This is a genomic window from Stutzerimonas xanthomarina DSM 18231 (assembly GCF_900129835.1).
In the GTDB taxonomy this organism is placed as follows: Bacteria; Pseudomonadota; Gammaproteobacteria; order Pseudomonadales; family Pseudomonadaceae; genus Stutzerimonas; species Stutzerimonas xanthomarina.
Window position 1 is genome coordinate 56795 of sequence record NZ_FQXA01000008.1, and the last position, 112050, is coordinate 168844.

Sequence of the window (112050 nt, forward strand, 5' to 3'; positions counted from 1 at the left end):
AAGACTGTGCAGTCCCGCTGGATGGGCTCGCTGAATATACCGACAAGCTGACTCAGGTGTTCCATAAGTACGGTACTGAGGGCACTTGGTACGCTCACGCCAGCGTAGGAACTCTACACGTACGCCCGATACTGGATATGCGCCGTGACGGCGGGGAAAAAATGCGTGCCATTGCCGAAGAAGCATCGGCTTTGGTCAGGGAATACAAGGGCGCCTTTTCTGGCGAACATGGCGACGGTATTTGCAGGGGCGAGTGGGTGGCTTGGCAATTTGGCCCGCAGCTCAACGCCGCGTTCAAGGAAATAAAGCAGATATTCGATCCGGAGAATCTGCTCAATCCGGGTAAGATCGTCGATACACCTCGTATGGATGATCAGAACTATTTCCGCTTCCGCAAGGATTACCAAGCGATCCCGGTTAAACCAGCACTCGATTGGTCCGGTTGGGATGTATTACGCGATCCGCTGACTGGCGAGCAAAGTGAGCCGGGGAGCGGCGGCGATCCCACATCAGGCCTGATCAAAGCGGTAGAAATGTGCAACAACAACGGTCACTGCCGTAAATTTGATGCGGGTACGATGTGCCCGAGCTTCCGCGCCACACGTAATGAACAGCACCTGACCCGCGGCCGCGCCAACACCTTGCGCTTGGCTTTGTCGGGTCAATTAGGGCCGGAAGGATTGGCCAGTGAAGACGTAAAGGAAGCGCTTGATCTTTGTGTTTCCTGTAAGGGCTGCAAGCGGGAATGTCCAACCGGCGTCGACATGGCCAAGATGAAGATCGAAGCCCGCGTGGCCTGGTCGAAGACGCACTCACTGCCGCTTCGTGAACGTCTTGTAGGCGAAATGCCGCAATATGCGCCGTACGCCAGTTACTTCTCAGGTCTGGTAAGTGCAGTCGAGCGCGTACCGGCAGTGGCTGACTGGGTCAAGAAGTGCCTGGGGTTGGCTACGCAACGGGCGCTGCCGAGCTTTCAACGCAGCTTTCTCGACAACGCCATCGAGGCGCAAGGCAACGCGACACAGTCGAAAGAAGTCCTGTTGTTTGTCGATACGTTCAATAACTACTTTGAGCCAGCTAACGCCGAAGCTGCCCTTCGGGTGCTGGTCGCAGGCGGATATAAGGTCTATTTCAACAAAACGGCCCGCGAACGACCGCTTTGCTGCGGACGAACGTATCTGGCGTCCGGTCAGGTAGACAAAGCCAAGGCCGAAGCGAAGCGCACGCTTGATTATCTGATGCCATTCGTTGAGCGAGGGGTCAGCATTGTTGGTCTGGAGCCTTCCTGCTTACTAACCATGCGTGACGAGTTTCTACATTACGGCTACGGTGAACAAGCCAAGGCATTAGCCAACGCTTCTCTGCTATTCGAAGAATTCTTGGCTCGCGAGCATGACGCCGGTCGTCTGGACCTGAAGTTGAAGGCGCTGGGTGCGTCCCGGGCATTGCTGCACGGCCATTGCCATCAAAAAGCGTTCGACGCTATGCGACCTGTGGAACAAGTGCTGCGCTGGATTCCTGAGCTGAAGGTCGAAACCATCGAAACGTCATGCTGCGGGATGGCAGGGAGCTTCGGCTACGAAAGTGAGCATTATGAAGTGTCCATGCAAATGGCCGAGATGAAGCTATTACCGGCCGTTCGTCAGGCGCAAGCGGAGGATTTGTTGATTGCAGACGGGACCAGTTGTCGCCACCAGATTCATGACGGTGCGAGTCGGACAGCCTTGCATGTCGCCAGGGTGCTAGAGCTGGCACTGGCCTGAGCCTGACACGGCGATCAAGCGGTCGTCGGGATTGAGTTGTACTGCAACTGAACTGAGGCGCTGGATTGGTAAAAGAAAGACCTTTGCCTACCTAGCGCCTTGTCTGGCTCCATCTCAGCGAGCAACATGGCTCGCAGCGCGATTTCAACAGGCCTTAAGCCACACCCGAAAGATTTTTAGCTTCAAGCTTTTGATTCAAATGTTCCCGTAGAATACTACCGAGCCGTTTGCTGTCGCGATCCTGCAAGGCTTTAATCATTTCTTCATGGTCGTTCACTGCTTTCTGCCAAAACTCCGGACTCATCTCTGCAGTAAAACGAAACCGTTTAATCCGTTGGCTCAGATTGTTATACATCTCTACTAGTACAGCATTACCTGATGCGGCCAGAATGCGCTCATGGATTTGTCGGTTGGCCTGAAAATAAGCCTGCAAATTTTGGCGATTAAAATAATCGAGCATCTGCCTATGGAGTTCGCTGATGGTCGATAATTCATCCTCTGTTATACGGCGACAGGCCGCTTCGCCCGCGAGGCCTTCCAATGCGCCCATCACGTCGTAGGTGTGCTGAACATCACTTAAACTGAGGCGGCTTACCCGCGCTCCCCGATTGGGAAGTATTTCTATCAATCCTTCGGAAGTTAAGACCTTCAGCGCCTCACGAAGTGGCGTCCGTGAAATTCCGAATTTGTCGCAGAGCTGCTTTTCAGAGATTTTTTCTCCTGCGGTAAGTACTCCATGCTCAATTAATTCCCGGATTCTATCAGCCGCCTCCTGGTAAAGGATTCGGTGTTGAATTTTTTCCATAGTGGTCTCGCGAGTAGAGTGCGTTTCGTTTGGCATTATATTAGACGTTAGCTTACGTTGGTCCCGTTACTATGTTTTTTAGTAGCAGTCGTGCCTGCGGCAGCGCTAACTTTCAAAAATTGCCAACCAATACACGAGGTACTAAACGGTGCGCTTACTTATTTCAATAGCAGAAAATCTCAGGAATTGCATTAAGAATTCGATCTGAGGCAAGATGATTGGCAGCCAAGCTAGTTAGCGTCCGGCAATCTATTCACAAGCATTAATCATCACACCGTTCTGGCACGTTCATCCTGCATTATGTTTATCGAAAACTTGGAGGTAGCAAATGGCGGGCAAGGTTTTTCGTTCCAGCGTGAAAATTACCCGGGCCCAGGCTCGACAGGTTCTGGATGCAGCATTCGCCAAGGCGCGAGCGCAAGACATGGACCCGCTGACAGCGTTTGTCATGGATGGGGGTGGAAACCTGATTGCTGCCGAACGGGAAGATGGCTGCGCGCCGTTGAGACTTCCGGTTGCGCGCGGTAAGGCGTTCGCCGCGCTCGGGAACGGCGCATCCAGCCGGGCGATAGGCGAGCGAAACGAGCTCCGTCCGGCCTTTCTCGCCTCGGTTGCGGCTGCGTCTGATGGTTCCTTCATACCGGTGCCGGGCGGGGTGCTGATTCTCGACGCAAATGACGAAGTGATCGGTGCTGTCGGTGTGAGCGGCGCATCCTCAGAGGAGGATGAGCAGGTTGCTATCGCCGGTATCGAAGCTGCAGGCTTCAAGGTCGGACTCGTACCTAAATAGGGCCAGACGGAGACGCTATGCGAAGGCGCCGACCATTGGCTGCGTTTGACTCCTTACTAAGCGCCGTTCGGGTTACCCAGATAGGGAAAAGCGATGGGTGAAAACGTTCGCCTTGAAACCCGAACGGCATGCAACCTCTATGGTAGCCGCAGCCCGCCGCCAGCCTTATGCAACCTACGCAGATGGTCACCGATCTGCGCCAGATTGGCTTCGATGCTTTCCAGCTCCAGCCGCCGTTCGTTGCCCAGCAACAGGCGCACCTCGGCGTTCAGCGCATCGGTAAGCTGATTCAAGCGCGCCTGGCGTTGGCTGCTTTCCGACTCCAGGCGCTGCCATTCGCTGGCCTGCGGCAACCCGTAGCCGTTACCGTCGAGCAATTGCGCCGGCTGGCTCAGATAACCGCTGTTGGCGAGAATGCCTTGCAGGGTTTCGTCCGCCTTGGCCAGGCTCCTGTCGCCGTGCTCGCGGCCGCTCAGATAACGATTTTTCAACTCTTCCTGCGCCAATAGCAGATGCCGGCGCAGCGCCGCCTGCTCGACCAGCAGCAGGGCAGCGCTGGCGCGCAGATCGGCCTTTTCGATCCAAGGACGACGTTGCTCGGCGCTGAGCGCTAGCCAGGCTTCCACGTCTGTTTGCGGCAGGCCCAAGCGCTCACGAAGCACGGCGAACATGGCCTGGTAACGATCGCGGTAAGAATCAAAGCGATACCCCAGGCGCAATGCCTCACGCGGGTCGTCGAGTACGCTGGCGTCGGCCAGATCACGCTTGATCAGGATTTCCAGCAGGCCGCTGGGCAGGATGCTGTCCAATGCCGTCAGCTCGGGGCGGGCCGTGCCGCTACGCAGCAGCTTGAGAGTTTCCACTGCACAGTTGTTCGACAGGAAGTAATAGTCGCCGTCGTAGCTCCAGTGCATTTCGGCGCTGCGGATCACCAGATTTTCGATCTGCTCGCGCTGCAGTTTCAGCGGGATCGAGGCGAGGCTGCGCAGTTCGACCTTTGTGTATTCATCAATCACCTGGCCCAGCGGCAGGACGAACAGGCGAGAAGGATAGACGCCGGTGAGACCGTCCCAACTCGACAGCTGCACATCGCCGACGAAGGCGCGGAAAGACAGCACCAGGTGATGATCCAGATCCAGTCGGCAATCCGGCCCGCGTGGGCGCCCGGGTGCACAGATCACCAGGCGCAGCATGCTATGACCCCAGCGGCTGACCCAGGCGTCGTTAGCCTCGGCAAACAGATAGTCAACCTTGTAGACGCGCTCGGGGTCGAGCTCGATCAGCGGAGTGCGCGCGAAGTCGTGCCCGGCGTTGAGGATCGGCAGGGCGCCTTTGCACGTCTCGACTCCGGCGGGCTGCCAGCCGAAATGCTGGCTGAAATAGCGATGCAGCAACGGGCGCCGGCAGGCGTAGCGGGGGTCGAGGAGAAAGTACTCCAAGTTCACCGCAACGAATTCCAGTGGACTGGTCAGCTCATAGGCATCGGGGCTGCGCGCCTGCTGGGCGTTGTCGTGCTCGCGTGCGCCGCGTTCACCGACGCGTTGTGGCCAGCCTGCCAAATCGAGCAGACGCGGGTCGTCGCTGAGGGTGAAGCGGCGCTCGGTCTGTCCGCGGCAGCTGTCCGGCAACCCGACCAGGCCGAGACTGCTCGCGCGCTGTCCACAGAACGCTTGCTGTCGATAGTTTTCCGGCGACCAGAGGCGAGCGCGGTCATAGAGATGTGCCAGTTCGTGAATGAGCGTCGCCAGCATTTCCTGACGCACCGTGCCGTGCGGCCGCTCGGTGCGTTGAGCGGCAGCGCGGCCATCGGTAAGTGCCGGCAGCAGGCGCCGGTTGAGCAGCAGTAGATTGCCCCCAGCGCTGCCATAGACATCGTGGGTCAGCCCGTCATACCAGCGGACGCGGACGTCTCGGTCGAGACGCTCGAGCATTCGCGGCGGCAGCGTGGCCAGTGCTTCGTCCAACAGTTGCTGACTGGCTGCCCGTTCGGGCGGTTGCAGCTCGGCGCCATCCAGCGTCAGCCGCAGCTCGGCTTGGCAAAAGTTGGCGAACGCCATGACAAGGGTGAGCGCAACGCTCAGCCACCTGGCCCGAGATGACCTCACTGAGCGAGGATGACTTCGGCCAGAGCGAGGTCACTGGCCTGTTGGGCTTCGGGGAAGGCATCGCGCAAGCGGCCAAGGGCTGCTTCCAGTCGCGCGCCGCGTATTTCGCCGCTGCTGGCGACAAATCCGGCAGCCTCGTCGCGGGCTTCGCCGACAACCTTCATGTCGCTGATTCGGCTGGTCACATCGGAGGTAAAATTGATGCTGCGGTCCAGTGCGTTGACAACGATATTGCTGGTGGCTACCAGCGTTTGCGCCTGAGCGCCGCTGGCGAGAAGCGCCAGGGCGAAAGATGCGGCGATCACTTTGAAGTTCATGATTTGTCTTTGTCTCAAGGGAGCGGAATCGGTGGTTGGACGAGAATTGCCTCGGCCAGTTCAAGGTCACCTGCCAGCAGCTGCGGTTGCCGCTCGCGCAACCAGCGCAGTGCAGCGTCCAGGTGAGCGCCGCGGATCTCTCCTTGAGTCGCAACGAACCCGGCCGCGTCGTCGCGTGCGTCGAGGATCAGCTTGTTGTCGAAAGGGGCGCTGGTGACCTGGCTGGCAACGTAACTGGAGGCGACCATACCGGCGAGAGTGGTATCGAATGCCTGGGCGCCGCCGCAGACGCAGCAGCCGGCGAGTACAAGGTAAAGCGAACGCATGCAAATCCTGGAGCCAGAGGAATAGCCGCCAAGGCTAGCGAAACGCCAGCCCTAGAGCCAGCGCTGCGCTTGATGCAGCGTGCGTATCAGAGCGCCAGAATCGCGCCGGCCAGCTGCAGGTCACTGGCCTCGAGGTCGGGGGCCTGGGTGCGGATGTGCGTCAGCGCCGCTTCCAGTTGAGCGCCACGCGCCTCGCCATTGCTGGCAACGAAGCGCGCTGCATCATCCTTGGCATCGAGCACCAGCTTGTCGTCGCCGAGGTTCGAGCTGATATCGGACGTCCCTTCCACAGTGTTGACCAGCGAGGCGCCAATGGCGTCGATGGTGCCGGTGATGCTTCCGGCCGACGCGGTGCCCGCGACCAGGCAGGCGGCGGTGGCAACTGACAACAGGTACTTGTTCATGGTGTTCTCCAGGCTAGACGCGATTTCCCGCCGATATCCGCTATGACATTTGGGCAGGCTTGCCGTTCAGCTTACGGCTCGACGAGGTCGCCTGGAAGCACCGTCAGCGCCAGAAGGGCTTGCTCAGCTCTTCCACGCGCTCGCTCTGGCTGATGCCAACGTCGGCCAATTGACGCTCATCGAGCGCAGCCAGTTGTTGACGGGTCCGTAGGCGTCGCTGCCACAAGCGTAGCTGCCGCATCAGGTACAACGGCAGCAGGCCGTTTGCAGCTGTATGCCTCCCAGTCAGTACGCGCTCCATGGGCCGCTCCTTCCCGCAATCAACGGGGATGGGTTATGGGCAGATAGAGTCGCGTGCCGGGCTGTTACGTAACAGTCACAGGGAGGTTGAATTGTGTCGGTTCAGTTGCGCGAGCAGCACGGCTGTACCGGTGCTCCAGGCGCTGAAGTGTTCGGCTGCTGATGGTGCTAAAAACAAAACCCCTCGCGGCGGGGCCGGGAGGGGTTTCGGTGTAGCAGTGTCGCTTATTCCACGGCTTTGACCATGTCCTCGACGACCTTCTTGGCGTCGCCGAAGACCATCATGGTCTTGTCCATGTAGAACAGCTCGTTATCCAGGCCGGCATAGCCGCTGGCCATGGAGCGCTTGTTGACGATGACCGTCTTGGCTTTGTACGCCTCGAGAATCGGCATGCCAGCGATGGGCGACTTGGGATCGTTCTTCGCCGCCGGATTGACCACGTCGTTGGCGCCAAGCACCAGCACCACGTCGGCCTGGCCGAACTCGGAGTTGATGTCTTCCATCTCGAAGACCTGCTCGTAAGGCACTTCGGCCTCGGCCAGCAGCACGTTCATGTGGCCGGGCATACGACCGGCGACCGGGTGGATCGCATACTTCACGGTCACGCCCATATGCGTCAGCTTTTCAGCCAGCTCGTTTAGCGCGTGCTGTGCGCGGGCCACCGCCAGGCCGTAGCCAGGGACGATGATCACGGTGTCGGCGTTCGACAGCAGGAAGGCGGCATCATCGCTGGAACCGGATTTGACCGGGCGCTGTTCCTTGCTGCCCGCAGCCGGGCCGGCATCCGCGTCACCACCGAAGCCGCCGAGGATGACGTTGAAGAAGGAGCGGTTCATCGCCTTGCACATGATGTAGGAGAGGATCGCGCCCGAGGAGCCCACCAGCGAACCGGCAATGATCAGCATCGAGTTGTTCAGCGAGAAACCGATACCCGCCGCCGCCCAGCCCGAGTAGCTGTTGAGCATCGACACCACCACCGGCATGTCGGCGCCACCGATGGGTATGATGATCAGCACGCCGATGACGAAAGCCAACGCAACCAGGATCATGAACGCGGTGAAGTTGCCGCTGAAGGTGTAGATCAGGCCCAGCACCAGGATCGCGACGCCGACGGCGAGGTTGATCTTGTGCTGGTTGGCGAACACCACTGGCGCGCCCTGGAACAGGCGGAACTTGTACTTGCCCGACAGCTTGCCGAAGGCGATCACCGAACCGGAGAAGGTGATGGCGCCGATGGCTGCACCGAGGAACAGCTCCAGACGATTACCGGCCGGAATCGGATAGCCGATGGCCTGGACGATACCCAGCGACTGCGGCTCCAGCACGGCAGCGATGGCGATGAACACTGCCGCCAGGCCGATCATGCTGTGCATGAAGGCGACCAGTTCGGGCATCTTAGTCATCTCGACGCGCTTGGCCATCAGCGTGCCGACGGTGCCGCCGATCAGCAGGCCGAGGACGATGAAGCCCAGGCCACTCCAGGGGCTGGCGCTCTCGGCCAGCTGTGAGCCGAGTTTGAACACCAGGAACACCGTAGTGACCACGGCGATGCCCATGCCGATCATGCCGAACAAGTTGCCGCGGCGTGAGGTGGTGGGGTGCGACAGGCCTTTGAGGGCCTGGATGAAGCTCACCGAAGCGATGAGATAGAGCAGGGTGATCAGGTTCATGCTCATGGCTTGGACTCCGCCTTGGCGCCAGCGCGCTCCTTCTTCTTGAACATTTCCAGCATGCGCCGGGTTACCAGGAAGCCGCCGAAGACGTTCACGGCAGCCAGGGTCACCGCCAGGGTGCCCATCAGCTTGCCCATCGGGGTGACGGTCAGCGCCGCGGCCAGCATGGCGCCGACAATGACGATCGCCGAAATAGCGTTGGTAACCGCCATCAGCGGCGTGTGCAGCGCGGGGGTGACGTTCCAGACCACGTGGTAGCCGACGTAGATCGCCAGCACAAAGATGATCAGGTTGTAGATGCCATCAGATATCAGGTCCATTCTTTCGGGCTCCCTTAACCGTTGGTGCGCACGACTTGGCCGTCGCGGCACATCAGGCACGCGGCGACGATGTCGTCTTCGAGATTGAGCTGGAACTTGGCTTCGCCATCGATCACCAGCTTGAGGAAGTCCAGCAGGTTGCGTGCGTATAGCGCCGAGGCATCCGCCGGCACGTGCGTCGCCAGGTTGGTGTAGCCAACCAGGGTCACGCCGTGCTTGACCACCACCTGATCGGCTTCGGTCAATGGACAGTTACCGCCCTGCGAGGCGGCGAGGTCAATCACCACCGAACCGGGCTTCATCTGCTGCACGGTTTCTTCCTGCAGCAGCGTCGGCGCCTTGCGGCCCGGAATCAGTGCGGTGGTGATGATGATGTCGGCCTGCTTGGCGCGTTCGTGCACGGCCTGCGCCTGACGCGCCATCCAGCTGGCCGGCATGGGCCGGGCATAGCCGCCGACGCCTTCGGCGCATTCGCGCTCTTCATCGGTCTCGCAGGGCACGTCGACGAACTTGGCGCCGAGCGATTCGATCTGCTCCTTCACCGCCGGGCGTACGTCCGAGGCTTCAATGACCGCGCCCAGGCGCTTGGCCGTGGCGATGGCCTGCAGACCCGCTACACCGGCACCGAGGATCAGCACCCGTGCGGCTTTCACCGTACCGGCGGCGGTCATCAGCATCGGCATGAAGCGCGGGTACTGGTTGGCGGCGACCATCACCGCCTTGTAGCCGGCGATGTTGGCCTGTGAGGACAGCACGTCGAGGCTCTGCGCGCGCGAGGTACGCGGCGCGGCTTCCAGGGCGAAGGCGGTGATGCCGCGTTCGGCCATGCGTGCAATGTTGTCGTTGTCGAAGGGATTGAGCATGCCGACCAAGACCGTGCCTGGCTGCATCTGCGCCAGTTCGGTTTCGCTCGGTGCGTTCACCTTCAGCAGGATCTCTGCTGCGAACGCCGCAGCGGCATCGGCGATGGTTGCGCCTGCCGCCTCGAAGGCACTGTCCGGAACACTGGCCTGTACGCCAGCTCCGCTCTGCACCGTCACCCGATGCCCTTGCCCGATCAGCTTCTTGATGGTTTCCGGTGTCGCGGCAACGCGCGTTTCACCGGGCCTGGTTTCGAGAGGAACACCAATGTGCATTGTTCTTGTTCTCCTGCTTGATCGTAACCAGCGGGCTGCCCGGCCACCCGGGCGGTTGCACCACTGGCGTTACTTTTCGCCCGGCCGCGGTAATGACGGTCGAGCGTGGATCGGCTACGGCCCTCGCACCGCGGCTTGAAGCCTGGCGCGGCGCGGCATTCTGCAAGGCCTGAAAAAATCAAACAACTGTTTTAATCAGAGCGCGAAGCTACCGTTTCGTTCGCGACGTGACCGTTAGGTTGCTTTGTATCGTTGTAAGGTGCGCCAGTATTGGGTTCGACCTTCGTCTAATGTTCCGTGGCGAATTACGCGAGGCGCAATCATGAATGACCGGCCATAGACGCGGTATTCATCTGCAGCCTTGGCTATATTCGACCTTGGTGCCGGTTTGCCGGCGGCCGCGTAGCGATACGGGAAAAACTGCCGAAGGTTTGCAATGTCATGCATTCCTTGTAGTCCAATGCGGTTGGTCGCGCTGGCTTCAGGGCGACCTTCTTCGATTGAATGCCCGCAGGAAAATTCAGCATGGCCGAACTGGACGTGAACGAGATAACCACTCTGCTGGACGAGCCGGCTCAGCGTCGGTTGCCTTTCGCCTTCGCCCGGCGCCACGGCGTGATACTGCTGGAACGCCCGGAGGGTTTTCGTTTGTGCGCTCGCGAAGGCGCGCCGCTGACTGCGCTGCAGGAGGCGCAGCGCGTCGCAGGCGGCCCCTTGGCGATGCAGTGGCTGGCACAGGATGAGTTCGAGCAGGCCCTGAGCGCGGCGTACCAGCACGATTCTTCGGCGGCAATGTTGATGGTCGAGGGCCTTGGCGACGATATGGATCTGCACAGCCTGGCCGACCAGATCCAGGAAACCGAGGACCTGCTGGAGCAGGAAGACGACGCGCCGATCATCCGCCTGATCAATGCCATCCTCGGTGAAGCCATTAAGGAAAACGCCTCGGACATCCACGTCGAAACCTTCGAAAAACGCTTGGTGATCCGCTTTCGCATCGACGGCATCCTGCGCGAAGTGGTGCAGCCCAAGCGCGAACTGGCGGCGCTGCTGGTGTCGCGGATCAAGGTCATGGCGCGGCTGGATATCGCCGAGAAGCGCGTCCCCCAGGACGGCCGGATTTCCCTGCGGGTCGGCGGTCGCGAAGTAGACATCCGGGTATCGACGCTGCCTTCGGCCAACGGCGAGCGTGTGGTCCTGCGGCTGCTCGACAAGCAGGCCGGTCGCCTCACTCTGCGCCATCTGGGCATGAGTGATCGCGATCGCAAGGTCATGGAGCAGGCGGTGCAGAAACCGCACGGGATCATTCTGGTCACCGGCCCGACCGGCTCCGGCAAGACCACCACGCTGTACGCCAGCCTGGTCACGCTCAACGACCGCACGCGCAATATCCTCACCGTCGAAGACCCGATCGAGTACAACCTCGAAGGCATCGGCCAGACCCAGGTCAACACCAAGGTCGACATGACTTTCGCCCGTGGCCTTCGCGCCATCCTGCGTCAGGATCCGGATGTGGTGATGGTCGGCGAAATCCGCGACCAGGAAACCGCCGACATGGCCGTGCAGGCCTCGTTGACTGGCCACCTGGTGCTCTCGACGCTGCACACCAACAGCGCCATCGGTGCAGTAACTCGCCTGGTAGACATGGGCGTCGAGCCATTCTTGATCTCATCTTCGCTGCTCGGTGTGCTGGCCCAGCGCCTCGTCCGCGTACTGTGTAATGACTGCAAGCGCGCTTACGTCGCTGACGAGGCCGAATGCGCGCTGTTCGGCCTCGATCCGAGCGAAGCCCCGACGCTGTACCACGCCGAAGGCTGCGACGTCTGTCGCCAGCTGGGCTACCGCGGGCGGACCGGTATCTACGAGCTGGTGATGTTCGACGACACCCTGCGCAGCATGATCCACACCCGCGCCACCGAGCAGGACATGGTTCGCCACGCCCGCCGCCTGGGCCCGAGCATTCGCGACGATGGTCTGCGCAAGGTGCGTGAGGGCGTAACGACCATCGAGGAAGTGCTGCGCGTGACGCGGGAGGAGTAGCGGTGAAAGGTTTGCTTGGTTTCGCCGGAGAGTTCGCAGTCAAGACTGCTCCCACGGATGCGCGGTGTGACCATGGGCTGAGCGTTGGCCAGCCAGTCAGTAAAGCGGTCTTGCCTCAACATAGGCATGGCGCCGAGGAAAACCTTCTGTGGGTGCGGTCTCGACCGCGAGCTTCTATGCGGAACGCGGAAGGAGGCGGGGTGAAGGGTTTGTTTGGTTTCACCGAAGAGCTCGCGGTCAGGACCGCTGTCACAGGTCCCGCCAGCCGCCTGGCTCGGCGGGAAACCGTAGGGCGGTTGCAACCTGCCCTGTGTTTTGGGGCGAGGGTCATCGGGCGCGATCTGTCTCGCCTCAGTTCTGGAGCACCCGCACCAGCCCGCCGTGGGAGCGGTCTTGACCGCGGACGGGCTACCTGCGCCGGCTTGGTCCAGAGCTGATGGCTGCCTTCGAATACATCGCCCTCGATCCGCGTGGTCGCGAGCAGAAGGGCCTGATCGAGGCGGACAGCGCGCGCCAGGCGCGGCAGCTGTTGCGTGAGAAGCAGTGGGCGCCGCTGGACGTCAAGCAGGCCAAGGCCAAGGAAGACACTGGCGGGGGCGGTTTCGCCTTTGGTCGTGGATTGTCGGCGCGCGACCTGGCGCTGGTGACCCGGCAGCTGGCAACCCTGGTGCAGGCCGCGTTGCCCATCGAGGAAGCGCTGCGTGCGGCGGCGGCGCAGTCGTCATCTCAGAAGATCAAGTCGATGCTGCTGGCCGTTCGGGCACGGGTGATGGAAGGCCATAGCCTGGCGGGATCGCTGCGTGAATATCCGTCGGCCTTTCCCGAGTTGTATCGCGCCACCGTTGCGGCGGGCGAGCATGCCGGACACCTCGGACTGGTGCTCGACCAACTGGCCGATTACACCGATCAGCGCCAACAGTCGCGGCAGAAAATACAACTGGCGCTGCTGTATCCGGTCATCCTGCTGGTGGCCTCGCTGGCCATCGTCGTGTTGCTGCTGGGCTATGTGGTGCCGGACGTGGTCAAGGTGTTCGTCAATACCGGACAGCAGCTTCCGGCGTTGACGACCGGGCTGATCGCGGTGAGTGAGGTGGTGCAGCGCTGGGGTTGGCTGATGCTCATCGGCATCGTCGCGGCAGTCTTGGCGATGCGACAGGCGCTGCGCGACGAAAAGATCAAGCGTCGCTGGCATGCGCTAATCCTGCGTATCCCGCTGGTAGGGCGGCTGGCGCGGGCGACCAACACCGCGCGTTTCGCCTCGACCCTGGCGATTCTGACCCGTAGCGGTGTGCCGCTGGTGGATGCGCTGGGCATCGCGGCGGCGGTGATCGCCAACCTGCGCATTCGTGACAAGGTCATTGAGGCGGCCCAACGTGTGCGTGAAGGCGGCAGCCTGACCCGCGCGCTGGATGCCACCGGCGAATTTCCGCCGATGATGCTGCACATGATCGCCAGCGGTGAAAAGTCTGGTGAGCTGGACCAGATGCTGGCGCGCACCGCCCGTAACCAGGAAAACGACCTGGCTGCGCAAATCTCCCTGATGGTGGGACTTTTCGAACCCTTCATGCTGGTGTTCATGGGGGCTGTGGTATTGGTGATCGTGCTGGCGATCCTGCTGCCGATCCTTTCTCTCAATCAACTGGTGGGCTAGTGAGAATGATGTTGAACAGACGCAAACAGGGTGGCTTCACCCTTATTGAAATCATGGTGGTGGTGGTGATCCTGGGGATTCTCGCCGCGCTGGTGGTGCCGCAGGTGATGAACCGCCCGGATCAGGCCAAGGTGACCGTGGCCAAGGGCGACATCAAGGCGGTCAGCGCCGCCCTCGACATGTACAAGCTGGACAACTATGCCTACCCCAGTACTCAGCAGGGTCTCGATGCGCTGGTGGAAAAGCCCGGTGGCAATCCGCAGCCAAAGAACTGGAATCGCGACGGCTACCTCAAGCGCGTGCCGAAGGATCCCTGGGGCAACGAGTACCAGTACCTGTCGCCGGGCACCCAGGGCCAGTTTGACCTGTATTCCTATGGTGCTGACGGCAAGCAGGGTGGCACCGAACTGAACGCGGATATCGGTAACTGGGACCTCTGATCGATGCCCCAGGCGCGCCGGGACGGTGGTTTCACGCTGATCGAGCTGCTGGTGGTGATCGTCATCCTGGGCAGCCTGGTGGGGCTGGCGGTGCTGTCGACCGGTAACACCAGCTCGTCGCGCGAGATTCGCGACGAAGCGCAACGTGTGGCGACCCTGATCAGTCTGATGGCCGACGAAGCCGTGCTCGATAGCCGTGAATACGGCTTGCTGTTCGATCAGGACGGTTACCGGGTCATGCACTACGACGAGGCCGATGCGCGCTGGCTCGATGTGGGCAATCGCGAAGCGCACCAGGCACCCGCGTGGATGCGCCTGGAGCTGGAGCTCGACGGCACCCCGCTGGAGCTGGTGGCCCCGGTCAAACGCGAGGATGACCCGGCAGGCCTGTCCGATGATGAAGACCGAGAGCGGCGGCGTGCTCCTCGCGTGCAGCCGCAGCTGCTGATTCTCTCCAGTGGCGAGCTGTCCCCGTTCACCCTGACCCTGTCCGATCAGCGACCTGGAGGGAGCCGCTGGACGGTGTCCAGCGATGGCTTTCGCATGCCGCGGGCCGAACCGGTGGAGCAGCGTCGATGAGTCATCGTCCGGCGCGCTCGCGCGGCTTCACCCTGCTTGAAGTGCTGGTGGCGCTGGCAATCTTCGCCATCGTCGCCGCGGTGGTGCTGACCGCGGCCGGGCGCAGCGTGAGCAATGCCGGGCGGCTGGAAGCGCTGACCCTGGCCGGCTGGATCGCCGACAACCGCCTCACCGAGCTGCAGCTGCAACAACCGGCACCGAGTATTGGCCGCGAAGATACCCGCTTAGAGTTTGGGGGTCGTCAATGGCAGACCCTCAGCGAAGTGGAAACCAGCGGTACGCCCGGTTTGCTGCGTATTCGCGTCTGGGTCGCGGCCGCCGAGCAGCGGCGGGGTGTCGGGGGTGGGCCAATCGAAGAGCGCGCGGTGACCAGCCTCATCGGCTTCGTTGGCGTTGACCCATGACGATCCGCACAGCTCGTGCCACCGCAGGCTTCACGCTACTGGAATTACTGATCGCTATCGCGCTGTTCGCGCTGTTGGGCTTGGCCACCTACCGCATGCTCGAAGCGGTGATGCGCAGTGACGAGGTGGTGCGCGCACAGGAAGTGCAGCTGCGCGAAATCGGTCGCGCGATGTGGAGTTTGGAACGCGACCTCATCCAGGCCATGCCGCGACCAGTGCGCGACGGCTACGGTGACGAACAGAATGCTTTCATCGGCCAGATGGCCGGCTCCGCGGATGGCGTTTCGCTGGAGCTGACCCGCAGCGGCTGGCGTAACCCCACGGGTATGCGTAGGGCCAACCTGCAGCGGGTACGCTGGCGGCTGGCTGGCGACACGCTGGAGCGGGTCTATTGGGTGGTGCTCGATCGCGACGTGGACAGCGAACCACGGGTGCAGCCTGTGCTCGACAACGTGCAGGCGCTGCGGCTGCGCTATCTGGATGCGGAGAACAGCTGGCACGAGGAATGGCCTCCGTTCGATTTCGGTCGCGGTAATCCGGAGGAACAGGCGCGGCGGCTGCCGCTCGCCGTGGAGGTCTCCGTCGATCACCAGCGTTACGGCACCATCACCCGCCTGCTGCGGTTGCCGGATGGCCCGACGCCGGCGCCGCAATTCATCCAGCCAGACTCCCAGGGCGTGCCGGAACCCGGCGGCGTGGGAGAGATGCAATGAGAGGCCAGCGCGGCGTCGCACTGATCACCGTGCTGCTGGTGGTCGCCATCGTCACGGTGATTTGCGCCGGGATGATCGCGCGTCAGCAGTTGTCGATCCGGGGCACCGGCAACCAGCTGCAGGCACGCCAGGCCTGGCATTTCGCGCTGGGCGGGGAGGCGCTGGCGCAGACCTTGCTGCGCCGCGATCTGCAGCTGTCCGGCCAGGGCACAGGGCAACCGGCGGTCGATCATTTGCTGGAAGCCTGGGCGCTGCCGCAACCGGCGTACGATCTCGATGAAGGACAGGGGCAGGTTCAGGTACGTATCGAGGATCTGGCCGGGCGTTTCAATCTCAACAGTCTGGTGCAGGAGCAGCAGCCCAACGCGGCAGCGCTTGCCCAGTTTCGCCGGTTGCTGCTGCGCCTGCAGATCACCGAGCCTTATGCCGAGCGGCTGGTGGACTGGATCGACAGCGACCAGCAACCCAGCGGCGAGTTTGGTGCGGAGGACAATGCCTATCTGCTGCTCGACCCGCCCTATCGCACGGCGGGCAGACGGCTGGAGGATCTCTCCGAGCTGCGCCTGCTGCTCGGCATGCGCGACGAGGATTTTCAGCGACTGGCGCCCTACGTCAGCGTGCTACCGGCCGATACACCGCTGAACATCAACACGGCCAGTGCCGTGGTGCTGTCGAGCCTCGCCGACAGCCTCAGCCCCAGCGCCGCCGAGTCGCTGGTGAAGGCGCGGCAGGCCACCCCGTTTCGCGACACAGCCACTTTCATGGCGCAACCGGCGCTCAGCGGTGTCCAACTTCAAGGCACCAATATTGCGGTGGCCAGTCAATTCTTCCAGGCCATCAGCGAGGTACGCCTGGCGGACCGCCGTCTGGCGCTGGTGAGTCGCTTGCGGCGTGAGGAAAATGGCGATGTCCGCGTGCTGCAGCGCAACCTGGGACAGCCGCCACGACTGCCCCGACCAACCAATGACGGAGAGCGATAGCCGATGGACTGCCTGTTTCTGCCCGCTGACTGCGGCGCCCGGATCGACCGCGACACCCGCGTCTACTGGCTGCCGGGCGAAGGCGACGATGGCTGGATACCGCTGGCGAATGTCATCGAAGGAGCGTCGGCGGCGGTGACGCTGGTGCTGCCGGCCGAGGTATGCAGCGCGTTCGCAGTCAACCTGCCGACGCGCAAAGCGCGCTGGGTCAATCAAGCGCTGGCCTACGCAGTGGAGGAGCTGCTGGCCGAGAATGTCGATGACCTGCACCTGACCCATGGCGATGCGCTGGAAGATGGGCGGCGGCGGGTCATCGCTATCCGCCGGCAGCTGCTGGCCAACTGGCTGGAGGATCTCAAGGCGCTCGGCCTGACCATCGTCGCGATTCATGTCGATGCCGACCTGTTGCCACGCGACGGCACCCAGCTGCTGTTCATCGACGGCCGCGCATTGCTCGGCGGCAGCCCGGAAGCCCGACTGGCCTTCGAGAGTAGGCAATGGTCGCACCTGGCCAGCCAGTGCCCCGTGCCCCATCACGGGCACGGAAACCTGGATGCGGCGCCAGCGCCGCTGGACGACTACCAGCAGCTTGACCAACCTTACCGGTTCCTCGCCTCGGGACGCGCCGCTGCGCTCAATCTGGCACAGGGCGATTTTGCCATCCATGCTGCGGGTAGCGGGCTCGGCCAGTGGAAGCCGGTTATGGTCGTGCTGGCGCTGGTGTTGGCCGTGCAGTTGGTGTTCAACCTGGTCCAGGCCTGGACGTTGGAAAGTCAGGCCGAGCGCTATGCCGACGCGAGTCGCGCGCTCTATACCGAGCTGTTTCCCGAGGACCGTCGCATCGTCAATCTGCGCGCGCAATTCGACGCACATATCGGCCAGAGCGCCGGTGCGTCGGCAGAATTCATGCGCTTGCTGAATGAAGTGGCGCTGGCCTTGGCCGAAGGCATTCCGGTGTCGATCGGGCAGCTTGATTTCAACCAGGCCCGTGGTGACCTGGCCTTGCAGGTGCGCGCCAGCGATTTTGCAGCGTTGGAACAGCTGCGTCAGCGTCTGGGCGAGACCGGGGAAAGCGTTCAGCTGGGCTCCGCCAGCAGGGACGGCAATGCAGTCAGCGCGCGCGTAGTGATCGGAGGTCAAGGATGAACTTGCGACAACAGATGCGCGTGCGCCTGGCCGAATCGCCCCTGTGGCTGCGCTGGCAACGGCTGCAACCCCGCGAGCGCCTGTCGCTTACCTTGCTTGGCGCTTTTTTGCTGGTGGTGTTGTTCTACGTTCTGCTCTGGGCACCTGCCCAGCAGCGCGTGCGGGACGCGCAAGCGTACTTCCAGCAGGAGCGTGAAATGCATGCCTATCTCGAGCAAAACACCGAGCTGGCGCGACAGATGTCGCGCAGCAATCCGGTTTCACTGGCGCCGGAGCAGCTACAGGGATTAGTAACGCAAAGTGCGCAGCAGAGCGGCCTGACCATCGAGAGCTTCGATTTCGGCAATGACGGCAGCCTGCAGGTCACGCTCCCCGGCGCATCTTATGGCGCGCTGTTGCGCTGGTTCGATGAGCTGCAAGCCGCAGGAGCGAGCCTCGCCGAGGTCAGCATCAGTCAGGTTGGGGAGGGGCTGGTCGATGCGCGGGTGAGCTTCCGCGCGAACGGCTAACCGGCGCACAACGGCGGCGATAAACAGGTCAGGTTGCCAGCAGCGCCGCGGTAAGCGCTGCTGCCAAGGCTCACTGCGAGGGATGAATCTGCATCGCCAGGGCACGGAGCGCGGCTTCGGCGTCGAGCACCTTGTTGACCACGTCGTGTGCCTTGTCACGGCTCAGTCCGAGGCGATCGAAGAGATCCTGCGGAATCTCGCTGTAGGGACCGGAACCGATGCCACGGTTACGCAGCAGCCGGACCGCCAGGCAGACCAGGTTGGCATGCCCGGCATGCTCGCCCTGATAGTGCGGGTCATGCTGGAAGCGCAGTGCCGTCGAGAGCTCGTCAGGCATCCCCCAATAGCGCATCAGCCATGCGCCGATCTGCTCTCGGGTGATGCCCAGCAGGTGCTGTTCGATCGCGCTGTGATTCAGATGCGGGTTGACCTCCAGGTGTCGACAAATCAGCGAAAAATGCGGCGGAAAGACGTGCGCCAGCACCAGATAGCCGAAATTGTGCAGCAGCCCCGCCAGATAGCTGATACCCGCTTCAGGTCGCTGAGCGCGCGGGATGGCGCGGTTCAATCCTTCGATCACCGCTGCGGTATAGATCGACTGCTGCCAGTAGGGCGTGGCCTGCTGCGGCTGATCCTTGGGCAGGCTCAGGCTTTTGCCGAGTGCCAGCCCCAGCGCCAGGTTGATCACCAGGTCGAAACCGAGCACCCGTACGATCGCATCTTCCACCGAGCGGATCTTGCCGGGCGCGGCGTAATAGGGCGAGGCGGCCCAGCTGACCACCTGTGCCGCCAGCGCCGGGTCGGTCTCGACCACGCCGGTGATATCGTCCACGGTGGCGTCAGGGTCGACCCGCAGTTTGATGATTTTCTGTGCCGTCTGCGCCAGCGGCGGAATTTCGATGGTTTCCTCCAGCCGCTTCTGAATGCGCCGGGCGGTGAAGCTTTGCACCGCCTTGGTAATGTCCGCGCTGTCCTCTTCCGGACGGTCGAGGTTGGGCTGGATGGTGCTCAGCGGAACGGCAAACTGGCCGGCGCTGGCTTTGCTGAGCAACTGCTTGAAGTCATGGCTGGCTATTTCCAGCAGCAGGCCGGGCTGCCCGCTTTCGATGAACAGCAGCGGCTGCCGCAGCAGGCGCTCTTCATACAGACAGGGTGAGCTGGTCAGTGGCGGCAGGCCTGGCAGAACTTTCAGGTCGTGCTTGGACAGCATTCGAGTGAGCCGCTCGGGCTTAACCGCCACCAACTGGCGCCCGGTCAGTTCAACCAGACGTGGCAGATCGAGCAAATGGTCGCTGGGATAGAGCACCAGCAGCGCGCCGATAGCGTCGTCGACCAGAATGGCCTGCACGCGCCGGGCCGGATCGAGGTCCGGCCGATCCTCGCAGGTGCGGTAAGGCAGTGCCAGCTTGTCCAGCAGCTGCACGATCATGGGTGGGAGCGTAATGTTGTTTTTGGTCTCAGCAGCCGAGTTCATGGAAAGTCCATCTTTATTCCCGATCGGCGCAGTATAGCCTTAGCGTTAGTGCGGTTTGGGTTTGCCGACGAGCGTCAAACCTGCCCGTATTGCTGGCCATGGCGCAGCCAGCGCTCTAGCAGGGGGCTTACGTGCTGTGGCCAGTGTTCCAAAAGCGCCTGTGCCGCATCGCGTACGGCCGGCAGCAGATCGGCGTCGCGCATCAGATCAGCGACCTTGAACTGCAGCAGGCCGGTCTGCCGGGTGCCCAGCATTTCCCCCGGCCCGCGCAGCTCCAGATCCTTTTCCGCAATGATGAAGCCGTCACTGGTCTCGCGCATGATCGCCAGTCGTTCACGACCGATCTGCGAGAGCGGCGGGTGATAGAGCAGCACGCAATGGCTGGCCGCGCTGCCACGCCCGACCCGGCCACGCAGCTGGTGTAGCTGAGCAAGGCCCAGGCGCTCGGGGTTTTCGATGATCATCAAACTGGCATTGGGAACATCGACGCCGACTTCGATGACGGTGGTAGCGACCAGCAATTGCAGGCGACCTTCCTTGAACTCGGCCATCACCGCGGCTTTTTCGGCGGGCTTCATGCGGCCATGGATCAGCCCGACATTGAGTCCGCCGAGCGCGGCGGAGAGGTCTTCGAAGGTGGTTTCGGCCGCCTGGCAGGTCAGCTCCTCGGATTCCTCGATCAGCGTGCAGACCCAGTAGGCCTGGCGCCCTTCGTTGCAGGCCGAACGCACACGCTCGATAACTTCCAGGCGGCGGCTGTCGGCCACCAGCACGGTGTTGACCGGGGTACGGCCCGGCGGCAGTTCATCGAGAATCGAGGTGTCCAGGTCGGCATAGGCGCTCATGGCGAGCGTTCGCGGGATGGGTGTGGCGGTCATGATCAGCTGATGCGGGCAGAGTCGCCCGTCGACACCCTTGCGGCGCAGCGCTAGCCGCTGTTGCACGCCGAACCGGTGCTGTTCGTCGATGATCACCAGGGCGAGCCTGCTGAACCGCACTTCATCCTGGAACAGCGCGTGGGTGCCGACCACCATCGAGCAACCGGCGGCGATGCGTTCCAGTGCCGCGGCCCGTGCCTTGCCCTTGAGCTTGCCGGCCAGCCAGGCGACCTCGATGCCCAGAGGTTCGAGCCATTTGCAGAAGGTGATGAAGTGCTGCTCGGCCAGAATCTCGGTCGGCGCCATCAGCGCCACCTGATAGCCGGCTTCCAGAGCCTGCAGCGCGGCAAGCGCAGCAACCACAGTCTTGCCGGCGCCAACGTCGCCCTGCACCAGGCGCAGCATCGGTTCGTTCTGAGCAAGGTCATAGGCGATCTCCGCACCGACTCGCTGCTGGGCGCCAGTGGGCTGGAAACCGAGATTCTGCAGATAACGTTTCGGCAGCTCACGGGCCGCAGGCAGCGGCGGAGCGTGCTGAGCGCGGCTGCTCTCGCGCAGGCGCTGCATGGAAAGCTGATGCGTCAGCAGTTCCTCGAAGGCCAGACGGTGCTGCGCCCAGTGGCGGCCTTCGGCGAGTTCTTCCAGATCGGCATCTGGCGGCGGCCGGTGCAGGTAGCGAATCGCTTCGTCCAGCTTGGCCAACCGGTAGTCGCGGGTCAGCTCATCAGGCAGCCAGTCGGGCAGGCTGTGCGGGCCAAGCCGCGCCAGCGCTTGCTGGGTCAGCTGGCGCAGGCGTTGCTGCGTCAGGCCTTCGGTAGTCGGGTAGATCGGCGTCAGGGTCTGCTCGACGGGCGCCGGCTCGTTGTCGGTCAGCGCCCGATATTCGGGATGGTAGATCTCCAGCCCCGACGCGCCTGGTCGCGCTTCCCCGTAGCAGCGTACCTGGGTGCCGCGCTTGAGGGCTTCCTTTTGCGCCTGGCTGAAATGATAGAAGCGCAGGCTGAGGCTACCGCTGCCGTCATGCAGGCGCACCAGCAGACTGCGGCGTCGGCCCATCACCACGTCGGCGCCCGTAACGGTACCTTCGATTACCGCATCCTGGCCCGGCCGCAGGGCGCCGATCGGTACGATGCGGGTGCGGTCCTGATAGCGCAGGGGCAAGTGAAACAGCAGGTCTTGCAGGGATTCCAGCCCGACCTTGGCGAGCTTTTCGGCCAGCGCCGCACCGACGCCCTTTATCGCGGTCACCGGGACCGCAGCCAGCTCGCTCATGGCATCAGGCTTTGTCGGCGGGCGGTTTCGCAACCGAGCACAGGCGGATGGAGTCGGCCAGCACTTCGATGGCTCGTGGGCGTGGGAAGCTGGCGCGCCAGGCAATGGCCACGGTGCGGAACGGCACGGGCGGTGTCAGCGGACGGATGTCGAGCACACCGGCCGAGTAGTGATGGCTGTCCACCGCGGAGAGCGGCAGGATGGATACGCCCAGCCCCGACGCGACCATGTGGCGGATGGTTTCCAGCGACGAAGATTCCACGGTGGTGTGGCTCGGCGCCTCACCCTTGCGGGTGGTCGGGCAGGCTTCGAGGACCTGATCGCGGAAGCAATGACCTTCACCCAGCAGCAGCAGGCTCTTGTCGTTGAGCATCTCGCTGTCGATGGTGTCCTTCTTCGTCCACGGATGGCCGGCCGGCATCAGCACGTAGAAGGGCTCGTCATACAGCGGCAACGTGAGCACGTCGGCTTCCTGGAACGGCAGCGCGATGATGATGGCGTCCAGCTCGCCAGTGCGCAGCTTGTCGCGCAGGATGTGGGTGAAGTTCTCTTCGATGTACAGCGGCATGTCCGGCGCCACGCGATGCAGCTGCGGGATCAGGTGGGGGAACATGTAGGGGCCGACGGTATAGATGGCGCCGACCTTGAGCGGTGCGGCCAGTTGATTCTTGCCCGCCTGGGCCAGCTCACGAATGCTCTGCGCCTGCTCCAGCACTTTCTGCGCCTGGGTAACGATGCCTTCGCCCACCGGGGTCAGTCGCACCGCGCTCTTGGTCCGCTCGAAGATCAGCACGCCAAGCTCGTCCTCAAGCTTCTTCACGCCCACCGAGAGGGTTGGCTGGCTGACGTGGCAGCGTTCGGCGGCGCGGCCGAAGTGTGATTCCTGGGCGAGCGTGACGATATAGCGCAGTTCGGTCAGAGTCATAGGGTTATTCCATCAGAGTGCGGGCTAGCATAGCCTTTGCTCGTGTTCGAACCAACTGGCCAGCAGCCGTTCCCTTATTAAGTGATCAACGTGAATCCTGCTGACAGCAGTACACTCATGAAAGGCGGGCCGAATCGATGGCCCGCATCGGTTAAGGAGCAACCGTCATGGCATCTCGACCCTCTGTAATGATCGCCGGCTGCGGCGATGTCGGTATTCGCCTCGGCCTGCAGCTGAGCCGCGCGGGGTGGACGGTATACGGCCTGCGCCGTCAGGCGGCGAGCCTGCCGGTACCGATCCTGCCAGTACGTGGAGACCTCGCCTCGAGCGCGGTCCCGCGTGGCTGGCCCAATGGCAACCTGGACTACCTGGTCTATGCCGCTTCGGCCAGCCAGCATGACGAAGCGGGTTACCGCAGCGCCTATGTCGATGGCCTGCGCAACGCGCTTGGCTGGCTGGAGCAGCGGGGCCAGCGGCCGAAGCGCGTGTTCTTTCTTTCCAGCACCGGGGTCTACGCGCAGAGCGGTGGCGAGTGGATTGATGAAACCTCGGCCACTGAGCCCACCGGCTACACCGGCCAGGTAATGCTCGAAGCCGAACAGCTGGCGCTCGATTGTGGATTTCCCGTGACGCGGGTGCGCATGGCCGGGTTGTATGACCCGGCGCGACCGTGGATGCAGAACCAGGTGCGCTCAGGGTTGCGGGTCGAGCGCGATCCGCCGCAATACAGCAACCGCATTCATCGTGACGATGCGGCTGCGCTGCTGGCCTGTCTGCTGCAGACCGATCTGGCCGGAGGTGATCTGGAAGACTGTTACCTCGGCGTGGATGACGACCCGGCTCCCCTGCACGAAGTGGTCGACTGGCTGCGCGAGCGGCTGGGCGTTACCCAATGGGCCGAGCAGACAATGACCCGCCGCGCCGGTAGCAAGCGCTGCAGCAATGCCCGAGCGCGGGCGCTTGGTTGGGTGCCGCAATATCCCAGCTATCGCAACGGCTATGCCTCCGTTCGGCCGGGCAAGGGCTGAGCGAGTGCCCGCATCTCGGTCGGCGGCGGCTTGGGGGCGCTGTTCGACATGACATTCGAACCGCGTCTGCCCAAAGCATAGGGCTGCTTCGCTGCGGTGCTTTTCGTGGGAGCGGTCTCGACCGCGAACGAAGTGAGGCACGGGTACGGGTTCGTTGTCATTCACGCGGTATCGGGCGTGACGCTTGCTACTTAGTCAGGCGACTCGCTCGCGCGGTTTGACCACTCATTTTCGCGGTCGAGACCGCTCCCACAGCCCCGGGGTCGTTCGGCGTCGAACCAGCGGCGCAAAGCGTCCAGCCCTCGTCTCGACGGCGCCTCAGGCATGACAGTCCGTCGGTGATTTCGCCTCATTGCGCTGGATGCAGGCAACTCTGTGGCATCCACGCTTACTAAAAATCTGATAGCGCGCACGCCGTAGCTCTGCCGCATGGCAGCAATCGGACCAGGAGCAGCTGCCGCCCAGCGGCGAAATATCAGGAAGAACCACCACGGCGGCGTACCCAATACCGACCAGGAGATTTTTCCATGAGAGCGCTTCGCTGGCACGGCAAGCACGATATCCGCTGCGATAACCACGTTCCGGACCCATCAATCGAGGACCCGCGCGACGCCATCATCAAAGTCAGTTCCTGCGCCATCTGCGGCTCGGACCTTCACCTCTATGACGGCTTCATGCCGGGCATGAAGCACGGCGACATTGTCGGTCATGAGTTCATGGGCGAGGTCATGGAAGTCGGCTCGGCAAACAAGAAGCTCAAGGTCGGCGACCGTGTAGTGGTGCCCTTCACCATCGTCTGCGGCGAATGCGACCAGTGTCGGCGCGGCAACTTCTCGGTCTGCGAGCGCACCAACCGCAACAAGGACATTGCGGACAAAGTTTTCGGCCACACCACCGCCGGTCTGTACGGCTATACCCATCTCACCGGTGGCTATGCCGGCGGCCAAGCGGAATACGTGCGCGTGCCCTACGCCGATGTCGGTCCCGTGGTGATCCCCAATGGTCTGACTGACGAGCAGGTGTTGTTCCTTGGCGACATTCTGCCTACCGGCTGGCAGGCCGCGGCGCAATGCGACATCCAGCCCACGGACACCGTCGCCATTTGGGGTGCGGGGCCGGTCGGCCAGTTCGCCATTCGCAGCGCGGTGATGATGGGCGCCGAGCAAGTCATCTGCATCGACAACGTGCCCGAGCGCCTGTCCATGGCCCGCGCGGGTGGTGCCATCACCATCAACTTCGACGAAGAGAGCGTACTCGAACGCCTCAAGGAGCTGACCCGCGGCAAGGGGCCAGAGAAGTGCATCGACTCGGTGGGCATGGAGGCCCATGCCGCACGTTCCATCGACTCGATGTACGACCGCGCCAAGCAGACGCTGATGATGGAGAGTGACCGACCCCACGTGCTACGCGAAATGATCTATGTCTGCCGCCCGGCCGGGATCATCTCGATTCCCGGTGTCTACGGCGGGCTGATCGACAAGATTCCGTTCGGCGCGGCGATGAACAAGGGCCTGACCTTCCGCATGGGCCAGACCCACGTCAATCGCTGGACCGATGATCTGCTGCGGCGCATTCAGGAAGGCGAGATCGATCCGAGCTTCGTCATCACCCACAGCGTCAGCCTTGAGCAGGGTCCGGAGATGTACAAGACGTTCCGCGACAAGCATGACGGCTGCATCAAGGTGGTTCTCAAACCCTGAAGCAGGCCGCTTGAAATACTGAGCTTGGTCATGCTGCGGAAAAAAACAGGCAGAAACATGCGCGCCAATTCCGCTTTTTGCCTGTTCGCGAGGATGCCTGGTTTTCCCAGGCCTTCTCGCTACGTTTTCCAAAGCTGCTAGTGCCGCTGGCTGGTTAGCGAAGCGGCTGAAAGAGGAGTTTCTTCATGAGCGTTCCACATCGCGTTACCCGTACGAATCATTCAGCCCGCACGCTGGCCCGCGGTCTTGGCTGGTTCAGCATTGGCCTGGGCCTGGCCGAAGTGCTGATGCCCGGTAAGTTGGCTCGGTTTCTTGGCGTGCCCGGAAACGAGGGGCTGATCCGCGCCTGCGGCGCGCGGGAAATCGCCACCGGTGTCGGGCTGCTGCTGAGCGACAACCCCAAGCCGTGGATCTATGGCCGTATCGGCGGCGATGCGCTGGATCTGGCCGGGCTCGGCCTGAGCATCGAAAACGGCACTGAGCAGGTCAACGCAGCCATCGCGGCGGGTGCTGTGGCCGGCATCACCGCGCTGGATATCTCCTGTGCGAAAGGCCTATCGAGCGAAAACCAGCTGGTGACCGAGTGGGATTACAGCGACCGCAGCGGCTTCCCGCAGGGCGCCGATGCTATGCGAGGGCGCGTCGAGGTGGAGTTTGCGGCGGGGCGGGCAGAGCCGAATGGGTACAGTCCGTCGACGATGCTGCATTGATCTGGAGGGCTGATGGGTCGCGCCATTACCAAGGGTCAGGGCGGACGTCCGACATCGGTGACTGAACGTCCTGATAGCACGGCTTCGCTGGACGCTCGCGGTCAAGACCGCTCCCACATAGCGGTGCCAAGCGCATGGCATCAGTGCCAAAACCCACACTCGTAGGAGAGGTCTGGACGGCTAAGAAGGGCAAACCAGCTCCTGTAGGAGCGGTCTTGACGGCGGAAGGCGCAAACCAGCCCCAGTGGGAGCGGTCTTGACCGCGAATGACTCGGCTGCTGTGAGAGTGCGCAGTGGCGCGACCCAGTAATGGTTACTGTCCATCAGCGCTGTCGATTGAGGCTGAGGGCTGAGGGCTGAGCATTGGATCATCAACAAAAGGAGATTAGGACGCGCGTTCGCCATCGATGACAGAATTCCTGATAGCGCGGCTTCGCTGAAAGCTCGCGGTCAAGACCGCTCCCACATAGTTGTGCCGTGCGCATGCATCGGTGCAAGCGCCAACCTCTCCGTAGGGGCGATCTTGACGGCGAAGGAGCAAACCAGCCCCGGTGGGAGCGGTCTTGACCGCGAATGACTCGGCTGCTGCGAGAGTGCGCAGTGGCACAACCGAGTAATGGTTACTGTCCATCAATGCTGTCGATTGAGGCTGAGGGCTGAGGGCTGAGCATTGGATCATCAACAAAAGGATATTAGGACGCGCGTTCGCCATCGATGACAGAATTCCTGATAGCGCGGCTTCGCTGAAAGCTCGCGGTCAAGACCGCTCCCACATAGTTGTGCCGTGCGCATGCATCGGTGCAAGCACCAACCTCTCCGATCTTGACGGCGGAAGGAGCAAACCAGCCCCCGTGGGAGCGGTCTTGACCGCGAATGGCTCGGTTGCTTCGGTTTCGGTCGCCAATGAAGGCAAGCACAGCCAGTTGCATGGGCGAAGCCCATCGCCCAGCAGCGTGAACCGCGCCATCACGCAACTCGCTACTTAGCTTGAGCAAACCTCCAAGGGCACCCATCGTCAGTCTCCAATCCGCGAAGACGCAGTTTTCTTGCTAAGGTTTGCAGCCGGTCCGTTCCGACCACCGCTTACCCCGCACCGCCAGCTACTGGCGGCCAACCTACCGATGAGTGTTCATGTCCGCTGTCGTTAATGTCGTCCTGCCGGTTTTTGCGCTGATCTTCCTCGGCTTTATTTGTCGCCGCACCGGCCGTATGGGGCCGACGGGCGCCTCTGAGCTCAACCGGTTCGTTGTCTGGCTGGGGCTGCCTGCGCTGTTGTTCAGCGTGGTCGCCACCTCGACCTGGGAGCAACTCTGGCAGCCGGGCTTTATCACCGCGTTCGCGGTGGGCTGCCTGGGCGTGTTCGGTTTCACCTTGATCTATCGCCTGATGCAGAAGCAGCCGCTGGCCGACGCCAGTCTCGACGCGCTCGGCGCGTCATACGCCAACACCGGCTATGTCGGCATTCCCCTGACCATGCTGGTGCTGGGTGACGAGGCGCTGCAACCAGCCATGGTGGCGTCGATCATTGTTGTCTGCGTGCTGTTCGCCATCGCCTTGGCGTGCGTGGAGACGGGTTTGCATGCCGGCCAGGGCTTTAGCCGCACGCTGGGCAAGGTCAGCGGCGCGTTGCTGCGCAATCCGCTGGTGGTTGCACCGCTGCTGGGTGGGCTATGGGCCGCGAGTGGGTTGGCCCTACCGGTGCCGGTGGCGACGTTGCTCAGCTTGCTCGGCGCGGCGGCTGCACCGTGCGCATTGGTATCGTTGGGGTTGTTTCTCGCCCAACCGCAGCCTGGCGGCAAGGTCACGGGCGTCTGGCCGCTGGTGGCTTTGAAGCTGGTGGCCCAGCCGCTGATTACCTGGTACTTGGCGTTTCAGGTCTTCGAGCTGCCGACCCTCTGGGCTTATTCGGCGCTGCTGCTGAGCGCACTGCCCACCGGCACCGGCCCCTACATGCTCGCCGAATTCTATGGCCGCGAGGCCTCGCGGGTGTCGCGTGTCGTGCTGTACTCAACGCTGGGCTCGCTGATCACGCTGTCGATTTGCCTCGTGCTGCTGCCAATCTAAGCCGAGCGCTTAGCGGTGATGGATTGCACCCAACCTACGGATCACCGGTGTAGATTCGAGCAGCTGGTCGGGGCTTGGAGCGGGCACTCATCCTACGACGCAGCAGTTGATTCCAGACGCTGAGGCGATGGGTTTCCCCATCCATTCGGTCCGTGCAGGATGGATACAACCGGCTGAGGCGTGATGGTTGCCACCAGCGGAGGCTGCGTTGTCGCCATGCATGGCGATGCGAAGGCCGAGGTCCAACCGCGGCATCAACTGCGTAAAAGGCTATTTCCTGTCGACAATCACCCATCAGCCCATATGCATGCACTGCATCGGTCAGCCCGCCGGCCGCGTCACCTCCAGCACCACCGCGGCGATCCGGTCGCAGTTGGTATAGACGCCTTCCAGCAGTTCTTCGCCAAACACGTCCGGGTCGACTTCTCGATAGGTCCATTGCAGGCCGCGGCCCTCTAGACGCTGGCTGACTTCGCGGAGGAAAGGGTCCTGATTGCCGACCATCGCTACCCCGGTGTAGAGCAGCAGCGTGCCGCATGGGGCCAGGCGTTCCAGTGCGTTGTCGAAGATCGCCAGCGACAACCCGGCACCCAGCGGACCGCCACCGTGGCGATAGGCGCGCTCACCCGGATCGACCAGGTAGGGTGGGTTGGCCAGAATCAAATCGAATTCGCCCTCGACACCGTTGAGCAGATCGCTGTGTCGGGCGGCGAGGTTGTCAGCGCCGGCCAACGCTGCGTTGATGCGGGTCAGGCGCAGTGCCGAGGGATTGATATCCACGGCCAGTACTTCAGCCTGTGGCCGTGCCAGTGCTGTGAGGATGGAGCCAGCACCGGAGCCACAGCCAATGTCGACGACCCGGCCGATATGGCCTGGATGATTGTTCAGGTGCGCCTGGATGGCATGGGCGAAGCGGTAGGTGTCCGGGCCGAAGAACACCGCATCCGGTGCATCGGTGGGGAAGGCCGAGTGGACGAACAGCTGCCCGTCGAGTGTCGACAGCCGCACCCGGCTACGCCAGCGGGTATCGCAAGGTGCAAGTACGCCGGCTTGATCCATCAGGCTGAAAATTGCTGGCGGCAGCAGCTCATGCTGGAACGGTCGGCTCCAGCCGAACACACCCTCCAGATCCTTCGCCAGCTGGTTTTCCACTCGCGCATTGACCCGTTCATGGGTCAGGGGCGTCGGGGTAATGAAGTGATAACCGCGCTCGCGCAGCGCCTGGGCCAGGTGCAGCAGCGCGCGGTCCTGGGCAGTTTCCGTGGTCATGTCAGATTCCCTGGCGAATTCGCCTCAATTGAACAATCCGGTGAAGATGCGGGTGGCCAGCAGCCCGGCCGCGCTGTGATGGCGCGTTGGTGCCAACAGCGGCAGCAGGTGGCGCATACGTGCATCACGTGTGGGCAGCTGTGTCAGTTGCTGTTCGAGCAGCAGGGTTTCCTGATCGAAGTCGCTGACGTGTTGGCCCTGCTGCACCAGTGCCGGCTTTGCTGGCCGCTCGGCAGGGGTCCGTCGACGGCTGCTGAACGGCACCTGACGTTGTACAAGCGACGGGTGCGGCTTGCCACGGGTGGGCGTCTGCTCGGCCAGCCAGTCGCCAGCGATCCAGTCGTGAATCAGTTGCTGTTCGTGAGCGCTGAAGACGCCGAACATTGGGGCCTGTTCGCCGGTAATCAGCTGCCAGAATCGGCTGTGCTGTGGGTCCTCGTGGCGCTTGATCCAGCTGCGGCGCTGCAGCGTCTCGATAAATTGCGGGATCTGTTCGGGCTCGGCCAGCCACTGGTTTACGGTACGCCCATCGAAGCGGCAGTAGTCCGAATGCACGAACTGGCCAACGCCGGCCTTCTTCTCCAGCACGCGCATCACTTCCTGTTCGGGATCGAACCCGTCAATCACCGAAAGCGTACTGGCACCCAGATCATTCAAGCGGTAGCCGTTCATGACCCGGCGATAGAACTCGTCGCTGTCACCCACTTGCGGCCAAGCGGCAAGCAAGCCCTGAATGGCCTTCTTCGCATGGCCATTGTCGGCATTGTCGACCGTCACGTGCAGGGTGAAGTAGTAGGGATCGATGCCCAGCTCGGTGAGCTCGTAGGAGCTGATCAAGAGGTGCAGCGGGAGTTGTTCGTAGCCGAGGTTGAAACCGATCACCTCAGGCAGGAACTGCTCGGCATGCTCGGCCAGCGCCAGCTGGATGGCGCCCTGGACGAAGTTGTCGTCATCCAGCGTCTGCCAGTCGTCACAGCCCTGGCTGGCGAGCAGCTTGCGATACAGCACCACATGATTCTTTTCCGGCGAGCCTTCGCCCAGCTCCTCGAGATAGGTTTGGATCAGCGCGGTGAAGCGCGCATCGTCCCAGCGCTGCAACAGACCATAGAGCCAGGCGCCGTCGACCAGTTTGGTCGGCGCTACGCCGCGAAGAAAATGCAATGCGTGGGCCTTGCTGGTGAAGTAGCGGCGTGGCCCGCCGGCGCGGCGTTCGTCGAGGTAGGCCTGATATTGTCCACCGATTTTGGCGGTATGCGCGTCCAGCCAACCCCCGAGTCCGGCCGGATCTGGCGGCAGGTCGCAAGGCAGTGCTGAGGCGTTGTCCAGCTGTGCAATGAGGTAGTCAGCGGCGCGATTGCGCACCGCTGCGTCATTGGGCGCGTCGAGCAGATCGAAGTAGAGCGCTCTGGAAGGCGCTGTCACCTCGCTGGTCACAGGTGTGGTATCGACGGGCAGGCTTCGAGTCAGTTGCATAAATTCACACGGCGGCAGTGGGGAAAATCCCCAGATGATTTTTTGGCCGTCTCCCGGCGGGATTAGTTCAGCGCGCCTGCCGAATGGCCGGTCATCTCGGCGGATTTGCATGCAACTTCTGCGATTGCGCGTCTTCCTAGCTTATGGGGATGCCGAGCGGTGTCCGAATGAGTAACCAGACGGAGGTCCCATGAATCAATCCGAACGCGGCAAGGAAAATCTGGAGACGATCAACGATCGCAACGATGAGCGCGTTGATCAGGCCGGCAGGTCCACCAATGGCGAAGCGGCCGGCGGTGATCGTGACGACGTCCCTGGCGGCGCCTACAACGTCCCCCGGGGCATGGCCGATGAGGTCAGCGACGAAGACGCCTTGAAGCGCAACAAGCAGCATCGCCCAGAGCGCTAGCCAAGGTTGCGGAGCGGAGCCTTGGCCCCGCTCCGCTAGCTGTAAAAATAATTAGCTGATCCCTTAATTTCCGTTGTGTTTCGGTCGCCTGCAGCCTTTAAGCACGCCGCCACCGTTATGCCTGGGAGGACGATCCCAGCCGTTTCGCAGCGGAACAAAGGACTGCCAGAGCCTCGCCATGCGCCAACACAGCCGACTCACCTTCCGCCATCTCAGCCGTATCCAGGTCACCAATCGTCTCAGCGGCGACCCTATGGGTTACGTGGCTGACCTGTCGAAAGGCGGGTTGCGCCTGGTCGCCAAGCAGCCATTGGGCGTGAACGGCTGCTATGAGATGTGCCTGCACGTGCCGACTGTAGGCGACCGAACCCGTGAGGTGCAGATCGTGGTGCTCTGCCAGTGGGTGCGCAAGGATTCCCGTCGTGACAGTTTCGAAATGGGCTTCTCCCTGGATCGACCGAGTGAGGATTACACCCGGCTGATCGGCGAGCTGATGCCCAAGCGGCGCGATTAGCGATTCACCAACGTTGCCGGCAGCGCGATTACCAGCAGCGAGCCGAGCACCAGACACACCGGGAAAAACCACAGCGCCGCACCGCTTTCTCCGGTGGAGGGCAGCGCGCCGCCGACCAGCGTTTTGCTCACCAAATCCCGAATGTTGGCCAATGAGCAGGCCAGGACGAAGCCGGTTGCCGCTGCGGTGCCGGTGAGAAAGGTCGCCGGCAGGCTGAAAAACACCGGAGCCGCGTCGGTGATCGCCGCCTGGGCGCCGAAGAACAGCAGCACCGTAGCCATCACCTTGTCCTGGTGCTCAAGTGGCCAACGAGGGGGGCATTTCCAGACCATGAGGGCTGAGTCAATGCGAACTCGGCGTCTCTGTCCCTGTCGCACCTGTTCGACCGGCGCTCTTCGGTGCGCCTGAACAGTCCCGCAATTCGCAACCCGACGGAGACCGGCATGACTTCACAGTGGATCGATATCCCCGCGCAAGACGGCAAGACGTTCAAAGGTTATCTCGCGCTGCCGCCGGCCGGGCATGGCCCAGGCATCGTGCTGATTCAGGAGATCTTTGGCGTGAACGAGCACATCCAGTCGGTCGCCGATCAGTACGCGTCCGATGGCTACGTGGTGTTGGCGCCGGACCTGTTCTGGCGCAGCGAACCGGGCGTCCAGCTCGGTTATGGCGAGGATGACTGGGAGCAGGCCTTCTCACTGATGCAGGCGCTGGATTTCGACCTTGCGATCGATGATCTACGGCGCAGCGTCGAGCTGCTGCGTGAACGCGATGACTGCAACGGCCGCGTGGCGTCGGTGGGCTATTGCATGGGCGGCGTACTGTCGTTCCTGAGCGCGGCTAATGCGGGCGTCGATGCCGCGGTCTGCTATTACCCCGGCAGCATCGAGAAGCGTCTGGATCAGGCTGAGAAGATCAAGTGCCCGACCCTGTTTCACTTCGCTGAAGAAGACGATCACATTGATTCCGACGCGGTAGCCGCCGTGCAGGAAAAGATGGCCCAGGTCGGTCAGGCCCAGATCGAGACCTACCCAGGCGTCGACCACGGTTTCAACTGCTGGGCGCGCCCCATGTACAACCAGAATGCTGCGGCACTGGCTCATGGGCGTTCATTGGTGTTCCTGGCTGAGAATCTCTAAGCAGTCCGGTCGCTCGTGCTTGTCGTTTAGAAGCTGCAGGAGAACCGGCTTTGTGACCGGCGGCTATGGAGGGTCCTGTTCGCGAGCAAGCTCGCTCCTACAAAAAAAGCGCGCTCGGGGGCGAGTTCTGCACCTGTAGGAGCCAGCTTGCTGGCGAACCGGGAAACCCTCTGGGTCGAGCGACTGCAACGGGCGCGACTGCGGCATCGTCTTGATGATTTTTCGCGACCAAGGTCGCTCCTACAGGAGCAGCCTGCGCGGGCGAACTCCGCGCCTGTAGGAGCCAGCTTGCTGGCGAACCGGGAAACCCTCTGGGTCGAGCGACTGCAACGGGCGCGACTGCGGCATCGTCTTGATGATTTTTCGCGACCCAGGTCGCTCCTACAGGAGCAGCCTGCTCGGGGCGAACTCCGCGCCTGTAGGAGCCAGCTTGCTGGCGAACCCCGGTCGCCGAGTCGCGGGGCTTGCTTGCAGCCGGCCAGGGCCGGGACCGGTTAACCCAGCGTGCCGAGAATGTTCACGCCGACCCGATCCGGAATCTCGTTCTGCGACAGCACGTGCAGGCCGGGGCTGAACACCCGTGCGTAGCGTGACAGCAACGGGCGCAGCTGCGGCATCACGGTAAGGATCGGCGGATGGCCGTCCTTACGCAGCTTTTCCTTCACCACCGGCATGCTGTTCTGCAGCTGGTTGAGCAGGCTTGGCTCCACCGGAATGTTGTCCAGGCTCACCTGGCCGGCTTGCTGAGCGATGGCGAGCGCGTTGAGAAGGGTATTCTCCAGCGCGTTTTCCAGTACGAAAACCGCCAGCTCGCGACGATCTCCGGCAATCATCGAAACGATGCTGCGACGCAGCGCATAGCGCACGTCGGCCGCCAGCAGCACCGGGTCCTTGGTGGTTTCGCTGCATTCGAGCAGGGTGCTGGCGATGGTCTCGATGTCGCGCAGCGGCACTTCCTCCAGCAGCAGTTGACGGTACACGCGCATCTGCTGCGTATAGCTCAGCGCGTTCTTCAGGCTTTCAGCGAGCTTCGGTGCCTGCAGGGTCCGGCGCTGCATCAGGTGCTCGACGTCGTCGTGCTTGAACAGGTCCGGCAGATGCTCGCGCACCACCTTGTTCAGGTGTGTGGCGACCACGCTGGCGCAGTCGATGACCTGATAACCGAGGTTTAGCGCGCGTGACTTATCCGACGGCTGAATCCACACCACCTGCATGCGATAGGCCGGGTCGGTACCGAGGATGCCGTCGATCTCGCCGTACAGCTCCGGCGACGGAATCGCCATCAGGCGGTCGGCATGCAGCTCGGCGCCGTCAATTTTCTCGCCATTGATGTAGATGTCGTATTGCGAAGCCTTGAGCCGCAGGCTGTCGCGGATCTGCACTTCCGGAAGCAGAAAGCCCAGATGCTCGGACAGGGTCTGGCGAACGCCACGCACCCGCGCCGGCAAGGGCGCGCCGGAGGCTTCGTTGACCAGCCCGACCAGCTTGTAACCAAGGGAAATCGACAAGCGCTCTACCAGCGGAATGTCTTCCCAGGCCAGCGATTGGGCCTTTTCCTTGTCCATCGCCTGACCGATGGCCTGGATTTCCTTCAGATCGGCCCCAGCGGCAGGCGGCTCGTGCAGCGACACCCGCCAGCCAATGAAGCCGATCAGCGCGGCAAAGCCGATGAACGCCAGGTGCGGCATACCCGGCACCAGACCGAGCACGAAGAGGATGCCCGCCACGGTGTACAGCGAAGCCGGGTTGGCCAGCAGCTGGCGCTGAACCTGGCTGGTGATGTCGCTGGATTCGTTAATGCGGGTGACGATGATCGCCGCCGCCGTGGACAATAGCAGCGCCGGAATCTGCGCGACCAGGCCATCACCGATGGTCAGCAGGGCGTACTGCTTGAAGGCTTCACCGGCCGCCAGGTCGTGAACGAACACGCCGATGGCAAAGCCGCCGAACAGGTTGATCAGCAGGATCAGGATGCCGGCGATGGCGTCACCGCGAACGAACTTCGAGGCACCGTCCATGGCGCCGTAGAAGTCGGCTTCCTTGGCTACTTCCTGGCGCCGGGCCTTGGCCTCTTCATTGCTCAGCAGGCCGGCGTTGAGGTCGGCGTCGATGGCCATCTGCTTGCCCGGCAGGGCGTCGAGGGTGAAGCGCGCGGTCACTTCGGAAATCCGCTCACCGCCCTTGGTGATGACGATGAAGTTGATGATCATCAGGATGATGAACACCACCAGACCGACGATGAAGTTGCCGCCGATCACCACCTCACCGAAGGCTTCGATCACCTTACCCGCGGCGCCGGTGCCCGTGTGACCTTCAAGCAGCACCACGCGCGTCGACGCGACGTTCAGCGTCAGGCGCATCAGCGTGGTGATCAGGATCACCGTCGGGAACAGCGAGAAATCCAGCGGGCTTTTCGACGACACGCTGACCAGCAACACCAGAATCGACATGGCGATGTTGAAGGTGAACAGCACGTCCAGCAGCTGCGGTGGCAGCGGCAGGATGATCATCGCCAGGATCGACAGGATGATCAGCGAAATCCCAATCCGTCCGCTGCTGAAGGTCGGCGTCAGTTTCTGAATCAGGCTCATGATCGGGCTCGGTTGAACAGTTCTTCGGGAATATGGATGTCACTGGCCAGCTTGGGCTTGGTGCGGCGACCCTGCTTCCAGGCCTTGAGCTGGAGGATGTAGGTCAGCACGTGAGCCACCGCGGTGTAGAGCGGCGCTGGAATCTGCTGGTTGACCTGGGTACTGAAATAGATCGCCCGCGCCAGAGGCGGCAGCTCGATCACCTCCAGCCCGTTGGCCTGGGCCAGCTTGCGGATGTACAGCGCCGTTTCATCGACACCACGGGCGATGACGAAAGGTGTTTCGGCCTTCTTCGGGTCGTACTTGAGCGCCACGGCGTAATGCGTTGGGTTGACGATCACCACGTCGGCGTCCTTGATCACCTTGGTGATTTGCCGCTGCGCCAGCTGGCGCTGCAGCTGCTTGATCCGCGCCTTTACCTCGGGCCGGCCTTCCTGGTTTTTGTGCTCTTCCTTGCGCTCCTGCTTGGTCATGCGCATCTTTTTCAGGAAGAAGAAGCGCTGCAGCGGGATATCGATGAACGAGAACAGCACGAACACCAGCAGCAGCGAAATCGCCAGATCGAAGGTCAGCGAGAAGGCGCTGCCGATGGCGTTGCTGATGTCGCTGCGCTGCAGCGCGATCAGCTTGGGCGCGGCGTAATACAGCTGGCCCGCGGCAATGCCCAGCAGCGCGCTGATCTTCAACAGCGACTTGAGCAACTCGCTCCAGTTCTGCGCGCCGACCATTCGTCCCAGCCCGGTGGCAAGCGCCAGACTGGCATCGCCGACATGCTGTTGCAGCAGCTCAGCGGTGACGCGGCGAACACCGCGCCGGTGCCGACGGCGCTGGCCGGCCACGCTGGCAGCGGTTTGCAGGGGGGTGGCTTGCATGCACTGCGTGGCACCTGGCAGCGTGGCGTCGATGCGCTGGACAGCGCCTGGGAAAGCGGCAAGGCCGGCTTCAAGTCGCTGGTCGACAGCGTCATCAAGCATGAGTCCAGCGGTAACATCGCGGCCGTCTCGCCGAAGGGCGCGCGTGGCCTGATGCAGCTGATGCCCGGTACGGCGCGGGACATGGCCGCCGAGCTGGGCCTGCCGTTCAGTGAAGCGCGGCTGACCACCGATGCCGAGTACAACAAGCGCCTCGGCAGTGCTTACCTGAACAAGATGCTCGATCGCTATGACGGTCACCAGGCGCTGGCGCTCGCCGCCTACAACGCCGGCCCCGGCCGGGTAGACGAATGGCTCAAAAGCCATGGTGATCCGCGCACCGGCGAGATCGGCACCGGCGCCTGGGTGCAGAAAATCCCCTACGCGGAAACCCGCAACTACACCCGTAACATTCTCAATGACCTGCGTGCCGCGGCACCGGCCCCCGTCGAGCCGCGCGCGCAAATCCAGCCGGCGCCCAGTCCCGTCCAGGCTTCGCTTAATTCCAGCGCCGATGTGGTCGCTCTATCCACTCAGCAGCATCGTGTTGTTGGCGGCGGCCATCTGTCCGTGGCGTTCGCACAACCGATCCGGATCGAGTCGAAGGAAGTCCAGTCGTGAGTATTTTGGGTCAAATTGGCTACAGCGGCGTTCGCGCCTCGCAGATCGCCCTGTCAGCGACGGGGCAGAACATTGCCAACGTCAACACGCCGGGCTTCAGCCGCCTCGCGCCGGACCTGCACTCGCTCGGCGGGCAGACGTCGGTCAGCGTTGGCGGAGGCGTTCAGGTCAGCAGCATTCGTCGGCTGTCCAACGACTTTCAGAATCAGCAGCTCTGGCGCGCCAGCACCGACAAGAACTACTTCAACACCAATCAGCAGTACCTGACTGCGCTCGAAGGCCTGATCGACAGCGAAGGTTCTAGCGTCAGTGTTGGCCTGGACAACTTTTTCGCCGCGCTCAGCGAAGCCAGCTCGACCCCCGAATCCATCGCCCTGCGCCAGCAGATCATTGGCGAGGCCAAGCAGCTGGCACAGCGCTTCAACGGGCTGAACAGCAACATCGGCACCCAGCTCAACGCGCTGCAGGGCCAGCGCGTGGCGATGACCAGCGAGATCAACGGGCTGTCCGGCAACATTGCCGAGCTGAACGCCCAGATACGCGAAATGGAATCCTCCGGCCGTGATACCGCGACCCTGCGCGACTACCGCGACAACCTGGTCAAGGATCTCAGCCAGTACGCCGGCATCCGCGTGCAGGAAGCCGCTGATGGCACGCTGAATGTCTCGCTGGCCAACGGTCAGCCGCTGGTTGCCGGGGCAACGGCGGGGCAGTTGAAGATCAACGCCAACCTCGCCGGCGAGCAGGAAATGACGCTGGTCTTCGCCAAGACCACCTTTCCGCTCAACCAGCAGGGCATTGGTGGTTCGCTCGGCGGTCTCTACGACATGGAATACGGCGCGCTGCGCCCGGCCCAGCGGGATCTGCACGACATGGCCTCGGCCGTGGCGACCATGGTTAACGACGCCCTCTCCGGTGGTTTCGACCTTAACGGCAATCCCGGCCAGCCGCTGTTCAGCTACAACGCCGGCAGCACCAGCGGCATGCTGGCAGTCAATGCGCTGGGCGCCTCGGAACTGGCGTTTTCCGGCACGGCAGGTGAGGTGGGTAACAACAAGACCCTGCTCACCATGCTCGAACTCAAATCGGCGGGCGTCACGGTCGCTGGCGAAACGGTGCCGCTCAATGATGCCTACGCCGGCCTGGTGGGCCGCGTCGCCAGCGCCAGTCGGCAAAACCAGGCGGACCTGCGCGCCGCGACCACGGTGGCCGAACAGGCCCAGGCCCAGCGCGACAGTGTCAGCGCGGTCAACCTGGACGAGGAGGCCGTCAATCTCATGGCCTACGAGCAGGCCTACCAGGCCAACATGAAAGTTATCAGCACCTCCAACGATCTGTTCAACGCCGTACTGGCGATGTTCTGAGCTGGCGCAAGCCGGTTCGACTGACGAGAAAGACACCATGCGCATCTCCAACGCCCAAATCACCGCCATGTTGCACGGCTCGATGAACACCAGCTCCGAGAAGCTCGGCAAGCTGATGCAGCAGATGGCCACCGGCGAGCGCATGCTGATGCCCTCGGATGATCCTATTTCCGCGGTGCGCGTGCTGCGCATCCAGCGCGAGGAAGCCACGCTGACGCAGTACCGCACCAACATAGCCAACGTGTCCGGCAACCTGTCCAAGCAGGAAGCCAACCTCAAGGCGGCATCGGACACCATGCTCAACGTGCGCGACCTGCTGCTGTGGGCCGCCAACGGCAGCAACACCAGCGAAGACCTGGCGGCCATCGCCAATGAGATGGGCAATCTGGAAAAGACCATTCTCAGCTTCGCCAACGTGCGCGACGAAGAGGGTCGTTACCTGTTCTCCGGCACCCTCAGCGACCGCCCGGCCATTACCTTCGATGCCGCCACTCAGAGCTACCAACTGACCGGCAACGATCAATACCGCCAGGCGGCAGTCGCCAATGGCGTGCTGGTCGAGGAGAATGTGACCGCTGCGCAGGTCTTCGGTGGCGGCGTCGACATGCTCAACGACCTCAATAGCCTGGTGAAAATGCTCGCCGACCCGGCGTTGGATGCCAGTGATCCCGCGGCACAGGCCTCGATCAGCGCTACGCTCAACAGCCTCGACACGACTCACGGCGACCTGCTCGGCGCGGTCTCGGAGCTGGGCGGACGGCAGAACACCCTGACGCTGCTGTCGAGCAGCAACGAGGACGTCTCGCTGGTAAACCAGAAAATCGATGGCGAGCTGTCGCAACTCGATTACGCCACCGCCAGCATCGACCTGAACAACTATCAGCTGTCGCTGCAGGCGACGCAGAAAACCTATTTGAAGATCAATGGGCTGTCGCTGTTCGGCATGCTCTGACCGAGGTAGCGTGAATGAAGATTGGCAAGCAGCTCCCCGCTGTTTCCGCAATCAACCCGCAGGAACGCCGCGAGGCATTGCTGCGGGATGCGCCTGCGCCGCTGCGGGCCGGTACGCCGGCCGAAACGCCGCACACCGAGACGACGCCCAGCAAGAACACCAGCTTCAGTCTGCAGCTCAATCAGCAGTTGTCCTCGATGCAGTCAGCCGACAGCTACCTCGGCGACCTGCAGACGCGCCTGTCGCAACTCAAGCTCAACCTCAGCCGCCAGATCAGCTCGCCGCAGCCCAACGGCGAGGAAAGCATTCGCCAGATTGTGCAGCAGGTCGGTGAGTTGCTCAACGAGCGCAGCAAACGTTCCGGCAATTCCCTGGACGCCAACCTCAAGCTGCGTCTGACCGAGCCGGTGCGCAGCCGCTTCAGCCTGCAGGGGCTGGAGTCGCTGGATGCGATTCGCCAGTCAGGTCGCGAAACCCTGCTGTTCAGCGGCGGCCGCCAACTGGCCGAGCCGGTCGCGGTGGTGCTCGACGACGAGATGAGCGACGAGCAGATCCTGCGCCGCTTCAATGGCAGCCTAGGCCAGGCCGGTATTCGCGCCGAACTGGATCAGAACGGCGAGCTGAAATTTTCCGCCCGCGAAGGCGACTGGCAGAAGCTCAAGGACCAGCTGGCGGTGCAAGGCGAGGGTAAGCTCTTCGACAAGGGCCGATACGTTCGCGTGCAGAGCGAGGACGAACAGCTGCTGAGCTTCCCCGAAGAGCTGCAACTCGACTCCTTCCGCGAGCTGCGCCGTCTGCTCGACTCGGTCGTCGCCGGGCTCGACAAGGTGACCTCGCTGCGCGAGCAGCTGAGCAACCGCCAGCAGGAAATTCGCGAGTTCCTTGCCCGTCAGGCTCATGCCGATGAGAAGCAGTGGGCGATGGACTTCTCCCGCTCGGTGTTCAACCTGATGCAGCGCAGCCCGTCCAGCTATGCGGCGGTCACCCAGACCGTGGTGGCGCAGGCGACCATCAGCCGCTTCGCGGTGGTCAGTCTGCTGTCCTGATCGATCCTGCGCCGGGCCTGACTTGCTTATGGCCCAGTGCGATCGATAAATTTCACATCCGAAGGCCGCCCCATCGGCAACGTCTGCACGGTATCGCCCAGCTTGCCGCTGTCGGGATCGCGAGCCAGTACCACCAGCGCATCACTCTTCTGATTGGCAATGATCATGAACTGGCCGCTCGGGTCGATGGCGAACTCCCGCGGCTCGCGACCGCCACTGTCGCGCTGCTGAATCTCGCGCAGGGTATCGTTCTCCTCGATGGCAAAGACCATGATGCGGTTCTTCTCGGCGCGATCACTGACGTAGAGAAAGCGACCGTCCGGTGAAGGGTGGATGGCGCCCGGCGAATGCTGACTGACGTCGCCGCCCGCAGCCAGATCGACCAGCTGGCGCTGCACCAGGCTGCCGTCGACATGATCGAAGCGCGCTACTTGAGCGCTGAGTTCCAGCGTCGCGTAGGCCTGACTGCCGTCGGGGCTGAACACCAGGTGACGCGGGCCGCTGCCGTCCGGCAGGCTGATGAAGGCTGGATCGGCGGGGGACAGAGGCCGCTCGGCGTTGGCCGGGTCGTAGCGGTAGACAAAGATCTTGTCGGCGCCCAGATCGCTGACGAACAGCGTCTTGCCATCGGGCGACATCACCGCGGAGTGCACGTGAGGCGATTGCTGGCGCTCCGGGTGCACTTCGCTGGCCTTGTGCGTGGCGATCTGGGTGACCGGCAACAGGGTTCCATCCTTGGCCAGTGGAATCACCGCGAGGCTGCCGCCCGGATTTGCCCGCGAACCGTAGTTGGAGACGAACAGATGACGCCCATCGCGGCTCTGGCTCAGGTGCGTGGGTTCGTCGCCGAGGGTGCTCTGCTGTTCCAGTGGCGATAGCTTGTTACTGGCGGGGGCCATGATGAAAGCGCTGACCCGACCCACCGGATCAGGATGGCCCGGTCCGTTCTCGTTCACCGCGTAGAGCCGGTTGCGCTTCAGATCCAGGGTTAACCAGGACGGGTTGTCGGTCCGCACGACTTGCAGCGGTTGCGCTTCGATCTGGCCGCTTTCGGCATCGAACTGCAGGCGGTAAATCCCTTCGCTGTTGCCTTCGCTGGTGTAGCTACCAATCAGAACTTGATACATGGGTGCTGCTGCTCCCGAGGTGCTGAATGCCAAGAGGGCGGCGGCGATGCCGAGGCGTTGCCGCCGCAGTAGGCCGCGCATTGAACTGCGCATGGGCTGCTCCGTCATGTCGATGGGGCGTGCGCCCCTGATTTGGATTGGAGCGCTGAAGCGGAAAAAGTTTTCCCAGCGTTGTCGATTTCTCCCATCGCCCGTCGACCAGAGATAAACAGCAAACGTCCTGGGGCTGCCGCGATGCGCTATCTCTGCCTGGTCTACCTGAACGAAGACGCCGTGGCGGCACTGTCGCCAAGCGATCACGCCGCGCTCGATGCCGAGTGCTGTGAGTACCACGCACAGCTGCAACACAGCGGCGAGCTGATCGTTGGCGAGGCCCTGCAGCCGGTATTGAGCACTACCAGCCTGTGTCGGCAAGGCGAACGTCTGCTCCTGCGCGACGGGCCGGTGCGAGGCGGCTGCGAGCAGCCTGCCGCCATCTATCTGTTCGAAACCCCGGACCTCAACGATGCGATCCGCCTGGCCTCACGTCTGCCAGGAGCACGGCTGGGCTGTGTCGAAGTGCGTGCGCTCGGCTCACGCGCGCCGCCTTGAGACTGAGCGACTGCGATCCGCCCGAAACATCAACCAAGAGGACGACGACATGAACACCGCCACCCAAACGCAGGACGAAACCCGTATCCGCCAACTCACCGAAACCTTCGAAAAGGCCACCGTGCGTAAGGATCTGGACACCATCATGGCGCAATACGCCACAGACGTTCGGGCCTTCGATGCGGTCGGCCCGCTGCAATTCAAGGGCGCCGAGGCCTACCGTCAGCACTGGCAGAGCTGCTTCGATTTTTGCCAGGGTGAAGGCTATTTTGAAATCAGTGAGCTCGAAATAAACGTCAGCGGAGACCTGGCCTATAGTCATTTCCTGAGCCACTGCGGCGGTACTGATGAAAAAGGCGAGATGCAGTCCGGCTGGATGCGCGGCAGCCGCTGCTGGCGTCGGCAGAACGGCGACTGGAAGGTCGTCCATGAGCATTTTTCGATGCCATTCGACATGGTCAGCGGGCAAGTCAACTTCGGTATCGAACCCGAACCACAGGTTGGCAGAGCCGGCTGATCAGCCCCTTCGTCCCGTCGTCGCTGCCAGCACGGCAGCCGGCGGGCGCCACTGGAGAACGAAATGAAATACCTGTGCCTGGTCTATTACGACGAGCAGCGCGTGGACTCGATGACCGACGAACAGTGGGCGGCACTGGTCGAGCAATGCATCGCCAACGGTGAACGGCTGAAGGACAGCGGGCAGTTCATCGCCGGCGAGCCGCTGCAGTCGGTGCGTACCGCCAAAACCGTGCGGGTCCGCGACGGCGCGGTTTCGGTGGTCGACGGCCCGTTCGCCGAAACCCGCGAACAGCTGGCAGGCTTCTACCTGATCGAAGCGCAGGACCTGGATGAGGCCCTGCGGCTGGCGGCAAAGATCCCGCCCGCGCAGTTGGGCAGCATTGAAGTTCGCCCGTTGCGTCAGCTGCCTGATCGTTGATCCATGCCTGAGCATGGCAGGCCGTGCTCGTCCGAGCATGCCGGTAACGGGCCGACGCTGGCTGAAGTCGACATCCTGTACCGCACTCAATCGCGACGGGTGTTGGCGACGCTGATTCGCCTGTTGGGCGATTTCGAGCTGGCCGAGGAGGCCCTGCATGACGCCTTTATCGCGGCGGTGCAGCAGTGGCCGCGCGATGGTCTGCCTTCCAATCCTCGGGCCTGGCTGGTCTCGACTGGTCGCTTCAAGGCCATCGATGGGCTGCGCCGGCGGGCGCGTTTCGATGCATCCCTGAGCCTGCTGGCCGATCAGCTCGACGGCCGCGACGAACCGGAATGGGAGCGGGAAGACCTCGAAGATGATCGCCTGCGACTGATCTTCACCTGCTGTCACCCGACGCTACCGGCCGATGCGCAGGTGGCGCTGACGCTGCGTGAAGTCTGCGATCTCAAGACCGAAGAAATCGCCCGCGCCTTTCTCGCCTCACCCAGCACCATTGCCCAGCGCATCGTCCGCGCCAAGCAGAAGATCCGCGAGGCGGGCATTCCCTATCGGGTGCCCACACGAGATGAACTGCCGGCCCGGCTGGATAACGTGTTGCGGGTGATCTACCTGGTCTTCAACGAAGGTTATTCCGCCTCCAGCGGCCGTGAGCTAACCCGTGCCGACCTCAGCGCCGAAGCCATCCGTCTCGGTCACCTGCTGCTGGAGTTGTTGCCAGATCCCGAGCTGATGGGGTTGCTGGCGCTGATGCTGCTGCACGACTCGCGTCGCGCCGCGCGTACCGACGAGGCGGGCGAGCTGGTGCGCCTTGACGAGCAGGATCGCAGCCGCTGGAGCCAGGCGCAGATCGCCGAAGGTGCCGCACTGGTGGAGCGTGCGCTCGCCTCACGGCGTTTCGGCCCTTACACCGTGCAGGCCGCCATCGTTGCCGTGCATGCCAAGGCGAGCAGTGCTGCGCAGACGGATTGGGCGCAGATTGTCGCGCTCTATGACCTGTTGCTGCGCATCAGCCCGTCGCCGGTTATCGAACTCAACCGCGCGGTCGCCTTGGCGATGCGTGACGGCGCCGAGGTCGGACTGGCGGCTATCGACAGGTTACTGGCCCGCGGCGAGCTGCGTGATTACCACCTGCTGCACTCGGCCCGCGCTGACTTCTGTCGTCGGCTCGGCCGGCTGGACGAAGCCCGTGAAGCCTACCGAGCCGCGTTGGGCCTGGCTCAGCTGGAGCCGGAAAAGCGCTTCTTGCAGCAACGCCTCGATGAGCTGGATGCCGGGCAGCGCGAGGCTTGAATGCGTGTGCAGGCCGATCGGCCCCGATTCCGGTTCCCTTGGCAGTGCGTCAACTGTCTGCAGCGCCGGCCGGCAGGTAATCGCTGCGGCTCAGTCCGTGGCGTTGCATCTTTTCGTTGAGGGTACGGCGGGGCAGCTGCAGTTGCGCCATCACTTCGCTGATATTGCCTTTGTGCTGTTGCAGGGCGTTGTGCAGGCACTGGGCTTCGAAGGCTTCCATCTGGTCGGCCAGTGATGTGCCGGCAACGGCGGTTGGAGCCGGGGTTGGCGGAGGCGGCGTCAGGCCCAGGGCGTGCCGTTCGGCGGCGTTGATCAACTCGCGGACGTTGCCGGGCCAGTCGTGGCTGAGCAGCTGCGCCAGTTCGGCCGGGCTGGCCGGGACCGGATTGCGGCCATGGCGTTGCGCGGCCTGGGTGGCGAAATGATCGAACAGCAGCGGAATGTCCTCGCGACGATCACGCAGCGGCGGGATATGCAGTTCGGCGACATTCAGGCGGTACAGCAGGTCTTCACGAAAACGCCCGCCGCGGACTTCTTCCAGCAGGTCCGGTTTGGCCGCGCTGATCACCCGCAGGTCGACCTCGATGCTGCGGTTCGAACCCAGGCGTTCAAGCGTTCTTTCCTGCAGCACGCGCAGCAGTTTGACTTGCTGCGCCAGCGGCATGCTCTCGATCTCATCGAGGAACAGCGTGCCGCCATGGGCATGCTCGATGCGGCCGATGCGTTTGCCCTGCGCGCCGGTGAAGGCACCGCTCTCGTGGCCGAACAGCTCGCTTTCGAAGATGGTCTCGGGGATGGCCGCGCAGTTCAGCGCGACAAAGGGGTTGCGCGCGCGCGGGCTGAAATCATGCAGGCAGCGTGCAACCTGTTCCTTGCCGCTGCCGGTGTCGCCGCGGATCAGTACGTTGACGTCCGTGCCGGCCAGCTCCAGTACCTGGCGCCGCAGGTGTTCCATGGCCCGCGAAACGCCCAGCAGCATCGATTCGATACGCCCCTTGCGGGTGAATTGCTCGCGCAGCTGACGGTTTTCGCAGACCAGCCGGCGTTTGTCCTGGGCACGGCGCACGCTGTCGAGCAGGCGTTCCGGGGTGAAGGGCTTCTCGATGAAATCGTAGGCGCCCTGGCGCAGCGCCTGGACCGCCATCGGCACGTCGCCATGGCCGGTCACCATGATCACCGGCAGCTCGGGGTCCAGCGCCACCAGTTTCTCCAGCAGGCCGAGGCCGTCCAGGTCCGGCATGCGCACGTCGCTGATCAGCACGCCGGGGAAACCCCGGTCGACGATGGCCAGCGCTTCGTGGGCACGGGCGCAGGTTCGCACGCTGAAGCCGGACAGCTCCAGCCACTGCTGCACGGCCTGGCGTATCGCTGCTTCGTCGTCGATAAAAATGACTTGACCGCTCATGTCTCGCTCCTTCTGCCTGCTGCCAGTCTACTCGTCGACAGGCTGTTCGGCTGCCGGCAGGTGCAGCACGAACACTGCGCCAAGGGCATCGTTGCACACCTCTAGATCGCCACCGAGATCGCGCACGATGCCGTAGGAAACCGCCAATCCCAAGCCGAGGCCCTGACCGACCGGTTTGGTGGTGAAAAAGGGTTCGAAGACCTGATCCAGATGCTCACTGGCAATGCCGCCGCCGTTGTCGGCAACGCTCAGCGTCCAGCTCTGGCGGTCACGATGGCAGTCGATGCGCAGTTGACGGGCCTGCCTGCCCTGCATGGCATCGAGCGCGTTGGTCAGCAGATTGATCAGTACCTGTTCCAGACGGATGCCGTCGCCGCTGACCCAGGCGTTAGCCGGTATCTGAAGCGCCACGTCAACGCCGTCGCTGCGGATGCGGGGGCCGAGCAATTGCAGTGCCTGCTCTAGAACATCGGCCAGGTTCAATCGCTGACGCAGGCCGGCGGGGCTTTTGCGTGCGAAGGTTTTCAGGTGACTGGTCAGCGCTGCCATTCGCTCGAGCAATCCTTCGACCTGGCCCAGGCCTTCACGCACAGCCTCGATGCGACCGTTGTCGAGTAGCAGCCGCTGGCTGGCCAGCTGCATGCGCAGGGCCGTCAGTGGCTGGTTGATTTCATGGGCGAGGGCGGCGGACATCTGCCCCAGGGCGGCCATGCGGGCGGCGTGTACCAGCTCGTCCTGCGCCGTGTTCAGCTCGCGGGTGCGCTCTTCGACCAAGCGCTCCAGCTCGTTGCGGCTGCGCTGCTCGACACGACGGGTCTTGCGCCGCTGGGCCAGGTACAAGAGCAGGAACGCGAGCGTCATCCACACGCCCGCCGCGGCCAGGCGGTAACTGCGGACGTTGGCGGCTACCAGTTGCGGCTCCTGCAACAAGTGTAGGGTCCAGTCCTCTTCCGGCAACGCAAGGCGTTGCCAAAGGTAATCGCGGCTACCATCGGGCCCGTCGACCAGGCGCCGCTCGCTGTTCTCGGTGATGCGCTGCAGGCGCTGGCTCACCAGCGGCTGCAGGTTCTGCTCAGCGTAACGGCGCACCGCAACGAGGCGGTCGCGCACCGCGTCGCTCAGCGGGCGTAGATAGCGGAAGCGCCAGGCGGGGCGGTTGGTGAGGATGACGATATCCAGTGAGTCGGTGATCAGCAGAATCCCTGACTGCCCGACCCACTCGCGCTGCATCTCTTCCAGCTCCAGCTTGACCACCAGCACACCGATCACCTCACCAGCGCTGTTTTTCACCGAGCTGGACAGAAAGTAACCGGGGATGCCGGTGGTCACGCCGACGGCGAAGTAGCGTCCGGAGTCGTTTGCCAGCGCATCGAGGAAATACGGGCGGAAGGCGTAATTGTTGCCGACGAAGCTGGTCCAGTCGCGCCAGTTGCTCGCCGCGAGAGTTTCGCCATGGCGGTCGAGCAGGTAGAGCACCGAGGAGCCCGCGGCCTGATTCTGCTCTTCCAGTCGATGGTTGAGCTGTTCTTGCAGAGCCGGATCGCTGGGGTTGTTCAGCAGCGCCTGGATGTCGCTGTCCAGCGCCAACAACGCCGGCACCGAGCGGAAACGTTGCACCTGCGTATGGATCGCCTGAGCGTACAGATCGAGCTGGCCGGCCGCTTCCTGGCTGCGCTCAGCCCAGGCACGCTGCTCGGCGATGCGCCCGGCCCCGTACATGCTCAGCAGCAGCCCAACGATGATCAGCAAGACGATGAGAGCGACACGGAGGCGGCTGGAGAGGGCAGGCATGGCGGGCTCGCTATGAGGATTTCGCATGGTAAGCCAAAGTGCCTGCATGATGGTTTGCCGTGTCGCTGATCGGCCGCCGGGGACGAGCGGGTCGCGATGACGATTGGGTTTCGGTATCCTTGCCGGCCTTTTCGGTGCCCCCGATCGCCGGAATCTTCGTGAGAGACGAAATCCATGGCCTGGCTGCCTGGTCCGCCATAGCGCAACACCCCTAAATGTCTGACGGCGACCGCCTGCATGGGCGCGGTCCTGTTCTGTCGTGCGCCGCGCCTGATGTGCGTGGATTGCACCCATACTCGAATTTGACACTAGCCTTCGTATCAACCGCGTAGCGTTTCGGCGCGCAGGTTGTGCTTACGTTCTGGATACCCCGATGCTTCACACGATCAAACAAAACTGGTTCGGCAACATTCGTGGCGACGTGCTTTCAGGTCTCGTCGTCGCCCTCGCGCTGATTCCCGAGGCAATCGCGTTCTCGATCATCGCTGGGGTCGATCCGCGGGTCGGTCTCTATGCGTCCTTCTGCATCGCGGTTGTGATCGCCTTCGCCGGCGGCCGCCCGGGCATGATCTCGGCGGCCACCGGCGCCATGGCGCTGCTGATGGTGACGCTGGTTCGCGATCATGGTGTGCAATACCTGATGGCGGCGACCCTGCTCTGTGGCGTGCTGCAGATCGGTGCGGGCTACCTGCGCCTCGGCTCGCTGATGCGCTTCATCTCGCGCTCGGTGGTCACCGGCTTCGTCAACGCGCTGGCGATCCTGATCTTCATGGCGCAGTTGCCTGAGCTGACCAACGTCACCTGGCATGTCTACGCGATGACCGCTGCCGGTCTGGGCATCATCTACCTGTTCCCCTATGTGCCGAAGATCGGTCGAATCATTCCCTCGCCGCTGGTGTGCATCCTGACGTTGACCGCCGTGGCCATCTACCTTGGGCTGGACATCCGCACCGTGGGCGACATGGGCGATTTGCCCGATACGCTGCCGGTATTCCTCTGGCCAGACGTGCCGCTGACCTTCGAGACCCTGGCGATCATCTTCCCGTACTCCGCCGCGCTGGCAGTGGTGGGCCTGCTGGAGTCGTTGATGACGGCGACCATCGTCGATGACCTGACCGATACCGGCAGCGACAAGAACCGCGAGTGCAAGGGGCAGGGGGTCGCCAACATCGTCTCCGGGCTGTTTGGCGGGATGGCGGGTTGCGCGATGATCGGCCAATCGGTGATCAACGTGAAATCCGGCGGTCGCATGCGCTTGTCGACGCTGATCGCTGGCGTCGTGCTCTTGCTGATGGTGGTGTTCCTCAGTGACTGGGTCGGCCAGATCCCCATGGCCGCGCTGGTCGCGGTGATGATCATGGTGTCCATCGGCACCTTCAGCTGGGATTCGCTGCGCAACCTCAAGCATTACCCGCTCTCCACCAATATCGTCATGGTGGTGACCGTGGTGGTGGTGGTGTTCACCCACAACCTGGCTTACGGCGTGCTGGCCGGCGTGCTGCTGGCAGCGATGTTCTTCGCCAACAAGGTCGGGCATTACCTGCACATCGGCTCGGAGCTGGATGACGAAGGCGACCTGCGCACTTATAGCGTGGTCGGCCAGGTGTTCTTCAGTTCGTCAGACAAGTTCACGGCCGCCTTCGACTTCAAGGAAGCCGTCGCTAAGGTCACCATCGACCTCAGCCAGGCGCATTTCTGGGACATCACCGCCGTGTCGGCACTGGATAAAGTGGTGCTCAAGTTCCGTCGCGAGGGCACCGAAGTCGAGGTGCTGGGTCTGAATGAAGCCAGCGCGACGATCGTTGACCGCTTCGGTGTCCACGACAAAGCCGACGCCACCGATGGTCTCATCGGCCACTGAGAGGAGAAACGACGATGAATCAGGTATTAGCGTGTATCGACGGTTCCCCACAGGCTGCTGCGGTGTGCGACTGCGCCGCCTGGGCCAGCCTGAAACTCGACGCGCCGCTGACCCTGCTGCATGTGCTCGATCACCAGCAGTACCCGGCAGCCGGCAATCTCAGCGGCATCATTGGCCTGGGCAGTCGTGAGTACCTGCTCGAAGAGCTGGCTGCCTTGGACGCCAAGCGCAGCAAGCTGGCGCTGGAAGAAGGCAGGATGATGCTCGACGCGGCCAAGCAGCGCGTCCTTAACGCCGGTGTCCTGCAGCCCGAAGCGCGGCAGCGTCATGGCGACCTGGTGGAAAGCCTGCATGAACTGGAGCGCGACACGCGGCTGCTGGTAATCGGCAAACAGGGCGAGGACAGCGGCAGCGACCGGCAACTGATCGGCAGCCAGCTGGAGAGTGTGATTCGCACCCTGCACCGACCGATCCTGGTCACCCTGGCCAACTTCAGCGTACCGACAAGCGTCATGCTGGCCTTCGATGGCAGCGACACCAGCCGCAAGGGCGTCGAAATGATCGCTTCAAGCCCGCTGTTTCAGGGCATTCCGATTCATCTGGTGATGATCAGCGAGGATACCGGCGACAGCCGCGCGCTGCTGGAGTCAGCCCGCGATGCGCTGACGGCGGCAGGCTTCGAGGTGCGCATCGCGATCCGCGCCGGTGAGGTCGAGCCCATGCTACATGCCTACCAGGCCGAGCACGGTATCGGCCTGCTGGTGATGGGCGCCTACGGCCATTCGCGGATTCGCCAGTTTCTGGTTGGTAGCACCACCAGCAGGATGATCCGCACGACGACCACGCCGCTGCTGCTGTTGCGCTGAGAACTGAGTCAGCCTGCGCATCGCTACCAGGCTGAAATGCTACTGATAGATGTCCGCACGCGACCAGGGCAGTTCGTGAGAGCCGTCGGGCAGCGGCTTACTGGCAAGGATCTGATGCAGATTGATCCAGTTGCGGCGGAAACCGTAGGCACAGCCCGCCAGATACACCCGCCAAATGCGCAGCGCCCGCTCGGGGATCATCTGTTGCGCTTCCTCCAGCCGCGACTCCAACCGTTCGCTCCAGCACTGCAACGTGCGTGCATAGTGCAGACGCAGACTTTCCACATCGACGATTTCCAGCCCCGACTCGCTGATGCACGAACTGATTGCCGCGAGATGCGGCAGCTCGCCGTGGGGAAACACATAGTGGTTGATGAATTCGCCTGCACCGTGGCTCACTGGCCTGCCGTCGATATGCCGTGAGGTGATGCCATGATTCATCACCAGCCCGCCGGGGCGCACCAGTTCTGCCAGCTGGCGGCAGTACAACGGCAGGTTGGCGTGGCCGACGTGTTCGAACATGCCGACGCTGACCACCTTGTCGAACTGGCCGTCCGTGGGCAGATCGCGGTAGTCCATCACCTCCAGTCGCACCTGTCGCTCAAGCCCTTCGGCGGCGACCTGCTCGCGTCCCAGCTTCAACTGCTCGCGGCTGAGCGTGATGCCGACCACCTCAGCGCCATATTCGCGCGCAGCAAAACGCGCCAGCCCACCCCAGCCGCAGCCGACATCGAGCAGGCGATCGCCAGGTTTCAACCGCAGTTTGCGACACAGATGACGCAGCTTGGCTTGCTGGGCCTGGTCGAGGTCTTCACTGCCGGTCTCGAAGTACGCACAGGAATAGACCATGTCGCGGTCGAGCCAGAGCTGATAGAACGCGTTGGACAGGTCGTAGTGATAGGAAATGGCCTCGGCATCGGTGGCCTTGTCATGCGCCTCGCGGGTCGGCAGTGAGGACTCCTCCTCGCCCAGCGCCTTGGTGATCTCATCACCAATACGGATGATCTCCTCAAGCGGCCCGTGCAGGTCGATCTGACCTTCGACATAGGCACCGCCGAGCAGGTCGAGGCTGGGACGTGCGAGCTGCGGTATCAAGTTGGGGTCCTTGATCTCCAGCGTCACGCTTGGGGCGGGGCCCAGATCCATTTCCTTCCCGTCCCACAACCGGAGGCGCAGCGGAAGGTCGAGCTCCTGCAAAATCGGAAGCAATGTCGCCAGCATGCTTGATCTCCTTTATTTCGCGTGGAGAAATCCTAGACCAGGATCGCCCAGCTTGCGCTCCATCGGTAGATTGCTTTTGCCTATAGCAACTATTTCAAATATCTAGCGGCTTCTATGCGCTTAAAGAGTGGTTTGGCAAAAAGAGGTACATATATCTGCAGAATAAATAAGCGTTCTGTTGAGCGAGTGGTCACGCGAGAGCTAAACACCGCCGCGTCGATGGCAGTGGCGCTTTGTCGACTGCACTATGCTTGGCACCGGCATGTCCCCTGGGAACAAGGCACAGCGATGACCGAATTTGACTGGCATAGCGACCTGATTACGAACGAAACAGTCGTAACCGAACGCTATCGGAACACCCAAAATGTTCGCAGATTCATGACAGCGGCCTGCGGGTCCGATTTCAAGTTCGACCGTGCATTTATGGCATGGGTAACGGACGGTACGCCTAAATCGATGGGGCAGGTTGCACGCGAATGGTTGCGACGAAATGGCCAGTGAAAAGCCGGGGCACCCTTGTCGACCGGACTTGTGGGGCGGAAGAAGGCAGTAGCAGTCGAGCTCGCTCTTCGGCCCGCAGTGATCAGCTGTGTTCGGCTCTGCGACGCCTACCGCTTGTGGATGCCCGCTTTGTCCGCTCTATAGGAAGTCTTCTTTAAACTTTCCTTAACCAAACGCTAGGCGCCACTGGAGGTGGCTCATGCTCCCAATGCTTCTTGCAATGCTGCTTCAGGTCTCCGCTGGTCCGTCTGATGAGTCGTGTTACGGAACCGCGACGAACCAGCCAGCAATGAACCAATGCGCGGGCGCAGCGCTCAAGGTAGCAGACGCTAGGCTAGACGAATTCTTGCGCACCTACGCAGATGGACTTAGTCCAGAGCAGCTGGAACTGTTACATGCAGCTCAGTCAGATTGGCAGCAGTTCCGAGAATCGTCCTGTAAGTTCAAGGCTAGTGGGGTTCGCGGCGGAAGTGCATACAGGATGGTTCTTGCTCAATGCCTGGCGTCACAGGCAGAGGCTCGCCTTCTGGAGATGAAGCTGTTAGCCAGCTGCCAAGAAGGTGATCTGAGTTGCCCCTCGTATTCTCGTGGGGCACCTGACAATTCATTCAAGCCGAACCTTATTAGCGGGTAGCGTTATTTCGAACGTTAGGGATCAAACATCGTGCGTGTGTTTTGCCTAACTCTGCGGCGGATAAGCCATGCCACGTCAGCCGACGAGCTGCGATACTTATGCGAGCCGAATGGAAAACTCATGTTCAGATGCAGAACAAAATCTAAAAGCCTTAGCAACACATCCGGATATGCGAAATGACGTTTCGGCGAAAGCCAAGTAGAAAATCGAGATTTTATTTTCAAACTTAAAAGTACCGCCAAGTTTTTTCTCGAGGTGGGTATCGACGCTTAGTGGCAGTGGTAGTCGTCGGTCTTGTGATTTCGATGGCAACCTTTGGAGTCTGTACCGCCACTGTGGGCGAAAGCGGATGCGGAAGCTGCTGCAATCAAAGCCGCGATGATCACGGCAGAAATTTTCCTCATTTGGTGCTCCCTCTTGCTGGCATGTCGATGCGATATCAAAGTGATATCTCGGCGCATGTTGCTCTTGCCAGTAAGGGATGTCGCCAGTTTTCGACACTTCTTCACCACCCAAGCCGAAGTTGCTCCAGTCGGGTAGCCGGAGGTCGCGAATTTTGGGGTTCTCAGAGCGAGAGTTGGCGGAAGGCAGTGGGAGTCGAACCCACCCAGGGACGGCTGCCGCCCCCAACCGGGTTTGAAGCCCGGCCGCACCACCGGGTGCGATTGCCTTCCTCATTGATCTACAAAGAGTTTTTCTAGCTTGGCTGATGCTCGGACAAGGGAGTGTCGAAGAAGTGTCGAAATTCCTTAGCAGGGCCAAATGCCAGTACGTCTTGCAGATGATCAGGCGCGAGGTGAGCGTAACGCATTGTCATGGCGAGTGACGAATGCCCCAGGATCTTTTGCAAGGTTAGGATATTCCCGCCGTTCGCGATGAAGTGTGACGCGAAGGTATGGCGCAAGACGACTTCTAGCCTGCTGGCAAATTGAGCCCAGCACGTGCGACAGCCTCATCGAATTGGTCACGGCAGTTGCTGAATGCCCCATGTTCGCGAAGATGAGCACGAATACGATCTGCCAACTTCGGATCTATGGCACGACAAGTCGCCGCTTTGACTTGGTGATGAAGAACTGGAGCGATCCCTGAAAGCGACCCGCCGAGCAGGCGACCCCAGCAGTCGACCCGTTCACACAGGCGGCGACGATCGGTCGGTTTCGGTTTCGGTTTCGGTTTCGGTGTCGGACTGTCGATTAGCTTTGATCGACACGTCGCTTCGAACCGCTGGGCTTCGCCTTTGGACTTGATCGTTTTGCGGTACCGCTTGCTCTTGATCGGCCCGCCAGCGCCCATCAGGTAGTGCGAGGATTTGCAAAAACCACGACCGCTGGCGCAACATCAGCAGCGAGAAAATCCGCATTGGGACGGAGGAGATTGGCATTCTCGCAGACTCGTTTCCCAAGTACGCCCTTTGGCTCGTCAGCGGCCGGATTGAACCCGAGCATGGCCACCGAAGCCCGGACTACGACGAGGCCAACCGAAACTTGCCCAGTCAAAGCGCGGGATAGCGATCACAACGGAAGTGACTAGGCGCTGGTACGCCCGAACGACAGGGAGAGGTTAGGTATGAAAGCTGATTGGAACGACGCCCCGGATTACATCACAAGACATCCACGCAAGAGCCGCAGGCTAGCGAAGCTGATCCCCGGTCTGATCGGCACCGTTATTACGCTAGCGGTTCTCCAGATGGTAGGCTCAGCATTCCTACAGGGAACCGCGCAGCGCATTGCCGAAAGGCGCATCCAACCCAAGCCAACCCCCGTAGCCGAGATTACGCGAGCCGAACCAGCAGCGACCAAGGATTGGGACAGGGTAGTAGAGGAAGTAGCCGCGAGAGGTGCAACGCCTCAGCCGCAATCAGCCCAGCCTCAAGCCGCTACGGCAGAGGCACCGCCCAAGCAAACCGTATTTAACGACAAAAACTACGTTCCCCAAGGCGCGACCAATGTCGTTCCAGCTATACAAGTGGCCCTCGATCCAAGGGCAACTGCTTCCAGCAAGAAAGAAATAGTGATAGTAGGTAAGGAATCACGATTAAGAGACCTTTGTCCTTATCGAGAAGGGAGTATTGAGCGCCGGAGCTGTAAGATGAGTGTTGACTTGAATAGGCGAGACTAACAGTTGGTAGCGTTGAGTAAGATAAGCGCCGGGCATGGATTAAATCATATGAAAGACACAAAAGCCGTTAAGGCTGAAAACGATAGCAATAGGCGCATTGAAACTGATGTATTTCATGCCGGAATTGTTGCCGCTAACACTTGGATAACTCTAGTGGCGCCAATACTTATTGGTTTTTTTATAACGAGATTATTTGATAAAGATAAGTTTACTATCTCTGAAAATACTATTTTTGCCGTTAGTATAGTGTTGCACGTATTCTTTACCATTACTATCTACAAAGCATCGACAAGGCGTTCGTTGTCGCTTGAAGTGGATGGTCTGGTAGAAGAGATCGAGCATTTGCAAGGAACAATTATTCCTAGAGCTGCGCAGCTATACGATACATCTAAAGTTCAGCAAACTGTTATCTACTTAATGACGCTTGAACTTGAAAATATGATTGATGAGCTAAATGAGAAGGCAAAGCTCAGTACTGAGGAAGAAAACATTAAAAGATGGGATGAGGGGCTGAATAAAATTCTTGCCCCTCTTGTAAAGTATAGGCACGAGCTTTTTGGCTATGAAGGGCAAGATTTGTATAATATTTGTCTATATGTATACGATATCCCCAATGACAATCTAATCATCAAATGGCGTAGGTTTGATGACCGTCTGCAACCTTCAAATCGTAGTTGGAAGCCTGGCGCAGGCCACGTAGGGCTAACTTTCATTCTCAATGAGCTAAAGATCTGCCATGATATATATGACAGTACGGAACTTTCTAATAGTGCTTTAGGTCCTAATGATAAGGCTAAGTATCGTTCTTTCTTATCAGTGCCAGTTAAAGATTCATCTAAAGTCCTAACTGGCGGAAAGCCCTTGGGTGTGCTAGTATTTACAAGCAGTGCACGAGGGCAGTTTTCTCCAGATAGAGATAAGCTGTTTGCTTTAACAGCAGCTAAATTAGTTTCCATATATGTGGAAAAATGCTTAAAGTCTTTCGTTTCGTGAGGCGCATATGAAAAGATTTTTTGATTTTATTTCAAAGAAAACGAAGCCTAGCGTTACGGTAGTTAGCTCCCGAGATGGTGCGTTTTCAATTCCTATGGACTTTGAAGATCGAATTTTATTTTCTTCTGGCGAAGTTGACTCTTTTTCAGAGAAATGGGTCAATAAAGAGCTTGAGCGAAGCAAGATATATTTCTATGAGCAGCTTAAAGAAGCTTAACAGCATAGTATAAGCAGTATTGCGAAAAAGCCCTCTACAAACTGAGGGCTTTTTTTTTGGCTCTAGATCACGATGCGATCGTTTTGAAGTGTCGAAAAAGTGTCGAAGCCAAATGCTAGTAATACCCAACGTTAGCAGCTGCTGAGGAAGCAAGAGGCGCAGCTAGTCCAGTATTTGCCGGAATATACCTTTAATAGGTAAGGTGAATAGAGGATTTGAAGCCCGGCCGCACCACCGGGTGCGATTGCCTTCCAGAGAGGCCTCGAACGAGGTCTGACAGGAAACTGATAGCAGCCTACCTGAGCTCGACCTCCGAGGCCAAGGCGCTGTCGGGGCGGATTTTACGTTCGTTGCCGAAGCGTCTGGTCAGGCCGATACGGTCGAAATGTTCGAGTAGCTGAATGCTGCGCTTGCGGCCGAGCTGGATCTGGTCTCGGAAGGCAGCGGCGCGGATCACCCCCGACTGACGTTCCATGTCCAGCATTTGATTGGCGAGTTGGTGGATGGTCGAGTTGGGGTAGAACAGGTCCTTGACCACTTGTTGCAGTTCGCCGATACGTGACAGTTTGCGCAACAGATGGCGCACACGTTCCTCCTCGATTTCCAACTCACCGGCCAGATCGCGTACCCATGGCGGGTTGAACCGGGCTGATTCCAGCCGCGGCCAGACGCGAGCTTTCAGCGACTCTTCTTCTTCGCTCAGGTGAACGCGGTGCCCTGGAAGGTGCAACCAGGGACCGTTGGCTTCGATCGTTCCGGCCGCCAGGGTGCGTTCCAGCAGTGCGAGGTAAACCGGTCGTTCCAGCTGCGGCAGCGCGTAGCGGCGCAGGCGGTCACGATCCGGTCCGAGTTCATCCGGTTGTGTTTCGTGAAAGCGCTTCAACGCGGCCACCAGGCTCTGTTCGAGGTAGTCCCAGGTGGCGCGTTCGAACAGCCGTGAGCCCGCTCTGGTAGGGATTTCCAACGCCTCGTCTGGCAGGCGCCAGGTCGGTCTTGGCCGGTTGAACTGTCGTTCCAGCAAGGCCGGTTCCAGACCGTTGATGGCGCTGGGTAACAGCGCCGGCAGGATATCTTCCAGTGTTTCGCCGCCCAAGGCGCGCAGCACCGCTAGCCGTGCCTGGCGATGACGGTTGCGCGGTGGGGCGAAGGGGTCGAGTACTCGGCCGCCACCCAGGGTGCGCTGCGCTGACTGATCGCGCAGCACCACACGATCGCCGTGCACAGCGTGGGCCGGCGCGTTCAGCAGCAGCTGTGCGTGTACATGACCGCCGGGCGCCAGGTATTCGCCTTCCAGCAGGGCGATCCGGCCGGTGACGTCTTGCGCGCCGATATGGATATGCACTGGCGTCCAGTGCCGCAACTCGCGGGCTTCGCTCGGCAGCAGGGTAAATTCGATGTCGATGCGCCGGGTAGGCGCCTGCAATTCGGGCTTCAGCAGCCAGTCGCCGCGGCTGATCTGTTCAACCGCGAGGCGGTCACCCGCGAGGTTCAGGGCGACCCGCTGGCCGGCGCGGGCCTCTTGCGCTGCCTGGTTCTGGGCATGCAGCCCGCGTACCCGCACGGTGCGGCCGGCGGGGCTCAGCGCCAGTTCATCGCCTACCTGAACCCGGCCGGCGAAGGCCGTGCCGGTGACCACGACGCCGCTACCGGTAACGCTGAACGCCCGGTCGATGGCGAGGCGGAAATATCCGTCTTCGCTGCGCGCGCACACGTCCGCGGCCTGCTCGATCAGTGCCGCACGAAGCGCATCGATACCCTCACCGGTGACGCTGGAAACCGGGAAGACTGGCGCTCCTGCTAGCGGGCCGGCGCGCAGCAGCGCTTCGATTTGCGTGCTCACTTCGGCAATGCGCGGTGCTTCGACCCGGTCGATCTTGGTCAGCACGACGAATGCGCGGCGAATGCCCAGCAGCTCAATAATTGACAGGTGTTCTCGCGTCTGCGGCATTACACCGTCGTCGGCGGCAACCACCAGCAATACGCGGTCGATGCCGCAGGCACCGGCCAGCATGTTGTGCACGAAGCGCTCGTGGCCGGGCACGTCGATGAAACCGGTCAGGTCAGACTCGCCCAGCGAGGCGTAGAGGTAGCCGAGATCGATGGTGATGCCGCGCAAGCGTTCTTCCTGGCGGCGGTCACCTTCCTGCCCGGTCAGGGCCTTGAGCAGCGCAGTCTTGCCATGGTCGATATGGCCGGCGGTGCCGATGATCATGGCGCCAGTTCCCGCTGCAGATGTGGCAGTTGTTCCAGCAGTGCCGGCTCGTCGTCCAGCTGCCGCAAGTCGAGCCAGAGTGCGTCGTCAGCGACGCGGCCCAGAATCGGGATCGGCAGGCAGCGCAGCGCTTCTTCCAACTGACGCAGGCTGCGACCACGCAAACGCCGGGGCTGCTGTGGGCGGATGCACAGGGCGGCGCTGGGCAGACGTGCGACGGGCTGTGCGCCACTGCCGATCATGCCCAGGACATCGCTCACGGCGACCTGCCAGTGTTCTCCAATCGCGGAGGCCAGCACCGGTGCGAGCCGTTCGGCTTGTGCGCGAATGTCCGCTTGCGGGCGGCTCAGCAGGCGCAGGCTGGTGAGGCGCTCACCGAGGCGATCCGGATCCCGGTAGAGATTGAGCACCGCTTCGAGCGCCGCCAGGGTCAGCTTGTCGACGCGCAGTGCGCGCTTGAGCGGGTTCTTCTTGATCTTCTGGACCAGCTCGCGGCGGCCGACGATCAGGCCCGCCTGTGGGCCGCCGAGCAGCTTGTCGCCGCTGAAGGTAACGATGTCGGCGCCGTCACGCAGGGCTTCCTGCACGGTCGGTTCTTTCGGCAGGCTCCAGCGCGACAGGTCGACGAGGCTGCCGCTGCCCAGGTCTTCGAGCAGCGGCAGGTTATGGGCGTGGGCAATGGTGGCCAGCTCGGCCGTGGCGACGCTGGCGGTAAAGCCCTGCACGCTGTAGTTGCTGGTGTGCACGCGCATCAGCAAGCCGCTGCGCGGGTTGATGGCGTTTTCATAGTCACGCGCATGGGTACGATTGGTGGTCCCGACTTCGTGCAGCTTTACACCGGCACGGGCCATGATGTCGGGAATGCGAAAGGCGCCGCCAATCTCGATCAGCTCGCCGCGCGAGATGATGCCTTCCTTGCGCGCGCCGAGGCTGTTCAACGCCAGCAGCACGGCAGCGGCGTTGTTGTTGACCACCGTAACGGCTTCGGCACCGGTCAGTTCGCGGATCAACCCTTCGATCAGATCATCACGGTCGCCACGCTTACCGCTGGCCAGGTCAAACTCCAGATTCATCGGGTAGCGCGCCGCCAGCGTGATCGCCTCGATGGCTACATCCGGTAGCAGAGCGCGGCCGAGGTTGGTATGGAGAACCGTGCCGGTCAGGTTGAACACGCGTCGTACGCGGCTGCGATGCTGGTTGGCGAGACGTTCACCGGCGCGACCGGCGAGCACGGCTTCAGACAACTCCAGCGCGGCGAGCTGACCCTGACGGACCGGCTCGCGCAGCTCGTCGAGCAAGTCGCGTAGGGTGCCGACTAACGCCTCGCGGCCATAGCGCCGGTGCAGCGGCTCGCAGGCAGGGGCGCGCAACAGACGGTCGACCGAGGGCAGTCGAACGCTGCTCATGGCTGGCGTTTCGAATGATGATGCAATACGGAGAGGGTGGGCGTGGCGCCCATCGGGTCGACTGTGCTGAACGCTGTTGCGAGGCTGCCTGACACGCAGGACTCCATCTTTTTTGTATTTCGCGAGCAGCATAGACGTTCAAATCGGCACAGGGTTCAGTCGGCCCTCATGTTCTTGCTGGCGCTGAAATGAAAAAACCCGGGCAAGCCCGGGTTCTTCATTCGTCTACGCGTGTCAGGCGTTCTGGCGGATACCCGCGACCAGCCATGGCTGGTTCTCGCCTTGTGCACGCTCCATGCGCCAGCTTTCGCTGAATGACTCGCCCTGGTCGAAGCGCGAATTCTTCGACACGCCAACGAAGGTGAGGGTGGCGACGGTCTTGTCGGCCTGATCGTCGACGCCATCGAGCTGAATCTGCAGGTCGTCAACGAAGGTGGACTGATAGGCATCGCCAATTTCGGCACGTTCGCGCTTGAGGAATTCGAACAGCTGCGGCGTGACGAACTCGCTGATCTTGTCCATTTCGTTGGCATCCCAGTGCTGTTGGAGCGACAGGAAATGTTCGCGTGCCGCGGCAACGAAATTCTGCTCGTTGAACCAGGCCGGCGCATTGATTACCGGTACAGCTGCTGCAGATGTGGCGCTGCTGCCGAAGATTGACGGCTGCGCAGGCATCTCGCGTTGCATCGGAGCATGTCCGTGTCCTGCCATGGCTGGCTGCTGCTGGCGACGACGCGCGGCGAGGAAGCGGAACAGCAGGAAAGCGATACCGCCGAAGATCAGAATGTCCATGAACTGGATGCCTTCGAAGCCATCACCCATGAACATCGAGGCCAACAAGCCACCGGCAGCGAGGCCGGCCAGCGGGCCGAGCCAGCGCGACGCACCACTGGCGGCGGCCGGTGTTTTGCCTGCCTGCGTCGGCGCTGCCTGGGTTTGCTTAGGCGCCTGACGAGTCTGATGGCTCGGTGCCGAGCCGAAGCTCTTGCCACCACCGAAACGCTTGGCGTGGGCGTCGAGGCTGAACGTCAGGCTGAGGCACAGCGCCATGAAGAGGCTAAGCACAGATTTCATTAAGTGTTTCCATGTTGGGTGAAGGTACGCGCGCCATGTTGCACAGAGGGGCGATACAACGCCAGAGGTAAGTGTTTCAGGCTTTTGCATTTGCGCGTGATGGCACTTTGGTTCCGGTTCACCGATTTTTCGTCTACCCTCTCGCCGCCCGACGCACGGGAAAGGCCGTTCCAGACGGTCCGAATCGATGAAATATGGAGTAGTACCGGATGAAATCTCTCGTTGCCCTCACCGCAGCCATCACCTGCACGCTGGCCCTGCAGGGTTGTACCACGCACCTGGCCGAGGGGCAGAAACGCGAGCTGGCGATCTATGAAGAGAAGGGTCTGCTGGTCAGGGAGAAGAGCGTGGGCACTGCGGCTGTGCTGGGGATCTTTCCGGGCGCGGGCTATTTCTACACCGGTCACTATGTGCTGGGGATCACCACCTTGCCGCTGTATCCCTTCCTCGGCCCGCTGTGGATGCCCTTCGACGCTGCCGCCTCGGCCAAGAGCCGCAATTATTACGCAACCAAGATGGAAGCCGAGCGCAACAAGGCGCGCGACTTGCGCGAGCTGGACCATCGCCTTGAAGACAAGCAGCTGACCTACGAGCAGCACATTCGCGAGCAGCGCGCCATCGAAGCCAGGTACGCGGCGTACTGATCCAGGAGAAACGGCAGTCTTTAAGGCCGGGAGGGAGGGTACCGTCAAGCGGTACGCCTCCCTGGGGCACTGAGCGAATGCCTAGCGCCAGTTGTACAGTTCTTTCTCGGAAATTTCGTGCATCGGCTTGACCTGGGCCTGGAAGGCTTTCATCGAGGCCCAGATGCGCCCGTTCAGCTCGCTTTGCGCGGCCAGTTCACCGAGGACGACGTCCGATTGCTCGCGCATCGCGGCCAGTACTTCGTCGGGGAAACGCTTGAGCTGGGTGCCCTGCTGCTTGAGCTGCTCGAGCGCCAGGGCGTTGTTGTAGACATAGTCGTCGATCATATCGCGGCTGGCGGCGAGGGCAGCTTCGGTGAGAATCGCGCGCAGGTCATCTGGGAGGCTGTCGAGGGCCTTCTGATTGATCAGCAGTTCCAGTACGGCCTGAGGTTCCTGCCAGCCGGGGTAGTAGTAGTACTTCGCCGCTTTATGCAGGCCGAAGGCGAGGTCGTTGTACGGGCTGACCCAGTCAGTGGCGTCGATTGCACCGGTCTGCAGCGCGGTGAAGACTTCGCCGCCGGGCATATTCACGGTCGTTGCGCCAAGACGGCTCAGCACTTCACCGCCGAGGCCGGGCGTGCGGATCTTCAAGCCTTGCAGGTCTTGAAGGGAGTTAATCTCCTTGTTGAACCAGCCGCCCATCTGCATGGCGGTATTGCCGACCACCATGGGTTTGACGCCGTAGGGGGCGTAGGCTTCATCCCAGAATGCCTGACCGCCGCCGCGGGTCAGCCAGGCGTTCATCTCGCTGGTCGACAGGCCGAACGGCACCGAAGTGAAGAACTGCGCGGTGGGCACCTTGCCCTTCCAGTAATAAGCCGCGCCGTGGCCCAGCTCGGCAGTGCCGCGCGAGACAGCGTCGAATACTTCCAGCGCGGGCACCAGCTCACCGGCGGCGTAGACCTTGATGGTCAAACGACCGTCGCTCATGGCGCTGACACGATCAGCCAGGCGCTGAGCGGCAGTGCCGAGGCCGGGATAGTTTTTCGGCCAGGCGGTAACCATCTTCCAGTCGTAGGTCTTGGGCGCTTCGCTGGCTGCAGCTTCGGGCTCGGCGGTGGGTTCGACTTTCTTTTCGTCGTTGCAGCCTGCAAGGCTAAGGGAGGCAAGCAGGGCAGCGGCGGCACCAAACAAGTGACGGCGTTTCATGAATGGCTGTTCCTTTGGCGAATTTTATTAGTATGGGTGTAGGTTGACGTAAACGTCATAGCGCTTCCAGTTTGGCATAACTGAGCATCAACCACTTGCTTCCTTCGTCTTCGAAATTCACTTGCACCCGTGCTTGAGCGCCGGAGCCTTCAAAATTCAGGATGGTGCCCTCGCCGAAAAGCGAATGACGCACGCGCTGACCGAGGCTGAACGGCGTCTCCGGCACGCTGGCACCGTCGAACAGCGAGCCGCCGCTCATGCCGCGGCTATTGAAGCTGCGACTGACAGTATTGCTCAGGCGCACTTCGCTGATCAGCGCCGGCGGCACCTCGCGGATGAAGCGCGAGATCTTGTTATAGGTCTCGCTGCCGTACAGCCGGCGGGTTTCAGCATAGGTGACGATCAGCTGCTGCATGGCACGGGTAATGCCGACGTAGGCCAGGCGGCGTTCCTCTTCGAGACGGCCGGGTTCTTCCAGGCTCATCTTGTGCGGGAACAGGCCTTCCTCCATGCCGACCAGGAACACCAGTGGGAATTCCAGGCCCTTGGCGCTGTGCAGGGTCATCAGCTGCACGCTGTCTTCGTGGTCGCCGGCCTGCTGTTCGCCGGCCTCCAGCGAGGCGTGATCGAGGAAGGCGGCGAGCGGGGTCTGCTCGTCTTCCTGATCTTCGCTGTAGTTGTCGAAGGCGCGCGCGGCTGAAACCAGTTCCTCAAGGTTTTCCACCCGTGCCTGGGCTTTCTCGCCTTTCTCGTCACGGTGGTAAGCGAGCAGCCCGGACTGTTCGATGACCAGCTGCGCCATGTTGTGCAGCTGCATGCCTTCGACTTTCAGGGCGAGCGTGTCGATCAGCTCGACGAAGCCGTTCAGTGCACTGGCTGCGCGGCCTGACACCACTTTGGTACCGACCGCCTGGTGCAGCGCGGCCCACATCGAGGTTTCCTGCTGGCGGGCCAGCTGGCGCAGGGCTTCGACGGTCTTCTCACCGATGCCGCGCGCCGGCACGTTGATCACCCGCTCCAGCGCTGCATCATTGTCCCGCGCCTGAATCAGGCGCAGGTAGGCCATGGCGTTCTTGATCTCGGCGCGCTCGAAGAAGCGCTGGCCGCCGTAGATGCGGTAGGGGATGCGTTCGCGCAGCAAGGCTTCTTCGAGGACGCGAGACTGGGCGTTGGAGCGATATAGGATGGCGATTTCGCTGCGACTCATGCCGCCGCGAATGGCCTTCTCGATGCTCTCGACGACGTAGCGCGCTTCGTCGTGTTCGTTGAAGGCGGCATAGAGGCTGATCGGCTCGCCCTCGCAGCCTTCGGTCCACAGTTCCTTGCCCAGGCGACCCTGGTTGTTGGCGATCAGCGCGTTGGCGGCCTTGAGGATGCAGGCGGTGGAGCGGTAGTTCTGTTCCAGACGGATGGTTTCGGCGTCCTGGAAGTCTTCGCTGAACTGATGCAGGTTCTCCACCCGCGCGCCGCGCCAGCCGTAAATCGACTGATCGTCGTCACCCACCACCATCAGGCTGTCGCCGCCCTTGGCCAAGAGGCGCAGCCAGGCGTACTGCACGGCGTTGGTGTCCTGGAATTCGTCTACCAGGATATGGCGGAAGCGGCGCTGGTAGTGGTCGAGCAGACCCGGGTTGTCGCGCCACAGATCCAGCGCGCGCAGCAATAGCTCGGAAAAGTCGATGACCCCAGCGCGGGCGCAGGCCTCTTCATAGGCCTGGTAGATGCTCAGCATGGTCGCCAGGAACAGGTCGCCGCTGGGCTGGATGTGCTTGGGCCGCAGACCTTCGTCCTTTTGCCCGTTGATCCACCACTGCGCCTGGCGCGCCGGCCAGCGCTGCTCGTCGAGGCCGAGCTCACGGATCACGCGCTTGACCAGGCGCTGCTGATCGTCGGAGTCGAGGATCTGGAAGTTCTGCGCCAGCTTCGCTTCCTGCCAATGGGCACGCAGCAAGCGGTGCGCTAGGCCGTGGAAGGTGCCGACCCACATGCCTTGCGGGTTGACCTTCATCAGCTGCTCGATGCGCTGGCGCATCTCGGCCGCGGCCTTGTTGGTAAAGGTTACCGACAAGATCGAATGCAGCGAGGCGCGCTCAACCTGGTGCAGCCAGGCGATACGATGCACCAGCACGCGGGTCTTGCCCGAGCCGGCACCAGCGAGGACCAATTGACGACCCAGCGGCGCGGCCACGGCCTGGCGCTGGGCATCGTTGAGGGAGTTCAGGAGAAAGGAGAGATCGTCATGCATGGGCGCCATTCTAGCCGGAAATCTGCCCGACCCGCTCGTGCAACGGATAGACGCCAGTGGGGCCGGGGCGGGTGCACAGCTTGCCTGGACAAGCGCAGAAGTCGTGCATCGCCGGCGCCGGGCGTCGGTCACTGGGCCTCGAATATCCATCTGATCGATACCGGCGTATCGTCAACCACGGTCTTTGGTCGGACAGACGATGACCGGGCGCCAGCATCGTGCCATTATCGGGGCGTGCCACAGTGCAACGCCTACCGCTCCAAACGCCCAATACAAGAACAACCCGATGATCGATTCCGCACAAGCCAATCCGTCGGCGTCAATGGCCATGGAGGACCACGCCGCTTTCAACCATGCCGAGACCGATCAGCTGACCGAGCGTACGCGGCTGCTCTATCAGGGCTCACGGCTTGCGCTGCTGCTGATGATGATCACCAGCCTGGTGTTTCCCGCCGTGCTCTGGACGGAAGGGCCGAAGCTGCAGTTGGCGGTCTGGTCAGGTGCGACCTTTGCGCTCGTTCTCCTGAGGCTGCAGCAGACACGCAGCTTTGCCAAAGCCAGCGCGTTGGAACAGCAACATTCCCGCTGGTATCGCTCCTTTCTGCTGGCAAGTGTTGCCAGCGGCGTGACGCTCGGCTACGCCGCTATCGAGCTGGCGCTGTACGGCGAATTTCTGCAGCAAACGGTACTGCTTGGCTCGCTTGCCTCGGTGTTCTTCGCTGGTTGTGTGGCCTGCGGCGTATCGCTCCGCGCGTTTGGCGCTTTGGCCATTCCCGGGCTGCTTCCTCCGGCGGCAGTGCTGCTGGGCAGCGGCGAGCCTCAGCTGCAGGGGTGGGGCGTGTTGGCGGCGATCGTGTTGCTGACGCTGAGCATGATCGCCTGGCAGATGAATAAGCTGGTGACCGCCAGTCTGGCCCAGCGCCTGCACAATCAGCTGCTGATTCGATGGCTGGAAAGCATGCGTGGTGAGGCCCTCGAACTGAATGGCGAGCTGGGCCGGGAAATCGAACAGCGCCGCCACGCCGAGGGCCGGCTGCGAGAGGCTTTCGGTGGGCTCGAACGGCGCGTGATCGAGCGCACTGCGGCGCTGCGTGAGAGCGAGGCTCGTTTGAGTCTGGCTCTGGAAGCCAGTGAGCTGGGCATGTGGGACTGGGACATGGCCAATGATGAGGTCCATCACTCGCGGATGGATGTCATTTTCGGGGTTGGCCAGAGCGATCGGCTGCGGCTGGCCGACCAGCGGCGTCCTGAAGTGCATCCCGAGGATGGCCGACGTGTCCGGCAGGTGATGATCGATCATCTGAAGGGCAGGACCGATAGCTATGCCGTGCAATACCGAGCGATGCTGAGCGACGGTAGCTCCGTATGGATCGAAGACCGTGGGCGTGTCACCGAGCGTGATGCCAACGGTCGGGCCCTGCGCATGATTGGCACCCGGCGAGACATCAGTGAGAGCCATCGTCAGGCCGAGCAATTGCGGTTGGCCGCGACAGTGTTCGAGGCGGCAGGCGAAGGCATGGCGATCATGGACCCCGAGTTCAATCTGCTGGCGGTCAATCAGGCCTGTTGCACGCTGTCCGGCTTCAGCCGAGAAGAACTGATCGGCAGCAGCGTCGCGCTGCTGGCCAGCTCCGAAGACAGCCGCCAGCAATATGCGGCGATTCGCGCAAGCCTGGCGCAGCACGGCAGCTGGCAAGGCGAGCTGATCGAGACCCGCAAGAACGGCGAGGTCTACCCGCAATGGGCGCAGATGCGCGTGGTTCACGACCGGCACGGCAACGTTACCAATGTGGTCGCGTTCGTTTCCGACCTCAGCGTCAGGCGCCAGGTCGAGGAACGGCTGCGCTACCTGACCCACTTCGACGAGCTCACCGGGCTGGCCAATCGCAGCTTGCTCAAGGAACGGCTGCACAGCGCCTGCGAGCGTAGCCGCTGCAGCAATCGCGGGCTCGCGGTCTTCTATATCGATTTGGACCGCTTCAAGACGCTTAACGAAAGCCTTGGGCACGAGGCGGCTGATCGGTTGCTGCGTGAGGTCTCGCGCCGTCTGTCTCACACATTCTCAGACGCCGATACCATTGCCCGTTTGTCCGGTGATGAGTTCGTGGTGGTGGTCGAAGGGCACGGCAGCCTCGCCAGCCTGGCGCACAGCGGTAGCCGTTTGCTGTCGCGCATCAGCAAACCCATTCAGATCGACGACCAGGAGCTGGTCATCAGCGCGTCCATCGGTGTCAGCCTGATGCCGGACAATTCGCGTGAGGCGACCTCGCTGCTGCTGCAGGCCAACATGGCCATGCAGCATGCCAAGCATCTGGGCGGCAACACCCTGCAGTTTTTCACCGAGCGCTTGCAGGTGTCGAGCCTGGAAAATCTCAAGCTGGAAAACCAGCTGCGTCGCGCCATCGAGGAAGGGCAGCTGGAAGTGTTCTACCAACCGCGATTGAGCGTGGCGGAAGATGGCCTGGATGCGGCCGAAGCGCTGGTGCGCTGGCGGCATCCACAGAAAGGCCTCATTGCGCCGGGCTTTTTCATTCCGCTGGCGGAGGAAACCGGGCTGATCATTGCCCTCGGCGAGTTCGTCCTGCGCGAGGCCTGTCGGCAGGCGCGCCAGTGGCAACTCGACGGGCTGGCCGCAATTCGGGTCTCGGTGAACCTGTCGGTCAAGCAGTTGCGTCAGGGCAACTTCGTCAGCCTGGTGCGCCAGGTGCTGGAGGAGACCGGGCTGCCAGCCGACCGGCTCGAACTGGAGCTGACCGAAAGCCAGCTGCTCGATGACATCGACAATGCCATCAGCATCAGCCGCCAACTGCGCGCGCTCGGCGTGAAGCTGGCCATCGACGACTTCGGTACCGGCTATTCCTCACTCAGCTACCTCAAACGCTTCCCGGTGGACTATGTGAAGATTGACCGTTCGTTCATCTCCGAGCTGGATCAGGTCGGCGAAGATTCGGCCATCGTCCGGGCCATCATCGCCATGGTCCATAGCCTGGAGCTGAAGGTTGTCGCCGAGGGCGTCGAAACCCAGGCCCAGGCGGACTTCCTCAAGGCGCACGACTGCGACGAGATGCAGGGCTACCTGATCAGCCGGCCGGTGCCGCCTGAGGAATTCGCCAAACTCTTGGTTTGATGGTGTGGGGGCTGGGCTTTGCGGCTCGTAGGGTGGGCTTCAGCTCACCGCTTGTCTCTGCGGTACTTCGACTGCTGGTGGGCTGAAGCCCACCCTACGGCTGTCGCGGCGAAACCCGCCACGCGGCGGAGCGGGACTTCAGCCGGCGCGTCGTGCTGGCGGCTAGCCGCGGGTGGTGCCGCCGTCCAGCTCGCGCATCAGCAGCGCATGCTGCAAATCGACGCTTTCCGGCACTGGCACATAGAGCACGTGGCCGTCGCCAGGCGCCACTTCGGCACGTTCGCCGCGCTTGTTCTCCAGCGCGTCCAGGCGGAAGTTCAGGTTGCCTTGCGGCGTCATCAACTCCAGGCGGTCGCCGACAGCGAAGCGATTTTTGACGATCACTTCGGCCAGGCCGTTGCGCCGCTCACCGGTCAGTTCACCGACGAACTGCTGGCGGTCCGACAGTGAGAAGCCACGCTCGTAATTCTGGTACTCGTCGTGCACATGGCGACGCAGGAAGCCTTCGGTATAGCCGCGGTGGGCGAGGGATTCCAAGGTGTCCATCAGTGACTTGTCGAAGGGTCTGCCGGCGACTGCGTCGTCGATGGCCTTGCGGTAGACCTGGGCGGTGCGCGCCACGTAGTAGTGCGACTTGGTCCGGCCTTCGATCTTCAGCGAATGCACGCCCATCTGCACCAGCCGCTCGACATGCTGGACGGCGCGCAAGTCCTTGGAATTCATGATGTAGGTGCCGTGCTCGTCCTCGAAGGCTTCCATCATTTCGCCGGGACGGCTGCTGTCTTCGAGGAGGAATACCTGATCGGTCGGCGCGCCGGCACCCAGGGTGGGCTCGATTTGCTGTACCGGGATCGGCTGGTACTGCTGCACGATGTTGCCCAGTTCGTCTTCCTTGCCTTCGTGAGCCTTGTATTCCCAGCGGCAGGCATTGGTGCAGGAACCCTGGTTGGGGTCGCGCTTGTTGATGTAGCCCGAGAGCAGGCAGCGCCCGGAATAGGCCATGCACAGCGCGCCGTGGACGAAGACCTCCAGCTCCATGCCCGGCACCTTTTCACGAATGTCGCCGATCTCTTCCAGCGACAGCTCGCGCGAGAGGATGGCGCGGGTCAGGCCCTGCTGGCGCCAGAACTCGACGCTGGCCCAGTTCACCGCGTTGGCCTGTACCGACAGGTGAATGGTCATTTCCGGAAAATGCTGGCGAACCAGCATGATCAGGCCGGGATCGGACATGATCAGCGCGTCCGGGCCCATCGCGACCACCGGTTCCAGGTCCTTGATGAAGGTGCGCAGCTTGGCGTTGTGTGGCGCGATGTTGACCACCACGTAGAACCGCTTGCCCAGGGCGTGCGCTTCATCGATGCCCAGACGCAGATTGGCGTGATCGAACTCGTTGTTGCGCACGCGCAGGCTGTAGCGTGGCTGCCCGGCATAGACCGCGTCGGCGCCGTAGGCAAAGGCGTAGCGCATGGATTTCAGGGTGCCAGCGGGCGACAGCAATTCGGTGCGAGGGTGGGTCATGGTGCGGTGGCTCTGTATACCGACAAGAAGAGTGCGGATCCTACCGAGTTGCCTGGCGCTTTTCGCCGCGCCAGATCAAGTGCATCGCGAACTCCTGCGGCGGACCCCAGTCACTTTTAGACAGGGCTTGAGCCGAGCGCACCGAGTTCCGATGCAGGCCTGCCCGTTACCACCGGAGGCCATCGTGAGCGCTAACAATGCCGATGCCAGAGGCAGCCTGACCGCGACATGCTTTCTTGGGATTGGTCTGATGGCGGCGATTGATGAGATCGTCTTTCACCAAATCCTTGCCTGGCACCATTTTTTCGACCGTTCAACGCCTGCTATCGCGCTCTTGTCCGATGGCCTGTTGCACTCGGCTGAGCTGCTGATGCTGGCGGCCGGGTTTTACCTGTTCGTTCGGCTGAGTCGTCATCAAGCGGTATCGCGCTGGCATGCCTGGGCGGGGCTGTTGTTCGGAGCCGGGGGCTTCCAGCTGTTCGACGGCATTGTCGATCACAAGGTGCTGCGTTTGCATCAGGTGCGCTACGTCGACGATCTCTGGCTCTACGACCTGGCCTGGAATGGCTTCGGCGTATTGCTGCTGGTGGTGGGGTTCTTTATCTGGCGCAGGGTTGGCGGCAGGCTGCGGCAGGGTAAGGTAAGCGGCCTGTGAGTCATGACGCTCATCTGCTGACGCTCGCCGGGACCTTCATGCTGGTGCTGCTGACCCAAGGGCTGTGGTTTGCCTATGTGCTGGGTGTCCGCGCACAGCGCAGGCGTGGCAAGGTCTGGCATTGCTGGCGGTTGGTGAGTTTCAGCCTTGGGTGCGGGCTGTTGGTACTGGCCTTCTCGCCGCCAGTGGTCGAGTGGGGGCACTCGGATCTGCGTGGGCACATGGCCCAGCACCTGTTGCTCGGCATGTTCGCGCCCATCGCCCTGATGCTAGGAGCGCCGGGCACCCTGTTGCTGCGCAGCGTGCCGGTAACCACTGCACGGCGCATCACCGATTTCGCGGCGACCGTGCCGGTGCGTTGCCTAAGCCATCCTGTCACGGCATTGTTTCTGGATATCGGTGCGCTGTACCTGCTCTACCTGACGCCGCTGTTTCAGCTGAGCTTCAGTGAGCCCTTGCTGCACATCTGGTTGCACCTGCACTTCGTGCTTGCCGGTTACTTGTTCAGCTGGTCCATTGCCGGACCGGATCCGGCACCCCACCGGCCGGGGATGCGTTTGCGATTGCTCGTGCTGTTCGCGGCTATCGCCGCTCACGCGGTGCTCGGCAAGTTGATGTATGCCTATGGATTTCCCCGCGACGCCGGCCTTGAACTGGCGGAGATCGAGGCGGCGGCGCAGCTGATGTACTACGGTGGTGACCTGGCCGAGCTAATCCTGGCGCTGGTGTTCTTCGCCGGCTGGTATCGGCGCCGCAAGCTGTCCGAGCCGGCCGGCGACTGGTTGACAGCAAACCACCGGACCTAGCGCGAGCCAGATCCGGCGGGGGTGTTGCGATGGCGCGGAGTGGTTATGCCGCGGCGATCACGTCACCGTGGTTTTCCGGCTCGATCAGTGCGCGGTGCAGAGCTGCGACGGCGTCGTCGTAGTCTTCCTCGTTAACGACGCACTGCATCTCCACCTGACGGATCGACTGATGCACAGCCTGGATGCTGATGCCGGCACCGGCCAGCGCGGCCACGGTCTTGGCGAGGATGCCCTTGACCTTGAGGTCCGAGCCGATCGCCGAGACGATGGCGACGTTGTGCACGGTCACTTCCGCAGCCGGGTACTTTTCCTCGATCAGCCGCGCGGCGCGGTTGATCAGCTTGCGCGAGCCCGAGGCGTAGTAGGTGATGCTGTTGGCATCGGAGTCCTTGTTCACTACATAGAGACGCAGCTGCTTGAGCAACTTGCTGATCTCGATGTCGTAGGCGACGTCCCCGAGCATGTCCTGATCGAACACCTCGATGCCGAAGACGTCCTTGCGCCCGGCGATGATCTCGACGCAGGGCCGCTCGCTCTTGTAGTCCTGGCTGATGAGGGTGCCGGCGTGCTCGGGTTCGAAGGCGTTTTTGATGCGCAGTTCGATGCCGGCACGGCGCAGCGTTTTGGCCGCACGCGGATGAATCGCTTCCATGCCCAGATTGGATAGCTGGTCTGCAACGTCATAGTTGGTGCGGCCAATGGTGACCACTTTGTCCGCGCCTACCAGGTTCGGGTCGGCGGAGGAGAGGTGGAATTCCTTGTGGATGATCGCCTCGCGGGCGCCGGTGGCAGCAGCAATCTGGGCGAAGGTGATCTCGCTGTAGCCGCGGTCGAAGGTGTTCATCAGGCCTTCGCTGCAATGCGTGTAGCCGGTGGCGACGACCAATTCGCGGGACAGGTCCACCTCTTCGAAGCTGTGGCGCACCATCTCGTCGAAGGGCAGCGGCGCGTCGCGGTGCCAGCCGGTGAGGTCGACCATCTTCGCATTGATGCCGCGATGCTTGAGCGCCAGCACCGAGTTGAAGGCTGAGTGCGCCTCGCCGAGGGAGGCGAGCATCTCGCGCACTTTCATCAGGTGCTCGTCGAGCTGGAAATGGCCATAGGCGCAGAGGCGTTGCAGGCTGCTCATGCATTCGCGGGCATCGTCGATGCGCGAGTTGATGAACTGGTTGGCAGCGCGCAGCTCGAACTCGCCGAACAGCTCGGCATTCTTATCGAGCATGCGTGTACGCACGGTTTCCAGCGCGTCGAGCCAGGCGCCCTCACTGCGGGCATCGGCGAAGCGCTGGTAGACGCCCGGTTCTCCGGTCTTCTTGTGTTCCAGCAGCAGATTGGTCATGCCGCTGTAGGCCGATACGACGAAGACGCGCTGATAGAGCTCGTCGCCCGTGCGATGGCCAATAAAGATGTTGTTGAGCAGTTCTTCGAAGCGGCTCATGGATGTGCCGCCGATCTTTTCTACGGTATGCATCGATTCATCTTCCCGTCTTGGGGGTGAATTTTCATCCCTGGGCCGCCTCTCGGCCGCCAACAAAGATCAGGCCCCGTATGCGGGCCTGATCGGGTACGTCAGAGATACTTCTGTTTCTGGATCTGCAGCGGTTCGAAATGCTCACGCTCGGCGACGAAGGCCGGGCGTGGCGAGAGGCCGCAGAAGGGCGCCTGAGCGGCATTATCTACGTGGTTGTAGACATAAAACAGATTGCTGCGCGCGCTGGGTGTGATGTTGCTGTTGGAGCCGTGCATGGTGTTGCAATCGAAGAACACCACGCTGCCCGCCGGGCCGGTGGCAGTATCGATGCCATAGCGGTCCGCAAGCTGACTCAGGCTGTCGTGATCCGGCACGCCGAACTCCTGCTTGCGCAGCGATTTCTCATAGTGGTTTTCCGGCGTCGCGCCGACGCAGCGGATGTAGTGCTTGTGCGATCCGGGCACCAACATCAGTGGGCCGTTATGCGGCTCGTTGTCGGTCAGCAGGATCGAACAGCTCAGAGTGCGCATGCGCGGCAGTCCGTCCTCGGTGTGCCAGGTTTCGAAATCCGAATGCCAGTAGAACTCCTTGCCGGTAAAGCCGGGTTTGAAGTTCATCCGCGACTGGTGCACATAGATGTCACCGCCAAGGATGAAGCTGGCGATGGCCGCGATACGCTCGTCGCAGGCTACGCGGGCGAACAGCGGATTGTCGGCGTGGATGGCGAACACCGAGCGGATCGCGCCGCTGTCGGGTTCCTTGATGGTCTTGCCGGATTCGGCAACGGCCGGGTCCTGGCGCATGCGGTCGAGTTCTTCGCGAAATACCGCGACTTCCTCGGCACTGAACAGATTGGGGATCACCAGGTAACCGTCACGCGCGAAGCGTTCGATCAGTTCCGGGGCGATTGGGGCGTTGGCCAGGTCATTGCGGTAGACGACCGGATCCAGACGCTCCTGCCAGCTGGGTTCGTCGTGCTGGCGCGAAGGGTACAGGTCGGCTTGCACGGGGTTCACTTCACAGTCTCCTTTCGGTTGCTTGGCGAGTTGTACCCACCCTACGGTCGCTCGCAGGATGGGTACAACCCATCGTTAGCGTGATGCCGCGCATCACGCCATGCCTCTTAAACGGTTTCGGCCTCCAGCGGGTAGACACCGCTCTCGTCGTGAACTTCCTTGCCGTTGAGCGGCGGATTGAAGACGCAGGCCATCTTCATGTCCTCGGTGCCGCCACGGAGCAAGTGCTCGTCGTGCTTGTCGAGGATGTACAGCGTGCCGGCCTCGATCTTGTAGATCTTGCCGTCGGCGATGGTCTCGATTTCACCGTTACCGCTCATGCAATACACCGACTCCAGATGGTTCTGGTAGTGGATGTGCGTCTCGGTGTTGGCGTAGATGGTAGTCACGTGAAACGAGAAGCCCATCTTGTCGTCCTTGAGCAGCATCCGGGTGCTGTCCCAGGTATCGGTCTTGATCTTGCGGTTGGACTGCTCGCATTCGGCCAGGGTACGTACGATCATTTGTTAGGTCCTCAAGAAGCTGCTTGGTTGGAGTCCTGGTCGGACATCACGGCGGCGAAGGCCTTGTCCAGGATGCTCATGGCCTTGTCGATCTGCTCTTCGCTGATGATCAGCGGGCAGAGACACTTGACCACTTCGCTGTGGGCGCCGCTGGTTTCAACGACCAGGCCATTTTCGAAGGCGTGACGGCAGATGGCGGCGGCGGTGTCGCCGTCCGGGCAGCTGATGCCGATCATCATGCCGCGGCCTTTGACGAACAGAGAGTCCGGGCCGTAGCGGCGGACAATCTTGTGCATGCCGTCGGCGATGCGCTTGCCCTTGGCCTTGACGCTGTTGGCGAATTCGTCGTCCTTCCAGAAGTGTTCGATGGCGGCAGCCGCCGTGACGAATGCGTGGTTGTTACCGCGGAAGGTGCCGTTGTGTTCGCCCGGCTTCCACTGGTCCAGCTCTTTGCGCAGCAGCACCATGGCAAACGGCAGGCCGTAGCCCGACAGCGACTTGGACAGGGTGATCATGTCCGGCTTGATGCCCATCTCTTCGAAGCTGAAGAAGGTGCCGGTCCGGCCGCAACCGGCCTGGATGTCGTCAATGATCAGCAGCATTTCGTGCTTGCGGCAGAGCTTTTCCAGCTTGCGGACCCACTCAGCGGACGCGGCGTTCAGGCCGCCTTCGCCCTGGACCACTTCGACGATCACGGCGGCCGGCTTGTCGACACCGCTGGACGGATCGGTCAGCAGCTTGTCCATCATCGCGATGGTGTTGACCTTGTCACCGAAATAGTTGGCATAGGGCATGCGGCTGACGTCGGTCAGCGGAACGCCGGCGGCGCCACGGTGATGCTTGTTGCCGGTCGCGGCGAGCGCGCCGATGCTGCAGCCGTGGAAGCCGTTGGTGAAGCTGATGATGTTATTGCGGCCGGTCACCTTGCGCGCCAGCTTCAGCGCGGCTTCCACCGCGTTGGTGCCGGTCGGGCCGGTGAACTGCATGACGTAGTTCATGCTGCGCGGCTTGAGGATCAGGCGGTCGAAGGTGGAGAGAAAGGTCTCCTTCGCTTCGGAATACATGTCCAGACCGTGGGTGATGCCGTCGGCTTCGATGTAATCAAGCAGCGCCTGCTTGAGTACCGGATGGTTATGGCCGTAGTTCAGCGTGCCGGCACCGGCAAGAAAGTCGATGTACGTCTTGCCTTCGCGGGTGGTGAGTTCAGCGCCCCGGGCCTGCTTGAAGACCACGGGAAAGGAGCGGCAGTAGCTGCGAACGCCAGATTCGTGCAGTTCGAAAGTTTTCATGCGTTTTCCTCTAGTTCTTCTTCTGAATGGGGTGCGGCGAACGGGCCGGCGCGGTAGAGCACTTCGTCTTCGTGCTTGCCGGCGAAATGTTCGGCGCGGGAGAACAGGGTGCGGGTGCTGTAGTCCACGCCAAGTTTGGCGAAGGCCTTTTTGAACAGCGCCTGAGATGCCCCGTTGTCCGGCGAGATGGTTGTTTCCAGCTGGCTGACGCTCTGCTCTCTGGCGACTCGTGCGATCAATGCCATCAGCATGCGCAGCGCCAGACCCTGACCGCGCATCGAAGCGTCGACCGCGACTTGCCAGACGAACAGGGTGTCTGGGCGAGCAGGGGGGCAGTAACCGGAAATGAAGCCTACCAATTGGCCATCCGCGTTTGTGGCGGCAATGGAGGTGTCGGCGAAGTCGGAGCATTGCAGAAGGTTGCAGTACACCGAATTGGTATCCAGAGGTTGGCAGCGCGCTACCAGCTCATGGAGGGGATAACCGTCGCCGTCGGTTGGGCGACGGAGCGTTACGGTAGGAACACTCAAAACAAGACCTTTGGGGTTGCTGATTGAAATCCTTTATTAGAATAAACACATCAAAAATTTAATCTCAACCCAAGTCGCCGATCATGGGCGTTGAATCGGCGCTGATATCTCCGAAGTTCGCCGTTTATCGCGAAAGTTGAACTTGCTCGCCAAGCGCCAAGATCGGGTTCGATCTGGCGCCTATATACAGTCGTATATCAGCGTCGAGTCGGCGCACGTTGTTGGGAGGACTCTGCTAGATGATCAGGGCGCTGCAAAAGAGCAGATCGGTACGCTCAGCCAACAGAGCGGAGCCCTTTTAGAATAGGGCTTTGCGCGGGTTGCGCTAATGCCAGCGCGGTTGTGGATAACGTCCGCGTTTGCCTGGCCAAAACTTGCCGAAGTTCTCGATGGATTAAGCCCTGAATCAGCAGGTCAGAACTGGCAAGTTCAGTCGCCGATATCTTGGTTGGATATCGGCGATTCGCTTCGCGGAGATGGCGACTTCGTCGCATTTGGTTAAATTTATTGGGCAGCCCAATTACCGACGACGCTGGAAAGTTCAGCTGCTAGTTGTGAGCTGCTTGCTGTGTTAGTTACAGCTGCTCGCGCAGGGCAGCTCTATTCCGGGCCATACAACGCGTAATCGGCAGTGACGGCGGACGCTCTCGGCTGGCTCAGCGCCACCACTGGCGACCCTGGTGCTCGATCAGCTGGTGCGCTTGCTCAGGGCCGTCGGTTCCAGCCGGATAGGGTCTGGGTTTGCGGTAATGGCTCTGCCAGCCGCAGAGGATTGGGTCAACCCAGTTCCACGCCGCTTCCACCTCGTCACGGCGCATGAAGAGAGTCGAGTCGCCCTCAATCACATCCAGCAACAGTCGCTCGTAAGCCTCCCAGCGACGTGTGCTGCTGAAAGCATGGGCCAGGTTCAGGTCGAGCTCGACGGGCTCCAGCTGCATCCCTTTACCGGGTGCCTTGGCCATCAGTTGCAGGCTGATGCTTTCCTCGGGCTGCAGGCGAATTACCAGGCGGTTGACCTCGCCCTTGGTGAACAGCATGTGCGGCACCTGCTTGAAGGTGATGATGATCTCGGAACGCTTCTTCGCCATGCGCTTGCCGGTGCGCAGGTAGAACGGCACGCCGGCCCAGCGCCAGTTGTCGATCTCGGCTTTCACGGCGACAAAGGTCTCGGTGTCGCTGTCGTTATCGACATCCTTCTCGAAGTAGTAAGCCTGCACCTCATTGCCGCCGATCTGCCCGGCGACGTACTGCCCGCGCACGGTCTTGTCCTGCACGTCGTTACCGGTAATCGGTTTGAGGGCTTCCAGAATCTTCACCTTCTCGCCGCGTATCGATTTGGCGTCGAAGCGCACCGGGGCTTCCATCGCCACCAGGCAGAGCAGTTGCAGCAGGTGATTTTGCAGCATGTCACGCATCGCCCCGGCATGGTCGTAGTAGCTGCCGCGCTCCTCGACGCCCAGGGTCTCGGCCACCGTGATCTGCACATGATCGATATGGCCGCTGCGCCAGATCGGCTCGAACAGCGCATTGGCAAAACGCAGCGCCATGAGGTTCTGCACGGTTTCCTTGCCGAGGTAGTGGTCGATCCGATAAATGCGCGATTCGGGGAAGACGTTACCGATGGCCTCGTTGATCTCGAGTGCTGATTCGAGGGAGTGGCCGATGGGCTTCTCCAGCACGATGCGCGCGTCTTCTCCGGCAAGCCCGGCGCTTTCAAGGTTCGAGGCAATGGGCTCGAACAGGTTGGGCGCGGTCGCCAGGTAGTGCACCCGCACGCGGCCTTCGGCCTGGCCGAGGTGATGCGCGAGACGGACGTACTCACCCCTCTGAGTGGCGTCCATGGGGAAGTAGTCGAGGCGCTGGCTGAACGCATTCCATATCTCGGCCTCGAAGTCCGTGCGTGCAATTTGTGCTCGGAGGTGACGCTCGGCCAGCGCCAGGTAGGCGTTGCGGTCGATGTCCTGACGGGCAATTGCCAGGATGCGAACGTCATCATGCAGACGATGCTCGCGGTGCAGGTAATAGAGTGCAGGGATGAGTTTGTGTAGCGCCAGGTCGCCGGTACCGCCAAATACCAGCATGTCGCAGGAAATGGACACAGCGTCACTCCTAGAAGGTGGACAGACGTCGATCGACGTGCCGCTTAAAACTGCCAGCGTCGGCAATGCAGCGTTAAAACGGTCTCGGAATGCTCATTTGCCGGCACCTGAACGCCGCTTCTTCCGCCGTTTCGGGCTTGTTTTGCCTGCCCCGTCTGCGTTTTAAACGGCACCCAGGTGGGCGATACTGCGAAGCTTGTAGTATAACTACAAGCCCACTACAACCCAGCCGGCATGACGGGTGCGAGCGCACCCGCAGCGTTCGACCATTCTTGCCGGGTTTTGATCAAAGTGAGTCGCCTACGTGAACCTGCTGCAACACATCGCTCAATCGAGAAGTTCGTTACGCAAGTCGGAACTCAAGGTGGCCGACCATGTGCTCCTCGATCCGGCTGCCGTGATGCACAGTTCGATGGCCGATCTGGCCCACACAGTGGGTGTCAGCGAGCCAACCATCGTGCGCTTCTGCCGGGCCATCGGTTGCCTCGGGTTTCAGGACCTCAAGCTGAAACTGGCGCAAAGCCTCGCTGCGGGTGCCAGCTTCGGCCAGTTCGCTATCAGCGAGAACGATTCGGTCACCGATTTCGCACTGAAGATCTTCGACACCACCTTGCACACGCTGATTGAAGTGCGTGAAAAGCTCGACTCCGACGCGCTGGAGCGCGCTGTGGCCGCCATGGCCAAGGCCGAGCGTGTCGAATTCTACGGTTTTGGCGCGTCCGGCGCGGTAGCCACCGATGCCCAGCACAAGTTCTTCCGGCTGCTGCTCAGCGCGGCGGCCTATTCCGATCCGCACATGCAGGCGATGTCGGCGGTCACGCTGAAACCCACCGACGTGGCGATCTGCATCTCCCAGTCGGGGCGTTCGAAGGACCTGCTGATCACCGCCAATGTGGTGCGTGAGTCCGGCGCGACATTGATCACTCTGTGCCCGAGCCAGACCCCACTGGCGGAGCTGGCGACGATCAACCTGGCCATCGATGTGCAGGAAGACACTGAAATCTATACGCCGCTGACCTCGCGGATCGCCCACCTGGTGGTAATCGATGTACTGGCGATGGGTGTCGCCATGGCGCGCGGTCCGAGCCTGGTCAATCACCTCAAGAGCGTGAAGCGCAGTTTGCGCAGCCTGCGCTTGTCACCAAAGTCGGTGAAGCCGCACGAGGATTGAGGCATCGCACAACCCTCTGAGCGGCATTCATCGCTCCGTCATCTGTTCGTCCTGATAGCGTCATCTGAGGCTTCGATGCTGGGCTCTCCCGACACCCGTTCCGGAGACCACGCATGTCCCAGCGCCGTGAAGCCTACGTCAACCTCGATGCCCGTGCCCGCCGCAAGCAGCAGGACGAGCGTCGGATGCATTTCCGCCGCGCCATCGAAAGCTACGACGAACAGCGCCAGCTGCATGCGCAGCTGATGGAGTTTCCCGACCTGCTGATGATCAGCCCGCTGCTGGAGCGTCAGGCGGAACACCGGCAAAACGTGTAGCCAGCGCGCTGATCTGAGCGCGCTCCTCACGGATGAAGGCAAAGAAGGCCTGAGCGACCGGGCTCAGACGTTTCGTTCTGGGATGCACGACGCACCAGCTGCGGTACAGCGGCAGTTCCTGAACCGGCAGCTCTCGCAGCAGGCCGTGAGTCAGTTCCAGGTGAACCGCATGGCGTGGCATAAGCGCCACGCCCAACCCCGCCACCACGGCCTCGCGCAGCGCATCCAGCGACGCTACCTGTATCGTCTGAGCGAAATGCGCGCGCTTCTGCCGTAGATAGTCTTCGCCCGCTTTGCGTGTGCCTGATCCGGGTTCGCGTATGACCAGTGGATAGGCGGTCAGGTCCTGCAGGGTCAGGTCAGCTGCCTGGCTCAATGGATGGTCCATCGGCGCAACCGCCACGATGGGGTTGTTCAGAAAGGGCATGAACTCCAGGTCCATATCGGTTGGTACCTGCGACATGATCAGCAGGTCGTCGCGGCTGGTCGACAGGCGCTTGACCACCTGGGCGTGGTTGACCACGACCAATTCCAGGCTGACTTCGGGATGCTGGCGTTTGAACGCGGCGAACAGATGCGGCGTGATGTACTTGGCGCTCGATTCCACGGCGAGAGTCAGTTGCCCCTGAAGCGAGCCCTGCAGATCGGACAGCTGCATGTCCAGGCTGTCCAGGCGGCCGAAAATGTCGGCGCTGGCGCGCTGCAGGGCTTCGGCCGCGACAGTGAGATAGAGTTTTTTTCCCAGATACTCGAATAACGGTTGGCCGATCAGCTCCTCAAGCTGGCGGATCTGCAGGCTCACGGCTGGCTGGGTCAGCGCCATTTCTTCCGCCGCCCGGCTGTAGGAGCGGCTGTCACAGACCGCCCTGAATACCTGCAACTGGCGCAGGGTGATCCGCATCATGCTTTTTCGCATCGGCTTGCTGCTCTCGTCTATTACCTGCCGCCGCCATCGTTAGCGGCAAGCACCTTCGTCGGCGGATTCTTGGTTCGGTAGCTGTGGCCTCACGTCGTTGACGTCGTGCCGCCGCTGATTGCGCTCCCAGCATGCAAGCATTACACGATGAATCGGCAATGTATAAGCAGGCACACCCTGTCGCTCTGAGAGGCCCACCATCGTGGCCGGCCTTCGGCTAAAACCAGCGGGTTGGACCATCGCACTTCATCGTCGCTTAATACCTGACTAAATTGCTCTGGTAATGTACAGTAGCGTCAAAACCATAATTACAAACCCGGCGGATCATGGCTGGAATGATGATCGCCGCTGCTTGCCGCTTGCCGCAGATACAGGCGAGACGACATCGCCAGCGACCGCAGCCTTGTAGCCGGGCTTACCGTAGAAACCTGAGAGAGAACGGAGCGTCCATCATGGCCAACGCAGGTAAACAGGTCGACGAGCTGATCAGAAGCGAATACGAGCATGGCTTCGTCACCGAAATCGAAGCCGATACGTTCGAACCCGGTTTGAGCGAAGAGGTGATCCGCCGTCTGTCGGCGATCAAACGCGAACCGGAGTTCATGCTGGAGTGGCGACTGAAGGCCTACCATCGATGGCTGAAAATGGACGAGCCGGATTGGGCCCATGTCGAGTTTGAGCGGGTCGACCCTCACTCGATCTCCTACTATTCGGCGCCGAAATCCCAGAAGGATGGCCCGAAGAGTCTGGATGAAGTCGATCCGGAGTTGCTGCGCACCTACGAGCGGCTGGGCATTCCGCTGCACGAGCGCGCCGCGCTGGCCGGGGTGCGGGATGTCGCCGTGGATGCCGTGTTCGATTCGGTTTCCGTCGGTACTACCTTCAAGAAGCGCCTGGCCGAGGCCGGCGTGATTTTCTGTCCCATTTCCGAGGCGGTGCATGCGCACCCCGAGCTGATCCAAAAGTACCTCGGCAGCGTCGTTCCGCAGGGCGACAACTACTACGCGGCGCTCAACTCCGCCGTGTTCAGCGATGGCTCCTTTGTCTACATCCCCAAGGGCGTGCGCTGTCCGATGGAGCTGTCCACCTACTTCAGGATCAACGCGGCCAACACTGGCCAGTTCGAGCGGACGCTGATCATTGCCGACGAAGGCGCCTATGTCAGTTACCTGGAAGGCTGCACCGCGCCCATGCGCGACGAGAACCAGCTGCATGCGGCGGTGGTCGAGTTGGTGGCGCTGGACGATGCTCAGATCAAGTATTCCACGGTACAGAACTGGTATCCCGGCGATGCCGAGGGCCGCGGCGGCATCTATAACTTCGTGACCAAGCGCGGCGCGTGCCGGGGCAAAAATTCACGTATCTCCTGGACCCAGGTGGAAACCGGCTCCGCGATTACCTGGAAGTACCCCAGTTGCATCCTGCAGGGCGACAACAGCGTCGGCGAGTTCTATTCGGTCGCGCTGACCAACAACCGTCAGCAAGCCGATACCGGCACCAAGATGATCCATCTGGGCAAGAACACCCGCAGCACGATCATCTCCAAGGGCATTTCCGCCGGGCGCAGCAACAACAGCTATCGCGGTCTCGTGCGGTTCGGGCCTGGCGCCCAGGGTGCACGCAACTTTACCCAGTGCGATTCGCTGCTGATCGGTGACCGGTGCGGGGCGCATACCTTCCCTTACATCGAAAGCCGGAACCAGAGCGCTATCGTCGAACACGAGGCCACCACATCGAAGGTCAGCGACGAGCAGATGTTCCTCTGCCGCCAGCGTGGCATCGAGCCCGAGCAGGCTGTGTCGATGATCGTCAACGGGTTCTGCAAGGAAGTCTTCAAGGAGCTGCCGATGGAGTTCGCCGTGGAAGCCGGCAAGTTGCTCGAAGTGAGCCTCGAAGGCTCGGTCGGCTAGCACCTATTGGTCAAAAGAGAGGTTAGAACCTAATGCTGAGTATCAAGAATCTACACGCCAGCGTCGATGGAACGCCGATCCTCAAGGGCATCGACCTGGAGATCGGTGCTGGCGAAGTGCACGCGATCATGGGCCCGAACGGCTCCGGTAAAAGCACCCTGGCGCAAGTGCTGGCCGGGCACGAGGCGTTCGAGGTGACCGCTGGCGAAGTCATCATGGACGGCAAGAACCTGCTCGAGCAGAAAATCGAAGAGCGTGCCCGCGAGGGTTTGTTCCTGGCGTTTCAATACCCGGTCGAGATTCCCGGTGTCAGCAACATCCAGTTCTTGCGCACGGCAGTCAATGCGATGCGCAAGCATCGCGGGCAGCCGGAACTTGACGCCGTAGGCTTGATGAAGCTGGCCAAGCAGGCCGCCGGTGAGGTCGATCTGGACATTTCGTTTCTCAAGCGCGGCGTCAACGAAGGTTTCTCCGGCGGCGAGAAGAAGCGCAACGAGATCATGCAGATGATGCTGCTCGAGCCGCGCCTGGCGATTCTCGATGAGACCGACTCGGGCCTGGATATCGATGCGCTGAAGACGGTTTCCGATGGGGTCAACGCCAACCGCTCGCCGGACCGCTCCTTTCTGGTCGTGACCCACTATCAGCGCCTGCTGTCCTACATCGTTCCGGATTACGTGCACGTGCTTGCCGGCGGGCGGATCATCCGCTCCGGCGGGCGGGAGCTGGCGCTCGAGCTGGAAGAAAAAGGCTACGGCTGGCTGGGCATCAACGACGCAGTAGCGCGCTAAGGAGGCCATGATGAAGGCAGTACCGACATTGCCTGCCGCGTTTCTGGCTGACGGCGGCGAGCGTTTGCCGCAGCCGTTGCGTGAGCTCAGAACAGCACGTGGCAGGGCGTTGCAGGATATGCCCCTGCCCACGCGCAAGACCGAAAACTGGAAGTATTCCAGCCGCCATCTGTCGTTCGATGAAGCGCTCGCCCCAGCCCTGGCGGAAGGCATGCAAGTGCTGGAACCCGCGGCGGTCAGCGGCTACCGGATCGCCATTCGCAACGGTCGGGTCGATCTCGCCGCCTCGGAACTGCCGGACCAAGCGGGCTTTCGTGTCACGCCATTCAACGAGCTCGATGTCGACCGGGCACAGCAGCTCGCCGAGCGTCTCGACCATGCGCTGGACACTGCAACGACCCAGCTGGCTCGCCTGAACACGGCACGCCTGGAAGATGGCGTGCTGGTCGAGGTCGCGGCCGGGACCGAAGTCGACCGCCCTCTCTATGTCCAAGTTCTGACGGATGCTCAGCAGAGCGGTTCGGTTTATCCGCGGGTCATGCTGACGATGGCTGAGCGCAGCACGCTTACGCTGGTTGAGCAGTATGAAGCCACCGACGCGCAGCCTTATCTGGTTAATGCGGTCACCGAAGCGGATGTCGGCGAGGGCGCGACGCTGACCTACATCCGTCTTGCTCTCGAACCCGAATCGGTTCGCCACATCGGGGCGACGGGCGTGCGCCTGGCGGGCGGCAGCCGTTTCGAAAGTCACTGCTTTGGCTTTGGCGGCACGCTGCGTCGGCATGACCTGCAGGTCCGTTTCGAGGCGCCCGGTGCGCAATGCCTGCTGAATGGCGTTGCCGTCACCCAGAACAGTCAGCACTACGACAACCATACGGTGCTCGAACACATCGCCGCCAATTGCACCAGCGAAGAGAATTACCGATGCATGGCTGCGGGCACGTCCCACAGCGTCTTCAACGGTCGCATTCATATCCACCGCGATGCCCAGAAGACCAGTGCGCAGATGAACAGCAAGAATCTGCTGCTGTCGCCACACGCCGCAATCGACACCAAGCCCGAGCTAGAAATTTACGCTGATGACGTCAAATGCGGCCACGGCGCCACCATTGGCCAGCTGGACCCAGAGTCGATGTTCTATCTCCTGTCTCGCGGCATTGACCGGGCCGAGGCCAGGACCCTGCTGAGCATGGGCTTCATCAACGAGCTGGTCGCCCAGATTCCGCTGGAAGACGTACGCGCGTGGATCGATGAGCGGCTGGCCGGTTTCATCCAGAACAACCTTATTGAGGATTGACCTGTCATGACCGAAGCTGTCCGCCGCGCAGGCTCCACCCCGACTCCCGCCCCGACGTCCGTCATGCCCAGCGCGCGGCGGCTGGATATCGACCGTATTCGGGCTGATTTCCCGATTCTTGGCGAGACGGTCAACGGCAAGCCGTTGGTGTACCTGGACAACGCTGCATCAGCGCAGAAACCTGTCCCGGTCATCGAGGCGATGGATCATTACTACCGCACCTCGCACAGCAACGTGCACCGCGGCGCTCACACCCTGGGCGATAGGGCCACCGTCGCGTTCGAGTCGGCCCGCGAAACGGTCCGCGCATTCATCAATGCTGCCAGTACGCGGGAGATCATCTGGACCCGAGGCACCACCGAGGCCATCAACATCGTCGCCAACGGCTTGGCCTCGATGCTCAAGCCCGGTGACCAGATTCTCGTTACCCACATGGAGCATCACGCCAATATCGTGCCCTGGCAGATGGTCTGCGAGCGCACCGGCGCTGAGCTGCGGGTCGTCGCGGTCACCGACGAAGGCGAGCTGGACCGGCAAAGTTTCAGCGAACAGCTGACGGATCGAACCCGCGTGCTGGCCATGGCGCACGTGTCGAATGTGCTGGGGACGATCAATCCGGTTCGCGAGATGGTCGCCAAAGCCCGGGCCCAGGGCGTTATCACGGTTATCGACGGCGCCCAGGCGGTCCCGCATCTGAAGGTGGATGTCCGCAAACTGGACTGCGACTTCTACGCGTTTTCATCCCACAAGCTGCTGGGGCCGACCGGGATTGGCGTGCTGTACGGGCGTGAAAGCATCCTCGAGCAATTGCCGCCGTTTCAGGGTGGCGGAGAAATGATTGAGCGGGTGACGTTCGAGAAAACCACCTGGGCGGCATTGCCTCATCGGTTCGAAGCCGGCACACCAGCGATCGCCGAAGCCATTGGACTCGAAGCCGCCATCCAGTATTTCGACGGGCTTGGCCGCGAGGCTGTGGAGGCGGCGGAACAAGCACTGTTGCAACGCGCCAACGAGCTGGTCGAGACGGTGCCGGGCATGACGGTCATGGGCACTGCGCCGCATAAGGTCCCCGTATTGTCGTTTCAGATTCAGGGGCTGCATTCCAGCGACATCGGCACTTTGCTCGATCAGCAGGGCATCGCCATCCGCACCGGTAATCACTGCGCCATGCCGCTGATGGAGCGCTTCGGCGAGAGCGGCTCGGCACGCGCTTCCTTCGCGTTCTACAACACACTGGAGGAGGTTGATCAGCTGTTCCGGGCGCTGACGAAACTGCAGCGGCTGTTTGCCGGGTAAGGCAACACCCGCGGGGCGTTTCGTACCGCCGCCTGGCGCGCCGGCTGGCTGTTTGCGCCATAGCAGCGTCGCGGCACGACAGGCTTAGTGTTTAGCTGGCTGCCGTGGCGGTTCAACGGCTTGCCCATAGCCCGCGCGGAGCTGACGAATGACTCAAATGACCGAAGGCGTCACGGCGCATGTGCGCTGCTGGGACAGCCAAGATAGAGGAGCCCGATAACATGCATGAACGGGAAGTAGTGCTTACCAAACGCGAAATAGCCGGCCGACTGGTGCCTTCGGGTACCGAGGTTATGGTCCCGGCGGATACGTTCGTAACCATTACCCAGTCGCTGGGCGGCAGCTTTACCGTCGCGCTGAATGGCAACCTGGTACGTATCGAAGGCCATAACGCCGACGGGCTGGGCAAGCAGCCGCTGCAGAACAGGTTCGAGGAGACCGCGGATGGCTCGATCAATGAGAGCCAGGTATGGGAAGCCATGCGCGCCTGCTACGACCCGGAAATTCCGGTGAACGTTGTCGACCTGGGGCTGATCTACGATTGCAGGATCAGCGGACACCGGATCGACGTCTTGATGACGTTGACGGCGGCGGGATGTGGCATGGGCCAGGTCATCGCCGACGACGTCAAGCGAAAGCTCCAAGAGGTTCCTAACGTCGAAGACGTGGCGGTGGAAATCACCTTTGACCCGCCGTGGAACAGCGATATGTTGACCGACGAAGCCAAGCTGGAACTGGGGATGCTGTGAGGTGACACCTCATGCAGCCCGTTACCCATCCACAATGATGCCCACAGAATCGAACCGCGCCTTATGACGACCAGTACCGACTTTACCCACACCAGCCTCGGCACCGACATTCGTCTGGACGACGTCGTGGACGCGTTCGACGTGCTTGATGACTGGGAAGACCGCTACGCCTATATCGTCGATCTGGGCCGCAAATTGCCGACATTTCCCGATGACGCGCGCACCGAAGACAACTTCGTCCAGGGCTGCCAGAGTCAGGTCTGGCTGACCCATCTGAAAGATCCGGCGAGCGGCAAGCTGTTCTTTCTCATCGACAGCGACGCGATCATCGTCAAAGGGCTGGCCGCGATCGTGCTGGTCGCGCTGAACGCTCGCACCCCCGAGGACCTACTGGCGGTCGACATCGACGAAGTGTTTCGCAGCCTCGACCTGTTTCGGCACATATCGCCGACTCGCGGCAATGGCCTGCGAAGTATGGTGAATCGCATCCGCGCCGTCGCCACTGATAGCTGAACGCGTCAGATAGCCGGAGCGGCCGCTATTCAAGGCTGCGCCCTTCCTGCCGACCCGCCTGTTGCATGCCAATCCTCCCACGCGTTTGGTCATATTTATCGCGAAAAAAATGATGCCGTTGGGCTGTAAATTCTTTAGCTATAAGTAATTACCTATCCAGCAGCAAACTATTATTTATTTTCAGTTATCACTCTGATGGGCGTAGGGTTTATGGGCTTGCACGGGATGCAAGCGCTACACGGCCTCCGCCAGGCGGCCTTTGCCCCATCGACCGAGGGATGACAGCGTGATCAAAAAGCTGCTGATCGCCAATCGCGGTGAAATTGCCGTCCGCATCGTGCGGGCGTGTGCCGAAATGGGCGTGCGCTCGGTAGCGGTTTTTGCCGAACCTGACCGCCACGCCCTGCACGTCAAGCGCGCCGATGAAGCGTATTTCATTGGTGAAGACCCGCTGGCGGGGTACCTGAACCCACGCAAGCTGGTGAACCTTGCCGTGGAGACCGGTTGCGATGCCCTGCATCCCGGCTATGGTTTCCTCTCCGAGAACGCCGAGCTGGCAGAAATCTGCGCCGAGCGCGGTATCCGCTTTGTCGGCCCCAGCGCCGAAGTGATTCGCCGTATGGGTGACAAGACCGAAGCACGGCGCAGCATGATCAAGGCCGGCGTGCCGGTCACACCCGGTACTGAAGGCAACGTGGCGGATGTCGAGCAGGCGCTGGCGGCGGCGGACGGCATTGGCTATCCGGTGATGCTCAAGGCGACCTCCGGCGGTGGTGGCCGCGGTATCCGCCGCTGCAACTCGCGTGAAGAGCTGGAACAGGCCTACCCGCGAGTGATCTCCGAGGCGACCAAGGCGTTCGGTTCCGCCGACGTGTTCCTGGAAAAGTGCATCGTCGAACCGAAGCACATCGAGGCCCAGATTCTCGCCGACTCCTTTGGCAACACCGTACATCTGTTCGAGCGCGACTGTTCGATCCAGCGCCGTAACCAGAAACTCATCGAGATCGCCCCCAGCCCGCAGCTCACCCCGGAACAGCGCGCCTATATCGGCGACCTGGCGGTGCGTGCGGCCAAGGCGGTGGGTTACGAGAACGCCGGCACCGTGGAGTTCCTGCTCGCCGAGGGTGAGGTGTACTTCATGGAAATGAACACCCGCGTGCAGGTGGAGCACACCATCACCGAGGAAATCACCGGTATCGACATCGTCCGCGAGCAGATCCGTATCGCCTCCGGCCTGCCGTTGTCGGTCAAGCAGGAGGACATCCAGTACCGCGGTTTCGCGCTGCAGTTCCGCATCAACGCCGAGGAACCACGCAACAACTTCCTGCCCTGCTTCGGCAAGATCACGCGTTACTACGCACCTGGCGGTCCCGGCGTGCGTACCGACACGGCGATCTACACCGGCTACACCATCCCGCCTTATTACGACTCCATGTGCCTGAAGCTGATTGTCTGGGCGCTGACCTGGGAGGAGGCGCTGGCCCGCGGCTCGCGGGCGCTGGACGACATGCGCGTACAGGGCGTGAAAACCACGGCCACCTATTACCAGAAGATTCTCGACAATCCGGATTTCCGCAGCGGGCAATTCAACACCAGCTTCGTCGATAACCATCCGGAACTGCTGAATTACTCGATCAAACGCAAGCCGGGCGAACTGGCCCTGGCCATCGCTGCCGCTATCGCCGCCCACGCAGGACTGTGAGGAACGAACCATGACTGCTCAAAAGAAGATTACCGTTACCGACACTATCCTGCGCGACGCTCACCAGTCCCTGCTGGCCACCCGCATGCGCACCGAGGACATGCTGCCGATTTGCGACAAGCTCGACCGCGTCGGCTACTGGTCGCTGGAAGTCTGGGGCGGCGCCACATTCGATGCCTGCGTGCGCTTCCTCAAGGAAGACCCGTGGGAACGCCTGCGCCAGCTCAAGGCGGCGCTGCCGAACACGCGGCTGCAGATGCTGTTACGTGGGCAGAACCTGCTGGGTTACCGCCACTATGCCGATGACGTGGTCGAGGCCTTCTGTGCCAAGGCGGCGGAAAATGGCATCGACGTGTTCCGCATCTTCGATGCGATGAACGACGTGCGGAACCTGGAAACCGCGATCAAGGCCGTGAAGAAGACCGGCAAGCACGCCCAGGGCACCATTGCCTACACCACCAGCCCGGTGCACACCGTCGAACTCTTCGTCGAGCAGGCCAAGACCATGCGCGACATGGGCGTCGACTCCATCGCGATCAAGGACATGGCCGGCCTGCTCACGCCGTTCGCCACCGGCGATCTGGTCCGGGCGCTGAAGGTCGAGGTCGACCTGCCAGTGTTCATCCACTCCCACGACACGGCTGGCGTCGCCAGCATGTGCCAGCTGAAAGCCATCGAGAACGGCGCCGACCACATCGATACCGCCATTTCCTCCATGGCCTGGGGCACCAGCCATCCGGGCACCGAGTCGATGGTCGCCGCGCTGCGTGGCACGCCCTACGACACGGGTCTGGATCTGGAACTGCTACAGGAAATCGGCCTGTACTTCTACGCGGTGCGCAAGAAGTACCACCAATTCGAGAGCGACTTCACCGGCGTCGACACCCGTGTGCAGGTCAATCAGGTACCGGGCGGGATGATTTCCAATTTGGCTAACCAGCTAAAGGAGCAAGGCGCGCTCAACCGCATGGATGAGGTCCTGGCCGAGATCCCGCGCGTGCGCAAGGACCTCGGCTACCCGCCGCTGGTGACCCCGACTTCGCAGATTGTCGGCACCCAGGCGTTCTTCAACGTGCTCGCCGGCGAACGCTACAAGACCATTACCAACGAGGTGAAGCTCTACCTGCAGGGCCGCTACGGCAAGGCGCCGGGCACTATCGATGCCAAGCTGCAACGCCAGGCGATCGGTGGTGAAGAGATCATCGAGGTCCGCCCGGCGGACCTGATCAAGCCGGAGCTGGACAAGCTGCGCCAGGAAGTCGGTGCGCTGGCCAAGTCCGAAGAAGACGTGCTGACCTACGCCATGTTCCCGGACATCGGCCGCAAATTCCTTGAAGAGCGCGAAGCCGGCACGCTGCAACCGGAAGTGCTGCTGCCGATCCCGGATGGCAGCGCGGTGGGCGTCGCCAGTGGCGAAGGGGTGCCGACCGAGTTTGTCATCGACGTGCACGGCGAGACCTATCGCGTCGACATCACCGGTGTTGGCGTCAAGGGCGAGGGCAAGCGGCACTTCTTCCTCTCCATCGACGGCATGCCGGAAGAAGTGGTGTTCGAGCCGCTGAACAACTTCGTCGGCGGCGGCAGCGCCGGGCAGCGCAAACAGGCCAGTGCGCCGGGCGATGTGAGCACCAGCATGCCCGGCAACGTGGTCGATGTGCTGGTCAAGGAAGGCGATACGGTCAGGGCCGGGCAGCCGGTGCTGATCAGTGAAGCGATGAAGATGGAGACCGAAATCCAGGCGCCTCTCGCCGGCACGGTGAAGGCGGTGCATGTGGCTAAAGGCGACCGGGTGACGCCTGGCGATCTTCTGATCGAGATTGAAGCCTGACTGTTGTCCCTTGGGAGCCGAAAGGCTCCCTTTTTATGCGTGCCGCCGCGGCTCACGCAACCGAGTCGATTGGAAAGACTACCGGGCAAAAGGAGGCCGAATGACAGACCTGACCGGAATCCGACTCGCTGCGAAGTGGCCAGACAGCCTTACGCTGAGCGCGCTTGTGTGATGCGATCGGAGCCTGAGGCGTCCATCCAGCAGACCTGGTTGGAGCCGCACGATATGCAAGCGCTGCTTGAAGAAATCCTCGATGAAGTTCGCCCGCTGTTGGGGCAGGGCAAGGTAGCCGATTACATTCCTGCGCTTGCAGGCGTGCCGGCTGATCAGCTGGGTATCGCTGTGTATAGCGCCGACGGTGAGCTCTACTACGCAGGCGATGCGAAAACGCCATTTTCGATCCAGAGCATTTCCAAGGTGTTCAGCCTGGTCCAGGCGATCCAGCATAGCGGCGAGTCGCTGTGGGAGCGGCTGGGCCATGAGCCGTCCGGTCAGCCGTTCAACTCGCTGGTGCAGCTGGAGTTCGAGCGCGGCCGGCCGCGCAACCCCTTCATCAATGCCGGCGCGCTGGTGATCTGCGACATCAACCAGTCGCGCTTTGCCGTGCCAGCCCTGTCCATGCGCGATTTCGTTCGACATCTGTCGGGTAACCCACTGATCGTGTCCGACTCGGTGGTGGCCGATTCGGAGTATCAGCACCGTGCGCGGAACGCCGCGATGGCGTATCTGATGCAGGCGTTCGGTAACTTCCACAATGATGTCGAGGCGGTGTTGCGCAGCTATTTTCATCACTGTGCGCTACGCATGAACTGCATCGATCTGGCCCGTGCGTTCGGTTTCCTCGCGCGGGACGGGGCCTGTCTGAACGGAGGTGAGCCCGTGCTGAGCCCGCGCCAGGCCAAACAGGTCAATGCCATCATGGCCACCAGCGGGCTCTACGACGAGGCGGGCAACTTTGCCTATCGTGTCGGCCTGCCTGGAAAAAGCGGTGTCGGCGGCGGCATCGTAGCCGTGGTGCCGGGGCGTTTCACGGTTTGCGTCTGGTCGCCTGAACTCAACCAGGCGGGCAATTCACTGATCGGTATGGCGGCACTGGAAAAGCTTTCGCAGCGCATTGGCTGGTCCATCTTTTGAAGCCACCGCTAAAGGTTCATCACGTCGGGGTAAGCGCCGACGTTCGGCCGCGGCCTGTCACATCTGTGCAGTGTCCGGCCACACGCGTGCAATTTCGTAGCTAACCAAACCATAAGAGAGATCGTGTTATGAGTCTCGAAGACAAGTCACTCGAATCAGCGCAGGAGGCGCTCGACCACCTGATCGCGGGGGTCATTCGGTTCCGCGAAGACATCTACCCGGAGCAGCGTGAGCTGTTCAGCAAACTGGCCCACGAACAGACGCCGCGAGCAATGTTCATTACCTGTGCCGATTCACGCATTCTGCCGGAGCTGATCACCCAGAGTTCGCCAGGCGACCTGTTCGTGACCCGTAATGTCGGCAATATCGTGCCGCCCTACGGCATCATGAACGGCGGCGTGTCGACCGCCATCGAGTTCGCGGTGATGGCGCTTGGTGTGCATCACATCATCGTCTGCGGGCATTCCGATTGCGGCGCGATGAAAGCGGTGCTGGATCCGAAGAGCCTCGACGGCATGCCGACCGTACGCAGCTGGCTGCGTCACGCCGAAGTGGCCAGGACGGTGGTGGAGGAAAACTGCGGCTGCGCCGATCACAACACGCTGGGCGTGCTGACCGAAGAGAACGTGCTGGCCCAGCTCGATCACCTGCGCACGCACCCCTCAGTCGCGGCGCGGCTAGCCAGCGGGCAGCTGTTCATTCACGGCTGGGTCTACAACATCGGCACCAGCGAAATCCGCGCCTACGATGCGGCCAAGGGCGAGTTCCGTCTGATCGGCGACGGCCCGCTGCCAATGGCTACACCGAAGTCGCGCTACGTGTGATCGTTGCCGCGAGCCGATGCTGTCACGGTGCCTTGCGGTCACGGATCAGGTAGCAAAGGTCGGGGGTTTTGCTGCAGCCTGCGTAGCCCTCGCCGATCACTTCATTGAGTGCGCGTTGCAAACGCTCGACGGCTTCGTCGGGCGTGTCTTTGTGCAGCGCCAGGTATAGATCTTCAGCGCGAAGATTCAGCACCGGCTTGATGCCTTCTGCTCCGTGCTCCCTGACGTGGTAACGCCAGACCGGATCGGCCGTTGCCCATAGATCCAAGCGGCCGCTGAGCAGTTTGCGCAGGTTTTCCTCTTCGCTGAGGCTATCAGTCGGTCGTAGGCCTTGGCTCTCCAGATATTGGCTGACACCGCTGCTTTTCTGCACACCGATCTGGAGCCCCTTGGCCTGCATCAGCGTGCGCAGGTCGACGCGCGTGTCCGCTGCCGCGAGCAGCACGCTTTCGTATCGGGCCAGAGGGCCAACCCACTTGAATTGCCCTTCGTTCTGCACGGTGCGGGTGACGGAGAACAGGCCATGGCCGGCATCCGCGAGGGTCTGGCTGTAGATGCGGTCCCAGGGCGAGCGCAGCGTCAGGCTGTAATCAATGCCGGCGCGTTTGAATATTTCCCGCACGGTGTCGGTGGCGATGCCCAGAACCTCGTCTCCACGAGCGAAATTTTTGTGGTTGGGCCCCATGTTGAATGGTGGGAAATTGTCGGTCTGCAGGATGATCTGGTAGTTCTTCGGCAGCTCCGCACGGGCTGCGCCTGAGAGAACGAGCAGAACACTGAACGATAGGAAGGCTATACGGGACATGCCCATGGTGTCGGTATCCTCGATGCTGTTTTTATTGTTGGCAAGCGGGAGGGTAGTCCCCGAAGTGTCGAGGTGCCAGTACGCAGTCGGCATGGCGTGCACCGTCACACGTTCGGTTGGAGGCAAGGCTGGTAGCGAACTGAAGATGACCGCGAGCAGCAACGCAACCTAGTGTCGAGGCCTTTGGCACTAGGCGCGCTGGAGGAACTGAGTGCGCGAACCTGAGGTTCAGCGCACCGAAGCAGAGCGGTGAGCGGCTGGGTTACTTATGCAGCACAAACTGACCGGTGAAACGCACCGCGTCACGGCCATCGGCGGCGAGAATGCGGCTGTGAAGCGTCAGACGCGAGCGGCCACGGCGGCGGTAGATGGTCTCGAAACGTTCCCAGGCCCCCTCGTCCGGCGCCGAGCAGATGGCCGTAGCGTCATCGACTACTGGAAGCGGATAGTCAATCTGCCCTTCCTGGATCACGATATGACCGTCGTCGATGCCGGCTTCGCGCAGGCGCAGATGCAGCCACCCCCAGCCCGCCAGCACCGAAGCGCAGTACAGGCTGCCACCGAACATGCTGCTCTTGTGGTTGATGTTCGCTTGCAACGGGACCTTCAAGCGCAGCTCATGATTTTCCCAATGCTCGACACGCAAGCCCATTGCTCGGGTCAGCGGGATGTCGTGGTGCAGGATGGCTTCCAGGTAGCGGCTATCACGGCTCATGCCGGGCGGATTCCTAAAACGTTTGCGGATACAGGCAGACGTCAAGCATGACTGCTGAGTCACGATATTGCCAGTTTCCGAAATGCTTTTTAGCGCCCCGATAAAGGCTTCTGGATGCGCGGCGCCTGTTCAGCGAGCCGGTTGTTTCTGCTGGTACGCGCAATAGCCGGGCCGTGGGCCGACATGCGGATGGTTGCGGCAGGTGTCCGGGCGCTTGGCGTAGACCGTGCACAAGCGTGTCTTGCGATCGAGGAAGAGGCAATCGCCGTTGGCCAGGCGGGTCAGGGTGAAGATGCCGTGCTTCTGATTGAAGTGCTCGACGATGCCGGCTTTGCTCAAGCGCTTGGCAACATTCTTAGGTGGTTCGTCACGCTCGAAAGCGTCGACCAGCTCCAGGCGAATCAGGTCGTCGAAACGCACTTCGACGGGCAGCGTGCAGCAGGTCGCTTGGCAATCGCGGCACAGCCCGTTGCTGTATCGAGCCCAGGTCTCCAGGCGGTCGGGGTCGGCTGAAGCGATTATGCGTGTCTTCACGAGGGCGGTATCGGTAATGGCGGCGCGCGATCATAACGACACGGCGCGGAATTTCCAGCGAATCCGACGAGTCGAACGCCGGACAGACGGTCACGCAAACTCAGACGAAACCTGCAAACCTGTTTGCATTGCCATTTACAGCGGTGGCCCGGCGCCGCCATGAACCCCTCATTTTCCTATTCTCAGCGCCACGAGGTCTGTCCATGACGCAAGAAACGACCGCTCCCAACGCCGATAAGGTCACTGCTTTTCGTGAAAACGTGATCAGCAAGCTGACCTACTCGATCGGCAAGGACCCCGAGCATGCCTCCGACCATGACTGGTTCGAGGCGGTGGCGCTGGCCACCCGTGACCGCATGATCGACCAGTGGATGGATCGTACCCGGCAGGGCTATCGCGAAGGCAAGAAGCGGGTCTATTACCTCTCGCTGGAATTTCTGATCGGCCGTCTGCTCACCGACAGCCTCAGCAACCTGGGCCTGCTCGATGTCGCGCGCGAGGCGCTGGCCGGCGTAGATGTCGACTTCGACCACATTCGTGTGCTCGAGCCTGACGCCGCACTGGGTAATGGAGGCCTGGGGCGGCTGGCAGCCTGCTTCATGGAAAGCATGGCGACCCTCGGTGTGGCCGCGCACGGCTATGGCATCCGCTACGATCACGGCCTGTTCCGCCAGGCGATCGTCGATGGTTGGCAACACGAGCAGACCGAAACCTGGCTGAACTTCGGTAACCCCTGGGAATTCGAGCGCCCGGAAGTCAGCTACCTGATCGGCTTCGGCGGTAGCGTGGCAGCGATGCCATCGGACGGCAGCAGCTCCGATCAGCCCAAGCATTTCTGGCACTGGGCCGAAGGCGTACGTGCAATTGCCTACGACACGCCCGTGGTGGGTTGGCGTGGCGCCAGCGTCAATACGCTGCGCCTGTGGCGTGCGCGGGCCGAGGCGGATTTTCATCTAGAGCGCTTCAACGCCGGCGACCACATCGGGGCGGTTGCCGAGGAAGCGCGCGCTGAAAGTATTTCCCGTGTGCTGTATCCCGCCGATAGCACCGAGGCGGGGCAGGAACTGCGCCTGCGGCAGGAGTATTTCTTCGTCGCCGCTTCGCTGCAGGATTTGATACGGCGCCACCTGGACCAGCGCGGAACCTTGTTGAACCTGCCCGAGTTCGCTGCGATTCAGCTCAACGACACGCACCCCGCCATTGCGGTTGCCGAGTTGATGCGCTTGCTGGTGGATGTGCACGACATTCCCTGGCGTAAGGCCTGGGAGCTGACCGTCGGTACGCTGTCTTATACCAACCACACGCTGCTGCCCGAGGCGCTGGAAACCTGGCCCGTAGGGCTGATGGAGCGTCTGTTGCCGCGGCACATGCAGATCATCTACCTGATCAATGCCCAGCACCTCGATGCCTTGCGTGAGCGCGGTATCCACGACGTAAACCTGCTGCGATCGGTCTCGCTGATCGAGGAAGGCCATGGCCGCCGCGTGCGCATGGGCAACCTCGCGTTTCTCGGTTCGCACTGCGTCAACGGGGTGTCGGCACTGCACACCGGTCTGATGCGCGAGACGGTGTTTACGGATCTGCATTCGCTGTATCCCAAGCGGATCAGCAACAAGACCAACGGCATCACCTTCCGCCGCTGGCTGTATCAGGCCAACCCCCAGCTGACCCGTTTGCTGGTCGATCACGTCGGTGAAGAGCTGCTTGATTCACCGGAGACGCTACTGCGCCAGCTGGAGCCCTGCGCCGATCAGCCGGATTTTCGTGCCCGCTTCGCAGCCCAGCGCCTGGGCAACAAGCAATTGCTGGCGCGCATGATTCAGGATCGGCTGGGGATCAGCGTCGATCCGAATGCGTTGTTCGATGTGCACGTCAAGCGCATCCACGAATACAAACGACAGTTGCTGAACCTGTTGCATACCGTCGCGCTGTACCAGGCGATTCGCTCCGATCCGGGCGGCCATTGGGTACCGCGCGTGAAGATCTTTGCCGGCAAGGCGGCGGCCAGTTATCACACGGCCAAACTGATCATTAAGCTGACCAACGATATCGCGCGGACCATTAATGATGATCCGACGGTGCGTGGCTTGCTGAAGGTCGTGTTCCTGCCCAACTACAACGTCAGCCTGGCCGAGCGCATCATCCCGGCCGCGGACCTGTCCGAGCAGATCTCTACCGCCGGACTCGAGGCGTCGGGAACCAGCAACATGAAATTCGCCCTCAATGGCGCGCTGACCATCGGCACGCTGGATGGCGCCAACGTCGAAATGTGCGAGCAGATCGGCGCCGAGCACATGTTCATCTTTGGAATGACTGCCGAAGAGGTCGAGGCGCGCAAACAGGCCAACGAGTACAACGCCGAAGCCACCATCATCGGTTCGCCGCGACTGAACGAAGTATTGATGGCAATCCGCAATGGAGCCTTCTCGGCTGAAGATCCGGGTCGCTATACCGCCTTGATCGACGGCCTGAAATGGCACGATACCTTCATGGTCTGTGCCGACTTCGAAGCCTATTGGCAGGCGCAGCTGGAAGTCGAGGCGTGCTGGCGCGATGCGGACAGCTGGTGGCGTTCAGCGGTGCTCAATACCGCACGCACCGGCTGGTTCTCCTCCGATCGGACTATTCGCGAATACGCCGAGGAAATCTGGAAAGTGCTGTGACGGGGAATGGGTGGCTGATCAGACCGTTGTCTGTTTGGCACAAAAGCGGTTCTGGGATGTTGGAGGCGGAAGCTTGCAGGCCCTTTACCGCTCCGCTGAACTCTGCACACCGTCGGCAGGTCTGAGGGGGGTTAGTTTCCCCCTGGCCTGCTAAACTGCGCGGGCTTACCCATCCCTCCGGAGCCATTCCATGTCACGCGTAACTCTGAGTCGCTACTTGATTGAGCAGACCCGCAGCAACAACACTCCTGCAGATCTGCGCTTCCTTATCGAAGTAGTGGCCCGAGCGTGCAAGGAAATTAGCCACGCGGTCTCCAAAGGCGCGCTGGGCGGTGTGCTCGGCAGCGCCGAAAGCGAGAACATCCAGGGCGAAGTGCAGAAAAAGCTCGACGTTCTGTCCAACGAAATCCTGCTTGAAGCCAACGAGTGGGGCGGTCACCTGGCCGGCATGGCGTCCGAAGAAATGGACAACGCTTACCAGATCCCTGGCAAGTATCCGAAGGGCGCTTACCTGCTTGTCTTCGATCCGCTGGACGGCTCCAGCAACATTGACGTCAACGTGTCGGTCGGCACCATTTTCTCGGTGCTGCGTTGCCCGGACCATTGCTTTAGCCAGAATGATGCGCTCGGTGAGGAAGCGTTTCTGCAGCCGGGTACCAAACAGGTCGCTGCCGGTTACGCGATCTACGGCCCGCAAACCATGCTGATACTGACCCTGGGTAACGGCGTCATGGCCTTCACCCTCGACCGCGAACTGGGCAGCTTCGTATTGACTCACGAAAACCTCCGCGTGCCGGAAAGCACCGCCGAATTCGCCATCAACATGTCCAACCAGCGCCACTGGGAAGCACCGGTGCAGCGCTACGTCAGTGAATTGTTGGCCGGCGAAGAAGGCCCGCTCACCAAGAACTACAACATGCGCTGGATCGCCTCGATGGTCGCCGATGTGCACCGCATCCTGACCCGCGGCGGCATGTTCATGTACCCGCGCGATTCCCGCGAGCCTGGCAAGGCCGGCAAGCTACGCCTGATGTACGAAGCCAACCCGATGTCCTTCATCATCGAACAGGCCGGCGGCGCGGCAACCACCGGCACTCAGCGCATCCTCGACGTGCAGCCCGAGTCGCTGCACCAGCGTGTCCCGGTGTTCCTGGGCTCCAAGGAAGAAGTCGAGCGCGTCACCGGTTACCACAAGGCCTGACAAGTGACCTCGTCCTCAAAGGATTTACTGAACTGGTGGTTCGGTGAGGGCGTTACCGCCACTGAAATAGCAGACGCGAAGAACGGCCTCTGGTTCGGCTACAAGCCTGAACAGGATGCCGAAGCGCGGGAACGTTTCGGTGGCCTCAGCGAACGAGCACTTGCCGGTGAGCTGAACGATTGGGCAGGGTCGCCGCAGGGCTGGCTCGCGCTTGTCCTTTTGCTCGACCAACTGCCGCGCATGATCCATCGCGGCACACCGCAGGCGTTCGCCGGCGGCGAACGCGCACTGCAGCTTGTGCGGGACGGCATGGCCCACGGCGGCGACGTCCTGCTTGCACCGATCCAGCGAGTGTTTATCTACCTGGTGTTGGAGCACGCTGAAGATCTCAGCGTCCAGGATCAGGCCGTTCAGCAGTTCGAGCAGCTTCTTGGCATTGCCGATACAGATGAGCGAAAGCTGTTTGCCGGTTTCCTCGACTTCGCTGAACGCCATCGGCAGGTCATTGCCCGTTTTGGCCACTTCCCCCATCGCAACGAAATACTCGGACGCACCTCCAGCGAGGCCGAACGGGCTTTTCTTGCCGAGCCCGGCTCGCGCTTCTAGCTTTCCCCAGGAACCTTCCTGGGCGGCTCGTTTTCTATCTGTTATCGCAAGGCAAGGCCAAGCAAGGCCCGTTGCCGACCAACAAAGGATCCTTTCATGTCGTTGCGCTATTTATCGCTGATCGTGGCTGTCGTGCTGGTGGCTGCGTGCAGCCCAGTGACCCAGGAAAACTTCGCCAAGTTGCAGGCCGGGATGTCCCGCGTCGAGGTTGAAGAATTGCTGGGCAAGCCGGGTGAGTGCGCGGGTGCGCTGGGCATGTCGAGTTGCACCTGGGGCCAGAAGAATCGCTTCATCAGCATCCAGTTCGCAGGCGACAAAGTCATGATGTTCTCTGGCCAAGGCCTGAAATAAGGAGGTCGCATGCGTCTGCTGGTTGCGCTTTTCTCAGTACTGCTTATCTCTGGATGTGCCGGCTCCGGTAACGATGTCGACGGGCCGGACACAGCCGGGCAGGTCGACCTGAAACGCTACCAGGGCGCCTGGTACGAGCAGGCGAGATTGCCTATGTTCTTCCAGCGTAACTGCGTCCGATCGGAAGCCAACTATCGTCTGCAGAACGACGGCCGTATGGCCGTGACCAATCGCTGTGAAACAACCGATGGCGAATGGAAGCAGGCGCAAGGCGAAGCGTTCCCTCAGCAGGAGGGGCGAACGGACAAGCTGTGGGTTCGCTTCGACAACTGGTTCAGCAAGCTCTTCCCGGGCCTGACCAAGGGGCATTACTGGATTCTCTATCTGGCCGATGACTACAGCGTGGCGCTGGTCGGCAGCCCGGATCGGGACAACCTCTGGCTACTGTCGAGGGACAAGGAGATCGACGCGGCAACGCGCGACAGGCTGCTCGACGAGGCGCGCAAGCGTGGCTACGACACCAGCGAGCTGATTTGGCGCGGCGAGTCGTCCTAAGCGTCGCCGCCCCAAGCCGCGCTCGGCAACTGGTCACTCCCAGTTCAAGCGCGCCAGTTGCCATTCTCCGTCCGTAAGCCACCATTCGAGCCGGACGTCGTAGTGGCCGAGGCGCTGCGGTAACCAGCCCTCAGCGCCGGTCAACGCGATCTGTGCCTCGCTGTAGCCCTTGTCCGGGTAGGTTGGGTCAATCCAGCTGCGGTTATTGAGCGCGATGACGCTCACGCTGCGATGACGCAAGAACATCAAGGCAGCCGTGCGCCGAACCCAGTCCCGGTCCAGCTCTCGATTGGCGCTGAACTCGGTGTGAACAACGTCAAGGAGCTGCGAGGTGTCCTTGTTTTCGATGCGGTTCTGCAGCGTTTCAACTGCCGCCTGTAGCGCAGCCTCTGGATCATCCCGGCCGCACCCGACAAGCAGCAGCGTGATCGCCAACGCCGCGGTGGCTAATTTCCATAGGAGCATGCCGAACCTCTCGAACCTCGTTATGATGCCGGAAACGTCAGGCGGGTCCGCGACCCGCGCACCGACCACGGAGTGTGCCATGCAGACCTTGTATCCGGAGATCAAACCCTACGCCCGGCATGAGCTGGCGGTTGAAGCGCCGCATGTGCTTTACGTCGACGAGAGTGGATCGCCGGAGGGTCTGCCTGTGGTGTTCGTGCACGGTGGCCCAGGCGGTGGTTGCGATGCGCTGAGTCGCCGTTTCTTCGACCCCAACCTGTATCGCATCATCACCTTCGATCAGCGTGGCTGCGGTCGTTCCACCCCCCATGCAAGCCTCGAAAATAACACCACGGCGCACCTGATCGCAGACATGGAGCACATCCGCGAATTTCTCGGTATCGACAAGTGGGTGCTGTTCGGCGGCTCCTGGGGCTCGACGCTGTCACTCGCGTATGCGCAGAGCTTTCCAGAACGCGTCCATGCCCTGATTTTGCGGGGCATCTTTCTCTGCCGCCCGAAGGACCTCAGGTGGTTCTACCAGGACGGTGCCAGCCGTTTGTTCCCCGACTATTGGCAGGATTACATTGCACCGATCCCGCCGGAAGAGCGCGGTGACCTGATGCAGGCCTTCTACAAGCGCCTCACGGGCACCGACCAGATTGCCCAAATGCATGCAGCCAAGGCCTGGTCATGCTGGGAGGGACGCACCGCGACGTTGCGACCTAATACCCAGGTCGTCGACCGCTTCTCCGATACACATCGGGCGCTGGCGATGGCGCGCATCGAATGCCACTACTTCGTCAATCAAGCGTTTCTGCAGCCGGATCAGCTCTTGCGCAACATGCACAAGATTGCGCACCTGCCGGGCATCATCGTGCATGGTCGCTACGACGTCATCTGTCCGCTGGATAACGCCTGGGAACTCCACGAGGTGTGGACTAACAGCGAGCTGCAGATCATTCGTGAGGCAGGACACTCGGCTTCCGAGTCGGGCATCTGCGACGCGCTGGTGCGAGCCGCCGCCGATATTGCCAAGCGGCTACTCGATTTGCCGCCCGAGGAAGCCTGATGAAGGCGCTGATCCAGCGCGTGCAACAGGCGCGGGTCGAGGTGGCGGGCGAGGTGGTTGGTTCGATCGAGCAGGGGCTGCTGGCGCTGGTAGGGGTCGAACGAGAAGATGATCGCGCGCGTGCCGACAAGCTTCTGCACAAGCTGTTGCGATATCGAGTGTTCAGCGACGAAAACGGCAAGATGAACCGCTCGCTTGCAGATGTCGGTGGAGGTTTGTTGCTGGTGTCTCAATTCACGCTGGCGGCCGACACAGGCAGTGGCCTGCGGCCGAGCTTCTCGAGCGCCGCACCGCCGGCCCTTGGCGAAGAACTCTACGATTATCTGGCTGCTCAGGCGCGTCTTCAGCATCCAACTGTGGCCTTCGGCCGTTTCGGTGCCGCTATGCAGGTGCACCTTCAAAACGACGGGCCGGTGACCTTTCTGCTGGAGAGCTGAGGGGTAGCGCGGCAGGGCAGTCAGCGTCTCGACGGTTCGAGGCCGTTGTCGTGCAACCAGGTAATCGCATACTCGCGTAGCTGCACGGTCTGGTAGTCCAGCCAGGCCTGACGGACCGCTGGAAAATCTTCCAGCTTGAAGTCGAAGGTCCGCAGCGGCTTGCGTCCTTGCAGTGCGCTGCTGAGAACGGCATGGGCGTTGGGGTCATGCTGGGTAAACAGAAACGCCTCGCGCATGGCGATGGACTGCGATAAACCGAGCGGTTCGATGTGCAGATATCGATCATCCTGCACATCATATTTCTCATTGACGCCCGGCGCGGCTTCGCCAGGAAAAACCGCGCGTATTTGGCCCGATTCCAAATCCAGGTAATGCTCGCTGGCATCGCGGTTTTCCAGTGCGTATTCCAGGCGGTGAAGGTCGATGGTCAAGGGTCGCATGGCTACAACTGTTATTAGGGTTCACAGCCTATGACCCGTACGCACCCGCTGCGTGCGCTACGTTCATCGGTACTGTGTCGCATCTTGGCAAACAGGAGCGTCAGAACAACCGCGCCAACAGGGCACTGACGGCCGTTTCTACGCGCAGAATGCGATCACCGAGTTGCACAGGCTGTAGGCCGGCCTCGGTGAGTTTCTCCACTTCGTAGGGTATCCAGCCGCCTTCCGGGCCGATGGCGAGCGTCACCGGTTCGCTCAGTGCGCGGGGGCAGGTCGGGTAATCACCCGGATGACCTACCAGACCGTGGGTGCCAGTGACCAGTTGTGGCAGGCGGTCTTCGACGAAGGGTTTGAAGCGTTTCTCGATGCTAACCTCAGGCAGCACCGTGTCGCGCGCTTGTTCCAGGCCGAGCTGCAACTGCTCGCGAATGGCCAGCGGCTCGAGGAACGGGGTCTGCCAGAAGCTCTTTTCCACGCGGTAACTGTTGAGCAACACAAGCCTGGGCACGCCCATGCTGGCAACGGTCTGTAGCACGCGGCGCAGCATTTTCGGGCGGGGCAAGGCCAACAGCAGCGTAACGGGCAATTTGGCGGGTGGGGCTTGCTGAAGCCTGATCTCGAGTTCGGCTTCTCTGTCATCCAGACGCAGCAGCTGCCCTTTGCCCATCTGTCCGCCTAGCAACCCGACCCGCAGGGAGCCACCTGCCTCGGCGCGGTGAACCTCCTGGATGTGTGTCAGGCGGCGGTCACGCAGGATGACCCGATCAGCGGCAACGAAGTCGGCCGCCTCCAGCAGCAGCAGATTCACGGACGTGAAGCAGGCGGTTGATCGCCGGGGTGGGGCTCGCTGCTGTCTGCATCGCCGCGGAACTCCCCCTCGCGCTTTTTCACCATGCTGCCGCAGATCAACCCGGCTTCGAACAGAATCCACATAGGTATGGCGAGCAGTGCTTGGGAGAAGACATCCGGTGGCGTCAGCACCATGCCGATCACGAAGCAGCCGACGACGACGTACGGGCGACTCTTGCGCAACGTCTCTACATCAACGATGCCGACCCAGATCAGCAGGAACGTCGCTACCGGAATCTCGAACGCCACACCAAAAGCGAAGAACAGCGTGAGCACGAAATCCAGGTACTGGCCGATGTCGGTCATCATCGCCACGCCTTCCGGCGTCACGCTGGCAAAGAAGCCGAACATGATCGGAAACACCACGAAGTAGGCGAAGGCCATGCCGCCGTAGAAGAGAAAGATGCTGGAGATCAGCAGAGGCACCGCTACGCGCTTTTCATGCTTGTATAGACCGGGGGCGATGAAACTCCAGATCTGATGCAGGATGACCGGCATCGACAGGAATAGCGCCACCATCATGGTCAGCTTGAACGGCGTCAGGAATGGCGAGGCGACACCGGTGGCGATCATAGTCGCGCCTTCCGGCAGGTATGCCCTGAGTGGCGCGGCGACCAGCGCATAGATCTGTTGCGAGAAGTAGAACAGCCCGGCAAACAGCAGCAGGATCGCCACCGTGCAGCGCAGCAGTCGCTTGCGCAACTCGGTCAGGTGGGCAATCAGCGGCATTTCCTGATCATCGATGGATGTTTTGCTCATGGCTCAGGCGATTTGTCCGGGCGGGGTACGGGGGCCGTGTCGGCGGGTTTGGCTTCGGCAGGCGCTGCCTTTTCAAAATGGCTGGCATCTGGCGGCGGCGTGGCCGATTGCGGGGATGGTGTGCTGTTGGCGCTGGGCGAACTTGGCATGATGCTCTGCTTCATTTCCCGCTCAAGGTCGAGGATGCGCTCGTTGTGCAGCTGACGACGAATCTCGTCGGCGCCAATTTCGCGCTCGACCTCGGATTTGATGTTGGCAAAGCTTCGCTTGGCGCGCCCGATCCACAGGCCAGCGGTACGCACGGCACCGGGCAGGCGCTCCGGGCCAAGTACGAACAGCGCAACCAGACCGATCAGCAGCAGTTCGGTGAAACCGATATCGAACATGGCGCCTCAGTTCTTCTTCGTCGGTTCTTCGACCTTGCGGGCCTCGGCATCGATGGTGTGGCTCTGTTTCTCCTCGACACCGGGTTTTTCCTCATCGGTACCCATGGACTTGCGGAACCCCTTGATTGCATCGCCGAGATCCGAGCCCAGGCCCTTGAGGCGCTTGGTGCCAAAAAGCATGACCACGATGAGCAGAACGATCAGGAGTTGCCAGACGCTGATTCCACCAAAACCCATGCTGTAGTACTCCAGAGTTATTTATCAGGATTGTGGGCGAGCGGCTTTTTCCGCATGCCCAGAGAGACCGAAACGCCGGTCCAGTTCGTCCAGCACCGCCTGCGGGTGTTGGTCCAGTGCCGCCAGCATCACCAGGCTGTGAAACCAGAGGTCGGCGGTTTCGTAGATCAGGTCGCTGGCGTCTCCACTGGCTGCAGCATCCTTTGCTGCCAGTATGGTTTCCACCGACTCTTCGCCGACCTTTTCGAGAATCTTGTTAAGTCCCTTGTGGTAGAGGCTGGCTACATAGGAACTGTCTGCCGCGGCGCCTTTTCGGGCTTCCAGCACCTCGGCCAGACGGGAAAAAGTATCACTCATGTGCGTGCCCCGCGTATATCGTGCGCGGGTCCTTGAGAACCGACTCGACTGTCTTCCAATCGCCATTCTCGAAGACCCGGTAGAAGCAGCTTTCGCGACCGGTATGACAGGCGATGCCGCCGACTTGCTCGACCATCAGCACGATCACGTCGGCATCACAGTCCAGGCGCAGTTCATGGAGCTTTTGCACGTGGCCGGATTCTTCGCCCTTGCGCCATAGCTTGCCACGCGAACGTGACCAATAGATGGCGCGGTGCTCCGCAGCGGTCAGCTCCAGCGCTTCGCGGTTCATCCAGGCCATCATCAGGATGCGCCCGGTTTGATGGTCCTGGGCGATCGCCGGTACCAGCCCGTCTTCGTTCCAGTTGATTTGGTCCAGCCAGTTCATCGAATTCTCCACTCTGTACGCGCAGTGTGCCAGCCTGCCCGACCGCTGGCTATCGGCGCACCACGATGTAGATGCCGGCTGCCAGCATCAGCCAGGCGGGCCAGGTCGCCAGCGCGGAAAAGCTCTCGACGGTGGCCGCCAGCGTGGCACCTCCGGCCAGCAGCGCAGCGCCGATCAGGCGCAATGGCCAGTGCCGATGGTGCTCTTGCCAGGGCGGCGGCGGGTTATTCGCATGGGGTCCCGACATGCGCTCGAGCAGCTCGCGGGTCATGCCGGCCAGATGCGGCAGCTGCTCGATCTGCGCCTGGGCATTCTTCAACAACTGCTTCGGGCTCATCCGTTCGCGCATCCAGCGCTCCAGGTACGGCTGGCCGGTGGTCCACAGGTCGAGTTCCGGGTACAGCTCGCGGCCCAGGCCTTCGATGTTGAGCAACGTCTTCTGCAACAACACCAGCTGCGGCTGGACCTCCATGTTGAAGCGACGGGCAACCTGAAACAGGCGCACCAGCAATTGGCCGAAGGAAATGTCCTTCAGCGGCTTCTCGAAGATGGGCTCGCAAACGGTACGGATCGCCGCCTCGAATTCGTTGACCTTGGTCTCTGCAGGTACCCAGCCCGAGTCGATATGCAGCTGCGCCACCTTGCGGTAGTCACGCTTGAAGAAGGCCATCAGGTTGCGCGCCAGGTAGTCCTGATCTTCCGGCGTAAGGCTGCCGACAATACCGAAGTCGACCGCGATGTATTGCGGGTTCCACGGCTGGTGCGTGCTGACGAAAATGTTGCCGGGGTGCATGTCGGCATGGAAAAAACTGTCCCGGAAGACTTGGGTGAAGAAGATCTCCACGCCGCGCTCGGCCAGCTGTTTCATGTCGGTGCGCTGCTCGGCGAGGCGCTTCATGTCAGTCACCGGCACGCCGTAGATGCGCTCCATCACCAGCACCTGCGGGCGACAGTAGTCCCAGTAAACCTGTGGGACGTAGAGCAGCGGCGAGCCTTGGAAGTTGCGCTTGAGCTGGCTGGCGTTAGCCGCTTCGCGCAACAGATCGAGCTCGTCGTAGATGGTCTTGGCGTAGTCGTCGACCACTTCCACGAGATGCAGGCGGCGCGCCTCGTTGGAGGCGCGTTCGGCCGTCTTCGCCAGCAGGAATAACCAGGCAATGTCCTGGCTGATGATCGGGCGCAGGTTCGGCCGCACTACTTTCACCACGACTTCTTCGCCGCTGCGCAATTTGGCCGCATGCACCTGGGCGACCGAGGCGGACGCCAGTGGCTTGCTGTCGAACCGCGCGAACACCTCGCCGACTGGCGCACCGAGCTCGCGCTCGATGAGTGCTGTGGCGACTGCGGAGTCGAACGGCGGTACCCGATCCTGAAGCATGGCCAGCTCTTCGGCGATATCCAGCGGCAGCAAGTCGCGGCGGGTCGAAAGAATCTGGCCAAACTTGATGAAGATCGGCCCCAGCCCTTCCAGTGCCAGGCGCAGACGCGCCCCTCGCGAGAGCTCGGTGCGCCGGCGCGGCAGCCAACGCCATGGCAGCAGGTAACTGGTTGAGCGCAGCCACCACGGCATCGGCAGATCTAGAATAATATCGTCCAGGCGGTAGCGGATCACCACCAGCAGGATGCGAAACAGGCGGCGGGCCGCGGCGAACAGCTTCATTCGGGTCGGTCTGGTTTCTGGGAGTGGGTAAGCCGCTCGATGCGGGCTTCGAGTCGGTCGAGGCTGAGCTTGAGTCGGTCAAGCTCAGCGAAGCGCGTTTCAGCCTCGGCTATGCCGACCAGTGTGCGTGATTCTTCGCTGAGGTATTCGCTCAGGTTCAGCTGCAGGCTATCCGCAGTTTGTCGCAACCAGGCGGATTGGCTCCGCGCGCTGGAACCGAGCAGATGCGCGCCGACCGGACCCAGCCAACGCGATACCTCGTATTCCCAGTCCAGGTCGAGATCCTGCAGAACTTCGGCGAGGCTCATCAGCACGCCGCTGTCGCCGTCGATTTCGACATTTGGGCCATGCAGGATGGCCGTCTTGTTGCGGTTGGTCGCCAGGCGCAGCAGGTCAGTGGCGGAAGCGCGCAGGCGGCAATCCGGCTCGCTGCCCCATTGCGTCGCTAACCGCAGGCCATCGGTATCGGCCAGGATGAACAGTTTCCACGCCGGTGCCGTGCAGTCTACTTCGATGATCCGGCCACTGAGCCTGGCCAGCCGCGGCAGGGCGGTCGGATCCAGACGCAGAACGCGGTTGAGGCCGCGCTCAGCGCCGGCCAGCAGGGCAGCGCGCAACATCAGGGCTTGATGCCGCGGTGCAGTGCGACGATGCCGCCGGTCATGTTGTGGTAAGTGACGCGCTCGAAGCCGGCGTCTGCCATCATGCCCTTCAGCGTTTCCTGATCCGGATGCATGCGGATCGATTCGGCCAGGTAGCGGTAGCTCTCGGAATCGTTGGTGATCAGCTTGCCCATCATTGGCAACAGGCTGAACGAGTAGGCATCGTAGGCTTTCGAGAACAGCTGATTGGTCGGCTTGGAAAATTCCAGAACCAGCAGCCGCCCGCCGGGCTTGAGCACGCGCAGCATGGACGCAATGGCGTCTTCCTTGTGCGTCACGTTGCGCAGGCCGAAGGCGATGGTGACCACGTCGAAGTGGTTGTCCGGGAACGGCAGCTTCTCGGCGTCGGCCTGGACGAACTTGACGTTGCCGGCCACCCCCTTGTCCAGCAGACGGTCACGGCCGACCTTGAGCATCGAGGCGTTGATATCGGCCAGCACCACTTCGCCAGTCGGGCCGACGATACGGGAGAACTGGCGCGCCAGGTCGCCAGTGCCGCCGGCGATATCCAGCACGCGGTTGCCGTGACGGACACCGGACAGCTCGATGGTGAAGCGCTTCCAGAGGCGATGCACGCCGCCAGACATCAGGTCGTTCATCAGATCGTATTTGGCGGCTACAGAATGAAATACCTCTGCCACCTTCTGCGCTTTTTCGCTCTCCGGCACGTTCTTGTAGCCGAAGTGGGTGGTGGCTTCTGCGTCACGCTCTTTGCGGGGATCGGTCATGTCACTTTCACCGGAAGAATGTGCCGGCATTCTAAACCTAAAAGCATCGTTGAGCGCCAAGCCGCGAGCGGCAAGTCAGCGCAGCCCATGACTGGCGGAGGCAGCCTGGCAGCTGGCTCGGGCTTCGCAACTGCTATAGTGCGCGCCTTTTTCAACAGCCAGTCAGGAGCCGCCATGGCCCGCATCATCGTCGAGCGCAACCACAGCCTTGGCCGGGACGCCGCGCGTGAGAAGGCGGAGCAGCTGGCGGCGAAGCTGGAGCGTGATTTCGGCGTGCGCTGCGAGTGGAAGGGTGACGTACTGGAAGTACGCCGCAGCGGCGCGGACGGGCGTATCGAGGTGGAGGAAGACCGGGTCCGTGTGTTGCTCAATCTCGGCCTGCTGATGTCGGCCATGGGCGCCAGCGTTCAGGCGCAGATCGAGCGCGCCTTGGACAAGGCGCTGGCAGCCTGACGCTGGCTCGGTCGTAAGGGTGGATGTCGTTTTTTACATCCGCCGTGTTGCCTGCCGGTGGGACGATGAATCGCGATTCACCCTACCAGCGTCTTACGATTCGCCTTTAAAGCATCATCTTCACTGGCGAGATATCCGGGTCTCGAGACTTCCCCGCGGTAGCCAGCGCATTGAGGTAATCGGCCCACAGCTGTTGATGGTCGACGGCCAGATGATGCAGGTAATCCCAGGTATACAGGCCGCTGTCGTGGCCGTCGCTGAAGATCAACTTCAGCGCGTATTGCCCGGCTGGCTCGATGCCTTCGAGCGCAACGTTGATCTTGCCGGTCTGCAGGATCGGATTGCCATGTCCCTGCACTTCGGCGGAAGGGGAGTGCACGCGCAGAAATTCGGCGGTTAGCACGTAGCGCTGCTCCGAACCGTACTCCAGCTCCAGCGTTTTCGATGCCTTGCGAAGCTTGATCGCGGTGGGGATACGCATGGGCCTGCTCCGTTGAAATTTGAAGCCTGAAGCCAGCGCTTCTACTTCCAGCGACAGGCTTTCAGCTTCCAGCTGCTTTTAAAGAATGTAGCGCGATAGATCTTCGTCTTCGGCCAGTTCTCCGAGGTGGCTGTTGACGTAAGCGGTATCGATGCGAATCGGCTCACCGTTCTGCTGTCCGGCCAGATCGCCAGCGCTGAACGAGACCTCTTCCAACAGCCGCTCGAGCAGCGTGTGCAAGCGTCGAGCGCCAATGTTCTCGGTCTTCTCGTTGACCTGCCAGGCGATTTCCGCCAAACGCTTGATCCCGTCGGCGGCGAATTCGATCTCTAGTCCTTCGGTTTTCAGCAACTCGCGGTACTGTTCGGTCAGCGAGGCGTGCGGTTCGGTGAGGATGCGCTCGAAGTCTTCCGGCGACAGCGCCTTGAGCTCGACGCGGATCGGAAGGCGACCCTGGAGTTCCGGTACCAGGTCGCTGGGCTTGGACAGGTGGAACGCGCCCGAGGCGATGAACAGGATATGGTCAGTCTTGACCATGCCCAGCTTGGTGTTGACCGTGCTGCCTTCGATCAGTGGCAGCAGATCGCGCTGCACGCCCTCGCGGGACACATCGGCGCCGCTGGTATTGCCGCGCTTGGCGACCTTGTCGATCTCATCGATGAAGACGATGCCGTGTTGCTCCACCGCTTCCAAGGCACGGGCTTTGAGCTCTTCCTCATTGACCAGGCGCGCGGCCTCTTCATCGCGGACCAGCTTGAGCGCGTCCTTGATCTTCAGCTTGCGGCTCTTCTTCTTTCCTTTGCCCATATTGGAGAACAGGTTCTGCAGCTGATTGGTCATCTCCTCCATGCCCGGCGGAGCCATGATTTCGACGCCAGCCGGGCTCTCGGCTACTTCGATATCGATTTCCTTGTCGTCCAGCTGGCCTTCGCGCAAACGCTTGCGGAATAGCTGGCGCGTATTGGAGTCGGCGCTCTGCGTGGGTTGTTCATCGTTGAAGCCAGCCGGCCGGGCCTGCGGCAGCAGCGCGTCGAGGATGCGTTCTTCAGCCGCATCCTCAGCGCGATGGCGCATCTTCACCACTTCCTGCTCGCGCAGCATCTTCAATGCGGCATCGGCTAGATCACGAATGATCGACTCGACATCACGACCGACATAACCAACCTCGGTGAATTTCGTCGCTTCAACCTTGATGAACGGCGCATTGGCCAGCTTGGCCAGGCGACGGGCGATTTCAGTCTTGCCGACGCCGGTCGGCCCGATCATCAGAATGTTCTTCGGCGTGACTTCCGGGCGCAGCTCAGCGGAAAGCTGCATGCGCCTCCAGCGGTTGCGCAGGGCGATGGCGACGGCGCGTTTGGCGTCGTCCTGGCCGATGATATGGCGGTTGAGTTCGTGGACGATCTCGCGGGGCGTCATGGACATGGTGCGGTACTCCGGGACTCGAGGGCGGTTAGACCGCGCTGTCGAGCTCCTCGATGGTCAAGTTCTGATTGGTGAAGACGCAGATGGTGCCGGCGATGTTCAGCGCGGTTTCGGTGATGTCCTGCGCGGACATGCTCTCGTCGCCTTTTTGCATCAATGCCATGGCGGCGGCCTGGGCGAAACCGCCGCCGGAGCCCATAGCGATCAGGTCGTTTTCCGGCTGAACCACGTCTCCGTTACCGGTGATGATCAGCGAAGCGTCCTTGTTGGCAACCGCGAGCATGGCTTCCAGGCGGCTCAGCGAACGGTCGGTCCGCCAGTCTTTGGCCAGCTCGACGGCAGCGCGCACGAGGTGACCTTGGTGTTTTTCCAGCTGGCCCTCGAAGCGCTCGAACAGGGTGAAGGCGTCGGCGGTGGCACCCGCGAAACCGGCCAGGACCTGGCCGTGATACAGGCGCCGGACCTTCTTGGCGTTGCCTTTCATGACGGTGTTGCCGAGGGAAACCTGGCCGTCGCCGCCCATGACGACTTTGCCGTTGCGGCGCACTGAAACGATGGTGGTCAAAGGAAAATCTCCACGCAGCGGGGCGATGAATGCCCGAATGCGGTTGATATGGGGGACGCTGCCACGCATTTCAACCGGCGTTCGGGATTCGCGTCCCCCGATGCGCTGTCCTGCCTATCGGCGCGGATCAGGGGGTGAGATTGTCAGGCGGCACCTTACCAGCCGCTGGGGTCGGCCCTATGGCGCGGGGGCTCGCAGGGCGATGAGCTATGAGGCACAGCAGCATGCGCGCTAAAGATGCGCGGAGCCGCCTATTGCATCGCGAAATCCAGCTGCCGCCAGGCCTCGTAAACGGCGACGGCAACGGTGTTGGACAGGTTCAGGCTGCGGCTGTCTGGGCGCATCGGCAGGCGCAGGCGCTGCTCGCTCGGCAATGCATCGCGGATCTCTGGCGGTAGGCCGCGGCTCTCGGGTCCGAACAGGAAGGCATCGCCGCGCTGGAACTGAACCTGATGAAACGGCTGCGAACCCTTGGTGGTGAAGGCGAACAGGCGAGGGTGGCCGAGGCTCTCGAGGCAGCTGTCGAGATCGGCGTGTCGCTTGAGCGGCGCGTACTCGTGATAATCCAGCCCGGCGCGGCGCAGCCGCTTGTCATCCAGCTCAAAGCCCAGCGGCTCGATCAGGTGCAGGCTGCAGCCGGCATTGGCGCAGAGCCTGATAATGTTGCCGGTATTCGGCGGAATCTCCGGTTGAAAAAGGATTACATGGAACATGCGCGGCACCGACTCTGAAAACGACCGGCATTC

The 112050-nt window shown here is 61.7% G+C and carries 109 protein-coding genes, 1 tRNA gene and 2 pseudogenes (2 of these 112 only partly in view); 57 read left to right on the top strand and 55 right to left on the bottom strand.

Annotated features, from left to right (window positions below; translation table 11 throughout):
* On the top strand, positions 1-1763 hold the 3' portion of the coding sequence (locus BUE09_RS18315; RefSeq protein WP_073303264.1) for an FAD-binding and (Fe-S)-binding domain-containing protein. It extends 1243 nt beyond the left edge of the window; 1763 of the gene's 3006 nt are visible here — the last part of the coding sequence; its start codon lies beyond the left edge, outside the window; its stop codon occupies positions 1761-1763.
* Positions 1764-1917: 154 nt separating this feature from the next.
* Here BUE09_RS18315 and BUE09_RS18320 read toward each other — a convergent pair whose 3' ends face one another.
* Entirely contained in the window at positions 1918-2568 is a 651-nt protein-coding gene (locus BUE09_RS18320; protein ID WP_073303266.1) for a GntR family transcriptional regulator, read from the bottom strand.
* A 328-nt stretch (positions 2569-2896) separates the two neighbouring features.
* Here BUE09_RS18320 and BUE09_RS18325 point away from each other — a divergent pair, with 328 nt between their 5' ends.
* Positions 2897-3358, top strand: coding sequence for a GlcG/HbpS family heme-binding protein (locus BUE09_RS18325; RefSeq protein WP_073303269.1), 462 nt, complete (start codon positions 2897-2899; stop codon positions 3356-3358).
* A 137-nt stretch (positions 3359-3495) separates the two neighbouring features.
* Here BUE09_RS18325 and BUE09_RS18330 read toward each other — a convergent pair whose 3' ends face one another.
* From BUE09_RS18330 to BUE09_RS18365, 8 genes are all read right to left on the bottom strand, one after another.
* Positions 3496-5415 (bottom strand): DUF7844 domain-containing protein, encoded by a 1920-nt coding sequence (locus tag BUE09_RS18330; RefSeq protein ID WP_073303271.1) that lies wholly within the window; start codon positions 5413-5415, stop codon positions 3496-3498.
* Positions 5416-5459: 44 nt separating this feature from the next.
* On the bottom strand, positions 5460-5780 hold the full coding sequence (locus tag BUE09_RS18335; RefSeq protein WP_073303273.1) for a DUF2388 domain-containing protein: 321 nt from the start codon (positions 5778-5780) through the stop codon (positions 5460-5462).
* Positions 5781-5794: 14 nt separating this feature from the next.
* Positions 5795-6106: a DUF2388 domain-containing protein gene (locus BUE09_RS18340; RefSeq protein WP_073303276.1), complete on the bottom strand. Its 312-nt coding sequence runs from the start codon at positions 6104-6106 to the stop codon at positions 5795-5797.
* Between the two features lie 86 nt (positions 6107-6192).
* Positions 6193-6510: a DUF2388 domain-containing protein gene (locus tag BUE09_RS18345; protein WP_073303278.1), complete on the bottom strand. Its 318-nt coding sequence runs from the start codon at positions 6508-6510 to the stop codon at positions 6193-6195.
* Positions 6511-6613: 103 nt separating this feature from the next.
* Complete coding sequence (locus tag BUE09_RS18350; protein ID WP_073303281.1) at positions 6614-6811, bottom strand: DUF1127 domain-containing protein; 198 nt, start codon at positions 6809-6811, stop codon at positions 6614-6616.
* A 224-nt stretch (positions 6812-7035) separates the two neighbouring features.
* Positions 7036-8487: an NAD(P)(+) transhydrogenase (Re/Si-specific) subunit beta gene (locus BUE09_RS18355; RefSeq protein ID WP_073303283.1), complete on the bottom strand. Its 1452-nt coding sequence runs from the start codon at positions 8485-8487 to the stop codon at positions 7036-7038.
* On the bottom strand, positions 8484-8804 hold the full coding sequence (locus BUE09_RS18360) for an NAD(P) transhydrogenase subunit alpha part 2 (RefSeq protein ID WP_014851051.1): 321 nt from the start codon (positions 8802-8804) through the stop codon (positions 8484-8486). Before BUE09_RS18360 ends, BUE09_RS18355 begins: the two co-directional genes overlap by 4 nt.
* Before the next feature lie 14 nt (positions 8805-8818).
* Positions 8819-9940: a Re/Si-specific NAD(P)(+) transhydrogenase subunit alpha gene (locus tag BUE09_RS18365; RefSeq protein WP_073303285.1), complete on the bottom strand. Its 1122-nt coding sequence runs from the start codon at positions 9938-9940 to the stop codon at positions 8819-8821.
* A 525-nt stretch (positions 9941-10465) separates the two neighbouring features.
* Here BUE09_RS18365 and gspE point away from each other — a divergent pair.
* From gspE to BUE09_RS18410, 9 genes are all read left to right on the top strand, one after another.
* Complete coding sequence (gene gspE, locus BUE09_RS18370; RefSeq protein ID WP_073303287.1) at positions 10466-11980, top strand: type II secretion system ATPase GspE; 1515 nt, start codon at positions 10466-10468, stop codon at positions 11978-11980.
* 436 nt (positions 11981-12416) lie between these two features.
* The gene (xcpS, locus tag BUE09_RS18375) at positions 12417-13631 is read left to right on the top strand and encodes a GspF family T2SS innner membrane protein variant XcpS (protein WP_073303289.1); all 1215 of its coding nucleotides are present in this window, start codon (positions 12417-12419) and stop codon (positions 13629-13631) included.
* 5 nt (positions 13632-13636) lie between these two features.
* Positions 13637-14071, top strand: a complete 435-nt coding sequence (gene gspG / locus BUE09_RS18380; RefSeq protein ID WP_073303291.1) for a type II secretion system major pseudopilin GspG — start codon at positions 13637-13639, stop codon at positions 14069-14071.
* 3 nt (positions 14072-14074) lie between these two features.
* Positions 14075-14650: a type II secretion system minor pseudopilin GspH gene (gene gspH / locus BUE09_RS18385; RefSeq protein ID WP_073303294.1), complete on the top strand. Its 576-nt coding sequence runs from the start codon at positions 14075-14077 to the stop codon at positions 14648-14650.
* Positions 14647-15054 (top strand): type II secretion system minor pseudopilin GspI, encoded by a 408-nt coding sequence (gene gspI / locus BUE09_RS18390; RefSeq protein WP_073303296.1) that lies wholly within the window; start codon positions 14647-14649, stop codon positions 15052-15054. The genes gspH and gspI overlap by 4 nt, the downstream gene beginning before the upstream one ends.
* A complete protein-coding gene (gspJ, locus tag BUE09_RS18395) occupies positions 15051-15767 on the top strand; it encodes a type II secretion system minor pseudopilin GspJ (protein WP_073303297.1) in 717 nt (238 codons plus the stop codon). The genes gspI and gspJ overlap by 4 nt, the downstream gene beginning before the upstream one ends.
* On the top strand, positions 15764-16747 hold the full coding sequence (gene gspK, locus BUE09_RS18400) for a type II secretion system minor pseudopilin GspK (RefSeq protein WP_073303299.1): 984 nt from the start codon (positions 15764-15766) through the stop codon (positions 16745-16747). The genes gspJ and gspK overlap by 4 nt, the downstream gene beginning before the upstream one ends.
* 3 nt (positions 16748-16750) lie before the next feature.
* On the top strand, positions 16751-17893 hold the full coding sequence (gene gspL / locus BUE09_RS18405; RefSeq protein WP_073303302.1) for a type II secretion system protein GspL: 1143 nt from the start codon (positions 16751-16753) through the stop codon (positions 17891-17893).
* Complete coding sequence (locus tag BUE09_RS18410) at positions 17890-18402, top strand: type II secretion system protein M (RefSeq protein WP_073303304.1); 513 nt, start codon at positions 17890-17892, stop codon at positions 18400-18402. Before gspL ends, BUE09_RS18410 begins: the two co-directional genes overlap by 4 nt.
* Positions 18403-18472: 70 nt before the next feature.
* On the opposite strand, the gene BUE09_RS18415 is transcribed toward BUE09_RS18410, so the two are convergent.
* The 3 genes from BUE09_RS18415 to BUE09_RS18425 all read right to left on the bottom strand — a co-directional run bounded on the left by BUE09_RS18415 (position 18473) and on the right by BUE09_RS18425 (position 22951).
* Complete coding sequence (locus tag BUE09_RS18415; protein WP_073303306.1) at positions 18473-19876, bottom strand: aminoacyl-tRNA deacylase and HDOD domain-containing protein; 1404 nt, start codon at positions 19874-19876, stop codon at positions 18473-18475.
* 74 nt (positions 19877-19950) lie between these two features.
* Positions 19951-22026 carry an ATP-dependent DNA helicase RecG gene (gene recG / locus BUE09_RS18420; RefSeq protein WP_073303308.1) on the bottom strand — a complete coding sequence of 692 codons (2076 nt, stop codon included), beginning with the start codon at positions 22024-22026 and terminating at the stop codon, positions 19951-19953.
* A gap of 4 nt (positions 22027-22030) precedes the next feature.
* Positions 22031-22951 carry a hydrogen peroxide-inducible genes activator gene (locus tag BUE09_RS18425; protein ID WP_073303310.1) on the bottom strand — a complete coding sequence of 307 codons (921 nt, stop codon included), beginning with the start codon at positions 22949-22951 and terminating at the stop codon, positions 22031-22033.
* Positions 22952-23118: 167 nt separating this feature from the next.
* On the opposite strand from BUE09_RS18425, the gene BUE09_RS18430 reads away from it, so the two are divergent.
* From BUE09_RS18430 to BUE09_RS18450, 4 genes are all read left to right on the top strand, one after another.
* A complete protein-coding gene (locus BUE09_RS18430; RefSeq protein ID WP_073303316.1) occupies positions 23119-23979 on the top strand; it encodes a Rossmann-fold NAD(P)-binding domain-containing protein in 861 nt (286 codons plus the stop codon).
* A gap of 527 nt (positions 23980-24506) precedes the next feature.
* Positions 24507-25679, top strand: coding sequence for a zinc-dependent alcohol dehydrogenase (locus BUE09_RS18435; protein ID WP_073303318.1), 1173 nt, complete (start codon positions 24507-24509; stop codon positions 25677-25679).
* Positions 25680-25912: 233 nt separating this feature from the next.
* On the top strand, positions 25913-26389 hold the full coding sequence (locus BUE09_RS18440) for a transcriptional regulator (RefSeq protein ID WP_417801222.1): 477 nt from the start codon (positions 25913-25915) through the stop codon (positions 26387-26389).
* A gap of 1131 nt (positions 26390-27520) precedes the next feature.
* A complete protein-coding gene (locus BUE09_RS18450) occupies positions 27521-28453 on the top strand; it encodes an AEC family transporter (protein ID WP_073303324.1) in 933 nt (310 codons plus the stop codon).
* 321 nt (positions 28454-28774) lie between these two features.
* Here the strand turns inward: BUE09_RS18450 and BUE09_RS18455 are convergent, their stop codons facing one another.
* Both BUE09_RS18455 and BUE09_RS18460 read right to left on the bottom strand, forming a co-directional pair.
* Entirely contained in the window at positions 28775-29722 is a 948-nt protein-coding gene (locus BUE09_RS18455; protein ID WP_073303326.1) for a methyltransferase, read from the bottom strand.
* 24 nt (positions 29723-29746) lie between these two features.
* Entirely contained in the window at positions 29747-31195 is a 1449-nt protein-coding gene (locus BUE09_RS18460; protein WP_073303328.1) for an iron-containing redox enzyme family protein, read from the bottom strand.
* Positions 31196-31385: 190 nt separating this feature from the next.
* On the opposite strand from BUE09_RS18460, the gene BUE09_RS18465 reads away from it, so the two are divergent.
* Both BUE09_RS18465 and BUE09_RS18470 read left to right on the top strand, forming a co-directional pair.
* Positions 31386-31604, top strand: a complete 219-nt coding sequence (locus tag BUE09_RS18465) for a hypothetical protein (protein ID WP_073303330.1) — start codon at positions 31386-31388, stop codon at positions 31602-31604.
* A gap of 178 nt (positions 31605-31782) precedes the next feature.
* Positions 31783-32118 (top strand): PilZ domain-containing protein, encoded by a 336-nt coding sequence (locus BUE09_RS18470; protein WP_073303333.1) that lies wholly within the window; start codon positions 31783-31785, stop codon positions 32116-32118.
* Here BUE09_RS18470 and BUE09_RS18475 read toward each other — a convergent pair.
* A pseudogene (locus BUE09_RS18475) lies at positions 32115-32402 on the bottom strand (MFS transporter); the annotation flags it as partial. The gene BUE09_RS18470 and the pseudogene BUE09_RS18475 overlap by 4 nt on opposite strands.
* Before the next feature lie 159 nt (positions 32403-32561).
* Between BUE09_RS18475 and BUE09_RS18480 the strand changes: the two are divergent.
* Entirely contained in the window at positions 32562-33257 is a 696-nt protein-coding gene (locus BUE09_RS18480; protein WP_073303335.1) for a dienelactone hydrolase family protein, read from the top strand.
* Between the two features lie 494 nt (positions 33258-33751).
* Here BUE09_RS18480 and BUE09_RS18485 read toward each other — a convergent pair whose 3' ends face one another.
* Both BUE09_RS18485 and BUE09_RS18490 read right to left on the bottom strand, forming a co-directional pair.
* Positions 33752-35848 (bottom strand): flagellar biosynthesis protein FlhA, encoded by a 2097-nt coding sequence (locus BUE09_RS18485; protein WP_073303338.1) that lies wholly within the window; start codon positions 35846-35848, stop codon positions 33752-33754.
* Positions 35845-36720, bottom strand: coding sequence for an EscU/YscU/HrcU family type III secretion system export apparatus switch protein (locus BUE09_RS18490; protein WP_231975555.1), 876 nt, complete (start codon positions 36718-36720; stop codon positions 35845-35847). The genes BUE09_RS18485 and BUE09_RS18490 overlap by 4 nt, the downstream gene beginning before the upstream one ends.
* Between BUE09_RS18490 and BUE09_RS18495 the strand changes: the two genes are divergently transcribed.
* The 4 genes from BUE09_RS18495 to BUE09_RS18510 are packed head-to-tail and all read left to right on the top strand — an operon-like array spanning position 36715 to position 40742.
* Entirely contained in the window at positions 36715-37380 is a 666-nt protein-coding gene (locus BUE09_RS18495; RefSeq protein ID WP_231975556.1) for a lytic transglycosylase domain-containing protein, read from the top strand. The genes BUE09_RS18490 and BUE09_RS18495 overlap by 6 nt on opposite strands.
* Positions 37377-38744 (top strand): flagellar hook-associated protein FlgK, encoded by a 1368-nt coding sequence (flgK, locus tag BUE09_RS18500; RefSeq protein ID WP_073303340.1) that lies wholly within the window; start codon positions 37377-37379, stop codon positions 38742-38744. The genes BUE09_RS18495 and flgK overlap by 4 nt, the downstream gene beginning before the upstream one ends.
* Positions 38745-38781: 37 nt before the next feature.
* Positions 38782-39696 carry a flagellar hook-associated protein FlgL gene (gene flgL, locus BUE09_RS18505; RefSeq protein WP_073303342.1) on the top strand — a complete coding sequence of 305 codons (915 nt, stop codon included), beginning with the start codon at positions 38782-38784 and terminating at the stop codon, positions 39694-39696.
* A 14-nt stretch (positions 39697-39710) separates the two neighbouring features.
* Positions 39711-40742 carry a hypothetical protein gene (locus BUE09_RS18510; protein WP_073303344.1) on the top strand — a complete coding sequence of 344 codons (1032 nt, stop codon included), beginning with the start codon at positions 39711-39713 and terminating at the stop codon, positions 40740-40742.
* Positions 40743-40768: 26 nt separating this feature from the next.
* Here the strand turns inward: BUE09_RS18510 and BUE09_RS18515 are convergent, their stop codons facing one another.
* A complete protein-coding gene (locus tag BUE09_RS18515; protein WP_073303346.1) occupies positions 40769-41962 on the bottom strand; it encodes a lactonase family protein in 1194 nt (397 codons plus the stop codon).
* 141 nt (positions 41963-42103) lie between these two features.
* Here BUE09_RS18515 and BUE09_RS18520 point away from each other — a divergent pair, with 141 nt between their 5' ends.
* The 4 genes from BUE09_RS18520 to BUE09_RS18535 all read left to right on the top strand — a co-directional run bounded on the left by BUE09_RS18520 (position 42104) and on the right by BUE09_RS18535 (position 44690).
* On the top strand, positions 42104-42460 hold the full coding sequence (locus BUE09_RS18520; RefSeq protein ID WP_073303348.1) for a YciI family protein: 357 nt from the start codon (positions 42104-42106) through the stop codon (positions 42458-42460).
* 49 nt (positions 42461-42509) lie between these two features.
* Entirely contained in the window at positions 42510-42977 is a 468-nt protein-coding gene (locus tag BUE09_RS18525) for a YybH family protein (protein WP_073303350.1), read from the top strand.
* Positions 42978-43040: 63 nt separating this feature from the next.
* Positions 43041-43397, top strand: coding sequence for a YciI family protein (locus tag BUE09_RS18530; RefSeq protein ID WP_073303352.1), 357 nt, complete (start codon positions 43041-43043; stop codon positions 43395-43397).
* 3 nt (positions 43398-43400) lie between these two features.
* Positions 43401-44690, top strand: a complete 1290-nt coding sequence (locus BUE09_RS18535; protein ID WP_073303355.1) for an RNA polymerase sigma factor — start codon at positions 43401-43403, stop codon at positions 44688-44690.
* Positions 44691-44739: 49 nt separating this feature from the next.
* Here BUE09_RS18535 and BUE09_RS18540 read toward each other — a convergent pair whose 3' ends face one another.
* Complete coding sequence (locus tag BUE09_RS18540) at positions 44740-46095, bottom strand: sigma-54-dependent transcriptional regulator (RefSeq protein WP_073303357.1); 1356 nt, start codon at positions 46093-46095, stop codon at positions 44740-44742.
* Positions 46096-46122: 27 nt separating this feature from the next.
* The gene (locus BUE09_RS18545) at positions 46123-47886 is read right to left on the bottom strand and encodes a sensor histidine kinase (RefSeq protein ID WP_073303359.1); all 1764 of its coding nucleotides are present in this window, start codon (positions 47884-47886) and stop codon (positions 46123-46125) included.
* A 373-nt stretch (positions 47887-48259) separates the two neighbouring features.
* On the opposite strand from BUE09_RS18545, the gene BUE09_RS18550 reads away from it, so the two are divergent.
* Positions 48260-49747, top strand: coding sequence for a SulP family inorganic anion transporter (locus BUE09_RS18550; RefSeq protein WP_073303361.1), 1488 nt, complete (start codon positions 48260-48262; stop codon positions 49745-49747).
* 14 nt (positions 49748-49761) lie between these two features.
* Positions 49762-50613: a universal stress protein gene (locus tag BUE09_RS18555; protein WP_073303363.1), complete on the top strand. Its 852-nt coding sequence runs from the start codon at positions 49762-49764 to the stop codon at positions 50611-50613.
* Positions 50614-50652: 39 nt separating this feature from the next.
* Here the strand turns inward: BUE09_RS18555 and cfaB are convergent, their stop codons facing one another.
* Positions 50653-51834 (bottom strand): C17 cyclopropane fatty acid synthase CfaB, encoded by a 1182-nt coding sequence (gene cfaB / locus BUE09_RS18560; protein WP_073303365.1) that lies wholly within the window; start codon positions 51832-51834, stop codon positions 50653-50655.
* 288 nt (positions 51835-52122) lie between these two features.
* Here cfaB and BUE09_RS18565 point away from each other — a divergent pair, with 288 nt between their 5' ends.
* Positions 52123-52335 carry a DUF6434 domain-containing protein gene (locus tag BUE09_RS18565; RefSeq protein ID WP_073303366.1) on the top strand — a complete coding sequence of 71 codons (213 nt, stop codon included), beginning with the start codon at positions 52123-52125 and terminating at the stop codon, positions 52333-52335.
* 220 nt (positions 52336-52555) lie between these two features.
* A complete protein-coding gene (locus BUE09_RS20870) occupies positions 52556-52969 on the top strand; it encodes a lysozyme inhibitor LprI family protein (protein ID WP_368389040.1) in 414 nt (137 codons plus the stop codon).
* A 269-nt stretch (positions 52970-53238) separates the two neighbouring features.
* On the opposite strand, the gene BUE09_RS20875 is transcribed toward BUE09_RS20870, so the two are convergent.
* The 3 genes and pseudogenes from BUE09_RS20875 to BUE09_RS20045 all read right to left on the bottom strand — a co-directional run bounded on the left by BUE09_RS20875 (position 53239) and on the right by BUE09_RS20045 (position 54284).
* Positions 53239-53430, bottom strand: coding sequence for a YHYH domain-containing protein (locus BUE09_RS20875; protein WP_368389039.1), 192 nt, complete (start codon positions 53428-53430; stop codon positions 53239-53241).
* Positions 53431-53547: 117 nt separating this feature from the next.
* Positions 53548-53643, bottom strand: a tRNA-Sec gene (locus BUE09_RS18575).
* Positions 53644-53666: 23 nt separating this feature from the next.
* A pseudogene (locus BUE09_RS20045) lies at positions 53667-54284 on the bottom strand (tyrosine-type recombinase/integrase).
* 851 nt (positions 54285-55135) lie between these two features.
* Here BUE09_RS20045 and BUE09_RS18595 point away from each other — a divergent pair.
* Positions 55136-56080, top strand: coding sequence for a GAF domain-containing protein (locus BUE09_RS18595; RefSeq protein ID WP_073303371.1), 945 nt, complete (start codon positions 55136-55138; stop codon positions 56078-56080).
* Between the two features lie 7 nt (positions 56081-56087).
* Positions 56088-56297 (top strand): hypothetical protein, encoded by a 210-nt coding sequence (locus BUE09_RS20215; protein ID WP_143164686.1) that lies wholly within the window; start codon positions 56088-56090, stop codon positions 56295-56297.
* A 295-nt stretch (positions 56298-56592) separates the two neighbouring features.
* Here the strand turns inward: BUE09_RS20215 and selB are convergent, their stop codons facing one another.
* From selB to BUE09_RS18610, 3 genes are all read right to left on the bottom strand, one after another.
* A complete protein-coding gene (gene selB / locus BUE09_RS18600; RefSeq protein WP_073303373.1) occupies positions 56593-58509 on the bottom strand; it encodes a selenocysteine-specific translation elongation factor in 1917 nt (638 codons plus the stop codon).
* Complete coding sequence (selA, locus tag BUE09_RS18605; protein WP_073303375.1) at positions 58506-59915, bottom strand: L-seryl-tRNA(Sec) selenium transferase; 1410 nt, start codon at positions 59913-59915, stop codon at positions 58506-58508. Before selA ends, selB begins: the two co-directional genes overlap by 4 nt.
* Positions 59916-60149: 234 nt before the next feature.
* Positions 60150-60989, bottom strand: a complete 840-nt coding sequence (locus BUE09_RS18610) for a Tim44 domain-containing protein (protein ID WP_073303377.1) — start codon at positions 60987-60989, stop codon at positions 60150-60152.
* Between the two features lie 209 nt (positions 60990-61198).
* Between BUE09_RS18610 and BUE09_RS18615 the strand changes: the two genes are divergently transcribed.
* The gene (locus BUE09_RS18615; protein WP_073303379.1) at positions 61199-61633 is read left to right on the top strand and encodes a TM2 domain-containing protein; all 435 of its coding nucleotides are present in this window, start codon (positions 61199-61201) and stop codon (positions 61631-61633) included.
* Positions 61634-61714: 81 nt separating this feature from the next.
* Here BUE09_RS18615 and BUE09_RS18620 read toward each other — a convergent pair whose 3' ends face one another.
* Complete coding sequence (locus BUE09_RS18620) at positions 61715-62824, bottom strand: TRAP transporter substrate-binding protein (RefSeq protein ID WP_073303381.1); 1110 nt, start codon at positions 62822-62824, stop codon at positions 61715-61717.
* 55 nt (positions 62825-62879) lie between these two features.
* Positions 62880-65069, bottom strand: coding sequence for a DNA helicase II (gene uvrD / locus BUE09_RS18625; RefSeq protein ID WP_073303383.1), 2190 nt, complete (start codon positions 65067-65069; stop codon positions 62880-62882).
* A 286-nt stretch (positions 65070-65355) separates the two neighbouring features.
* On the opposite strand from uvrD, the gene BUE09_RS18630 reads away from it, so the two are divergent.
* Positions 65356-68196 carry a putative bifunctional diguanylate cyclase/phosphodiesterase gene (locus BUE09_RS18630; protein WP_073303385.1) on the top strand — a complete coding sequence of 947 codons (2841 nt, stop codon included), beginning with the start codon at positions 65356-65358 and terminating at the stop codon, positions 68194-68196.
* Positions 68197-68358: 162 nt separating this feature from the next.
* Here BUE09_RS18630 and trhP read toward each other — a convergent pair whose 3' ends face one another.
* Complete coding sequence (gene trhP, locus BUE09_RS18635; protein ID WP_073303387.1) at positions 68359-69714, bottom strand: prephenate-dependent tRNA uridine(34) hydroxylase TrhP; 1356 nt, start codon at positions 69712-69714, stop codon at positions 68359-68361.
* A gap of 184 nt (positions 69715-69898) precedes the next feature.
* On the opposite strand from trhP, the gene BUE09_RS18640 reads away from it, so the two are divergent.
* Positions 69899-70369 carry a DUF2243 domain-containing protein gene (locus BUE09_RS18640; RefSeq protein ID WP_073303493.1) on the top strand — a complete coding sequence of 157 codons (471 nt, stop codon included), beginning with the start codon at positions 69899-69901 and terminating at the stop codon, positions 70367-70369.
* The gene (locus BUE09_RS18645; protein WP_083380620.1) at positions 70366-71175 is read left to right on the top strand and encodes a cytochrome c oxidase assembly protein; all 810 of its coding nucleotides are present in this window, start codon (positions 70366-70368) and stop codon (positions 71173-71175) included. Before BUE09_RS18640 ends, BUE09_RS18645 begins: the two co-directional genes overlap by 4 nt.
* Before the next feature lie 43 nt (positions 71176-71218).
* Here the strand turns inward: BUE09_RS18645 and BUE09_RS18650 are convergent, their stop codons facing one another.
* The 6 genes from BUE09_RS18650 to zwf all read right to left on the bottom strand — a co-directional run bounded on the left by BUE09_RS18650 (position 71219) and on the right by zwf (position 78083).
* Positions 71219-72646 (bottom strand): aspartate kinase, encoded by a 1428-nt coding sequence (locus BUE09_RS18650; RefSeq protein ID WP_073303389.1) that lies wholly within the window; start codon positions 72644-72646, stop codon positions 71219-71221.
* A 98-nt stretch (positions 72647-72744) separates the two neighbouring features.
* A complete protein-coding gene (gene thpD / locus BUE09_RS18655) occupies positions 72745-73653 on the bottom strand; it encodes an ectoine hydroxylase (protein WP_073303497.1) in 909 nt (302 codons plus the stop codon).
* Positions 73654-73769: 116 nt separating this feature from the next.
* Positions 73770-74165 carry an ectoine synthase gene (locus BUE09_RS18660; RefSeq protein WP_019340533.1) on the bottom strand — a complete coding sequence of 132 codons (396 nt, stop codon included), beginning with the start codon at positions 74163-74165 and terminating at the stop codon, positions 73770-73772.
* Positions 74166-74176: 11 nt separating this feature from the next.
* Positions 74177-75454, bottom strand: coding sequence for a diaminobutyrate--2-oxoglutarate transaminase (ectB, locus tag BUE09_RS18665; protein ID WP_073303391.1), 1278 nt, complete (start codon positions 75452-75454; stop codon positions 74177-74179).
* Positions 75451-75984 carry a diaminobutyrate acetyltransferase gene (gene ectA, locus BUE09_RS18670; protein ID WP_073303393.1) on the bottom strand — a complete coding sequence of 178 codons (534 nt, stop codon included), beginning with the start codon at positions 75982-75984 and terminating at the stop codon, positions 75451-75453. The genes ectB and ectA overlap by 4 nt, the downstream gene beginning before the upstream one ends.
* Before the next feature lie 656 nt (positions 75985-76640).
* Entirely contained in the window at positions 76641-78083 is a 1443-nt protein-coding gene (gene zwf / locus BUE09_RS18675; protein ID WP_073303395.1) for a glucose-6-phosphate dehydrogenase, read from the bottom strand.
* Positions 78084-78387: 304 nt separating this feature from the next.
* Between zwf and hexR the strand changes: the two genes are divergently transcribed.
* Entirely contained in the window at positions 78388-79254 is an 867-nt protein-coding gene (hexR, locus tag BUE09_RS18680) for a transcriptional regulator HexR (RefSeq protein ID WP_073303397.1), read from the top strand.
* 113 nt (positions 79255-79367) lie between these two features.
* Positions 79368-79571: a PA3496 family putative envelope integrity protein gene (locus tag BUE09_RS18685; protein ID WP_073303399.1), complete on the top strand. Its 204-nt coding sequence runs from the start codon at positions 79368-79370 to the stop codon at positions 79569-79571.
* Here BUE09_RS18685 and BUE09_RS18690 read toward each other — a convergent pair.
* Positions 79525-80487: a LysR family transcriptional regulator gene (locus tag BUE09_RS18690; protein ID WP_073303401.1), complete on the bottom strand. Its 963-nt coding sequence runs from the start codon at positions 80485-80487 to the stop codon at positions 79525-79527. The two genes, BUE09_RS18685 and BUE09_RS18690, sit on opposite strands and share 47 nt — an antisense overlap.
* A gap of 452 nt (positions 80488-80939) precedes the next feature.
* On the opposite strand from BUE09_RS18690, the gene sufB reads away from it, so the two are divergent.
* The 10 genes from sufB to BUE09_RS18740 all read left to right on the top strand — a co-directional run bounded on the left by sufB (position 80940) and on the right by BUE09_RS18740 (position 92531).
* A complete protein-coding gene (gene sufB, locus BUE09_RS18695) occupies positions 80940-82397 on the top strand; it encodes a Fe-S cluster assembly protein SufB (RefSeq protein WP_073303403.1) in 1458 nt (485 codons plus the stop codon).
* A gap of 32 nt (positions 82398-82429) precedes the next feature.
* The gene (sufC, locus tag BUE09_RS18700) at positions 82430-83188 is read left to right on the top strand and encodes a Fe-S cluster assembly ATPase SufC (protein ID WP_073303406.1); all 759 of its coding nucleotides are present in this window, start codon (positions 82430-82432) and stop codon (positions 83186-83188) included.
* A gap of 10 nt (positions 83189-83198) precedes the next feature.
* Positions 83199-84485 (top strand): Fe-S cluster assembly protein SufD, encoded by a 1287-nt coding sequence (gene sufD / locus BUE09_RS18705; protein ID WP_073303408.1) that lies wholly within the window; start codon positions 83199-83201, stop codon positions 84483-84485.
* 6 nt (positions 84486-84491) lie between these two features.
* Positions 84492-85781, top strand: a complete 1290-nt coding sequence (locus BUE09_RS18710; protein WP_073303410.1) for an aminotransferase class V-fold PLP-dependent enzyme — start codon at positions 84492-84494, stop codon at positions 85779-85781.
* A gap of 221 nt (positions 85782-86002) precedes the next feature.
* Complete coding sequence (gene sufT, locus BUE09_RS18715) at positions 86003-86530, top strand: putative Fe-S cluster assembly protein SufT (RefSeq protein WP_073303413.1); 528 nt, start codon at positions 86003-86005, stop codon at positions 86528-86530.
* A gap of 63 nt (positions 86531-86593) precedes the next feature.
* Positions 86594-87043 carry a SufE family protein gene (locus tag BUE09_RS18720; RefSeq protein ID WP_073303415.1) on the top strand — a complete coding sequence of 150 codons (450 nt, stop codon included), beginning with the start codon at positions 86594-86596 and terminating at the stop codon, positions 87041-87043.
* A 286-nt stretch (positions 87044-87329) separates the two neighbouring features.
* Entirely contained in the window at positions 87330-88745 is a 1416-nt protein-coding gene (locus tag BUE09_RS18725; RefSeq protein WP_073303417.1) for an acetyl-CoA carboxylase biotin carboxylase subunit, read from the top strand.
* 10 nt (positions 88746-88755) lie between these two features.
* Positions 88756-90573: a sodium-extruding oxaloacetate decarboxylase subunit alpha gene (gene oadA / locus BUE09_RS18730; protein ID WP_073303419.1), complete on the top strand. Its 1818-nt coding sequence runs from the start codon at positions 88756-88758 to the stop codon at positions 90571-90573.
* 225 nt (positions 90574-90798) lie between these two features.
* Positions 90799-91707 (top strand): glutaminase B, encoded by a 909-nt coding sequence (gene glsB, locus BUE09_RS18735; RefSeq protein WP_073303421.1) that lies wholly within the window; start codon positions 90799-90801, stop codon positions 91705-91707.
* A gap of 128 nt (positions 91708-91835) precedes the next feature.
* Positions 91836-92531, top strand: coding sequence for a carbonic anhydrase (locus BUE09_RS18740; protein ID WP_073303423.1), 696 nt, complete (start codon positions 91836-91838; stop codon positions 92529-92531).
* Positions 92532-92553: 22 nt separating this feature from the next.
* Here BUE09_RS18740 and BUE09_RS18745 read toward each other — a convergent pair whose 3' ends face one another.
* From BUE09_RS18745 to BUE09_RS18755, 3 genes are all read right to left on the bottom strand, one after another.
* Positions 92554-93342 (bottom strand): substrate-binding periplasmic protein, encoded by a 789-nt coding sequence (locus BUE09_RS18745; RefSeq protein ID WP_073303499.1) that lies wholly within the window; start codon positions 93340-93342, stop codon positions 92554-92556.
* A gap of 256 nt (positions 93343-93598) precedes the next feature.
* Complete coding sequence (locus tag BUE09_RS18750; RefSeq protein WP_073303425.1) at positions 93599-94051, bottom strand: thioesterase domain-containing protein; 453 nt, start codon at positions 94049-94051, stop codon at positions 93599-93601.
* A 129-nt stretch (positions 94052-94180) separates the two neighbouring features.
* Positions 94181-94585 (bottom strand): YkgJ family cysteine cluster protein, encoded by a 405-nt coding sequence (locus tag BUE09_RS18755; protein WP_019340514.1) that lies wholly within the window; start codon positions 94583-94585, stop codon positions 94181-94183.
* 203 nt (positions 94586-94788) lie between these two features.
* Between BUE09_RS18755 and BUE09_RS18760 the strand changes: the two genes are divergently transcribed.
* From BUE09_RS18760 to BUE09_RS18780, 5 genes are all read left to right on the top strand, one after another.
* Complete coding sequence (locus tag BUE09_RS18760; RefSeq protein WP_073303427.1) at positions 94789-97248, top strand: glycogen/starch/alpha-glucan phosphorylase; 2460 nt, start codon at positions 94789-94791, stop codon at positions 97246-97248.
* Between the two features lie 190 nt (positions 97249-97438).
* On the top strand, positions 97439-98449 hold the full coding sequence (locus tag BUE09_RS18765) for a class 1 fructose-bisphosphatase (protein ID WP_073303428.1): 1011 nt from the start codon (positions 97439-97441) through the stop codon (positions 98447-98449).
* Between the two features lie 3 nt (positions 98450-98452).
* The gene (locus BUE09_RS18770) at positions 98453-99055 is read left to right on the top strand and encodes a DUF924 family protein (RefSeq protein WP_073303430.1); all 603 of its coding nucleotides are present in this window, start codon (positions 98453-98455) and stop codon (positions 99053-99055) included.
* A 96-nt stretch (positions 99056-99151) separates the two neighbouring features.
* A complete protein-coding gene (locus BUE09_RS18775) occupies positions 99152-99406 on the top strand; it encodes a hypothetical protein (protein WP_073303432.1) in 255 nt (84 codons plus the stop codon).
* A gap of 9 nt (positions 99407-99415) precedes the next feature.
* Complete coding sequence (locus tag BUE09_RS18780) at positions 99416-99961, top strand: lipocalin family protein (protein WP_073303434.1); 546 nt, start codon at positions 99416-99418, stop codon at positions 99959-99961.
* A 33-nt stretch (positions 99962-99994) separates the two neighbouring features.
* Here the strand turns inward: BUE09_RS18780 and BUE09_RS18785 are convergent, their stop codons facing one another.
* Complete coding sequence (locus BUE09_RS18785) at positions 99995-100426, bottom strand: hypothetical protein (protein ID WP_073303436.1); 432 nt, start codon at positions 100424-100426, stop codon at positions 99995-99997.
* Positions 100427-100505: 79 nt separating this feature from the next.
* Between BUE09_RS18785 and pip the strand changes: the two genes are divergently transcribed.
* Together pip and dtd are read left to right on the top strand one after the other, a co-directional pair.
* Positions 100506-101477, top strand: coding sequence for a prolyl aminopeptidase (gene pip / locus BUE09_RS18790; RefSeq protein WP_073303438.1), 972 nt, complete (start codon positions 100506-100508; stop codon positions 101475-101477).
* Positions 101477-101914: a D-aminoacyl-tRNA deacylase gene (dtd, locus tag BUE09_RS18795; protein WP_073303440.1), complete on the top strand. Its 438-nt coding sequence runs from the start codon at positions 101477-101479 to the stop codon at positions 101912-101914. Before pip ends, dtd begins: the two co-directional genes overlap by 1 nt.
* Positions 101915-101934: 20 nt before the next feature.
* On the opposite strand, the gene BUE09_RS18800 is transcribed toward dtd, so the two are convergent.
* From BUE09_RS18800 to ubiE, 10 genes are all read right to left on the bottom strand, one after another.
* Positions 101935-102354, bottom strand: a complete 420-nt coding sequence (locus BUE09_RS18800; RefSeq protein ID WP_073303442.1) for a UPF0158 family protein — start codon at positions 102352-102354, stop codon at positions 101935-101937.
* 100 nt (positions 102355-102454) lie between these two features.
* Positions 102455-103162 (bottom strand): 16S rRNA (uracil(1498)-N(3))-methyltransferase, encoded by a 708-nt coding sequence (locus BUE09_RS18805; protein ID WP_073303444.1) that lies wholly within the window; start codon positions 103160-103162, stop codon positions 102455-102457.
* The gene (gene tatC / locus BUE09_RS18810; protein WP_073303446.1) at positions 103159-103962 is read right to left on the bottom strand and encodes a twin-arginine translocase subunit TatC; all 804 of its coding nucleotides are present in this window, start codon (positions 103960-103962) and stop codon (positions 103159-103161) included. The genes BUE09_RS18805 and tatC overlap by 4 nt, the downstream gene beginning before the upstream one ends.
* Entirely contained in the window at positions 103959-104348 is a 390-nt protein-coding gene (gene tatB, locus BUE09_RS18815; RefSeq protein ID WP_073303448.1) for a Sec-independent protein translocase protein TatB, read from the bottom strand. Before tatB ends, tatC begins: the two co-directional genes overlap by 4 nt.
* A 6-nt stretch (positions 104349-104354) precedes the next feature.
* Positions 104355-104585 (bottom strand): twin-arginine translocase TatA/TatE family subunit, encoded by a 231-nt coding sequence (tatA, locus tag BUE09_RS18820; protein ID WP_073303450.1) that lies wholly within the window; start codon positions 104583-104585, stop codon positions 104355-104357.
* Between the two features lie 24 nt (positions 104586-104609).
* On the bottom strand, positions 104610-104942 hold the full coding sequence (locus tag BUE09_RS18825; protein WP_019340500.1) for a phosphoribosyl-ATP diphosphatase: 333 nt from the start codon (positions 104940-104942) through the stop codon (positions 104610-104612).
* A complete protein-coding gene (gene hisI / locus BUE09_RS18830) occupies positions 104935-105330 on the bottom strand; it encodes a phosphoribosyl-AMP cyclohydrolase (protein ID WP_073303452.1) in 396 nt (131 codons plus the stop codon). The genes BUE09_RS18825 and hisI overlap by 8 nt, the downstream gene beginning before the upstream one ends.
* Before the next feature lie 49 nt (positions 105331-105379).
* Complete coding sequence (ubiB, locus tag BUE09_RS18835; protein WP_073303454.1) at positions 105380-106990, bottom strand: ubiquinone biosynthesis regulatory protein kinase UbiB; 1611 nt, start codon at positions 106988-106990, stop codon at positions 105380-105382.
* Entirely contained in the window at positions 106987-107610 is a 624-nt protein-coding gene (locus BUE09_RS18840) for a ubiquinone biosynthesis accessory factor UbiJ (protein WP_073303456.1), read from the bottom strand. The genes ubiB and BUE09_RS18840 overlap by 4 nt, the downstream gene beginning before the upstream one ends.
* Positions 107610-108380 (bottom strand): bifunctional demethylmenaquinone methyltransferase/2-methoxy-6-polyprenyl-1,4-benzoquinol methylase UbiE, encoded by a 771-nt coding sequence (gene ubiE / locus BUE09_RS18845; protein ID WP_073303501.1) that lies wholly within the window; start codon positions 108378-108380, stop codon positions 107610-107612. The genes BUE09_RS18840 and ubiE overlap by 1 nt, the downstream gene beginning before the upstream one ends.
* A gap of 174 nt (positions 108381-108554) precedes the next feature.
* Here ubiE and BUE09_RS18850 point away from each other — a divergent pair, with 174 nt between their 5' ends.
* Positions 108555-108833, top strand: coding sequence for a polyhydroxyalkanoic acid system family protein (locus BUE09_RS18850; RefSeq protein WP_019340495.1), 279 nt, complete (start codon positions 108555-108557; stop codon positions 108831-108833).
* Between the two features lie 106 nt (positions 108834-108939).
* Here BUE09_RS18850 and BUE09_RS18855 read toward each other — a convergent pair whose 3' ends face one another.
* The 4 genes from BUE09_RS18855 to trmL form a co-directional block, all read right to left on the bottom strand.
* Positions 108940-109314, bottom strand: a complete 375-nt coding sequence (locus tag BUE09_RS18855) for a gamma-butyrobetaine hydroxylase family protein (RefSeq protein WP_073303458.1) — start codon at positions 109312-109314, stop codon at positions 108940-108942.
* A 78-nt stretch (positions 109315-109392) separates the two neighbouring features.
* Complete coding sequence (gene hslU / locus BUE09_RS18860; protein ID WP_073303461.1) at positions 109393-110739, bottom strand: ATP-dependent protease ATPase subunit HslU; 1347 nt, start codon at positions 110737-110739, stop codon at positions 109393-109395.
* Positions 110740-110767: 28 nt separating this feature from the next.
* Positions 110768-111304 carry an ATP-dependent protease subunit HslV gene (gene hslV / locus BUE09_RS18865; protein WP_073303503.1) on the bottom strand — a complete coding sequence of 179 codons (537 nt, stop codon included), beginning with the start codon at positions 111302-111304 and terminating at the stop codon, positions 110768-110770.
* A 251-nt stretch (positions 111305-111555) separates the two neighbouring features.
* Complete coding sequence (gene trmL / locus BUE09_RS18870; protein WP_073303463.1) at positions 111556-112017, bottom strand: tRNA (uridine(34)/cytosine(34)/5-carboxymethylaminomethyluridine(34)-2'-O)-methyltransferase TrmL; 462 nt, start codon at positions 112015-112017, stop codon at positions 111556-111558.
* Between trmL and BUE09_RS18875 the strand changes: the two genes are divergently transcribed.
* A protein-coding gene (locus BUE09_RS18875; protein WP_073303465.1) for a hypothetical protein crosses the window boundary here: on the top strand, positions 112016-112050 show its start. 421 nt of this gene lie beyond the right edge of the window; only the first 35 of its 456 coding nucleotides appear in the window; its start codon is at positions 112016-112018; the stop codon falls past the right edge of the window. The two genes, trmL and BUE09_RS18875, sit on opposite strands and share 2 nt — an antisense overlap.

Bases quoted from the DNA above. Each gene is read 5' to 3' on its own strand.
- BUE09_RS18320 (WP_073303266.1), bottom strand. From the start codon at position 2,568: ATGGAAAAAATTCAACACCGAATCCTTTACCAGGAGGCGGCTGATAGA.
- BUE09_RS18325 (WP_073303269.1), top strand. From the start codon at position 2,897: ATGGCGGGCAAGGTTTTTCGTTCCAGCGTGAAAATTACCCGGGCCCAG.
- BUE09_RS18330 (WP_073303271.1), bottom strand. From the start codon at position 5,415: ATGGCGTTCGCCAACTTTTGCCAAGCCGAGCTGCGGCTGACGCTGGAT.
- BUE09_RS18335 (WP_073303273.1), bottom strand. From the start codon at position 5,780: ATGAACTTCAAAGTGATCGCCGCATCTTTCGCCCTGGCGCTTCTCGCC.
- BUE09_RS18340 (WP_073303276.1), bottom strand. From the start codon at position 6,106: ATGCGTTCGCTTTACCTTGTACTCGCCGGCTGCTGCGTCTGCGGCGGC.
- BUE09_RS18345 (WP_073303278.1), bottom strand. From the start codon at position 6,510: ATGAACAAGTACCTGTTGTCAGTTGCCACCGCCGCCTGCCTGGTCGCG.
- BUE09_RS18350 (WP_073303281.1), bottom strand. From the start codon at position 6,811: ATGGAGCGCGTACTGACTGGGAGGCATACAGCTGCAAACGGCCTGCTG.
- BUE09_RS18355 (WP_073303283.1), bottom strand. From the start codon at position 8,487: ATGAGCATGAACCTGATCACCCTGCTCTATCTCATCGCTTCGGTGAGC.
- BUE09_RS18360 (WP_014851051.1), bottom strand. From the start codon at position 8,804: ATGGACCTGATATCTGATGGCATCTACAACCTGATCATCTTTGTGCTG.
- BUE09_RS18365 (WP_073303285.1), bottom strand. From the start codon at position 9,940: ATGCACATTGGTGTTCCTCTCGAAACCAGGCCCGGTGAAACGCGCGTT.
- gspE (WP_073303287.1), top strand. From the start codon at position 10,466: ATGGCCGAACTGGACGTGAACGAGATAACCACTCTGCTGGACGAGCCG.
- xcpS (WP_073303289.1), top strand. From the start codon at position 12,417: ATGGCTGCCTTCGAATACATCGCCCTCGATCCGCGTGGTCGCGAGCAG.
- gspG (WP_073303291.1), top strand. From the start codon at position 13,637: ATGATGTTGAACAGACGCAAACAGGGTGGCTTCACCCTTATTGAAATC.
- gspH (WP_073303294.1), top strand. From the start codon at position 14,075: ATGCCCCAGGCGCGCCGGGACGGTGGTTTCACGCTGATCGAGCTGCTG.
- gspI (WP_073303296.1), top strand. From the start codon at position 14,647: ATGAGTCATCGTCCGGCGCGCTCGCGCGGCTTCACCCTGCTTGAAGTG.
- gspJ (WP_073303297.1), top strand. From the start codon at position 15,051: ATGACGATCCGCACAGCTCGTGCCACCGCAGGCTTCACGCTACTGGAA.
- gspK (WP_073303299.1), top strand. From the start codon at position 15,764: ATGAGAGGCCAGCGCGGCGTCGCACTGATCACCGTGCTGCTGGTGGTC.
- gspL (WP_073303302.1), top strand. From the start codon at position 16,751: ATGGACTGCCTGTTTCTGCCCGCTGACTGCGGCGCCCGGATCGACCGC.
- BUE09_RS18410 (WP_073303304.1), top strand. From the start codon at position 17,890: ATGAACTTGCGACAACAGATGCGCGTGCGCCTGGCCGAATCGCCCCTG.
- BUE09_RS18415 (WP_073303306.1), bottom strand. From the start codon at position 19,876: ATGAACTCGGCTGCTGAGACCAAAAACAACATTACGCTCCCACCCATG.
- recG (WP_073303308.1), bottom strand. From the start codon at position 22,026: ATGAGCGAGCTGGCTGCGGTCCCGGTGACCGCGATAAAGGGCGTCGGT.
- BUE09_RS18425 (WP_073303310.1), bottom strand. From the start codon at position 22,951: ATGACTCTGACCGAACTGCGCTATATCGTCACGCTCGCCCAGGAATCA.
- BUE09_RS18430 (WP_073303316.1), top strand. From the start codon at position 23,119: ATGGCATCTCGACCCTCTGTAATGATCGCCGGCTGCGGCGATGTCGGT.
- BUE09_RS18435 (WP_073303318.1), top strand. From the start codon at position 24,507: ATGAGAGCGCTTCGCTGGCACGGCAAGCACGATATCCGCTGCGATAAC.
- BUE09_RS18450 (WP_073303324.1), top strand. From the start codon at position 27,521: ATGTCCGCTGTCGTTAATGTCGTCCTGCCGGTTTTTGCGCTGATCTTC.
- BUE09_RS18455 (WP_073303326.1), bottom strand. From the start codon at position 29,722: ATGACCACGGAAACTGCCCAGGACCGCGCGCTGCTGCACCTGGCCCAG.
- BUE09_RS18460 (WP_073303328.1), bottom strand. From the start codon at position 31,195: ATGCAACTGACTCGAAGCCTGCCCGTCGATACCACACCTGTGACCAGC.
- BUE09_RS18465 (WP_073303330.1), top strand. From the start codon at position 31,386: ATGAATCAATCCGAACGCGGCAAGGAAAATCTGGAGACGATCAACGAT.
- BUE09_RS18470 (WP_073303333.1), top strand. From the start codon at position 31,783: ATGCGCCAACACAGCCGACTCACCTTCCGCCATCTCAGCCGTATCCAG.
- BUE09_RS18480 (WP_073303335.1), top strand. From the start codon at position 32,562: ATGACTTCACAGTGGATCGATATCCCCGCGCAAGACGGCAAGACGTTC.
- BUE09_RS18485 (WP_073303338.1), bottom strand. From the start codon at position 35,848: ATGAGCCTGATTCAGAAACTGACGCCGACCTTCAGCAGCGGACGGATT.
- BUE09_RS18490 (WP_231975555.1), bottom strand. From the start codon at position 36,720: ATGCAAGCCACCCCCCTGCAAACCGCTGCCAGCGTGGCCGGCCAGCGC.
- flgL (WP_073303342.1), top strand. From the start codon at position 38,782: ATGCGCATCTCCAACGCCCAAATCACCGCCATGTTGCACGGCTCGATG.
- BUE09_RS18510 (WP_073303344.1), top strand. From the start codon at position 39,711: ATGAAGATTGGCAAGCAGCTCCCCGCTGTTTCCGCAATCAACCCGCAG.
- BUE09_RS18515 (WP_073303346.1), bottom strand. From the start codon at position 41,962: ATGCGCAGTTCAATGCGCGGCCTACTGCGGCGGCAACGCCTCGGCATC.
- BUE09_RS18520 (WP_073303348.1), top strand. From the start codon at position 42,104: ATGCGCTATCTCTGCCTGGTCTACCTGAACGAAGACGCCGTGGCGGCA.
- BUE09_RS18525 (WP_073303350.1), top strand. From the start codon at position 42,510: ATGAACACCGCCACCCAAACGCAGGACGAAACCCGTATCCGCCAACTC.
- BUE09_RS18530 (WP_073303352.1), top strand. From the start codon at position 43,041: ATGAAATACCTGTGCCTGGTCTATTACGACGAGCAGCGCGTGGACTCG.
- BUE09_RS18535 (WP_073303355.1), top strand. From the start codon at position 43,401: ATGCCTGAGCATGGCAGGCCGTGCTCGTCCGAGCATGCCGGTAACGGG.
- BUE09_RS18540 (WP_073303357.1), bottom strand. From the start codon at position 46,095: ATGAGCGGTCAAGTCATTTTTATCGACGACGAAGCAGCGATACGCCAG.
- BUE09_RS18545 (WP_073303359.1), bottom strand. From the start codon at position 47,886: ATGCCTGCCCTCTCCAGCCGCCTCCGTGTCGCTCTCATCGTCTTGCTG.
- BUE09_RS18550 (WP_073303361.1), top strand. From the start codon at position 48,260: ATGCTTCACACGATCAAACAAAACTGGTTCGGCAACATTCGTGGCGAC.
- BUE09_RS18555 (WP_073303363.1), top strand. From the start codon at position 49,762: ATGAATCAGGTATTAGCGTGTATCGACGGTTCCCCACAGGCTGCTGCG.
- cfaB (WP_073303365.1), bottom strand. From the start codon at position 51,834: ATGCTGGCGACATTGCTTCCGATTTTGCAGGAGCTCGACCTTCCGCTG.
- BUE09_RS18565 (WP_073303366.1), top strand. From the start codon at position 52,123: ATGACCGAATTTGACTGGCATAGCGACCTGATTACGAACGAAACAGTC.
- BUE09_RS20870 (WP_368389040.1), top strand. From the start codon at position 52,556: ATGCTGCTTCAGGTCTCCGCTGGTCCGTCTGATGAGTCGTGTTACGGA.
- BUE09_RS20875 (WP_368389039.1), bottom strand. From the start codon at position 53,430: ATGCGCCGAGATATCACTTTGATATCGCATCGACATGCCAGCAAGAGG.
- BUE09_RS18595 (WP_073303371.1), top strand. From the start codon at position 55,136: ATGAAAGACACAAAAGCCGTTAAGGCTGAAAACGATAGCAATAGGCGC.
- BUE09_RS20215 (WP_143164686.1), top strand. From the start codon at position 56,088: ATGAAAAGATTTTTTGATTTTATTTCAAAGAAAACGAAGCCTAGCGTT.
- selB (WP_073303373.1), bottom strand. From the start codon at position 58,509: ATGATCATCGGCACCGCCGGCCATATCGACCATGGCAAGACTGCGCTG.
- selA (WP_073303375.1), bottom strand. From the start codon at position 59,915: ATGAGCAGCGTTCGACTGCCCTCGGTCGACCGTCTGTTGCGCGCCCCT.
- BUE09_RS18610 (WP_073303377.1), bottom strand. From the start codon at position 60,989: ATGAAATCTGTGCTTAGCCTCTTCATGGCGCTGTGCCTCAGCCTGACG.
- BUE09_RS18615 (WP_073303379.1), top strand. From the start codon at position 61,199: ATGAAATCTCTCGTTGCCCTCACCGCAGCCATCACCTGCACGCTGGCC.
- BUE09_RS18620 (WP_073303381.1), bottom strand. From the start codon at position 62,824: ATGAAACGCCGTCACTTGTTTGGTGCCGCCGCTGCCCTGCTTGCCTCC.
- uvrD (WP_073303383.1), bottom strand. From the start codon at position 65,069: ATGCATGACGATCTCTCCTTTCTCCTGAACTCCCTCAACGATGCCCAG.
- BUE09_RS18630 (WP_073303385.1), top strand. From the start codon at position 65,356: ATGATCGATTCCGCACAAGCCAATCCGTCGGCGTCAATGGCCATGGAG.
- trhP (WP_073303387.1), bottom strand. From the start codon at position 69,714: ATGACCCACCCTCGCACCGAATTGCTGTCGCCCGCTGGCACCCTGAAA.
- BUE09_RS18650 (WP_073303389.1), bottom strand. From the start codon at position 72,646: ATGCATACCGTAGAAAAGATCGGCGGCACATCCATGAGCCGCTTCGAA.
- BUE09_RS18660 (WP_019340533.1), bottom strand. From the start codon at position 74,165: ATGATCGTACGTACCCTGGCCGAATGCGAGCAGTCCAACCGCAAGATC.
- ectB (WP_073303391.1), bottom strand. From the start codon at position 75,454: ATGAAAACTTTCGAACTGCACGAATCTGGCGTTCGCAGCTACTGCCGC.
- BUE09_RS18685 (WP_073303399.1), top strand. From the start codon at position 79,368: ATGTCCCAGCGCCGTGAAGCCTACGTCAACCTCGATGCCCGTGCCCGC.
- BUE09_RS18690 (WP_073303401.1), bottom strand. From the start codon at position 80,487: ATGCGAAAAAGCATGATGCGGATCACCCTGCGCCAGTTGCAGGTATTC.
- sufB (WP_073303403.1), top strand. From the start codon at position 80,940: ATGGCCAACGCAGGTAAACAGGTCGACGAGCTGATCAGAAGCGAATAC.
- sufC (WP_073303406.1), top strand. From the start codon at position 82,430: ATGCTGAGTATCAAGAATCTACACGCCAGCGTCGATGGAACGCCGATC.
- sufD (WP_073303408.1), top strand. From the start codon at position 83,199: ATGAAGGCAGTACCGACATTGCCTGCCGCGTTTCTGGCTGACGGCGGC.
- BUE09_RS18710 (WP_073303410.1), top strand. From the start codon at position 84,492: ATGACCGAAGCTGTCCGCCGCGCAGGCTCCACCCCGACTCCCGCCCCG.
- sufT (WP_073303413.1), top strand. From the start codon at position 86,003: ATGCATGAACGGGAAGTAGTGCTTACCAAACGCGAAATAGCCGGCCGA.
- BUE09_RS18720 (WP_073303415.1), top strand. From the start codon at position 86,594: ATGACGACCAGTACCGACTTTACCCACACCAGCCTCGGCACCGACATT.
- oadA (WP_073303419.1), top strand. From the start codon at position 88,756: ATGACTGCTCAAAAGAAGATTACCGTTACCGACACTATCCTGCGCGAC.
- glsB (WP_073303421.1), top strand. From the start codon at position 90,799: ATGCAAGCGCTGCTTGAAGAAATCCTCGATGAAGTTCGCCCGCTGTTG.
- BUE09_RS18740 (WP_073303423.1), top strand. From the start codon at position 91,836: ATGAGTCTCGAAGACAAGTCACTCGAATCAGCGCAGGAGGCGCTCGAC.
- BUE09_RS18745 (WP_073303499.1), bottom strand. From the start codon at position 93,342: ATGGGCATGTCCCGTATAGCCTTCCTATCGTTCAGTGTTCTGCTCGTT.
- BUE09_RS18750 (WP_073303425.1), bottom strand. From the start codon at position 94,051: ATGAGCCGTGATAGCCGCTACCTGGAAGCCATCCTGCACCACGACATC.
- BUE09_RS18760 (WP_073303427.1), top strand. From the start codon at position 94,789: ATGACGCAAGAAACGACCGCTCCCAACGCCGATAAGGTCACTGCTTTT.
- BUE09_RS18765 (WP_073303428.1), top strand. From the start codon at position 97,439: ATGTCACGCGTAACTCTGAGTCGCTACTTGATTGAGCAGACCCGCAGC.
- BUE09_RS18775 (WP_073303432.1), top strand. From the start codon at position 99,152: ATGTCGTTGCGCTATTTATCGCTGATCGTGGCTGTCGTGCTGGTGGCT.
- BUE09_RS18780 (WP_073303434.1), top strand. From the start codon at position 99,416: ATGCGTCTGCTGGTTGCGCTTTTCTCAGTACTGCTTATCTCTGGATGT.
- BUE09_RS18785 (WP_073303436.1), bottom strand. From the start codon at position 100,426: ATGCTCCTATGGAAATTAGCCACCGCGGCGTTGGCGATCACGCTGCTG.
- pip (WP_073303438.1), top strand. From the start codon at position 100,506: ATGCAGACCTTGTATCCGGAGATCAAACCCTACGCCCGGCATGAGCTG.
- dtd (WP_073303440.1), top strand. From the start codon at position 101,477: ATGAAGGCGCTGATCCAGCGCGTGCAACAGGCGCGGGTCGAGGTGGCG.
- BUE09_RS18800 (WP_073303442.1), bottom strand. From the start codon at position 102,354: ATGCGACCCTTGACCATCGACCTTCACCGCCTGGAATACGCACTGGAA.
- tatC (WP_073303446.1), bottom strand. From the start codon at position 103,962: ATGAGCAAAACATCCATCGATGATCAGGAAATGCCGCTGATTGCCCAC.
- tatB (WP_073303448.1), bottom strand. From the start codon at position 104,348: ATGTTCGATATCGGTTTCACCGAACTGCTGCTGATCGGTCTGGTTGCG.
- tatA (WP_073303450.1), bottom strand. From the start codon at position 104,585: ATGGGTTTTGGTGGAATCAGCGTCTGGCAACTCCTGATCGTTCTGCTC.
- BUE09_RS18825 (WP_019340500.1), bottom strand. From the start codon at position 104,942: ATGAGTGATACTTTTTCCCGTCTGGCCGAGGTGCTGGAAGCCCGAAAA.
- hisI (WP_073303452.1), bottom strand. From the start codon at position 105,330: ATGAACTGGCTGGACCAAATCAACTGGAACGAAGACGGGCTGGTACCG.
- ubiB (WP_073303454.1), bottom strand. From the start codon at position 106,990: ATGAAGCTGTTCGCCGCGGCCCGCCGCCTGTTTCGCATCCTGCTGGTG.
- BUE09_RS18840 (WP_073303456.1), bottom strand. From the start codon at position 107,610: ATGTTGCGCGCTGCCCTGCTGGCCGGCGCTGAGCGCGGCCTCAACCGC.
- ubiE (WP_073303501.1), bottom strand. From the start codon at position 108,380: ATGACCGATCCCCGCAAAGAGCGTGACGCAGAAGCCACCACCCACTTC.
- BUE09_RS18850 (WP_019340495.1), top strand. From the start codon at position 108,555: ATGGCCCGCATCATCGTCGAGCGCAACCACAGCCTTGGCCGGGACGCC.
- BUE09_RS18855 (WP_073303458.1), bottom strand. From the start codon at position 109,314: ATGCGTATCCCCACCGCGATCAAGCTTCGCAAGGCATCGAAAACGCTG.
- hslU (WP_073303461.1), bottom strand. From the start codon at position 110,739: ATGTCCATGACGCCCCGCGAGATCGTCCACGAACTCAACCGCCATATC.
- trmL (WP_073303463.1), bottom strand. From the start codon at position 112,017: ATGTTCCATGTAATCCTTTTTCAACCGGAGATTCCGCCGAATACCGGC.